Source organism: Rhizobium indigoferae (assembly GCF_034554815.1).
Classification (GTDB): domain Bacteria; phylum Pseudomonadota; class Alphaproteobacteria; order Rhizobiales; family Rhizobiaceae; genus Rhizobium; species Rhizobium leguminosarum.
Window position 1 is genome coordinate 228,612 of record NZ_CP140638.1, and the last position, 115,343, is coordinate 343,954.

Genomic DNA, 115,343 nt, shown 5'->3' on the forward strand with positions numbered 1-115,343 from the left:
TGGTCGGCCTGGGACATTCCGCAGCTTGGCGCGACCCAGGCTTTGGCGGCTGCCGGGCGCACCGAGATCCGCACCTACGGCGTCGACGGCAGCCCTGAGGTACTCCAGCTCATCGCCGATCCGAATTCTCCGGCCGGGGCCGATGTCGCCCAGCAGCCGGCAGAAATCGGCCGCACCGCCATCCGCAATGTCGCCAAGCTGCTCGCCGGCCAGACGCTGCCGCGCGAGACCTATGTTCCGGCACTGCTCGCCAACAAGACCAATGTCGGCGAAGTCACCAAGAAGCTCGGCATCGGCTGACATTGAACCCAAGCGATCCGGCCATGTCGGATCGCTCGGAATCTGCCCGCCCGGAGAGATCGACATGACGGCCATTTCATTGAAGCAGTCGGTGACGGCACGCGACGACATCATCCGCTTTGAAGGCATCGTCAAACACTTTGGCGGCGCGCAGGCGCTTGCCGGTGCGTCGTTGATCGTCAGGCGCGGTACCATCCACGGTCTCGTCGGTCAAAACGGCGCCGGCAAGTCGACGCTGATCAAGCTGCTGGCCGGTCTTCACCAGCCGGACGGCGGCAGGATCGAGATCGAAGGGCAAACTTTCGACAGGCTGACACCGCATCTTGCCGAAGAGCTCGGCATCCATTTCATTCACCAGGACCGGCTGCTGGTGCCGACTTTCACTGTCGGCGAAGCCCTGTACCTCGGCCGGGAACCCCGCATTGCGGGCACGCCGTTCCTCGACCGTCGACTGATGCAGCGCCGCGCGTCTGATATTCTCAACGACTATTTCGGTATCCGCTTGCCCAACGCCGCCTTGATCAGCGAATTGTCGACGGCCGAAAAACAGATCGTGCAAATCACCCGGGCCCTCCTCAATCAGCCGAAAGTGCTTGTCTTCGATGAGCCGACGGCCGCCTTGGTGCGCCGCGAGGCCGATATCCTCTTCCGGTTGATCCGCCGTCTGCGCGACGAAGGCGTCACCATTATTTATATCTCGCATTACCTCAACGAAATCGAAGAGCTCTGCGACCACGTCACCGTGCTGCGCAACGGGCTGGACGTCGCCTCCCTGCCGATCGGCGACACTTCGGCCGGTGCAATTGCCCGGCTGATGGTCGAGCGCGACATCAAGGAGATGTTCCCGAAGCCGCAAGTGACGCCGGGTGAGGAAATCCTCGAGGTCGAGCAGCTGTCGGCGCCGGGGAAATATAGCGACGTGAGTTTCACGCTTCGCCGCGGCGAGGTGCTCGGCCTCACAGGCCTGCTCGGCTCCGGCGCCAAGGAATTGGTCCGCACGCTCTTCGGTCTGGAGACCCCGGCTTCCGGCCATATCGAGATCAGCGGCAACACCACCCGTTTCACCAATCCCACCCAGGCAGCCGGTCGCGAGATCGCCCTGGTGCCGGAAGACCGGCGTCGCCACGGCGTCGCGCTCGACCTCAGCGTCGCGGAAAATATCAGCCTTTCGAGCCTTGGCCGCTTCACGCGTTTCGGCTTTCTCGATCGCAGACGCGAACAGAGAGAAGCCGACGCACTGATTACGCGGCTGCAGGTGAAGACCAATGGGCGTGATGCCCTGCTGCGCACGCTTTCGGGCGGCAACCAGCAGAAGATCGCCATCGCCAAGTGGCTGAGCCGCCGTTCCGAGGTCTATCTCCTCGATGAGCCGACGGTCGGCGTCGATATCGGCTCCAAGGTCGAGATCTATACGCTGATCGGCGAACTCGCGTCGCGCGGCGCCGGCGTCATCGTGCTGTCTTCAGATCTGCCCGAACTCATCGGCATCACCGATCGCATCCTGGTGCTCTTCCGCGGCCGCGTGGTGCGGGAATTCATATCGTCGGAGACCACGGCGGATGCGGTGCTGGCCCAATCGACCGGATCATCCGAGGGACATCGCCATGTCGGCTGAAGTGGAATTCGCGCCTTCCGGTTTTTCCGCTGTGGAACCGCCTCCCCGCCCGGCCGGCAATATTGCGGCTGCGGCATTGCGCTTCGGATCGCTGATCGCTTTCGCCGCCATCCTGATCATCTTCTCGCTGACCGCACCCTATTTCCTCAGCATCGGTAATATCGGCAATGTACTTGGTCAATCGGCCATCTCTGGTGTGCTTGCCATTGGCTTGACGATCGTGCTGATCGCCGGCGGTTCCAATGTCGTCACCGGTGGCATCGACCTGTCGCTCGCTGCCAATATGGGTCTCAGCGCCGCCGTCTATGCGAGCCTGACGCAGCTAGGCTACGGCGATGCGACGGCGATTGCCGCGACAATCTTGACCGGCGCCCTGATCGGCACGGTCAATGCCATTGCTGTCGTCTATGCCGGCATCGTGCCGCTGCTGGCCACTCTCGCCGTCATGAATGTTGTCGCCGGCCTGGAGTTGGTGCTGACCGGCAATACAGTCCTGCCGGCCTCGACACCTTTCCTGTCGGTGCTCTCCGCCTCGGATCCTTTCGGCATCCCGGTTCTTGCCTACTTGCTCCTCGGCTTCACGGCGATCACCACGGCGATCGTGCAATATACGCCGCTCGGCCTGCGTCTCTACGCCGTCGGTGAGTTCCCGGATGCGGCGCGTGCCGCCGGTCTGCCGCTTCGCCGGCTGCTGGCCGGCGCCTTCGTCGCCAGCGGCGTCTCCGGCGGCATCGCCGGCATCCTGTCGGTTTCCTATCTGAGCGGCAGCACGACCGGCGCCGGCGAGATGCTGTTGCCCGTCGTCGTGACGGCCCTGCTCGGCTCGGTCTTTTCGCGCCGCCTGGTTCCGACGGTCACCGGGACGCTGCTTTCGGCTCTTTTGGTCGGCTTCCTGGTCAACGGTTTCCAATTGCTGAACATTTCGAGCACGCTGGTCAGCGGCGTCCAGGGCGTTCTCATCCTCATCGTTGTTTCCGCGACCACGCTGCTGCGCCGACAGGAGGCCTGACCATGTCGCTCCAGACCCCTCCCCCCGCCGCCATCGGCCTGCCGCGTCTTATCGTCGGCGGCCTGGTGCGCTATGGCTTGATCCTCGCCCTGGTTGCGGTGTTTGCCGCCTTTTCCGTGGCAACGCCGACATTCCTGACGCCTGCGAACCTGCAGAGCATCCTCGTCAACAATTTCACGCTGCTTGCCATCGTCTCCATCGCCATGACCTTCGCCGTCGCGTCGGGCGGCATCGATCTTTCGGTGGGAACGGCGATGGATTTTGCCAGCTTCGCCTTCGTTTCGCTCGTGCTCGCCGGGCAGCCGGTGGCAGTCGCCGCACTCGCGGGACTGGCCGCCGGCGCGTTCGTCGGCGCCTTCAACGCGCTGCTGATTTCAGGGATCGGCGTGTCGCCGTTCCTCGCCACGCTCGGCACGCTCTTCATCGGCCGCAGCGTGCAGCAGCTGCTGACCAATGGCGGCAATCCGGTCTATCTGCCGCCGAATGGTGTGCCGGAAGCCTTCCGTTTTCTCGGCCACGGCACGATTGCCGGCTTTCCGGTGCCGCTTGCCGCTGCCATCGTCGTCATCGCAGCTGCTGCCATTGTTTTTGCCCGCACACGTTTCGGCCGCGTCATCCTGTCGATCGGCATCCAACCGGGCGTCGTGCGCTATTCCGGCATCGCCGCGCCGGCCCATGTTGCGGTGACGTTCATCCTGGTCGGGTTGATCGCGGCAATCGCCGGCCTGATCCTGACCGCAACCGTCACCACCTACATCCCCTCGTCGGGCAATGCCTTCTTGCTGAATGCCATCGGCGCGACCTTCATCGGCACGACGCTCAGCCCACTCGGACGGCCGAATGTCGGCGGGACCGTACTCGGCGCCCTGCTGCTCAGCATCGTCGCCAATGGCCTGCTGCTGACCGATCTGAACTTCTATTGGCAGCAGGTCGGTACGGGCACGCTGATCTTCGCCGTGCTCGCTCTGAGCTTTATCAACAGAAAGGCTGCCGGCGCCTTGTGAACGTAACCGCCATTGCGGTCGTATCGGGGAACTGTTCTACCCCGCTGAAGCGTCGGAAATCATCCTGGATACAGCATTCTTCCAGCCGATGATCTTGGTCTGCCGCTCGGTCTCATCCATCGAAGGGCTGAAGCGGCGGTCGCAGGCCCAGGCCTGCGCAAACTCCCACTTGCCTGGCCAGATGCCGGCTTTCGAGCCCGCAAGCCAGGCTGCGCCCAGCGCCGTCGTCTCGCGGATCGCCGCGCGGTCGACAGGGTTTCCGGTCATGTCGGCCAGGCATTGCATCGTCCAATCCGAAGCCGCCATACCGCCATCGACGCGCAGTACCGTTTCCAGCTGGCTGACGCCCCAGTCCTTCTTCATCGCCACCAACAAATCGAGCGTCTGGTAGGCGACGGATTCGAGCACGGCGCGGGCGAATTCCGCCGGTCCACTGTTTCGCGTCAGACCGAAGATGGCGCCGCGCGCAGCCGGATCCCAATAGGGGGCGCCGAGGCCGGTGAAGGCTGGGACGATATAGACCTGCTGTCCGGGATCGGCCTTGGCGGCAAGCACCCCTGCCTCGGATGCCTGACCGATGACGCCGAGGCCGTCGCGCAGCCACTGCACGGCGGCACCGGCGATGAAGATCGAGCCTTCGAGCGCATAGGTCGTTTCGCCGTCAAGCCGATAGGCGATCGTCGTCAGCATCCGGTTGGAGGAGGAAACACGATCCCGGCCGGTGTTCAACAGGGCAAAGCAGCCGGTGCCGTAGGTGGATTTCATCATGCCGGGCTCGAAGCAGGCATTGCCCATCGCCGCCGCCTGCTGGTCGCCGGCGACCCCGAGGATCGGAAGTTCCGCGCCGAACAGGGTCTTGTCGACGCGGCCGAAATCATCGGCGCATTCCCTGACTTCAGGAAGCATGGCGGCCGGAATGCGGAGAATGCCGAGAAGCTCCTCGTCCCAGGCACCGTCGTCGATATTATAGAGCAGCGTCCTCGATGCATTTGTCGCATCGGTAGCATGCACGCGGCCACCCGTCAGATTGTAGATCAGCCAGCTGTCGATCGTGCCGAAGCAGACGTCGCCCGCCTCCGCCTTCTCACGCAGGCCGTCGACATTGTCGAGCAGCCAACGCAGCTTCGTTCCTGAGAAATAAGGGTCGAGCAGCAGGCCGGTCTTGGCGCTGAACAGCTTCTCATATCCATCGGCCTTCAGGCTCTCGCACATTTCGGCCGTGCGCCTGTCCTGCCAGACGATCGCGCGGTGAAGCGGTGTCCCGGACCTGCGATCCCAGACGACCGCGGTCTCTCGCTGATTAGTAATGCCGATCGCGGCAATGTCGGCGGCATCAATACCGGCATCGGCAACCGCCTTGCGCACGGTATCGATGACGGATCGCCAGATCTCAGTGGCGTCGTGCTCCACCCATCCGGGTTGCGGATAATATTGGGTGATCTCCGCCTGCGCCGAGCCGGCCATTTTCATGTCGCCATCGAAGATGATCGCGCGCGACGATGTCGTGCCCTGGTCGATCGAAAGAATATAGCCGCTCATATCCGTCTCCGGCTCGCACGAAACCGCTCCGCCCGGTAAGCAGAGCAGACGCGGAGGTTTCATGAGAGAAAGATTGTGGGTGCCACCGGCTTGCTGCCGGTGGCGGGAAGTGATGGCCGGAAGCCTCGTTGCCTCCGGCCGAGGTCCGCCTTACTTCGACTGCCAGCTCTTGACGAGTTCGTCGTAGTTGACAGTGACCGGCTTTTCCTTCTCGTTCTCGATCTTCAGCTGCGGTGCAAGGTTGCCCTTCTTCACCGCATCCGCGTTCCAATAGGCGAGATCCTGCTCCTCGGCGAGTTTCGGGCCGATATCGCCCTGGACGCCCGATTTCTCGATGCGACCCATGACCTTTTCCTGCTCGCCGCAAAGAGAATCCATGGCTTCCTGCGGTGTCTTGGCGCCGGCAGCGGCGTCACCGATAGCCTGCCACCAAAGCTGAGCCAGCTTCGGATAGTCGGGAACGTTCGTGCCGGTCGGCGACCACTGGACGCGAGCCGGCGAGCGATAGAACTCGATCAGGCCGCCGAGCTTGGGAGCACGCTCCGTAAAGCTCTTGTCGCGAATGGTGGATTCGCGGATGAAGGTGAGACCGAGCTGGCTCTTCTTCACGTCAACCGTCTTGGAGGTCACGAACTGTGCGTAGAGCCACGCGGCTTTTGCACGGTCCGTCGGGGTCGATTTCATCAGCGTCCAGGAACCGACGTCCTGATAGCCAAGCTTCATGCCGTCTTTCCAGTAAACGCCATGCGGGCTCGGTGCCATGCGCCATTTCGGCGTACCGTCCTCATTCATAACAGGCAGGCCAGGCTTGACCATGTCTGCGGTAAACGCCGTGTACCAGAAGATCTGCTGCGCGACGTTACCCTGTGCCGGCACCGGACCGGATTCCGAGAAGGTCATGCCCTGAGCTTCCGGCGGTGCGTACGCCTTCAACCAATCGAGATACTTCTGGATCGAATAGACCGATGCAGGGCCGTTGGTATCGCCGCCACGCGCGACGCACGAACCGACGGGACGCGAATTCTCGTCAACCTTGATACCCCATTCATCGACCGGAAGACCGTTCGGCAGGCCCTTGTCGCCGTTGCCAGCCATCGACAGCCAGGCATCGGTGAAGCGCCAACCGAGCGACGGGTCCTTCTTGCCGTAGTCCATATGGCCGAAAACCTTCTTGCCGTTGACGTCACGGCCGGTAAAGAATTCGGCAATGTCCTCATAGGCCGACCAGTTGACCGGAACGCCCAGATCGTAGCCGTATTTCGCCTTGAAATCGGCCTTGTTCTTCTCGTCGTTGAACCAGTCGTAACGGAACCAGTAGAGGTTGGCGAACTGCTGGTCGGGAAGCTGGTAGAGCTTCTTGTCAGGCGCTGTCGTGAACTTGGTGCCGATGAAGTCGTCGATATCGAGGCCAGGGTTGGTAACGTCCTTGCCTTCGCCGGCCATCCAGTCGGTCAGGTTGCGCACCTGCTGATAGCGCCAGTGGGTACCGATCAAATCGGAGTCGTTGACCCAACCGTCATACAGGTTCTGCCCGGTCTGCATCTGTGTCTGGATCTTCTCGACGACGTCACCCTCTTGAATGACGTCGTGCGTGACCTTTATCCCGGTAATCGCAGTAAAGGCCGGAGCCAGAACCTCGGACTCATACTTGTGGGTGGTCAAGGTTTCCGAAACAACCTTGATGTCCATCCCCTGAAAAGGCTTCGCAGCATCGATGAACCATTGCATTTCCTTTTCCTGGTCGGCGCGAGAGAGCGTCGACACGTCGCCGATCTCTTTGTCCAGAAAAGTCTTTGCCTCGTCCATGCCGGCATAGGCCGACCCGGTCATGGCCAGCAGCACGGCTGCTGTCGTCGTCAATAAATGCCTTCGCATGATATCCTCCCAGGGTTTTGCGATTGCAGTCTTCACGTCTCAGGCGGCCAGAAAAACCCCGGCCATCTGCATCAGTTTGCCTCACACGTAACGGAATACGCCGACGGCGTAGACAACGGAGAGAGCGAGAGCCCACCAGAGGCTTGATCCCGCGAGACCAAGCCAGGCAAGATGGATAAAGGCGCTGCCGAGCAGCGAAAGGAAAAGCCGGTCACCGCGCGTCGTCTCGAAGCGCAGGATTCCGATCCGCGGGTTGCCGCCCGGCACGGCATACTCCCAAACCCCCATGCCGATCAGCAGCAATGCGATAACGATGAAGAACGCGGCCGTCGGCCAGGTCCATGCCATCCATGAAAATTCGGGAAGCGAAAAGCCCATCAAACCCTCCCCAGGGCGAAGCCCTTGGCGATGTAATTGCGCACAAACCAGATCACCAGCGCCCCTGGGATCAAGGTCAGAACACCCGCGGCGGCGAGCAAGCCCCAATCCATGCCGGATGCGGAGACGGTACGGGTCATGGTGGCAGCGATCGGCTTCGCGTCGGTCGTCGTCAGCGTTCGTGCGATCAGCAACTCGACCCAAGAGAACATGAAGCAGAAGAAGCAGGCGACACCTATGCCGCTCGCAATCAGCGGCGTGAAGATCTTCAGGAAAAAGCGCGGGAACGAATAGCCATCGATATAGGCCGTTTCGTCGATTTCCTTCGGCACACCGGACATGAAGCCTTCAAGGATCCAGACCGCAAGCGGCACGTTGAAGAGGCAATGCGCCAATGCCACGGCGATGTGCGTATCGATCAGTCCAAAGGCTGAGTAGAGCTGGAAGAACGGCAGGGCAAAGACCGCCGGCGGCGCCATCCGGTTCGTCAGCAACCAGAAGAAAAGATGCTTGTCACCAAGGAACCGATAACGGGAAAAGGCATAGGCCGCCGGCAGCGCGGCTGCCACCGAGATCACCATGTTGATCACGACATAGGTGATTGAATTGATGTAGCCGGAATACCACGCCTTCTCCGTGAAGATCGTCACGTAATTGGCGATCGTCGGGTTATGAGGATAAAGCGTCAGAGAATTGACGATTTCCGCATTGGTCTTGAAGCTCATATTGACGAGCCAATAGATCGGCAGCAGGAGCACGATGATATAGATCGTCGGAACCAGCCACCACCAGCGCGATTCCTCGCCGCGCCGGCGCATCAGACGGCTGACTTCATCGGAGGAGAGACCGCTTGCGACACTAGTAACGCCTGAGATTTTTCGGCTCGCTGTCGTTTCGTTGGAGGCGCTCATTTCAATTCTCCGCGTCGTGGCTTGTCATGACGGTGTAGAACACCCACGAAAGCAGCAGGATGATCAGGAAATAGATCAGCGACATGGCAGCGGCCGGACCGAGGTCAAACTGTCCGAGGGCGGTCTTGACCAGATCGATCGACAGGAAAGTGGTCGCGTTGCCGGGACCGCCGCCCGTGACGACAAAAGGCTCGGTGTAGATCATGAAACTATCCATGAAACGCAGCAGCACGGCGATCAGTAGAACGCGTTTCATCTTTGGCAGCTGGATATAGCGGAATACGGCCCAACGAGACGCACCGTCGATCTTGGCTGCCTGATAGAAAGCATCCGGAATGGAAACGAGGCCTGCATAGCAGAGCAAGACGACTAGGCTCGTCCAGTGCCAGACGTCCATGATGATGATCGTCACCCAGGCGTCGAGCGGATCCTGCACATAGTTGTAATCGATGCCGATGGCATTGAGGGAATAGCCGAACAAACCAATGTCGTTGCGGCCGAACACCTGCCAGATCGTGCCGACAACGTTCCACGGGATCAGCAGTGGTAGCGCCATCAGAACCAGGCACACCGGCACGCCGATGCCCGATTTCGGCATGTTGAGCGCAATGAAGATACCGAGCGGGATCTCAAGAGCGAGAATGATCAACGAAAAAATGAGATTTCGCTGCAGGGCGGCCCAGAAACGGTCGGAATGCAGGATTTCGGTAAACCAGTCCGTTCCGTTCCAGAAGAACTGGTTGTTTCCGAAAGTGTCCTGAACGGAATAGTTCACAACCGTCATCAAGGGAATGACGGCCGAGAATGCCACCAGCACGAGGACCGGCAGGACCAGAAACCACGCTTTGTTGTTCCAGGTTTTTTCCATGATCAAGCCTCCGGTCCGGCGCGCCAAGAGTCGGCATAGATACTGATACCCGACGGCTCGAAGGTCACCCGGGGATCAGCCGGAATGTCCCCGTCTTCAGGGACGACGATCGCGATCGGCTGGCCGGCAAACTGCGCGCGGACGATCTTCTGCCGGCCGATATCTTCCACCTTGCTGACGGTCACAGGCATGCCCTCGCGGCCGACCCGGATAAACTCGGGCCGTATTCCAAGCTCTACCTTGGCCGCTGCCGACGTCTTTGGCGCATAGTCGAGCGTCAGAGCGTGCTCGCCGACCCGAACCGTGCGGCCTTCCACCTTGGCTGGCATGAAGTTCATGCCTGGAGAACCGATGAAGTAGCCGACGAAGGTATGGCTCGGACGCTCGAAAAGCTCGGCCGGCGTGCCGATCTGCACGATCTCGCCATCGTACATCACCACGACTTTGTCGGCGAAGGTCAGCGCCTCCGTCTGGTCATGCGTGACATAGACCATCGTAAAACCGAACTGCTTATGCAGCCGCTTCAGCTGCGACCGCAGCACCCATTTCATATGCGGATCGATAACAGTGAGCGGCTCGTCGAAGAGAATCGCGTTCACATCCGAGCGCACGAGGCCGCGGCCGAGCGAAATCTTCTGCTTTTGGTCCGCCGTCAAACCGCGCGCGCGACGCTTGGCCCAGTCTGCAAGATCAATCATCTCCAATATTTCACGGACACGACGATCAACATCAGGCTCCGCGACTCCGCGGTTGCGCAAGGGGAAAGCCAGATTGTCATAGACGGTCATCGTGTCGTAGATGACCGGAAACTGGAATACCTGCGCAATATTTCGCTGCTGCGTCGGCAGGTTCGTAACATCCTGTCCGTCGAAGAGAATTCGCCCTTCGGACGGCTGAATAAGGCCGGAAATGATATTGAGCAGCGAGGTCTTTCCGCAGCCTGAAGGTCCGAGCAGCGCATAGGCGCCGCCATCGTTCCACTCGTGGTGCACTTCCTTGAGAGCGTAGTCCTTCTCGCTCTTCGGGTTCGGCCCATAGGCATGTCGAATATGATCGAGGGTGATACGTGCCATGATCTTCTCCTAGCCCCTCTGCGTGGCAGTGGTGATCGCCCGGCCGTCCGCGCCGAACGCCATCAGGTGGCGCGTATCGATGAAAACGGAGAGATCCGTGTCCGGGTCGACATTGTGGATGCCGTGCGCAAGCATCACCCAGCGGGTGTCGGCAAATTGCAGATGCACGAAACTTTCCGACCCGGTGATCTCCGAAATCTGTGTCCGCGCTGTCAGCCGCGCCGAATCAGCCGTCTGGGCGGTTGGTGCAAGATGATGGGGGTGAAACGCGATCGTTGCCGGCCCGTTCGGCACATTCTGAAGATGCGGCGGCACGGCAAAAATCAGAATGCCATCGCGCAGGAAGTTGCCTTCCGATTTGACCAGATCGATAAAATTCAGCGGCGGATCGGCAAAGGTTTTCGCCGTCGTCAGATCGAGCGGATGGCGATAGACCTCGACCGTCGGGCCGAACTGCGTGATCCGGCCCTCGCTGAGCGCTGCCGTATTGCCGCCCAGCAACAAGGCTTCGGAAGGTTCCGTCGTGGCATAGACGAAGATTGCGCCGGACTGCGCGAAGATCCGCGGCAATTCCTGCCGCAGTTCCTCACGAAGCTTGTAGTCGAGGTTGGCAAGCGGCTCGTCCATCAAAACTAGGCTCGCATTCTTCACGAGCGCACGGGCAAGCGCCGTGCGCTGCTGCTGGCCGCCCGAGAGGTTGAGCGGCGTGCGATCGAGATAAGGACCGAGTTTCAGAAGTTCGGCCGCCTTGCGCACCTCCAGATCGATGGCCTTGGCATCCTTGCCGGCAATCCGCAGCGGCGAGGCAATATTCTCGTAGACCGTCAATGCCGGATAATTGATGAATTGCTGGTAGACCATAGCGATGTTGCGCTTCTGGACGGGCATACCTGTCACGTCAGCGCCATCAAAATGGATCGTACCGGTTGTCGGCCGATCAAGGCCGGCCATCAGACGCATCAACGAGGTCTTGCCCGACAAGGTCGGCCCAAGCAGAACGTTCAGCGTTCCTCTTTCAAAAGCAAGATCGGTCGGGTGGATATGATAGTCTCCTCCCACCATCTTTGCGGCCTTCCGCAGTTCCAGCATTCCTGTTCCCGTGCCTCCACGCAGCGGGGACCACACGCCGCCTATCCGACCATCGCCGGTATGGCAGCCATGTACTCCTCCAGTGACTGAGCCTGCTCCTTCGAAAGGCGCAGACCATCCTTTGTTCTCCTCCACAGCACGTCTTCGGCGTGCCGGGCCCATTCATGTTCAACGAGATAGGTAACCTCTGCCTCGTAGAGATCGCCGCCGAACAGCCGTCCGAGATCGTCGATGCCGCGGGCATCGCCGAGCAGCGCCTCGGCCCTGGTGCCATAGCGGCGCACCAGGCGGCGGGCATGCTGATCGGCGAGGAACTGATAACGCCGCTTCAGCTTGTCAACTTGTGCCTCATAGCCCCGAACCGGGAAGTCGCCGCCCGGCAGATGGCTTTTGGCCGTCCATGGGGCACCCTTGGCGCCGATCGCAGCGCCGATCTTCTCCAGCGCGTGTTCGGAAAGCCGGCGATAGGTAGTGAGCTTGCCGCCGAAGACGTTGAGTAGCGGCGCGGCCGTACCTTCGCCTTCCAGCTTCAGTACATAGTCGCGCGTCGCTTCCTGAGCCTTGGAGGCGCCGTCGTCATAAAGCGGCCTGACCGCTGAATAGGTCCAGACGATATCCTCCGGCCTGACGGGCTCCTTAAAATATTCCGACGCAGCATTGCAGAGGTAGACGGTCTCCTCCTCGGAGATCCGGACATCCCGCGGATCGGCGGTATAATCGCGATCCGTGGTGCCAATCAGGGTGAAGTCGCCCTCGTAGGGGATGGCGAAGATGATGCGGTTATCGGGGTTCTGGAAGAAATAGGCTCTCACATCGTCGAATTTCTTCTTCACGACGATATGGCTGCCCTGGACGAGGCGGACATGATGGGCTTCGTTCTGGCCGAAGGCGGAACGGATAACATGGTCGACCCAGGGACCGGCGGCATTGACCAGCATCCTGGCCTGATGGCTGTCATTTCGGCCGGTGATGGTATCGGTGGTTTCGACATGCCACAGGCCATTCTCGCGCCTCGCCGACACCACTTTGGTGCGCGGCATGATGGTTGCCCCTTTGTCGGCGGCATCGCGGGCGTTCAGTACCACCATGCGGGCATCGTCGACCCAGCCGTCGGAATATTCGAAGGCCTTGGCAAAAAGCGCTTTCAGCGGTTTGCCGGCCGGATCGCTGCGCATGTCGAGAACGGATGTCGGCGGCAGCAGCTTGCGGCCGCCGAGATGGTCGTAGAGGAAGAGGCCGAGCCGGATCAGCCAGGCCGGACGGATCCCGCCCTTGTGGTAGGGCAACACGAAACGCAGCGGCCAAATGATGTGCGGCGCCATCGCCCAGAGGATCTCGCGCTCCATCAGCGATTCACGCACCAGACGAAACTCGTAATGCTCGAGGTAACGCAGGCCGCCATGGATTAGCTTGGTGGCGCCTGACGACGTACCCGAGGCGAAATCGTTCATCTCCGCCAGTGCCACCGAATAGCCACGCCCAACAGCGTCGCGCGCGATGCCGCAGCCGTTGATGCCACCCCCGATGACGAATATGTCGTGAATATTTCGGCCCAATTCCCCCTCCGAGCCCGCTGTCGATTTCGCATCGCACAAAATTTGCGCAATTGCGAAAGTGACATCAGTTAAAACGAAAGAGATACGAATGTCAAACGAATGTTTGCGCAGATCCCCATCTAACGGGATTGGCCATTCGTTTCGATCAGTTTCACATTGTTTTCGAGGCAGAGATTGCGGATCGACGGCACCGGACAGTGGTCGGTGATGAAGGTATGAACCTGGGAAAGCTGGCCGATCCTGACCGGTGCGGTGCGTTCGAACTTCGTCGAATCGGCTACGAGAATGACATGTCGGGCATTGGCGATGATTGCTTGAGCGACCTTCACTTCGCGAAAATCATAATCGAGAAGCGCGCCGTCTATGTCGATCGCGGAAGCGCCGATCACAGCGTAATCGACCTTGAACTGGCGGATGAAATCGACGGCCGCCTCGCCGACGATCCCGCCGTCCGAACCGCGCACGACCCCGCCGGCAATGACGACCTCGATTGCTGGAAAAAGGCGTAACCTATTGGCAACATTGATATTATTAGTGATAACCATCAGCTCGTGATGGTTGGCGAGCGCCTCGCCCACCGCCTCGGTCGTTGTTCCGATATTGATGAAGAGCGAGGCACCGCTGGGGATGAGCTCGACGGCCGCAATGCCGATTGCCTGTTTCTCGGAAGCGGCGATCTGCCGGCGCGCCTCGTATTTGACGTTCTCCGTCCCGCTCGGAAATGTTGCGCCGCCATGGATGCGTGTCAGTACCTGCGCATCACAGAGATCGTTCAGATCCTTGCGGATTGTCTGCGGCGTCACCGAAAAGCGGGAGGCGAGCTCCTCGACCAGAACCCTGCCGCTCGATTTTGCAATTGCGACGATTTCAATTTGCCGGTCGGTCAAGAACATGGGGCGCCTTTCGATCTGCTTTCGTTTTAAAGAAAGCGAACGGCGGCGCAATGCCTAACTGTTGCCAAGCCGCCTTCACAGCCCGAATTTGGCGCTATCGCTTCCGCATCACGTTGACGACCAGCACGCCGAGGATCGCCATGACGCCACCGATTGCGCCGAGCGCCGTCGGCGTTTCGCCCAGCCAGACGAAACCGATCAGCGTCGCGACCGGCGGAACGCCATAGAGGAAATTCGAAGCTCGGGCGGCCGTCAGCCGCTTCAGCGCGATCGCCCAGGTGAGGTAGCCGATCACGGTCGGGAAGATGACGAGATAGGCAACGCCCCAGTTCACCTCTGCCGGTGCTGCGGCCAGCGCCTGGATCGTCGCCGGAACGGCCGGAACCAGCGGCACGGAACCGATGAGCAGGATCCAGGCGGTGACGGCAAGCGCCGGCAGCCGCCCGAGCAGCGGCTTCTGCAGCACGCTGGCGATCGCCGAGCAAAGTGCTGCGCCCAGAATGAGGACGGCATTCGGATCGAGCTTGAAACCGTCATCGGAGGCGACCGCAATCAGCGCCACGCCTCCAAAGGAAACCGCGGTGCCCGCCCAGCCCCAGCCGCCGAAGCGCTCGCCAAGCGCGAATGTGGCGATCAGGGCGGTGAAGACGGGCATCGTGTTGATGATGAAACTTGCCGGTCCTGCCGCAACGGTCTGCTCGCCAGTGTTCAGCAGCACCGCATAGGCGGCGATAAAAAGCACAGCGGCTACCGAGAGGCGGAAAAAATCGCGTTTTTCCGGCATCGGCCGATCGATGACGAGATAGACGAGGGCGATGACGCCGGCTGCCACATAACGCGCCGTTGCCAGTTCGATCGGCGTCAGGGGTCCGAGGCAGATGCGGATCACCACGAAAGAGGAAGCCCAGAAGAGGATGGTGACGAGGATCGCCGCAAAGGCCACCAGATCGAACCGTCCTTGCTGTTTCGTCGAAACCGGTGCGCTTGCCGCCATGCTCATTTTCGCCTCCGTAAGTTCCTGCGACAATGGATTAGGCCTTCGATCCGTGCTTGAAAAGCATCGCAATCGATGATCAAATGTGCGTATGGTTCACAGCTCACCAGTGCTTCCGCCACTCGATACGCTCGAGACCTTTGCCCGCGCAGCCCGGCTCGGATCGTTTTCGGCCGCAGCCGAGGAAAGCGGCATCACCCATGGCGCGGTGTCGCGGCAGGTCTCGCGCCTGGAGCGCTGGATGGGCGTGCGCCTGTTTGCGCGCGAAGCCCGCGGCGTGCGCCTGACGCCGGAAGGTATGCGGTTTTTCGCGCGGGCGGAGGAAGCACTTGCGCTGCTCGGCAATAGCGGCGAACGCTGGCTGCCTCGCCGCAACAAGGCGGTGGTGCGCCTTTCAGTGACGCCTTCCGTCGCCTCTTTATGGCTGTTTCAGCGCCTGCCGAAGCTCGAAGGAAACGAGCTGCATGTCGAGCTCACGCTCGAACACCGGCTGGCGGATTTCGGCGAAGGCACGGACCTGGCCATTCGCTGCGGCAAGGGGCCGTGGGCCGGCGTGCGCGCCCTGCCGCTCTGGCAGGAGAAGTCGTTCCCGATCGCCGCCCCGGCGCTGGCGGACCGGCTCGGGCAGCGCTTCGATGCCCTTTCGCTGCTCGGTCTGCCGATTCTGCATGATTCGAACATCGAAGGCTGGCGCCGCTGGCTCTCCCGCGAGGGTGTCGACTATACGCCGCGCGGCCACGACCGGCGCTTCGAGGACTACAATCTGGTGATCGATGCCTGTGCGCAGGGGCTCGGGATCGCACTCGCGCGGCCGCCGCTATCGGATGCCGCGCTGGCCACCGGGCGCGTCGTCGCCGTGTCGGAGCGGACGCTCGATTATCATGTGGCCTTTCACCTGATCCGGCCGGACGATGCGCTTAGAAGCCCTGCCATCGAATTCGCCAGCCGCTTCCTGCGCGAGGCCGGCCATGACGAGGCGACGATTGCCACTTTTATCGCGCCCGGCCGAGCGAGAACGTAAGTGGAAGATGCGACACCGGCGGCCTTCAAGCGGCCGGGCATGAGGTCTTTACCCTCGGTTTCGATGCGGGAGAGGTCGCGCGCTTCGATGAAGGCTTCGCCCGGGCCGTTACTCTGCCAGAAGCTTCAGGCGCATTTCCTTCGCCAGCTCGAAACCAGCGGCTCGATAGACGGGCTCGCCGGCATCTGAAGCATGGATGACGGCCGTCGTGCAGCCGATCGATTTCAGATAGTCGACAGCCTTGTTGGTCAGCGCCGATGCGATGCCGCGCCGGCGGAAGGCGTCGGCGACATAAACGGACCAGATGTAACCGTGCAGCCGCTGTTCCGGCCGGATGACCTCCGGAAACGGCGATTGGTGCAGCTGGCAGGATGCAGAACCGGCGATGTCACCGTCGACGACCGCAAGGAACGAGGTCAGGCGGCGCTCTTCGCGACCGCTTCGGATAAAGGACAAAATCCGCGCCGCCGCATCAGGCCTGTAGTGTTCAGGTGGTGTGCCGTAGCTGTCCCAGATCTTCAGATAGTGCCCAACCAGGATCTCGTCCTCGCTGGGCATTGCCATTCGAATATCCATCGTGTCGTGATCCGGCTTGGGCATATGAGGGCGCGAAATCGCTCCTCAGACGAGGTGCCGTCCCCTCCCGCGACGCGGGCGGGGACGGCCGAAAGGCTATATCAATTCGCTGCCGTGAGCGTCATCGAGGCGCTGCCAGCCGCAACGTTGAGGCCGAGCTGCCCTGTCAGGCTGACCGTCTGCAGATGGATCGAGCCGGAGGTGCCGCCAACCAGGAGATTGGCGCCGACGCCGGCGCCGAGCGTCGCTTCAGCGCTAGCGCCGACATAGAGGCCGGCGAGCGAACCGCGGTGATAGCCGGCCGTCGGCGCAAACACGGCCCAGATCAGGCGGCTGCGCGTGGTGAAGCCAAGGTCGATGCCGAGCTTTCTCACTTCGCCCGTATAACGATCCGAAAGTTCGTTGCCGACGGTCGACTGGAAGACGCAGTCGGCCTCTTTGGAGGAGCCGAGTACGTAACCCGTGCCGCCGCCGATATCGCAGGTGAGGTAGCCGATCTTCACGCCATTGCGCAGGTCCGGCTGTTCATACGTTCTGGTGACGAGGTCGGCGGCATGAACCGCCCCAGCGCCGACCAGCGTCAACGATACCGCGGCAAACGCCGTCGCAAAAGTTTTATTCATAAGTCTCTCCTTCTCAAATCGTGACGGGAGCATACCCGGCTACTCGCCACCAGATTCGGCAACAGATAACGGACGGAACCGCAAAACGATCCCGAACCGCATCATTTACGCATTGCAAGTCAACGCGCCTGGGAGGGCGCAAGCAACAAGCACGCTTACGGTTCAGCCCCCATTGGGACATTTCGAAGGCATCATTTCGCGGCATTCGGTTATTTTGTGATCTTATCCGGAATGGTTGCCGGAAAGGCACATGATGTCGATCGGTCCAAAATTTCGGCCGGGTGAGGTGACTACAAGGCTCGGCCTGGCCGTCTCTGTTCATTTGCGTGGCTACTATTTCTGCCGGAGCCACAGTGTCAGGAAACCGGCAACGAGAGCGGCAGCCGCGCTGAACAGTATGGGTCCAAGATAGCTACCGGTTTTATCGAATACGATTCCCGCCATTGTTGGCCCCAGCAAAGCAGCCACGCCCACAGCCGTATAGAGATAGCCCAATATTGTTCCGATATGACGGGTGCCGAAGAGATTGGCGGCGACGGCCGGATAAAGGCCGACACAGCCGCCATAACTCGCGCCGAACGATAGGGCGAAAAGCACCAGCATGGCCATGCCGTTGGCAACGGACCACAGGAGGAATGAGCCGGCAACAGCGAAGGTAAGGATTGCCAGAAGCCGCAAAGAACCGATGCGGTCGCCCAAACCGGCCAGCACGAAACGTCCAAAGATGTTTCCGATGCCGATGAGCGCTATAAGGATTGTCCCGCTTTCGAGCGACAGACCCATGTCGTGCGCTGCCGGGACGATATGAACATAGGGAATGAATGTGCAGAAGGACACCAAGAGCAGCATGACGTAGAACAGGCTGAAACGGCCGTCGCGCCATACTGTGAAAGGGCTGGGCCGGCCGCTGGATCGCAGCTCTGAAGGAATACTACTGTCTTGGCGTCTACGCACGAGCATTGCCGCCGGCAAACCGATTGCGGCTATGACAACCGCCAAACCGATGAAACATCCACGCCAGCCAAGACCGGATACAAGCCGGCCGATCGTAAACGGCAGCAAGAGCGTGCCGAGGCCGAGGCCGGCTGTAGCAATGCCGGATGCGCGGCTCCGCTTGAGGACAAACCAAGACTGCACAGCTCCAACCGCCGGAACATAAGAGAGACCGATCCCAAGCCCCACTCCGGCCCCGTACCAAACGTAAAGCGAGGCCAGGGTCTGTGCCTGGCTGGCTCCGACGTAACCGATGATCATTGCCACCAAACCGGTCGCAATAACGGCGCGGGACGACCAGCGATCGGCAAGCGGGCCGGCGATTGCGCCCAACGAATAGAACACCAAAGCCGAGATGGAAAAGACAAGCGCGATCTCGCCACGCGATGCCGCGAATTCCTCGGAAAGACCTGGAAACACAGCGGAGAAGGCGTAGGCTGATCCGAAGGTTACAGCTGTCAGCGCATGTGCTCCACCGACGACCCACCATCCGCTTGGTGAGTCTGCGTCTTCGGAGGGTGAAACAGGTGAAAATATGGATGGCAAAATCAATCGGCCTTTCAAAACACTTGTCGCTCGGATTATTGCCTAGTCCCGCACCGACGCAAGCCGCAACGCAATGCCTACATGACTTCCTCACGCGCGAGTTGTCACGCAGTCTGTAACTATAAATTCCTCGTCCAAGTCAGCGGTTCATGCGATGCAGGAAATCGACGGGAGAGGCAGGGATCGCAATTGGTTGATAGCTATGGGAACTGTTGAAAAATCGAATAATTCCAATCCACATTTGCCAGTGGGATATTCTTTGGTCCCCAAGGGTAAACTTGCAAATGCGGTCACCTGTCTGGAGATGACGGAGAAGCCGTCCTCCAGGGAAGCCAAACTTATTCCTGGGATCTCTTTGGAGCGGATGAAAGCTCCCGATCTGGTGGCATATCGGCAGCTTTTCCTGCTGGTCGGAGAGGATTGGATGTGGGTTTCACGCTTGGTCATGCCCGATGACAAGCTGACGGCCATTATCAACGACCCGCTGGTGGAAATATACGTGCTGCTGGCGGACGGAAGGCCGTCCGGGATGCTGGAGCTTGATTTCCGGCAACATGGCCAGTGTGAACTGGTTTTCTTTGGAGTTGCCAAAAGTTCAATCGGAACCGGTGCTGGGCGCTATCTCATGGACCAGGCGTTATCAATCGCCTGGGCGCATCCCATCAATCGGCTTTGGGTCCACACCTGCCATTTCGATCATCCGAATGCCTTGCCGTTCTATCAGCGATCCGGTTTCAAGCCATATGCTTTCATGGTCGAAGTGACAGATGACCCAAGACTGACTGGTGTGCTGCCAAGGACGGCAGCACCTCATATCCCAATCCTTGGCTAGGGCGATGCTTCCGCAAGTCGTCTCGACGATCCGGCGCGCTTCGACCGAGAAGCCTGCAGCTTCGATTTCCTGAATTTTGTTTTCAGTGGTCTGCCGCGAGCCTATCACCGAACCGATAAATAGGTTTACCTTGCCCTTGCCCTTGCCTTGGCCTCGGTAAAAAAAACCCGGCGATGTGTTCGCCGGGTTTTTATACTCGATCTGTCCGCACTATACTTTTCGCATTAGTCTCATGACAAGCGACACGACGAACAGAACCAGGAAAATGAAGAACAGAACCTGGGCAATGGAAGCTGAAGCACCTGCGATGCCGCCAAATCCGAGGACGCCGGCAATCAAGGCCACAACGAGAAACACCAGAGCGTAGTAAAGCATCGCAATCTCCTTTTACGTTGCTGCGGAGATAACGGAGGCCGCCCCATTTGGTTCCCGACCGTGTCACGGTCGGCGCATCGGTTTGTTCAGCCGAAATGAAAAACGCCGCTGTACCTCCGGTCGCCTTCATTCGGCTCGGGAGGTTCGGCCGCATCGAGATAGGCCTTGAGCGGCCCGGTCAGTACGAACCAGATGCTGGCGCCGAGCATGAAATAGGCTCCGATCGGATCGTCGATTCGGGCGATGAACGGAAGGCAGGCGGATGCGAAAAGGACGATGATCCGCACCGACCACTCCGCCTCACGTTTGGCGATAGCGCGCGCTCTCAGCGATTTATATTCCCGAGCACCGTAACCGCCTCCCCCTGCCTTCACAGCCGAAAGCAGTTTTCGCGCGGACGGCAGCGCCAGCATGATCAGCGCGGCAACACTGAGCGTGAAAGTCTCGCCGGCCATGACCTGCCCGCTCGCGATCAGGAGAAAGGAGAGCACGACGAGATTCCATGTCGGCTCCAACAGTTCCGGCGGTTGCCGCGTGCGGAGATGCCAACTCCGCAGCAAACCCGCCGCGCCGTGCAGTAGTGGCTGATCGATATAGCGATTGATCCAGTCCATGCCGTTGTGCCCGTCCCCGATTGCATGAAGAGGCCTTCGAACACCACGGAATTTGGTCATCATCGTGGCGATAACCGTCGAATCCGCTCTTCGCGTGGACGAACTGGCATTACCGAGGCGCGTCACGGTCGCAAAATCTGAAGGCGACCTCAGAACTCGGTGACACCAATTTAGCGCAATTCCTGCGCAACCTCCCAGACATGGCCCGAAGGATCGGCAAAGGCCGCGGTGCGGCGGCCCCACGGACGATCGATCGGACCATTGAGCAGCGTGACCCCGAGCTTGCGCAGTTCCGCGCAAACCGCATCGACGGCATCGACCTTGATCGTCAGCAGGACGCGCGCGCCGGAACCCGGTGCTGCCACCGCCGACGGCTCGACCAGTTGAGGCGCTTCCGTCACTTTCAGCAGGTTGATCATCGTCCCGGAGAATTTCAGCACCGAGGATACTGCGTCCTCATAGACGACCTCAGGTGCAAAGACCTTCTGGTAGAACGCTTTGGCCTCGTCGATATCATCGACGAACAGGGTGACGACCTCGATCCTGTCTAACAGCATGGCATTTTCTCCTCCGTTGCTTCGAGCGGCCAACCGAGATCGCTGGCCGGCTCTCCTCTTGTCGATTCGACGCTAACGGTTTCGACATGCTGCGCAAAAAAACCGTCAGCTTCGCAGGCCGGGCGCCTCCTGGCCGGTGCGCGCCACATATTCGGTGTAGCCGCCGCCATATTGGTGGACACCCTCGGGCGTCAGTTCCAGCACCCGGTTGGAGAGTGCGGCGAGAAAATGCCGATCGTGCGAAACGAACAGCATGGTGCCCTCATATCGCGACAGCGCCTTGATCAGCATCTCCTTGGTGTCGAGGTCGAGATGGTTCGTCGGCTCGTCGAGCACGAGCAGGTTCGGCGGGTCGAACAGCATGATCGCCATGACCAACCGCGCCTTCTCGCCGCCTGACAGTACCCGGCATCGCTTCTCGACATCGTCGCCGGAGAAACCGAAGCAGCCGGCCAGCGCGCGCAACGGCCCCTGCCCTGCCTGCGGGAACTGGTCTTCCAGCATCTGGAAGACAGTGCGCTCGCCATCCAATATGTCCATGGCGTGCTGGGCGAAATAACCCATCTTGACGCTCGCGCCCAGCGCAACGCTGCCCAGATCAGGCGCGGTGGAGCCCGTCACCAGCTTCAGCAGCGTCGACTTGCCGGCACCGTTGATGCCCATGATGCACCAGCGCTCCCGGCGGCGCACGACGAAGTCGAGCCCCTCGTAGATGCTGCGGCTGCCGTATTTCTTATGAACGTTCTTCAGGTTGACCACGTCCTCGCCGGAGCGCGGCGCCGGCTGGAACTCGAAGGAAACGATCTGACGGCGCTTGGGCGGTTCCACCCGGTCGATCTTCTCCAGCTTCTTCACGCGGCTCTGCACCTGCGAGGCATGCGAGGCGCGCGCCTTGAACCGCTCGATGAACTTGATTTCCTTGGCAAGCATGGCCTGCTGGCGCTCGAACTGGGCCTGTTGCTGCTTTTCGTTCTGCGCCCGCTGCTGCTCGTAGAATTCGTAGTCGCCGGAATAGGCCGTCAGCGTGCCCGCATCGATCTCGATGATCTTGGTGACGATGCGGTTCATGAACTCGCGGTCATGCGAGGTCATCAGCAGCGCGCCCTCGTAACCTTTCAGAAATTCCTCCAGCCAGATCAAGCTTTCGAGATCCAGATGGTTGCTCGGCTCGTCAAGCAGCATGACATCGGGGCGCATTAGGAGAATGCGAGCAAGCGCCACACGCATCTTCCAGCCGCCCGACAACGCGCCAACATCGCCGTCCATCATCTCCTGGCTAAAGCTGAGCCCCGCGAGCACTTCGCGTGCGCGGCCCTCGAGCGCGTAACCGTCCAACTCCTCGTAGCGCGCCTGCACCTCGCCGTAACGCTCGATGATCTCTTCCATGTTGTCGGCCTGCTCGGGATCGGCCATGGCGGCCTCGAGATCGCGCAATTCGCCGGCAACGAAGCTGACCGGGCCGGCGCCGTTCATCACCTCCGCGACGGCGCTGTGGCCCGCCATCTCGCCGACATCCTGATTGAAATAGCCGATGGTGACGCCCCTTTCGACAGAGACCTGCCCCTCGTCGGGCTGCTCCTCGCCGTTGATCATCCGGAAGACGGTCGTCTTGCCGGCGCCATTCGGGCCGACCAGGCCGATCTTCTCGCCGCGATTGAGCGCTGCGGACGCCTCGATGAAGAGGATGCGGTGACTGAGCTGCTTGCTGATATTTTCGATACGGATCATGATTTGCGCGGGAGCCTGGAGAAGGAGATTTTGGCGCGCTTATGCCATGCGAGGAAACCGCAGGATAGCCCTGTTTCCCACCCTCCCGATCAACAGTTTGATGCCGAACGCGAGCGGTTTCGAACGACATCATGCTCATCTTCTTTAATTTGGAGCAGGATTGGATAATATCGCGGCTCACGCCAACGGAGACCTGTGCCAATGAGCGTTCGTCCGCCGCAATCCTTCAGACCATCCGAGCAGACTAAAAACGGCTTCAACGTCCTCGAATACGAGCTGATGTCGGAACGCGCGGATTCGCTTGGACGTCACGGACTGAAAGCGGAGGCGGCACTTGCCGCCCTGAAGGCCTGGGCTCCCGACGGCCAGAGCACTGAGGAACGCGAGAGGCTTCTCAATGAAGCATCCGACGCCGTCTGGGCATTCTTCATTCAGCGTGAGATCTGCGGGTTGCGGAACAACCGCGACGCCATCCAGCGCTACGGCATTCCGAACGAAGTGATCGCCAGATTGGGCGCCGTGCGGAAGTAGCGCACTGCGACGGCTCTGCTATTGTCACCGTGGCTGCCGTCCTGCCTCTCTCTATTGGGTGGAAATCCCCGGTGCGGAAAGGTATGGCTTGGTGCCCAACCAATGCGAAAGGGAAACGCGATGCCAACCTCCATCCGGATCGGCAATCAGGATCTCACCGTCGATGTCTCCACCCTTGGAGCCGAGATGCAGGCGCTCAGGTCAAACGATGGGCGCTCATGGTTGTGGACGGGCGACGCGGCCTTCTGGACCGGGCGTTCGCCGATCCTGTTTCCGATCGTCGGCAAGGCACCTGACGACAAGATCACGATCGACGGCACGGTCTATCCGATGGCCCAGCATGGTTTTGCCCGCCGCAGCGAATTCGCGCTTGCGGCATCCACCGAGACGATGTGCCGGTTCGAACTGACCGCCTCGGAGGCGACGCGGGCGGTCTATCCCTTCGAGTTTCAGCTGGCCGTGGCGCATGCGGTCGAGGGTCGGGCGTTGACTGTCACGGCGGAGGTCAGCAATCGCGACCAGAAGCCGATGCCCTTCGGTCTCGGCTTCCATTCGGCCTTCGCCTGGCCATTGCCCGGCGCTTCCGGCCGCGACCATTTCGTAACGCTCGACAATGAAGGCGAGCCGGCGCTTGTGCGGCTGGGAGGCGGCCTCATCGACCCTGCGGCCTTGCCCTCGCCGTTCGATGCCGGCCGGCTGGTGCTCGATCATGCCATGTTCGAGCAGGATGCGATGATTTTCCCGAGCGGTGCGGGCGAAGGGCTGCGCTATGGCGCAGAAGGCGGGCCGGCCATGCATTTCCATTTCGAAAACCTGCCCAATCTTGCGCTGTGGACCAAGCCGGGGGCGCCCTTCCTCTGTGTCGAGCCCTGGCATGGAACGGCCGCGGAAGCGGGAGGTTCGAGCGAGCTGTCGAAGAGGCCTTCGACCACGATCCTGGAACCGGGTGCTGTCGCCCGCTTTGCCTTTACGGTCGAAATCCCGCAATAGAAAGCGCTCGCCGGGAAGCCCGGCGAGCGCCGGTACTTCGTTCAGTGAGCGCCGGCGCCACCGCCGGCCCGCGGTTTCTGGGTGAGCAGCAGGGCAACGGCTGCAATGGCAAGAACAACGCCGATGACGGCGAAGGTATCGGCAAAACCCAGGATGAGGGCCTGTCGCTTGACAATCTGGCCAAGCGCCACGATGGCTTTCTGGGCTGCGACGGCATGATCGGAAATACCATGCTGCAGGAAGTAGCCAGTCATCTGGTCGAGACGGTTGCGGACTTCGTCGCGGCCGAGCGTCACCGACTGGCCGATGATATTAGAGTGGAACTGCTCGCGTTTTGTCAGCACCGTGCCGAGTGTCGCCGTGCCGACGGCGCCGCCGAGATTACGCAGCATGTTGGTCAGGCCCGAGGCGGCGGCCGCATCTGATGGAGCGATGCCGGCAGTGGTGATGGCGGTGATCGGCGTCAGCACCAGGGCCTGGCCGACGGCGCGGACGATATTCGGAATCCAGAACTGGTCGCCGGCGGTATCGGCCGAAAGCGTGATGTTCATGAAGCAGCTGATCGCAAAGATCGAGATGCCGAGGAAGCCGATGTAACGCGCATCGAAGCGCTTCATCATCATCGGCACGAGTGGGATCAAAAGCAGCTGCGGCAGGCCGGTCCAGGCCAGGACATTGCCGATCTGCTCGGCATTATAACGCTGCACCTGGCCGAGATATTGCGGCAGGATATAGACGGTGCCGAAGAGAGCCACACCGACCAACACGTTGACTGCAACGCCGATGCCGAAATTGCGCTGCTTCAGCAGACGCAGCTTGACCAGTGGCTTCTCCACCGTCAGCTCGATCCAGATGAAGGCGACGAGGAAGACGAAGGCGACGATGCTGAGCTTGACGATGAAGGGCGAGGAAAACCAGTCTTCCTTGTTACCTTCTTCGAGCACCGTCTGCAGCGCCGAGAGACCGATCGCCATGGTGAAGATGCCCGCCCAGTCGCCTTCCCTGAGCAAACGAAGTTGCATCGGCTGCTTGTCGAGCGTCAGGGCAAGTGCGACCGCCATGATGGCGCTCGGGATGGCGTTGATGAAGAAGATCGTCTGCCAGCCATAGTTTTCGGTGAGATAACCGCCGATGGTCGGGCCGATCGCCGGTGCGAAGGTAACCGAGAGCGCGAAGATCGCGAGACCCAGCGGCTGCTGCGATTTCGGCAGCTTGATCAACACCATGGTGAAGGCCATGGGGATCAGCACGCCGCCGGCAAAACCCTGCAGGCCGCGCAGCACGATCATCGTGCCGAGATCATGGGCGAAGGCACAGGCGATCGAAAACAGCGGGAAGAGGACGGAATTCACCAGGATAAAGCGCCGGAACGAGAAGACGTTGCTGAAATAGGCCGTCAGTGGAATGACGACGATTTCGCCGATGAGGTAGGAGGTGGAGATCCAGGCGCCGTTGTCGACGCCCGTTCCGATGCCGCCCTCGATGTCGAGAAGCGAGGCATTGGTGATCTGAATGTTGAGGATCGCCATGAAGGCGCCGATCATGCCGGCGAGAACGGCGATCCATTCCCTGGTGCTGGCCCCGGCTTTCGGCTGCGGAGCGGCGATTGACGTTGCTGCGATGGTGGACATGACACGAACTCCTCGTCCCCCGGCCTAGCTGCGGTCGTTCTTGGTATCGATGCTCGGCTGGACGGACATGCCGGGTCGCAGGTCGCCGTTGGCGACGGCGTCGCCGTCGAGCACGATCCTGACCGGAATGCGCTGGACGACCTTGGTGAAGTTGCCGGTGGCGTTATCGGGCGGCAGCAGGGCAAATTCCTGGCCGCTTGCCGGAGCAAGGCTGTCGACATGGCCGTGATAGGTGCGGCCGGGGAACATATCGACCTCGATATCGACAGGCTGGCCGGCCTTGACGTCGGTGAGCTGGGTTTCCTTGTAATTGGCGATGACATAGGCAGCCGTCGTCGGCACGACCGACATCAGCTGGGTACCGGCCTGGACATATTGGCCGACGCGCAGCGTCCGGTTGCCGACGGTGCCGTCGACGGGGGCCGTAATCGTCGCATAGGAGAGGTTGAGCTCGGCCTGGCGCTGGACAGCCTGGCTGCGGGCAAGGGCTGCCTTTGCCTGGGCCAGTTCGGCATTCAGCAGATCGACCTGCTTGACGGCGGCATCGAGCGAGGCGGTGTCGCGGACGATCGAGGCCTGGGCGGCAGCGATCTGCGAGGCGGCCTGCTGCGCCGTCTGGACCGGGGCATAACCGCTGGTGGCGAGGTTCGAATAACGCTTGTTGTTCTGCTCGGCAAAGGTCTCGTTGGCGCGGTCGACGTCGACGGTCGCCCGGGCGGCGGCAATCGTCGACTGCTGGATATCGAGCGAAGCCTGCTTGGCGTTGACGGTGGCTTCCGCGGCGGCGACATCGGCCTTGGCCTGATCGAGCGCTGCCTTGAAGTCGCGGTCGTCGATGCGGGCGAGCGGCTGGCCGGCCTTGACGGTCTCGTTGTCCATGACCAGCACTTCGCCGAGATAGCCGGATACTTTGGGAGCGATGGTGCTGCTGTCGGCCTTCACATAGGCATCGTCTGTCGAAATATGGAAGCGGCCGACCGTCCAGTAATCATGGCCGAAATAGGCGCCGGCGGCGATCAACACGAGGGCGGTGGCGCCGAGAAGCAGGGAGCGGCCGCCGCGCCTGCGGGTGGGCGTTTCCTCGGCAATGGGAGCGGCAGATTCCGCGACGCGCGGCGGCTGGCCGGCGTCCAGGCTTGCGGGCGCGGCTTCGGCGGTGTTTTCGACGGCGGTATTGTTGTTCAAGGCATGCAGCGTCTTGATGGTCATTGTCTTTCTCCTGATGACGGTCGCCGTCACTTGGGCTGCGGCCTCTGAATTCGAATGAATGCGCTTTAGGAAACTTGATGTTTTCCAAAATATGTATTAGAAAATAGATGTCAATAAAAATTTGGAAAATCACGATGGTCCAAAATCACGAAATCGAGAAAAGGCCGCGAGGACGACCGCAAGTCCGCTGCGACGAAGATACGAAAAGCGTGATCATCGAGGCGGCGAACAGGCAGTTCCGCGAGAATGGCTACGCCGCAGCAAGCATCGCTGCAATCGCGCAGGAGGCCGGTGTTTCGACCAAGACGCTCTACCGCCTGTTTCCGACGAAAGGAGATCTCTTTTCAGAGATGATCACGGAGCGCACGGGGCGCTTTTTGATCGCGCTTGACCCCGGCACACTCGCCGTGGCCGATCTCAGGCAGGGGCTGGAGCGCATACTGTTGGCTTATGGCATGCTGACGCTCTCGGTGGATACGATCACTATGACCCGGCTCGTCATAAGCGAGTCTGACCGTTTCCCCGAGATCGCCAACGCCTTCTATGAAAAGGCAATCGTCAGAACCAATACACTGATGGAGAACTGGCTGCACAAGCAGATCGATCATGGACTGATTGCGCTTGATGATCCGCATGCGGCCTGCGGCATGCTGCGCGGCATGATGATCATGGAGCCGCAGCGTGCCGCGATGCTACGCCAGGAGCCGCCGCCGAAGATCGAGACGATTGCGGCGCGGGCGAAGATGTGCACCGATCTGTTCCTGAAAGGTTGCGCGCTCTGAAGCATCGCTCGGGCTTCAGAGCGCGATGATTTCGCTAGAGCAATTCCAGCAAAAATGCGCGGCGGTTTTGCGTCCACCCTCAGTTCGGCGGAGCGCCCAGCGCATGCAGGATGCCGCGCAATTCGGCGAGGCCGCGCATGCGGCCGATGGCGGGGTAGCCTGGGGTGACGACCTTGTCGAGGTCGTCGAGCATGCGGTGGCCATGATCCGATCGGAAGACGATGGTGTCTTGTGTGCCACGGCGGCGATCTTCCGAGACCAGTTCCCGAAGCACCGCAACCATGTCGACGTCGCCTTCCAGATGCGCGCTTTCATGGAACGTTCGGCCGTCGCCCTCGCGTGTCGTGGCGCGAAGATGGGCGAAGTGGATGCGCGAGGCAAAACGTCGGGCGATCGCCGGCAGGTCGTTTTCGGCGCGCACGCCGAGACTGCCGGTGCAATAACACATGCCGTTTGCCGCCGATGGCACCGCATCGAAGAGCGCGGCATAATCCTCCGCCGTCGAGGCAATCCGCGGCAGGCCGAACAGCGAGCGCGGCGGATCATCGGGATGCAGCGTCAGTTTGACGCCTCGGGCTTCGGCGGCTGGCGTCACCGCCTCCAGGAATTCGATCAGGTGCTGGCGCAGTTTTGCGGCATCGATGCCACTATAGGCGACGAGCTTGTCGCGGAAAGCCGGTATGGTCAGAGGTTCGGTGGTCGACCCCGGTAGAGCCGAGGTGATGATGCGGGTGATGTCGGCGACCTCGTCGTCCGTCATCGCCTCGAAGACGATACGCGCCCTTTCCCGGTCTTCGGCGGAATAGTGCTGCGCCGCATCTGGCCGTTCCAGAATGAAGAGATCGAAGGCTGCGAAGCGCTCGTGATCGAAACGCATGGCGGTGGCGCCCGTCGGTGTCACGAAATCGAGTTCGGTGCGGGTCCAGTCCACCACCGGCATGAAATTATAGCAGACGATCGGAATGCCGCAGGCGGCGACCGCTTCGAGGCTGGCGACCCACGCCTCGATTTCGGCCTTCGCCTCCCCGCCCTTGCGCTTGACCGCGTCGGGGATCGGGATGCTCTCAACGACCGACCAGACGAGCGGCGAGCGGTCGCCCGGCGTCGTCTCGATCAGAGACTGGCGGTCGCGCACTTCCTTCTCGGTCCAGGCCCTGCCGATCGGCATCTGATGCAGCGAGGAGACGATATTGGTGGCGCCTGTCTGGCGGACGTCATCCAGCGTCACCGGCGCTTCCGGTCCGAACCATCTCCAACCTTGTCGCATCCTTCTTCCTTCCCTGGTCTTTCGTTTCGTGTTGGCCTGCCGTCAGCAGAAATAATCGGGGTAACGCGCGCGCAGTTCGTCGACATCGGGAATGACGGCGTTTAAGTGATGGATCATTGCGCTGCGTGCAGCCGCCACATCGTGAGCGGCGAGCGCATCGCGGATAATGATGTGTTCGTGTACCACGTTGTTCATGCGCCCAAGCACCGGCAGCGTCAGCCGCCTTGCCCGATCGATCTGCACCTTGACCGTTTTCAGGATTGCCCAGATGCCGGGATAACCTGATATCTGCGCGATCGCCTCGTGGAAGGCCTCATCCTCCTCGTGGAAGCTCGAGGCATTGTCGGTCGCGGCGTGCAACCGCTGCCGGGCGATGATGGTATCGAGACGGGCGATGTCTGCGGCAGTCGCGGTCAGGGCCGCAGTCTCGACGGTCGTGCCTTCGAGCGCCTTGCGCACAACGACCGCCTCGGGGATCGCCGAGACCGGTACCCGCGAGACGACCGTACCCGATTGTGGATAGATATCGACCAGTCCACCTTCCGAAAGCCTGAGCAGCGCCTCACGCACTGGTGTGCGGCTGACGCTGAAATCATCTGCAATCCGCTTTTCCTGCAGCAGCATGCCAGGCGGCATCCGTAGCGACACGATGTCGGCATAGAGACGATCGTAGATGGCGCCGGCCGTGGTGATGCGGCGCAGCCTGCCGCCAATCTCCTGCGACGTCGGGACTACCAAGACTTCGGTTTCTGATGCTTGCGACATAACGATACCGGGCGTCGATGTTTGTTGGCATACTAGTATATCAGTTATATGGGCTTGCCAAGACGTGCTGCGGATGAGTGACGGTATGGCACCGCATCTCGTTATTCAGCGCTTCGCGAATTGAGCATTTCAGTCTGGGCCTGGGGATCGAGCAATGATTGCGCTTCAAAAGCGCTGGTGAACGGCATGAGCCTTGCGAAATCAGAAGCTGATCTTTGTTGCCGTGACACTCTTTCTTTGGAACTTAGATCCGTCGAGTTGGTTGAAATCCCCAAGGAGATGGTCATGAAGAACCCAGCACGACGCAATAAAAGCGAAAGTACGACCGACGACGGGCGGCCGAAAGCTTCACCCACTGCGAACGCACGCGAACAGAAGGTGGCTCGGCGAGCCGCAAACCAAATCGACAGGAAGAGCGGCGGGTTGCCGCCAGCCACCCGCGAGGAGGAGATCCGAAGAAGGGCATACTCCCTGTGGGAGAAGGAAGGGAGGCCGGAAGGCAAGCACCGGCATCATTGGACCCTGGCTGAACATGAACTCGACGCCCAAAAGGGCGAGGCCGACAATCCTCCAAATCTCGCAGCCCTGCGAGAGGCCTCGCGCGAACATACCGATGCATTCCTCGTCAAGACGGATCTCGAAGACGCGGATCAACGCGAAGCCTCCCCCGGCACACGCGAGCAGGATTGAACTTTCCGCCCTCGCGCCAATCTCAGAAAGGTCCCCGAAATGGTCGATAAACAGAACTTGAACGCCGGATTCACCGGAACGCCGACGGAGCAGCCCGAGGGATTGACCAAGGTCGCGAAGTCGGCAGCCAAAGAGGTGCAGCGCGAGGCCTATGCTGTCGTTTCCGGCGTGAGAGAGCACCCGCACACCGCAAGCGCACTGTTGCTCACCACCGGTATTGTGGCATTCGGGCTTGGCTATTTCCTTGGTCGATCATCGGTGGAAGGGTCGACACGCAAATATTGGCGATAGCGGCAGACACTTCACGGCAACGAAACGCATTATCGGTTCTTCGATGAGCTCTACTGAGTCCGATGTTGCCGCCTTCTCTTCCCGCGGTACGCTCGTCGGCTGATCGTGATCAAACCCTCAAATCAAGCCGCACCTCAAACGTGTTTTCGATTGAAGCCGGCTTTCCTGCCGTATCAGTTTGCCGCCGATCATCGAAGAGAGCCACATCTGTCCCGAACGGCCTGTTGCCTGAATACCACGTCGAATAAAGCCATGGATTGCGCCCTCATCGCGACTTGACAGCCGTCTTCACGATCCTTAGCGAGTCAGCATCGACACGGTCAGGGCCGGCAAGGTGAATTATTTCAGACAACTCACGATAGCAGTGCTTCATCCCGGGACGGAGGCCGGAAGTGCGCTCGATCGAAACAACCGCATTACGGTCTTTGCCTTTGCGATCCTTCCGGGGCTTTCGCCGAACTTTAACTCCTTCATCCTCCTCGCATCGATGGTATGGGGCCTCTACTGTCTGGCCACGGGCCGCCTTGCCTTGAATCTGTCGAGATCCGACCGGCTGGTTGCCATTGGCATGTCGATCTACCCGCTGGTGATGATCGCCAGCATATTCATCAATCCGCCTTACTCCGAAGAACTGGACTGGATATTTCGGCTCCTGCCTTTCTTTTCGGTCTGGCTGATATTGCCGCGGATGCGCCAATCTCCCGATGGCCGTCTCTTGCCGCTCTTTATCCTCGGCGCAGGGATAGGCATGATCGTCACCTTTCTCTTCAGTCTCCTGCAGATCATGTTTCTGATGTCCAGGGCAGAAGCTGGGACTTCGAACGCTGCACTGCTGGGGATCATAGGCGTTCTCTTCGGCGGCATTGCGCTTCTCAACGTTCAATCTCCAAGAAGCGTGGAGCAAAGAATTGCGATATTGGGATATGCCGCCGGTCTAGGCTGCGTTCTGCTCTCCGGAACGCGCTCGGCCTGGCTGGTCATTCCCGTCCATATCGTCATTTTTTTCTGGTATTTTCGCAAACACAGCTTCCATCTGAGTTTGCGCAGCCTCGCCATTACCGGCTCCTTGCTGTTAGCGGGACTCATCACTCTGGGTAGCGGCCAGATCCTCGATCGCATCGAGGCGCTCCAAGGAGATCTCACAACGCTCGAACGCAGTGACGGCGAGATCACGTCGCTCAGTGCGCGGTTCGCTTTGTACAAAGGTGCACTATCAGCAATCCGTAAGGACCCCTTGACTGGTTATGGCCCGCAAAACCGGATGACTTCGGTTTTGGCAGAGCTGCCCGATAGTATAAGGCAGCAGCTGCCTTTCTCACATGTCCACAACGGTTTTTTGACCGCAGGAATCGACGCCGGCGTTTTCGGCATCGCGGCGCTTTCGCTGATGCTGCTCACCCCGGTGATCGGCGCGTGGAGAAAAGAACCCGGGCCGGGCCGCGATCTGGCCATTGCGCTCGCGCTTCTGCTCTTCAGCAGCTACGTCATAACCGGCAGCTTTGGCATCATGTTCAACCAGAAGGCTTTGGATCCGATCTTCGCCTATATGGTCGCCCTTATTTGCGTGGATCGTGGCAGCACACGGTTTGCGCCTGTCGTTCGGAGCTAACGTCTGCAGGCCCTGACGTCTCAGGCCGCCGTATTGGCCTCGGCGCCGGTGAAGGCCAGATCCGAGACTTCACCCGTTGAGGAATAGCCGGAGACGAGCTCCGCCAACATCGCGCGTGCCGCGATCATATCGTTCCGATCCAATACCGCATTGAGCGAGTTGAGCTTTTTCGAAAGCTCCGGCCAGAAGAGGAAATCCTCTCGCGCCTTCATAATGCGAGGATGTTCGGTTGTTTCAGGGTTGTCGCCGATCAAAAGTTCTTCGTAGAGCTTCTCGCCGGGCCTGAGGCCGGTAACGGAAAGCTCGATATCCCCTTCAGGATTGTCATCGTCGCGGAGGGTCAGCCCGGAAAGCTCTACCATCTTGCGGGCGAGATCGGCGATGCGCACGGGTTCACCCATGTCGAGCAGGAAAACATCTCCGCCCTCGGCCATCGCGCCAGCCTGGATGACGAGTTGCGAGGCTTCCGAAATGGTCATGAAGTAGCGGGTTATCTCAGGATGTGTCAGGGTAACGGGGCCGCCTTCCTTGATCTGCTGCCTGAAAAGCGGCACGACGGATCCGGACGAACCGAGGACGTTTCCGAAGCGGACCATGGAAAAATTGGTTCGCATTCTGTCGCTCGTAGACTCCGCTGCGAGCGCCTGCAGAACCATCTCCGCCAGTCTCTTGCTGGCCCCCATCACGTTCGTGGGACGCACGGCCTTGTCTGTACTGATCAGCACGAAATTCGAAACGCCCCATTTATTGGCCGCGCGCGCCGTGACCAGCGTACCCATGACATTGTTCTTGATGCCTTCAACGGCATTATGTTCGACAAGGGGCACATGCTTGTAAGCGGCTGCATGATAGAGCGTGTGAGGTCGCCAGCTCTGCATGATATGTTCCATGCGATCCTGGTCGCGAACGGAACAAAGAATTGGGACGATCTGCAGATCTTCTTGTCTGTACAGCTCGGCCAGCTTCTGCAATTCGGCGTGGATATTATAAAGCGCAAACTCGTTCTGATCGAGGAGGATCAGGGTGGAAGGCTCGTTGCGTAGAATCTGGCGGCACAACTCGCCGCCGATCGAGCCACCAGCACCCGTGACCATAACGACCTTTTTACGCATCGCCTTATCAAGCAACTCCTGCCGTGGCGCGACCGCTTCTCTCCCCAGCAGATCTTCGATCTCCAGCTCACGGATGTCGGAGACGGCGATGCGTCCCTGAGCCAGGGCCGTGAGATCGGGCAATGTACGAACATTGACCCTGGCTTTACGGATGTGCTCCAGGATTTCGTTGCGACGCTGTCGCGATGCGGATGGAAGAGCAAGAAGTACATTGTGGACGCCAAGAGCTTCGGCAAGCACCGGAAGATCCGATGGGTCATAGATCGGCAAACCACCCATGACGCCGCCCTTGAGACGCGGATCATCATCCAGATAGCCGACGACATTGAGTTCGGCGCTGTTCATCAAGGCAGCCGCCAGTTGCCGCCCGGCCGTCCCCGCCCCATAGATCAACACCTTGGCGAGCATATTCTTGTGAAGGATGCGCTGGTAGGCATCCCCGAGCCAGTAGCGGATACCCAGCCTCGACAGCCCGATCGCAATCAACAGCAGGAAGGGCTGGAGGATGCCGACGGTTCTCGGAACGCCCGGCACACTGAGGGCGGTAAAGATCGTCATGAAGGCAAAGCCGTAGATCGCAATCGCCTTCAGAACAGTAATGAAAGCAGCCATATTGGCATAACGAAAGATCGCCCGATACATGCCCATGACGATGAAAATGGGAAGTGCCATGCACAAGGAAACGAAGACCGGCAACCACTGGACGCCGGTTAGTACCGTCCATTCGTTGAGGCGGAAGCAATAGGCCAGCCAGATGGTTAGAACGCAAAAGCTGGAATCCACCAGCAAAGCCAGAGCACGTTTGGCAACCCGCGGCATCGCCAACAAAGGGGCGACGAGCGCTTGCATCGGCTTTAAGAACCATCCTGAGCGCGATGTCTCAGCGGGGGTATTTTCAGGCATTGCTTACCAGCGTTTCGCAGATCGATCGACACCACCTTCTTGTCATTTTCTGCAACGAGCGCAACTGAAATAATCGGAAACCAAGGTCTTCCGCACTGCTTATCTATCAGAAGTAGGTAGCTTAATGCCTTATTCCCTTGCGGCGGATTACCTTCTCGGCCGTCATAAACAGGATGCTTATGTCGAGGCCGAGCGAGCGACGTTCGAGATATTCGATATCGAATTTAACCTTCTCCGGAATCGGCAATTCGTCACGTCCGTTGATCTGCGCCCATCCCGTCAATCCGGGCAAGAGCTTGTCGACGCCATGGGCCGTCCGCAATTCTATTAGGTCGTATTGATTGTAGAGTGCCGGCCGCGGGCCGACGAAACTCATCTTCCCCTCGAGAATGCACCAGAGCTGCGGCAGTTCATCGAGGCTGGATTTGCGCAGAAAGGAGCCGATGGGCGTCAGAAACCGATCCGGGTTTTCAAGCAGATGCGTGGCAACCGTCGGCGTGTCGACGCGCATGCTGCGAAACTTTGGCATCAGAAAGATCTGATTGAAACGGCCGACACGTTTTGACCAATAGAGGATTGGTCCGGGCGAGGTGAGGCGAACACACAGAGCGACGATGAGGATTGGAAGGAGCAGGATCACCGACGCAATCAAAGCCAGTAAAAAATCCACCGCCCGTTTCAAACCCATGCTCCGCAGCTCCGCTCCACGGACCGACCATCCGCCGTTCACGCTATCGCCTTGCCGTATCGTCAAAAAGCGTTTCGCGTCAACTGGAGGACATGGTCTTTTATCTATGGGCATGCTTGATCGATCATCGACCTGTTGGCTCCCTCCCGCCATGCCAGTCTGGGTTCCACCGCGCTGCAAAGCGGTCGGCTCCTTCCCCCGTGAGGCTGATCATGGGTCTTATGCACTCCCGCGGTTGGCAGCTTGTTTGGCCGATACGGACCGACGCCGCTCGTCGTCCCGGGTGCCATTCTGTTTCATATGCTGATGTGGCCCCTGACATTCGTCGAGCAGGACACCTCATTCTGGCTGCTGCCGGTGGCCCACTGGAACGACCACTCCGCACGCTGAGTTTGCCCCATAAAAGGTTGTCGGAGGGCTGTAGCGGCAATTTTGGCGAAAATGGCGACCCCTGCGTGGCGACAAGATCGGCTTTGTTCTTCAGGATGCGCTCGTGTCGCTGATCCGCTCCGGCGGATTTCCTTGCCGCTCAGCGCGGAGCGATCGTCGCCACGCACGACGAAGTCATGACAATGATCGACCGACATAGCGTTTTCAGCATGGGCATGGCCTACGCGGATGCCAACGTGCTGGCGCAGCCGCGAACTGGCAACTGTCCCAAATTAACCCATTAATTAGCATTCTCTTGCATGCGCGGACTGCGATGTTACCCTCGCCGACATCGTGGGGGATCGCGTATGACGATTGAAGAGCTGATCGATCTACAGGAAGCAGGCTCAAGGGCGCGGGTGCTCGGCCTGAAGGCTCACGAAAACCCATACCTCGCCGCCCATAGGATGCCTACTGGTGATACCAGTGCCCTCGGGGATTGGCTTGCGCGTCACGACGCGTGGAAGTTCGGTTGGGAAGCGGAGGACGCTAGCCGCGAAGGTAGGATTGCTGCGCACTTCAAGGAGTTGATCTCTACTGCCAAACAACGTGCGCTCGATACGTAACCTTACTGATGGTGGTTTGCTAACGATGAGTTAGGTTTTCTTGCCCCGTCGCAGCGAAGGATCCGCACCTCTTTCACCATCGGATTGCCGGCGGTCAGGTCTTTTCGAAGAGCGGCGAGATCACCATTTGCGGCACCAGCACCAGACCCTTGTCGGTTATCCGGATTTCCGGGATGACCGACAGCGGGATGAGGTTGAAGCCCATATAGGCGATGGTGCAGCCTGCCTTTTCCCATTCGAGCTTCAAGGCCTTTACCTCGTCCGCGACCTGGTGCACGCGCTTGTCGGACAAAAGCCCGGCGATCGGCAGCGGCACCATGGCCGTCACCTTGCCGTCCATGACGAAGCAGACGCCACCCTGCTTTTCTTCGATCGCGTCGAGCGCCACCTGCATGTCCGCTGCATTGGTGCCGGCGACGATAATGTTGTGGCTGTCGTGGCCGACCGAGGATGCGACCGCGCCTTGTCTGAGCCCGAAGCCGTTGAGCAGTCCGTGGGCGATATTGCCGGCAGACTTGCCGTGACGCTCCACCACCGTCACGAAGCAGAGGTCGTGCTTGTCGAAATGCGCCTGCCAGTCATTGGCCGGTTCCAGCGTGACGGTGACATGGCCCAGCGTAATGCCAGGCAGCTCCGTCTTGATCGTATGAGCGACGACCGTCTCCGTCGGCAGGTCCGGTGTCAGCTTGAGATTTTTTGGCAGCTTGACCGTGTGGTAGGCGGTATCTGGATAGCGGTACGGTTTCGACAGGGCCTCGTCGAGGATCGGCGTGATCTTCTTGCCGTCGACGACGAGCTCGCCACCATACCAGGTGCTGACCGGCGTAAGGTCGTCGTTGAGAAGCACCAGGTCGGCGCGGCGTCCGCCGCCCAGACCGCCGATTTCGCCTTCCATGCCGAACCGCGTCGCGCCGTGCAGCGAACCCATCGCCCAGGCCTCTTCCTGCCTCATGCCGTATTTCACGGCTTCGCGCGTTACCCAGTCCAGGCCGAACGCGAGCAGATCTTCCGCATCACGGTCGTCGGTGCAGACGGCGACGCGCTTGTGGGAAGCGCCGAGCTCGGTGATCGTCTTGATCGCCTGCGGTAGCGAATGCCAAGGTGTCGTCGGCGGGCCGCCGCGCAGGAAGATCCACACGCCGGCTTCCAGGAGGTCGTCGGCAATGTCGCGGTCGATGGCTTCATGCGTGTCGGTGACACCGGATGCCGCATAGGCGGCAACGAACTCTCGTCCGTAGACATGACCCGACACCGGCCTGCCGCGCTCGAGTGCCGCAGCCAGGATCGCATGGCTGCGCTCGTCGCCCATCGCGACCGGGACGAAATCCATTTTCTCACCAAGAGCCACGGCTTCCGGCCATTTGTCGAACAGGGCGGCGATCTTGTCCGGCGTCAGGTCGCCGCCGGCTGTTTCCAGATCCGGCGTCGTCGCCGGCACGGTGCTCGGCACGGTCAGGAAGATCGACAGCGGCGCCTGCCGTGCATCCTCGAGCATTGCCTCGACGCCGGCGACGTCCATGACGTTTCCGATCTCGTGGCTGTCGCAAAAGATCGTCGTCGTGCCGTTGAGGAGGGCCGCTTCGGCATAGGCGCAGGCCGTTACCATCGAGGATTCGATATGGATATGCGGATCGACCAGGCCGGGGGCGATGATGCCGCCCTTGGCGTCGTAGAGCTTAGCGCTCCCGCCCCTGTAGCTACCAGCCGGCTTCACGGCAGCAATGCGGCCACCCGAAATCCAGACTTCCCGTCCTTCGAGAAAGCGCTCCGAATAGCTCGACAAGACGCGCGCGCCCTGGATGACCAGATCGGGTTCGCGACGAGCGGAGGCGATATCGGCAAGACGGCGGGTCATGGTCGAGAGCGGCTGAACGGAGAAGCGGGTAAGCGTGCTCATGAAAACCTCTTTCCAGGGCGGGAGAACAGGCAGATTGTAGGGAACGCCATCGAGGGAAGGAAGCGAGAATAGTTGTTGTCACTGGCGTGGGTACCAGCCTACTGGATCGGGACAACAGGCAGGGATGCCCTACCGCTCGGGCAATCGAGCAGAACTGACAAACGTCTGGCGAGGACATAAGGCTTGGCAGAACGACTTCATCGAACCGGACCAGCCCCTTTCGCCGGCGGCAGAATGAAGAAACGAAAAAGGCTGCCACCCGGAGCCGGACAAGCGGCATGGCACCGGTCGCATCGAAGCTATGCAAGATCCCCTATCCAGTCCTGACCTGGAACGAGTTCGACCTCCTGCTGGCTCCGCGGTCGGAGCGACCGGCATCGTTCATTCCGAGGTCGAGAAATCTTGTCTTGAACGTCATCCGGTTTCCCTCACGGTTTCTTCAGCCGGCGGAAAAGCACCTGTCGGCAATATCCCGGCCGATCGGGATTGACGACGTGGCTGCTGGCGACGGCGCATTGCAGACGTGCAGCATGCGACCCGTCTTTAGGAACAGGAAATCATGCTCCAGACGCCCGTCCCGCATCACGGCCTGGGCCCTGATGCCCGCTTCCATCGGCTGAAGGTCTTCGAGTGTCAGCGACGGGCAGTATTTGCGGCACGCTTCCAGATAGTTTGTCCGCCACAGCGAGTCCCTGAACTCGTGCACGGAGGCGCCTGCGTTTTTCCAGAGAAGCCGCCATAGGCCCGGAAACGAGAGACACTCGCTGAGATCCCGGATGTTTATGCTGAATTTCGGATACCCCTCGCGCGCCATTCCCAGAACCGCATTGGGTCCGACGGTAAGGCTGCCGTCGATCATCTTGGTGACATGAATGCCAAGGAATGGAAGCGACGGATCGGGCACCGGATAGATCAGGTGCCTGACCAGTCCATTCCGCGACGGCGGCAGGCGGAAATATTCGCCCCTGAACGGTATGATCTGATGATCGATCTTGAGGCCCGCAAGTTTGGCGATGCGGTCGGACTGCAGACCGGCGCAGGCGATCAGCTGTCTGGCCCGCCATTGACGCTCACCCGCTGCAATCTCGACGAGATCCGAGGTTTCGTGGATCGCGGAAACCTGCGTATTCAATTCGATTTCCACGCCCTGAGCGGCCAGTTGAGCGCCCATGGCGACGCACACAGCCTTGTAGTCGACGATACCCGTTGCCCGAACGAAAATTGCCGCGACGCCTTCGACCATGGGCTCGCGTTGTTTCAGCGTATTCCGATCGAGCCATTCGATATCGATGTTGTTGATCTTTGCCCGTTCGGCCAGGTCCTTCAGGCGGCGGTGTTCGAGCTCGTTGGTGGCAACCACCAGTTTTCCGCATTGTTCATAAGGTACACTCTTCTCCCTGCAGAACGCCTTGATGGCATCGGCCCCCTCCCGACAAAGGCGCGCCTTCAAGCTGCCTGGCGCATAGTAGATTCCCGCGTGGATGACGCCGCTGTTGTGCCCTGTCTGGTGGACGGCCAAGCCAGGCTCCTTTTCAAGGAGAACTACACTTGCACCGGGCCGCTTTTCCAGAACGGCCATGGCGGTGGCAAGACCAACTATGCCGCCGCCTATAATGCAGACGTCGTAAATCATTGCGACACTCATTCCCAATCGATCGAAGTTAACGCCGAAAGCCGGGCAGATCCGACCTCACGAACATGCGGGCGCGACAGGCCGCGGCTTTGAGACGCGAAATTTCTGCCTTGAATCTTACTCGAGATCCCAGTCCGGGGAGACTGATCCATCACGTCCTAAGGTTCGCGTATTGCGTTGTCGAGGCCACGCAGCAGCGGATAAAGGAAATAGGAGATCACCGTGCGGTTGCCGACCTTGATTTCGGTGGTCACAGTCATGCCGGGAAGCAGTCGCACCGGCACATCTGTGGCATTCAGCCGGGTATCGGCAAGCAGGATCCGCGCCTTGAAAAAGGGGGCGGCCGGCTGGCCGGGGGTGGCGGTCTGCTCCTGTTGGCCGGTTAGGAAGGTGTCCTGGCTGATGGTCCTCACCTCGCCTGTCGCGGTTCCGTATTTCTGGAACGGATAGGCGTCGAGCTTGATACGGGCTTCCTTGCCGACGGCCACCCGGCCGATATCGCGCGTGTTAATCGAGACTTCCGCTTCCAGCGGCACGTTAATGGGCACGAGTGTGACCACCGGCTCCGCCTCCCGCACCACCGAACCGACCGAGCGCTGCGCCAGGTCGAGCACGACGGAATCGGCCGGAGCCGTCAGCACGACCATGTTGCGGCGCAGTGCCATCTTCTTTAGTTCCTCGTCCGCCATGTCACGCTGGCCGCGCAGCTCCACTAATTGCTCCATCGCCGCCCGGCGGAAATCCTCGATGAAGGCCTGCCGGTCCGCCGTCAGCTTGGCATAGGAGTGTGCGGCCTCGTCGGCCCGGCCGCGGACGGCTGTCAGATCGGATTCGACGTCGAGGCGGGCGTCGCGCGAACCGAGCAGCGTGATTAGCGAACCGCTCTGGTTGTCATAGAGCCTCTCCCGCGCTGCTTCGATCTGCGAGAGCCCATCACGTCGGTCATTGAGCACCGCCTCCTGGTTTTTGCTCGCCACAAGAGCGGCCGATTGGCCGGCGATCTGCTGATCGAAATTCTGCAGCTGCGCCACGTAGAAGGAGCGTCGCTGGCCGAAGAGCTGCGCCTGCAGCATCTGGTCGGGCGTATCTCCCGCCATCTTCGTATAGTCGTCGCCGGCAAGCTCGGCCTCGATGCGCCTCACCTGGGCGTCGAGCGCGGAGAATTTCGCCTGCTGCTGGTCGACATCGGCCTGGCTGAAGGTGGCGTCGAGGGTTGCGAGCGTCTGACCGGTATGCACGACTTCGCCGGCCTTCACCTCGATCGTGCGGATGATCGAGGTTTCGAGCGGCTGGACGACGATGGTCGGCTGGGTGGTGACGAGCTTGCCGGGCGCGATCACCACCTCGTCGATCGAGGAGACCGAGGCCCAGGTGATCGCCGAAGCAATCAGCGCGGTTACGCAATAGAGCGTCATGCGCGCAACTCTGGGCGGCGCACGTTCCTCGAGCTCGACGGCATCGGATTGGAATTCGGCAATTGCCGGCGGCAGCGGCGGGCGGGCGGTCAGTTCCCTTCCCTTGCCCGTGGGCGCCTTGTTTGAGGGCGCTTTGTCTGAAGGGACCGGCAGGTTCTCGCTGGGTTTTCTGGTGTGCGCGTTCATGCGACCTGCCTCATCTGCTGGGACCACAGGTGGCGATAGGTCATGCAGCGCGATACAAGCTGATCGTGCCGGCCGATATCGGCGACCTTGCCACGGTCGATGACGAGAATGGCATCGGCATCGACGAGCGTCGAAAGCCGGTGCGAGACGATGACGACCGTGCGGCCGGCGGCGATGCGGCTCAGATTCTCGCGGATGATCGCCTCACTGTCGGGGTCAAGCGCGCTCGTCGCCTCGTCGAAGATCAACAGCTTCGGATCTGTGATAAGCGCGCGGGCAATGGCAAGCCGCTGCTTCTGGCCGCCTGAAAGGTTGGAGGCGTTTTCCTCCAGCATCGTGTCAAAGCCGCGCGGCAGGCGCTCGATGAACTCCTCGGCGCCGGCGATGCGGGCGACTTCCATGATCTCCTCGATGCTGGCATCAGGCTTGGCGGCGGCAATATTCTCGCGCACCGAGCCGCGAAACAGGAAACTATCCTGCAGCACGACGCCGATGCTCGTTCTCAGATGCACGAGGTCGATCTCGCGGCTGTCATAGCCATCCATGCGCACGAGGCCTTCCTGGCTCTGATAGAGGCCCTGGATAAGCCTTGTGATCGTCGTCTTGCCCGAGCCGCTCTTGCCGACCACCCCGAACAAGCAGCCCGCCGGAATGGCGAAGGAGACATTGTCGAGCGCCGGCGCGCTGTCCGGGCCGTAGCGGAAGGTGACCCTGTCGAATTCGATACGGCCCTGCAGATGCGGCCGTACACCTCGCCCGCGGCCCGCCTGCTCCGGCCGCTGGTTCATGATCTCGCCGAGCATGCGCACGGAGAGCGCGACTTCCTGATATTCGTGCACCATGGTGACGATCTGTACCAGTGGTCCCGAGACCCTGCCGGCAAGCATGTTGAAAGCGACCAGCGCGCCAATCGTCATCGCGCCGCTGAAGACATCGAGCGCGCCGAGGCCGATGATCGCGACGCTCATCAGCTTCTCCAGCAGTCCGGTCATCGCCTGGGCGATGGTCGAGATCTTGTCGACCCGGAAACGCACGGAGATCGACTGGGCCGAATAATCGTCCCACACCTTGCGCTGGCGCGGCTCCAGCGCCAGCGATTTGACGGTGCGCATGCCGTGCACGGTTTCCACCAGCAATGCCTGCCGGTCGCCTTCGGCCTGGTAGAGCGCCTGCAACCGGCGCTGGAACGGCCCGACGAGCATCATCACCACGAGGCCCACGAGGGCTGCGAAACCGAGCACGACAAGCGTCAGTTTGACACTATAGAGAAGCAGGATCGGCACGAAGACCAGGAGCGAAACGCCGTCCAACAGTGTGAGAAACAGCCGGCCGGTCAGGAATTCGCGGATGCGCCCCGTCTGCTGCATGTGCTTGACGAGAACGCCGGCCGAGGCCTGTTCGAAGAGCGCGATCGGCAAGTTGAGCAGATGGCCGAAGGTGCGGGTCGCGACGCGGATGTCGATCCTGTTTGTCGCATAGAGCAGCAGATAGCGGCGCAGGAAAGTAAAGGTCGCGTCAAAGACGAGCGCGATCGCAATGCCCGCGGTGAGAACCGTCAACGTCGCATAGCTCTGATGCACCAGCACTTTGTCGATGACGAGCTGAAAGAAGATCGGCGTCGTCAGCCCCAGCCCGTAGAGCACGAAGGCGGCGAGCGCGACATCGCGGAAGAAGCTGCGCTGCTTGATGATCTCGGGGACGAACCAGCGGAAGCCGAAGGGACGGTCCTCATCGGACATGCGATAGTTGCGCTTCACCAGGATCACCGATCCGAGCCATGCCTTGCCGAACTGCTCTTCGCTGAGCATCATCACTTCGGCGCGTGATGCCAGCGGGTCGAGAACGCGGATTCTCTCATCCTCCCCGCTCCCGACAGCGCCGGCGATGACCACCCAGTTGCCGTTCGTCAGCTCAGCGAGCACCGGGAATGCCTCGCCAAGTTGGAACAGGGATCGCCAGTCGAGCGTCAGATGCTTTGCCCTGAGGCCGGCATCCTTGGCCATGCGCAGCAGCTGCCGCAAGACAACAGGATCGTTGCCGACGGCATAATCGTGCTGCAATCGTTCAGGAGCAAGATCGACGCCGTGATGACGCGCGACCAATGCAAGACAGTGCAGGTTGGTATGCAGAAAACCACTCATGGCCCACCCGAAACAATACGAGACTGAGGCAATATTTGTTTTATCAGTTGAAGTTCGGCGAGGCGTTCGAAGCGCCTGCCTGCACCGACTGAATATCGGCAGCCGCCGCGGTTGACGTATCACCGATACGACGGACCGCGCCCGCCTCGACCAACCCGCCAAGCGCCTTCTGCATGAGGTCGACCGCATTGGCGAAGGCATCGACCGGCATGATGATGCGCTGGCGGAATACCGGCTTCGGATTGTTGTTGGCGTCACGATCGGTGGCCGAGAGCGACATCAGGTCGATGCGCACGATTGTACCGGTGATGGTGATTTCGCCGATGCCATCTGCATAGAGTTCGTTGCTCATAGTTCTCTCCTCTGGTTGATAATCAAAACGTCTTCACCTTGGGCGTCTTACGTCCACTAGGATGCTCTACCGATGTGAATGTGCGTGCTGCCAGGCCGGAAACGGGTCCCGAAGCCCGGCAGCCTTCTGCGGATCGAAGCCCGCCTCCTCACCGGTCAGGCAGTCGTCGAGTGCGGTGCGGATTGCGTCCTCGTCGAAGCCGGCGCCGATGAAAACGAGTTCCTGGCGGCGGTCGCCCCAGACCTCGTCCCAATGCCGGTCGATGAGCTGGCGGAACTGCGGATAACGCGGCCATTGCGCCTTCGGCACGGACGCCCACCAGAAGCCCTTGGTGTCGATGCGGCACTGCGTGCCGGCAATCGACAGCAGGCCGATCTCGTCGGGCCTTGTCACCAGCCAGAAATGGCCCTTCGCGCGGATGAGGCCCGGCCATTTCCTGTCGAGAAAATCACGCAGCCTGGAGGGATCGAATGGCTGGCGGCTGCGATAGACGAAGCTCGAAATACCGTATTCCTCCGTCTCCGGCACATGGTCGCCCCAACCGAAGAGTTCCTTGTGCCACAGCGGATGACGGGCAGCTCTCGCTTCGCTGAAAAGGCCGGTATTCAGGATGGCGTCGAGCTTCAGCTGGCCGAAGCCGGTCTCGATGACGCGGGCATCGGGGTTGAGCGCGGCAACGACGCGGCGAACCTCGGCAAGCGCTGCAGGCGGCACATCCTGCGCCTTGTTGATGATCACGACATCGGCAAATTCGATCTGCTCGACGAGCAGTTCCACCAGCTTGCGCTCGTCGTCTCCGTCCCGGCTCTCGCCGCGATCCCTCAGGAACTCCGCGCTCGCATAATCGGCCAGAAGATTGACCGCATCGACGACGGAAACCATCGTGTCGAGCCGCGCGACGTCGCAGAGGGCTGCTCCGCTCTCGTCGCGGAAGGAGAAGGTCGCTGCGACCGGCAACGGTTCGGCAATGCCGGTGCCCTCGATCAGCAGATAATCGAAACGGCCGGCGGCGGCGAGGCGGCGCACTTCGCTCAGGAGATCGTCGCGCAATGTGCAGCAGATGCAGCCATTGGTGAGCTCCACCAGCGTCTCGTCCGTCCGCGACAGGTTCGCTCCCCCGTCGCGCACGAGATCGGCATCGATATTCACCTCGCTCATGTCGTTGACGATGACGGCGACCCGACGCCCCTCGCGATTGCGCAGGACATGGTTGAGGATCGTCGTCTTGCCGGCGCCGAGAAAGCCGGCAAGGACCGTGACCGGAAGTCTGTTGTCTGCACTCGTCATTGGTACTCCCCGCTCGCTTCTTCTACGCCGCGAGCTGCGGTCTGAATGCTACGTCCACATAGTAGTTTGTGCTGTTATAGCTGGCACTTGGGAACAAGCCGCCCGAGCCATAGGCATAGACGCCGTTGTTGCCGCTGAGCGCCCTCAAGTCGCCGTTCGTCACATCGGCGCTGAAGTAATTGCCAGTCGCCGAATAATTGCCGTTGGTGCTGTAGGAAACGACATAGGTCGTATCTGCGGCGACCTCCACCTGCTGGGTGAGCGTCGCGGTCTGCCAGCCGCTTGCCGTTTCGTTGCTGAAGCTGACGCTGCCGAGCAATGTGCCCGAGGCGGTCCAGAGATAGCCGTTGTGCGGGCCTGTATTGTCTGCCCCTTTGTAGAAGCGGATGCCGGTGACCCAGCCTGCCGTATCGGCCTGGAATTTCATGCCGAGATTAACCGGCTGGTTGTCGTTGACGGAGACGATTGAAGGCGTCGCATCGGCGGCAAAGAGATTCTGCTCCGGCCCTCCCGTCTGGCCGCCGTTGATGGTGAGCGCAACCTGCGCCGACGCCGTGCCGCCCTTGCCGTCTGCAATTGCGTAGCTGAAGCTCGCCGGTCCCGAATAGCCTGCCGTCGGCGTAAACGTCACCATCTGGGTCTGGGCGTCGTATGCGACTGAGCCATTGACCGCGCCACTGACGCCGGTGATGACAAGCGGATCGCCATCGGCATCGGTGTCGTTTGCCAGGAGCACTGAGGCCTGGATGGTGATCGGCGTGCCGGTATTGGTCGACAAGCCGCTGTCATTGGCGGCGACCGGAACCGCGTTCTGCGCGCCGCCCTGCTGATAGAGCACGTCGACCCAGTAGTTGCTCGCATTGTAGGACGCGGTCGGGAACAGGCTGCCCGAGCCATAGGCATAAAGACCGTTGCCGCCGCTTGCAGCACTCGACGGTGTCGTCAGCGCGCCGTTCGTATGGTCTGTCGTGAAGTAGTTCGCCGTTGCGGAATAGAAGCCGTTCGAATGGTAGCTCGCCACATAGGTGGCGCCGGCCGTAACATTGATCGGCTGGGTGAAAGAAACCGTCTGCCAGCCGCTCGCCGTCTCGTTGATGAAGGTCGCCTGGGCCAGAACCTGGCCGCTCGCCGTCCAGAGCGAGCCGACATGCGTACCGGTATCCTGGGCGCTCCTGTAATAGGTGAGCCCGGTGATCTGGCCGGTGGCGGAAGCGATGAACTTGACGCCGAGTTCGACCGAGTTGGCGTCATTGGCGGCGGCAACACCCGACGTATCGGCGCCGCTGAACAGGCTTGACGTCGTTCCCTGCACGGGCGGCGTGCCGACAGTGAGGCTGACGGTGGCCGACGCTACGCCGCCATATCCATCTGCGATCGAATAGGAGAAGCTTGCCGCACCCGTATAACCCGCCGTCGGGGTGAAAATGACGGACTTGGTCTGGCTGTTGAAGGTCACCGTTCCGTTGACGGCACTATTGACTCCGGTGATGCTGAGTGGGTCGCCATCGGCATCGGTGTCGTTTGCAAGCAGGCTGGCTGCGGCAATCGACAGCGCCGTGTTGGAATAGGTCGTGTAGCCATTGTCATTGGCGGCGACCGGCACCGCATTGCTTGTCTGGGTGTAGACGACATCCACCCAGTAGTTCGACGACTGATAGCTGGAGGTCGGGAATGCCGAGCCCCCCACAGCGTAGACGCCGTTGTTGCCGGCGAGCGCCGTCAGTCCGCCGTTGGTATGGGCTGACGTGAAATAATCTGCCGTCGCCACATAGGAGCCTGTAGTGCTGTAGGAGGCGACATAGGTCGTGCCGGCCGCGATATGCACCGGGTTGGTGAATGTCGCGGTCTGCCAGCCGCTTACCGATCCACTGTCGGCGAAGCTGACGGTCGCGACCAGCGTGCCGTCGGACGTCCAGAGGGAGCCGGTATGGGCGCCGGTATCGCCGGCGGTCTTGTAGTAGCGGATGCCGGTAATCATGCCGCTGGACGAAGCGACGAACCTCATCCCGAGTTCCAGCGACTGACCGTCGTTGAAGCTGGCGCCCGTAGGCCCCTCGCTTGATGTAAACAGCGTTTCCCCGGCAGGGCCCTGGTTTACCGTGAGGCTGACGTTGGCCTGATCGGTGCCGCCGCGTCCGTCCGACAGCGTATAGGTGAAGCTTGCCGGACCCGAATAATTGTTGGTCGGCGTGAAGATGACGGTGCCGTTCTGCCTATTGAGCGTCACCGTCCCGTTGACGGCATTGCCGACGGCCGAAATCGTCATTGCATCGCCATTGGGATCCGTATCGTTTCCGATGAGCGAGGCAATCGAGATGACGACGCTGTCGTTGCGGGTGATGGTCAGCCCCATATCGTCGGTCGCAACCGGCGCGCTGTTGGGACCGGCATCGAAGACGACGTCGACCCAGTAGTTGGTGCCGGTGCCGGGGCTCTGGCCGGGAAATGTGCCGGCATTGTCGCCATAGGCATAGACGCCGCCGCCATCGACCGCCTTCAGCGCGCCGCTGGCATAGGGGCTGGCGAAATAATTCTGGGTGGCGGAGTAGAAGCCGCCGCTGTGATAGGAGGCCACATAGGTCGTGCCGGCGGCAATCTGGATCGGGCTGGAGAACAGCACCGTCTGCCAGCCAGACAACGACTCGCCGACCGATACTCCCGTTGCCAGCAGTGTTCCGTCGGCGCTCCAGAGGCTGACGACATGGTCGCCGATATTGTAGAAGCCCTTGTAGAAGCGGATGCCCTCCACGAAGCCCGCCGTCGTCGCCTGGAAGCGCAGGCCGAGCTCGACGGAATCGCGATCGATCGCCAATTCGACCGCCGGCTTTTCCGCCAGCGTCCATAGGCCCTGCGTGCTCGGCAGGGTGACGGTGACCTGCTTGCCGACAGACGGCGCCTCCATATTGACGCTGTCGTCGACGGCCCGTGACATGACCGTGTAGGTTCCGCTCGCCTGGACGACCCAGTTATAGCTCCAGCTCTCGCGGCCAGTAGCCTTGAACCAGTGCTGCCCGCCATCGGTCGAGACTTCGACGCCGGCAATGATGCCGCCGCCGAAATCCTGCGCCGTTCCCGTGATCGTCACATGCTGCCCTTCGAGGAAGCCTGCGCCGACGATCGGCGAGGTGACCGACGAAGTGGGCTTCAGCGTGTCGGTCGATTGTGTCGCAAGGATCAGGCTCGCATCCAGCGTGGTCGGCTGAATGCCCATGTCCGCGAACATGTTGACCATCGCCTGCTGCACATTGCGATCGGTCGAGGTTGCCGGACCTTGGTGGTTGTCACTCAGCCCCCAGGACCAGAAGACGGTGCCGGCGCCGAAGACCAGCGCGCCGCTTGCCGCCCGGTACATGGTGAGACTATGGGTCGCCACTGCATCGCCGACCGTCGCGCCATAGTCGCGCAAATACGTGCTCACCGAGACCGAGGAGAGCGACAAGTTGATCAGTCCGGCCGGACGGAATCCGTTCTCGACATCGGAATCCCATTCGTAGCCGAGCAGATTCTGCACGAGATTGTAGGTCTCACCGTCCTGCAGTTCCGAAACGTCGGTATTGCGCCAGAAGCGCAGGTTCGAATAGTCGTAGGGGATGGAGATCGTATCCTGGCGGTAGCTGTCCACCTGGAACATCGTGCCCGTCAGCGCATTCTCCGGCTGCTGCCCCGGATCGGCATAGCGCGGATCGCGCCAGGTGCCGGTGCCGACATTGCTCGGATCCGTGCTCGTACCCCAGGTTTCCTTGTAGCAGACCATGGTGCGGTAGGCCTGGCCACTGCCGTCGATGCTGCTTTCCCAGCGGACCTTCCAGTAGCACTCGTTGCCGCTCCAGAAGGCGAGGTTGACGCCGGCATCGCGCGCCGCCTCGACATTGGCGCGCTGTTCGGCAGACCAATATTCGTCATGCCCGACCGAGAGATAGGCATCGTGGTTGAGCAGCAGCGCGCCGTTGCGCGTCGCATCGACGCCGGAAATATAGGAAACGTCGTAGCCGTTCTGTTCCAGCCACGAAATGGCGGAGGATTCGACGCCGAAAATGTAATCGTGCGAGCCGCCGATCGGGCTCGTATTGGTAATGATCGGCCTGTTATAGCTGACCGCCGAGGCCCGGCCGATGGCCTGCAGGCCGCAGCTGCAGTTCGGCGGCAGGTAACCGATCATGTCTGCCGGATCGACGGGCACTTGGCCATAATAGAGGCTGGCGCCGCCCCAGGCATTATAGGCCTGCCATGTCGTGTCGGACGTCTGGAAGACGATATTGCTGGTGGAGGCGTCGTCGCGCACGACGAAAGGAATGATGCTGGCGTCTTCAACGCCGTCCTCGCGCACCAGCTTGGCGAAATAGACGCCGGAGACCGCGTCCGTCGGAATCTCCCAGCTCGCCGAGACCGACCAGTTGCCGCAGTCGATGAGGCCGAGCGACATATCGACGATCGGATGTGGCTGGATCTGTGCCGTCGTCAGCGATTGCTCGATGGAGTCGACCTTGCGCGCCCCGTCCCCGCCATAATAGCCCATGCGGTAGATATCGATGCGGTAATGGGTGGAATCGGTGGCGATCTTGAAATCGACCGTCTGGCCGATATTTGTGCTGATTTCGGTGGCGAAGCCCTGGATGGTGCCGCCGCCGTCGCCCTCCAGACCCCATTCGCTGATCGGGTTGCCCTGCTTCAGGTTTTCGAGCGCGATCTTGTTGGGCGTTACCGCCGCGACCGACGCCGCCGAAGTCGCTGCCGCCGAAGCCGCCGAAGTTGCCGTCGCTGGCGCCGCCAATGCCGTCGCGGCGGCGGGCGTCTCAGCAGAAATGTCCTCGCTCGGCTCCACCGAGATGGATGCTATCGAGGCCTGAAGGCGCAATGAAGTCGTGCCGACACTGCTGGAAGAACTGGCCGGCGCCGCCGTCTTAGCGCTGCCGGCATCGGCATCGCTGGTAACACCCGTCAGCGCCGGAGCGGCAGGCAGTGTTGCAGCCTCCTCGAACGGATCCGGGCCAAGAACGGTGCGCTCGGATGTCGAAGGAGGGCTCTGGAAGACCGTCGCAACCGACGCCGTCTTTGTGGAGGTGTCCTGCGCCCCGCCATCGCCTCCAGGCGCCGGCATTGCGGTCGACGATCCGGGGGACGATTGCATGTCGTCTGATGATATCAGGGAAGATGTGACCGTGCCTGTGAAGGAGGATTGGACGGTTGCGCTGCCCTGATTGGTAAAGCTTGGGGAACCATCGGTATTCGTCGAAGACACGACCGTCGCGGATCCAAGGACTGCGCTCCAGGCAGCGGATGCACGACAGATACTCAACGTTCCATCAAATGTACTCAGGTACTCACGATTACTAACATGAATTCTCCGCATTAGCGGCGTCCCCTTCCGCATCGGCCAGCCCTTCGGCCGCTGTAGCAAGAGGTTCATTCTGGCACCTTTGCCATGGGAATGTACGACAGCAATCCGGGGTATGAGGGAGGTATCCCCTACGCCCATATGATTACCCTCAACGCCTACCGGCCGAAAAAGCCCGAAAGCTGCCTATGGCAACTGCCAAGTTTCTGACGCCGGTTGGAAAGGAATTCAGTGCGGGTGCGGCGGGTCGAGCCGGTTAACGCGAGCGGACCTGCGCCGCCCCGTGCTACCAGGCAGGAAACGGATCTTCGAGGGTGGCCCAGTCGCGCGGATCGGCGCTGGCGAGGCATCCGTCCAATGCGGTCCGCACACCTGTCTCGTCCATATCAACACCGATGAATACGAGTTCCTGCCGACGGTCGCCCCAAGCCCTGTCCCACCGGCTCTCAAGATGCTGACGAAACTGCTGATGGCTAGGCCAATCCTGCCGGGGCACGGCTGCCCACCACAGCCCCATGGGCTCGCAGCGCCGCTGTACCCCGGCCGCCGACATCAGGCCCACATGACGCGGGCGCGTGGCAAGCCAGAAATGGCCTTTGGCGCGGATTACCCCCGGCCAAGGCTCGTCCAGGAATGCTCGAAACCGCCTGGGGTCGAAGGGACGCCTCGTGCGATAGACAAAGCTCGATACCCCGTATTCTTCCGTTTCTGGGACATGGTCGCCCGGGTTGTACAGTTCCTTGTGCCACAACGGATGGGCGGCGGCCTTTGCTTCATCGAAGAGGCCCGTATTGAGGATGGTCGAAAGAGAAACCTCGCCGAAATCAGTCTCCACCTGGCGCGCATCGGGGTTGAGCGCGGCAACTATCTTGCGGACTTCCGCGCGGATCTCTTCGCTCGCCTCCGAGATCTTGTTGATCACGACAACATCGGCAAACTCGATCTGATCCACCAGAAGGTCGATGAGTGTGCGCCGGTCCTCGCCGTCGCGCTGCAGGCCGCGGTCGGCAAGAAGATCGGCACTGCTGTAGTCGGCCAACAGGTTTGCAGCGTCGACCACGGTGACCATCGTGTCGAGCCTGGCAAAATCGGCGAGCGAGACGCCGTTCTCGTCGCGGAAGGAAAAGGTTGCCGCGATAGGGCATGGCTCGGCAATGCCCGTGCCTTCGATCAACAGATAATCGTATCGCTGCTCTTCTGCCAGTCGTCGTACTTCCGTCAGGAGGTCGTTGCGCAGGGTACAGCATATGCAGCCATTGCTGAGCTCGATCAACGTCTCCGTCGTATGCGACAGGTTGCAGCCGCCGTCTCGAATGAGACTGGCGTCTATGTTCACTTCACTCATATCGTTGACAATGACAGCGACCCGCAGGCCCTGACGGTTATTCAGGACGTGGCTGAGGAGCGTCGTCTTGCCGGCGCCGAGAAAACCGGCCAGCACGGTTACCGGGAGTCGCTCGATCCTGTTCATCGGTGTCCCTTGAATGGGAGGGGAGGCAGCGCCCCTCGCTCACGCATTTGAGTCGTTTTGGCCTCCGAAACCGATCCCTATCCTATCCTTGGCGTCACGCGACAAGCTGGGGCCGGAAGACGACGTCGGCGTAGTAATTGGTTGAATTGAAGCTGCTGGTCGGGAAGAGACCCGTTGTAGCGGAACCGCCATAGGCAAAGACGCCATTGCCGGTGGCCGGCGCCGTCAGCGGACCGTTGGTCACAGCGGCCGTAAAGAAATTATTGGTCGCCACATAGGCTCCTGTCGTGTGATAGGAGGCGACATAGGTTGTATTGGCGGCAATCGTGACCGGGGTTGCGAAGTTCGCCGTCTGCCAGCCGCTTGCCGTGGTGTTGGTGAAGGTTGCGGTGGCAAGTTTGGTGCCCGTGGAACTCCACAGGTCGACGACGTTCTGGCCATTGTCGTTGGCGCTGCGATAGAACCTGATGCCGGTGACATCACCGGTAACGTTCGACGTGAACTTGACGCCGAGTTCGAGCTGCTGGCCATCGTTGAGGTTCGTCTGGGTCGGCGTGCTGGAGGCTGAGAACAGGCTGTAGCTGGTCGACGTCGTCGACACGGCGATGTTGAAGCTCTCGTTAGCGGCAAGGCCGCCGAGATCGGTTGCCGTTACCTTGACGCCATAGGTGCCTGCTGCCGTCGGCGTGCCGGAGAAGGTCCGCGTCGAGGCATTGAAGGAGAGCCAGGAAGGCAGCGCCGTGCCGTCGGCTGCCGTTGCCGAGTAGGTTAGCGTCTCGCCGCTGTCGACATCGGTGAAGGTCGTTGAGGGAACGGCGAAAGAGAAGGCGGAGCCGACGGTGGCGTTTTGGTTCGTCGTCTGGACGGCCAGCACCGGTGCGTCATTGGCGCCATGGATGGTGACGGTCAGGTTCGCCGTGGCCGTGGCGCCGGCGCTATCGCGCATCGTGTAGCTGAAGACATCGCTGAGCGTGTTGGTCGACTGCCGCAGCGCCTGGACGGTCGCATTGTTCTCGTTGACGGCATAGCTATAGGTGCCCGATGCATTGAGCACGAGACTGCCATAGGTGCCGTTCAGCGCCGAGCCAAGCGTGCCCGATGTCGCACCAAAGACGACCGCCGTGACCGTCTTGGTGTCACCGGTATCCGGATCGGTGTCGTTGGTCAGCACGTTGCCGCTGGCAACCACGCCACTCGAACCATTGGCCACTCCGCCCTTCTCGGTCGCATCCCCCGCATCGGCAACTGCCGTCGGCGGCGTATTGCCAGGCGTCGTCGATGCCGGACGGAAGACCACATCGGCATAGTAATTGGCGGCGCTATAGGTGGAATTCGGGAAAATCCCTGCGGTAGCGGAGCCGCCATAGGTGTATACGCCGTTGCCGGTGGCCGGCGCCGTCAGCGGGCCGCTGGTCACGGCGGCCGTAAAGAAATTGTTGGTCGCCACATAGGCTCCTGTCGTGTGGTAGGAGGCGACATAGGTTGTATTGGCGGCAATCGTGACCGGGGTTGCGAAGTTCGCCGTCTGCCAGCCGCTTGCCGTGGTGTTGGTGAAGGTTGCGGTGGCAAGTTTGGTGCCCGTGGAACTCCACAGGTCGACGACGTTCTGGCCATTGTCGTTGGCGCTGCGATAGAACCTGATGCCGGTGACATCACCGGTAACGTTCGACGTGAACTTGACGCCGAGTTCGAGCTGCTGGCCATCGTTGAGGTTCGTCTGGGTCGGCGTGCTGGAGGCTGAGAACAGGCTGTAGCTGGTCGACGTCGTCGACACGGCGATGTTGAAGCTCTCGTTAGCGGCAAGGCCGCCGAGATCGGTTGCCGTTACCTTGACGCCATAGGTGCCTGCTGCCGTCGGCGTGCCGGAGAAGGTCCGCGTCGAGGCATTGAAGGAGAGCCAGGAAGGCAGCGCCGTGCCGTCGGCTGCCGTTGCCGAGTAGGTTAGCGTCTCGCCGCTGTCGACATCGGTGAAGGTCGTTGAGGGAACGGCGAAAGAGAAGGCGGAGCCGACGGTGGCGTTTTGGTTCGTCGTCTGGACGGCCAGCACCGGTGCGTCATTGGCGCCATGGATGGTGACGGTCAGGTTCGCCGTGGCCGTGGCGCCGGCGCTATCGCGCATCGTGTAGCTGAAGACATCGCTGAGCGTGTTGGTCGACTGCCGCAGCGCCTGGACGGTCGCATTGTTCTCGTTGACGGCATAGCTATAGGTGCCCGATGCATTGAGCACGAGACTGCCATAGGTGCCGTTCAGCGCCGAGCCAAGCGTGCCCGATGTCGCACCAAAGACGACCGCCGTGACCGTCTTGGTGTCACCGGTATCCGGATCGGTGTCGTTGGTCAGCACGTTGCCGCTGGCAACCACGCCACTCGAACCATTGGCCACTCCGCCCTTCTCGGTCGCATCCCCCGCATCGGCAACTGCCGTCGGCGGCGTATTGCCAGGCGTCGACACGGCGATGTTGAAGCTCTCGTTAGCGGCAAGGCCGCCGAGATCGGTTGCCGTTACCTTGACGCCATAGGTGCCTGCTGCCGTCGGCGTGCCGGAGAAGGTCCGCGTCGAGGCATTGAAGGAGAGCCAGGAAGGCAGCGCCGTGCCGTCGGCTGCCGTTGCCGAGTAGGTTAGCGTCTCGCCGCTGTCGACATCGGTGAAGGTCGTTGAGGGAACGGCGAAAGAGAAGGCGGAGCCGACGGTGGCGTTTTGGCTCGTCGTCTGGACGGCCAGCACCGGTGCGTCATTGGCGCCATGGATGGTGACGGTCAGGTTCGCCGTGGCCGTGGCGCCGGCGCTATCGCGCATCGTGTAGCTGAAGACATCGCTGAGCGTGTTGGTCGACTGCCGCAGCGCCTGGACGGTCGCATTGTTCTCGTTGACGGCATAGCTATAGGTGCCCGATGCATTGAGCACGAGACTGCCATAGGTGCCGTTCAGCGCCGAGCCAAGCGTGCCCGATGTCGCACCAAAGACGACCGCCGTGACCGTCTTGGTGTCACCGGTATCCGGATCGGTGTCGTTGGTCAGCACGTTGCCGCTGGCAACCACACCGCCCGAACCATTGGCCACTCCGCCCTTCTCGGTCGCATTCCCCGCATCGGCGACCGCCGTCGGCGTCGTGTTCGAGCTCGGTGTGGTAAACATCACATCGACCCAATAATTCGTCGACTGGAATGTGCTTGTGGGGAATAGGCTGTTGCTGCCGTAGCGGTAGACGCCGTTGCCGCTAGCCGGTGCCGTGAGCGGGCCGCTCGTTACGTTCGAGCTGAAGTAGCCGGTGGTCGTGGAATAATGACCGCTATTCGTGTGATAGGACGCGGTGTAGGTTTGTCCGACCGTCAGCGATACCGGACTGGTGAAATAGGCAGTCTGCCAGCCGCTGACTGTCTCATTCGTGAAGGTGAGGGTCGCGAGCCGCGTGCCGGTGCTCGACCATAATGAACCGGTATGCGTGCCAGTATCCAGATCGCCCTTGTAGAAACGAATGCCGGTGACGGTGCCTGCCACCGAGGTCTGGAATTTGACGCCGAGTTCAACGGCTGAGGTATCGCCGGTGTTGACGACCGCTGGCGTCGCCGAACCGAAGAGAGAGGTGTAACTCGGTCCGCTGACGGTAACCGTGCGCCCGGTCGAGGGTGTCTCCAGGTTGATGTTATCGTCGACGGCGCGGGACCGGATGGTGTAGGTGCCCGCGGTCTGCGGCGACCAGGTATAAGTCCAGTTCTCATCGCCCGTCGCCGGATGCCAGCTCGCCCCGTTGTCGGTCGAGACTTCGACCGCGGCGATGACCCCGCCTCCCGTATCGGTAGCGGTGCCGGTAATCGTCACGGTGGATCCAACCGTAGCCGTGGCGGGTACCGTGATGACCGAGGTCGGAGCAGTATGGTCTGACGAAGCAGTCCCGGCAGTAAGCCCGGATTGCAGTGTCCCCGGCTGAATGCCCATGTCGGCGAGCAGATTGACCATTGCCTGCTGCACGCGGGGATCGGTCGGGGTCGCCTGATTGTCGTGATTGTCGCTCAAGCCCCATGTCCAGTAGACAGTACCGGCGCCGAACACCAGCGCACCGCTGGGCGCGCGATAGAGCGTCAGGTTGTGGGTCGAGGTCGCACTGCCGGTCGTGTTTCCGTAATCGAGCAAATAGGTGCTGACCGGAAGCGTTGTTGATGACAGCTTTACAAGCCCCGCCGGATCGAAGCCGTTATCGGACGCTTCGTCCCACTCGTAGCCAAGATAGTTCTTGGTGAGCGTTGCCGTTTGGCCGGGCTGAAGATTGGCGACGCTCGTATTGCGCCAGAAGCGCAGGTTGGCGTCGTCATATCCGACTGTGATCGCGGCGAGATTGTTGCCGACATCGTCGACCTTGAACAACTGTCCGGTCAGTGAGTTTTCCGGGTTTCCGCCGCCGATGGCAGGCGGGCTGAAGCGTGGATCGCGGAAGGTGCCGGTCCATTCACTGGAAGGATCGATGCCGCTGTTGGCCCAGGTCTCCTTGTAGGTGATCAGGGTGCGATAGGGCGTGCCGTCGGCGCTATAGGCATTGCCCCAACGGGTACGCCAATAGACCTCGTTACCGCTCCAGAACATGAGGTTGACGCCCGCATCGCGCGCAGCTTCCACATTGGTTCGCTGTTGACCGGACCAGTATTCGTCGTGCCCCGCATCGATATATGTCTTGTGATTGAGCAGGAGACTACCATAGCGGTCGGCGTCGACACCCGACATATAGGAAACATCATAGCCGTTCTGTTCCAGCCAGTAGATGCCGGCATATTCGGCGCCGAACAGATAGTCCTGCGGCCCGGCATAGGTACCGACCCCGCCGCGGGTCGCAATCGGTCTGTTGTAGCTGACCGCATAGGCGCGGCCAGCACCCTGCCCCGTCGCCGGGCCGTTGCCTCCATAGAGGTTTGCGCCACCCCAGCCGTTGTAAGCTTGCCAGGTCTCGTCTGCGGTCTGGAAGACGATGTCGCTCTGGCTGGCATCATCCCGCACGATGAACGGGATGTGATTTTCACCAGAGGTGCCATCCTGACGCACGAGCTTGGCGATGTAGACACCCGAGACGGCATCATCAGGTACCGTCCACGACGCCGAGACTGCCCAGTTGCCGGCATCCACCGTGCCGGTTGTGGCATTACGCAACGGGTTGGGCTGCGTCTGCAACCCGGTATGCTGCATGGTCGCGACCTTGCGCGCGCCCATGCCGCCATAATAGCCGAGCCGATAGATGTCGATCCGGTAGTTGGTGGAATTGGTATTGATCTTGAAGCTGACCGTCTTGCCGTTGTCGACGCTGATGTCGGTCGCAAACCCTTCGATGTTGGTGCTGCCCGCACCGTCGATGCCCCATTCGCTCTCTGGATTACCCTGCTTCTGGTTTTCCAGCACGATCGCGTTGCTGGCCACCGCCGCAGCGGCGGCCAGATTTTGCGTCGTCAACGAGCGCTGCGCAGTAGGTTGAGGCGGCGTCGTCACCGAGCCGGAAAGGGTACCGATACCCTTGGATGTGGCCGTGCCCGTTCCGATTTCTCCGCCACCGGGCAACGATCCGTTCAAGATCGTCGAATCCATCCACGTTGCGGTCCCGCGCCAGCCCGAGAGAGGAGACAGGCTACGATCGAGAAGCGGGTCGCTGATCGAGGCGCCGATGGCCTTCTTGATCGTCGCCACATAGTCCGGCCCTTCCGTCAGCCTTGTTCCCGGCAACTGACCATCTTGCTGAAGCAAGGCGCCGCCATGGGCCCAATCGAGAATCCGCGTGGGGGAAGTATAATAGCCGCACCCGCACACACCAAAGGGCATGCCAAACGCCAGCGCATTTGCTCCAGCATGCTGCCCGGTCGACTGCGCCGACGGCGTCGATTCGAGAATGACGACTTTGCCCGAGTGCGTGCGCTCAGCCGTCACCGCAGCAGAACCTTGCCCCGAAACTGTCGGTGCAGGGCTTTGCGGCATATACGGAGCCAAAGGATCATCGCCTATGAGGCTCATTCCAGCGTAGGTGCGATAAAGGGACGATTGAGCCCCGAATGCAACTCCGTTCGCATTCCGCCCGAAACCTGCAAAACCAGGCGTGTGGGCGGGCAACACAGACGCGGCAGTGTCATCGCTTCGCACCCCCGTCTCGCGATTTGTTGCGAAAACTTCGGGCAAGGACGGCGATACGCGGGTGATATTGGCCCGACCGTCCGGGTCGTCGATCACGCTCACTCTATGTTCAGAGTCATGCTCGTTGAGCGCCGCGTTGTTCTGGGGATTGTCGACAAGGCTACGATACTTGTTTCCATCCGCAGTTTGCACGGATGCCGCAAGTTGAGCACTGTCCTCGTGCCTTTCGCCAGGCTTGCGCGGCCTTCCCTTGCCGCCGATGGTCAGCCATCCGGGAATCAACGAATCCACTAGGAGTGAGCGCGAGGTCCACCGACGAGCGTTGCGATACATGGCAGGCACCTCCCGCGAGATTATCAGGATCGGATCTACGAGGACCGCTCGATGTGCGGCCCTGAATTGTAGTCGAAAAATGAGAGAGTATATGCTACGCCTTTCGCTCTACAGGCGGCATCCTTTGGGCAACCGGCCTTGTTGCATGCCCACGTGATGGATAAGACGCGCGAAGAATTGCCGCTTGCTGTGCAAGGCTTGAAGCCGCATAGGCGGCTGAGATGGCGGCGTATTCGGTCGTCAAGATCTGGCACGAGAACGGCCTTGTGCCGCACCGCTGGCGCTGCTTCGAGTTGTCGAACGAAAGGCGACGCCGCCGGTCAATATCGTCGTCCGGCAAAATTTGGCGATGCGCGCATAAAGGCTCTGCCGGAGGGGATTGCGGTTCTTCGAGGCTGGCCCACCGAGGCGACGGCCTGTGTCGCGCCGAAGATATGTGTTTCTGCTCGATTGAGGCTTAAGCACTCTCCCCACCTCATCAATTGTGATTAGGCAAAGTAAACGACCTCCACCTTCCTCAAGGCTTCGCAAGGCTGCACACTAGCGATCTGGTTTCGGGCTTAGCGTCCGGCGTTCGAACAGCGCTTAAGGCATTGGACCAGCGTCCGTTGAAGGATGTTTTGAAGGCGAGACATGTAATGAATCTATCGCACCGTGCCCCTCACCCGTTCCTTCGCGCCACGTTTGTCATCAGCGCATTCGTCTTTCTTGCCGGAGCCGTGTCGCCGGCTCTCGCCGATAGCGCCCCTTTGGCTCCGCAAACAAAAATCCGCCTGACGGTCGTCCAATGGATGCCGTCCAAGGGCCAGTTTGAGCGATGGGATGCGATTGGCGGCGAATATACGGTTTCGGATGCAGGTGAAGTCTCCCTGCCCTTTGTGGGGTCGCTGTCGGTTGGAAGTCTGGACAGTGCCAGCCTCACCAACGAGATTGGCAAGCGCCTTCAGGCAAAGATGGGTTTGGCCCAGACACCTGCGGTGACCATCGACGTTCTCGACTATCCGTCCATTTACGTCGTCGGAGACGTGACAGCGCCGGGACAATATAAATTTCACTCCGGCCTCAGCGTCCTGCAATCCCTGGCCATGAGCGGCGGCCCGTTTCGGGCTGCGGCACAGCAGCAATCAGAGACGATCAAGCTTGCCGGCGACCTGCGAGAAATCGACCATTCGCTGCTACGCAGTTCGGCAAAGCTCGCGCGGCTGCAAGCGGAGATGGCCGGCGCGAAGGAAATCGTCTTTGATCAGCCGCCGGCTGCCGATCGGCAATATGCCGAGAGTATCTACCAGGAGGAGCGGGTCATTTTTCAGGCCCGTGCAAACGCGCTGGACAAGCAGTCGGTGGCTCTCGCCGAATTACGCAATCTCCTGACGGCGGAAATCGATACACTGGAAGAAAAGCTGAAAGGCTCGGATGACAATATCCGGTCGGTCGAAGAGCAACTGACGAGCGTGAGGACGCTGGTCCAGAAGGGCCTCACGATCACGTCACGCCAGATGGATCTGGAACGATTGCTCACCACCTATCGCTCCGACCGGCTCGACCTCGTGACGGCCATCATGCGGGGCCGCCAGGCGATCAACGAGACGACGCGCAATCTCGAGGGACTTTCCGACACTCGCCGTAGCGAGGTGGCTTCCGAAGTGCAGGCGGAAAAGGCCACTCTCGATCAGCTCAAATTGAAGCGCGGCACCACGCAACAACTGCTTCTCGAAGAACTGTCGAACGGCGCTAGGGCGAATAACCGCGATGAGGAACTGCCGCTGACGTTCGTCGTGAGCCGGCGGGACAAGGGACAGGTCAATCAATTCCAGGCCTCCGAAACGACCGAGTTGGCGCCGGGCGACGTGGTCAGGGTAAGGCGGGCCCACAGCGCCGATGCGCCGTCCGAAGACGCCGCTGCGCTGCCTGTTCAGACAGAGGCGCATGTCAGTCAGGTAAGCCGGTGATCCGCAAAATGCATGTGCTGCAATCGACCCTGCGGCGGGCGATTGAACGCCAGCACGGAATAAACGGCTAGGGGCATCCAATGACTTTGCGCATGACCCCACCCAGCAGCCAGACCTACACCCAGATCCTCAAATCGACGATGTTGATGGGCGGGTCTTCGCTCGTCAACGTCGCACTCAGCATTGTCAGAAACAAAGCCATGGCTGTTCTGCTCGGGCCGGAAGGCGTGGGACTGATGGGCCTCTACGGGTCGATCCTCGATATCGCGCAGGCGATTGCCGGGCTTGGCGTGGGCAGCAGTGGCGTGCGCCAGATTGCCGAAGCTGCGGGCACCGATGACGCGGAAACGATCGCACGATCAGCAACAGTGCTGAGACGCATATCGATAGTGCTCGGATTGCTTGGTGCGCTCCTTCTTGCCGCGTTGGCATTCCCGGTCTCAAATTTCACTTTCGGCGACTATCAGCATGCCGGTGGCATTGCATTGCTGTCGCTGGCAATCTTCTTTCGGCTGGTCTCTGCAGGGCAGACTGCATTGATCCAGGGCCTACGCGGCATTGCCGATCTTGCCCGTATCAACGTGCTTGCCGGGATTATCGGCACAGCTGTCAGCATCCCGCTGATCTATCTGTTCGGCCTGCAGGCGATCGCACCGTCCCTCGTGGTGATTGCGGCTGCCTCAATCCTTCCGACTTGGTGGTACAGCCGGCGGATCTGCCCGCATCCTTCGCCAATGCCCGCGCGCCAGTTCGGTCGGGAAGTGTCGGCACTGCTCAGGCTCGGCTTCGTCTTCATGGCAAGCGGGCTTCTGACCTTCGGCGCAGCTTATGCCATCCGGCTCATCGTGCTGAAGGAGGGTGGCGTCATGGCGGCTGGATTGTACCAGGCGGCCTGGGGCCTTGGCGGTCTCTATGCCGGCTTCATCCTGCAGGCGATGGGAACGGATTTTTATCCGCGCCTGACTGCAGCAGCCGAGAACAATACCGAATGCAATCGGCTGGTCAATGAACAGGCGGAAATCAGCATGTTGCTCGCTGGTCCCGGCCTGCTCGGCACCTTGACGCTTGCGCCGCTCATGATGAGCCTGTTCTATTCGGCGGAATTTCATGGGGCAGTCGATCTTCTGCGCTGGATCTGTCTTGGAATGATGCTGCGGATTATTTCCTGGCCGATGGGTTTCATCGTCGTGGCGAAGCGTACCCAGGCGATTTTCTTCTGGACGGAGGTTGCGGCGGCAGTCGTGCATGTGGGGCTTGCCTGGCTCTTCGTATCGCTGCTTGGTACGCAAGGAGCCGGTATGGCGTTTTTTGGCCTCTATGTCTGGCACAGTATCCTGATCTATGTGATCGTGCGGAAGCTGACCGGTTTTCGCTGGTCCGCCGCCAATCGCAGACACGCGCTGCTTTTCCTGCCCGCATCGGGACTGGTATTCCTGATGTTCTCGATTTTGCCGCTGTGGACGGCGACGGTGATTGGCTTCGTCGCCGTCGCTCTCTGCGGGCTTTATTCCTTGCGCATGCTGATCGACCTGCTTCCGCCGGAGTCCGTGCCAGCAACCATCCGCGGATGGATCACGAAATCAGCATAACGAACAATGCGCGCATCCGGAGATACGCGCATTGTTTCGTTATGCAAATTGCTACGTCAGGCAAATGCGGGTTCAGGCGACAGCGGCATCCATGGCACGTTGCACGCTGGCGGCTCCGACGGTCGCTTCCGCAAGGGCTGCGCGAAGTGCCTCAACAACCCGGTCCATGTCAGACACCATCATTTGGGCATAAAGCGGCAGGATTATCGTTTGCTGCTGCGCAGATACGCTTCGCATCAGGCTCGTGGCAGCGCGATGGGAGCTCTCACCAGAATAGGCTTTCTCCAGATGAATGTTCATCACACCACGCCGGGTCGAAATACCCTGATCGAGCAGGGTCTGCATGACGGCCCGCTGGTCGACCGTATCGGGCAATCTCACGCAGAAGCTCTGCCAGTTGCTGCGAGCCCAGCGCGGCTCGACCGGCAGAGAAAGTCCGGCAATTGTCGACAGACGTTCGCAATATTGCTCGGCAAGACGTCTGCGCTGGGCAACCAGCTCCGGCAGCCGCCGCAACTGCTCACGTCCGACGGCCGCCTGAAGATCGGTCATCCGGTAATTGTAACCCAACTCGTCATAGTCTTCGAAGATGACCTGTTTCGAGCCGTGACGAACGGCATCGGTGACGCTCATGCCATGCTGGCGCCAGAGCCGGAACTTCCGGTCATATTCGGGATTGGCCGTCGTCAACATGCCACCGTCGCCTGTCGTGACGACCTTCCTGGGGTGGAAAGAGAAGCAGGCAATGTCGCCATGCGCTTTGCCGATCTTTTCCCAACGGCCGTCCCACAGGATTTCGCTTCCCGTTGCACAGGCTGCATCCTCGATGACCGGTATCTGATGGCGCTTGCCGATCTCCACGATGGCGCGGAGATCGCAAGGCATGCCGAGTTGATGCACGCAGAGAATTGCCCTGGTGCGAGGCGTGATTGCCTTTTCGATCAGACTGGCTTCGATGTTGTAACCATCTTCTTCGATATCGACGAAAACGGGCACCGCATTGCAGTACCGAACCGCGTTTGCGGTCGCGATGAAAGAATGGCTGACTGTGACGACTTCATCACCGGCGGATACACCGACCGCCTTCAGGGCCAGATGCAACGCGGTCGTGCAATTGGACATGGCGCAAGCGTGCGCGGCGCCCACAAAGGCAGCGAATTCACGCTCGAAAGCCGCGACTTCCGGCCCCTGCGTCACCCATCCCGACAGAATAACGCGGCGGGCAGCCTCAGCCTCTTCCTCCCCGAGGACCGGTTTGGCGACCGGAATTGTGGATTGAGATGAGCTCATGCTGCCTGCCCCCCTGCGTCGGTCTGCTTTTGCCACCAGGCAACGAGATCACGAAGCCCTTGCTCCATAGAGATCTCCGCCTTGAAGCCGAGGAGCCGTTCGGCCTTGCTGATATCGGCAAGGCGACGGGTTACGCCGTTGACCGTGCGGGCCTCTTTGTGCTGCGGCTCGAGTGAGGAACCCATAATGTCGCTCAGCATCTTCGCGAGTTCCAGCAGGCTTATTTCCTTGCCGCTGGCGACGTTGAACACTTCGTCCGTGACATCGCTTTTGGCGGCCAGAACGTTCGCGCGGGCGATGTCGCGTGCATCGACGAAGTCCATAGTCTGGCTACCATCCCCATAGATGAGGGGCGGCATGCCGGCCATCAGGCGTTCCATCCAACGGATCAGAACTTCCGTATAGGCGCCGTAAACGTCCATGCGCGGCCCATAGACGTTGAAATAACGCAGCGCGACATAGCGCAGACCGTACATCTCCGCAAAGCTGCGCATCAGCCCCTCGTTGAATGTTTTCGCCGCGCCGTAGATCGTCCGGTTATTGTAGGGATGATGCTCTTCTGTCGTTGGAAAGCTTTCGGCCAGCCCCAGAACGGAGGCGGAAGAGGCAGCGACGACCTTCGAGACACCTGCCTTGACGGCAGATTCGAGAACGTTGAACGTGCCCTCCGCCAGGACATCGAAAGCCAGTCGTGGCTCTTCCGCGCATTGCGTGATGCGGATGGCGGCCTGATGAAACACGATATCGACGCCTTCGAAGGTTTTTGCCAGAAGCGCTCTGTCGCGGATATCTCCGTCGATGATCTTAACAGGCGCGCTTGCAATGGCCGAGCTGAGATTGTCCCGGCGCCCGCGCACAAAATTGTCGAGGACGATGATCTCCCGAGGTTTTTCCAATGCGACAAGATCGGCAATATGCGAGCCGATCAGGCCGGCACCGCCGGTAATGAGCACCCTTTTGTCTCTCATGATCTTCCCTCACGCAACATGTTCGTCATCGGATCATTATCCGAACGCCAACGTATGAATTTCGCAGGTACACCTGCGGCGACTGAGAACGGCTCGACGTCGGAAACGACAACTGCCCCCGCTCCAACGATCGCCCCCTTCCCGATGGTCACGCCGGGAAGAATGGTGGCATTCGTTCCGATATCGGCCTCCGCGCAGATGCGTACCGGCTTGATTTCAAGATCCGTGCGAATGATCGGCACATCCAAGGGCAGTGCCGTGTGGGTCGAGCCAAGCACCTTGGCGCCAGGTCCCCACCCGACGGAATCCTCGATCACCAGATCGCGAGCGTCGAAATAGGCCATCGGCCCGATCCAGACATTGTCGCCGATCTTGCATCGGCCGTCGAAGCGACCCTGGATATAGGCCTGGGCCCCGATGAAGACCCCATTGCCGATCTCGAACGTCTCGGGATGTTTGAAACCGGCACCGCCTGCAACCTGCAATCCTGTGCCACAGCTCCGCGCGATGGCTTGCCAGATGGCTTTTCGCATCAGGGTATCGATGACACCGTCACCGGCCGCGAAACGACCGTAGAGCTCAATCAGGCCAGCGCGCCCGTATGACTGCCTGAGTTCTTCGGCCAGCCCGGCCTGGTAGGCAGGGTCCGCCGGCTTTTCATGGCGGCCATGGACCGCCTGCACGATTCGGGCCTCGCCCGCACGATCAGCTGACATAGGCGTTCTCCAGCGCGGCGGCCACCTGGTCGACGTGCCACGCCGGCATCTCGGGATAGATCGGCAGCGAGAGAACCTCCCGTGCGGCGGCTTCCGAGATTGGGAAATCGCCGGCCTTGTAACCAAGGTCGGCATGGGCCTTCTGCAGATGCACTGGGATCGGATAGTGCAGCCCGGACTGAATGCCCTCCGCGGTCAATACGCGCTGAAGCTGGTCACGATCGCGGCTTCTGATGGCATAGACGTGATAGACGTGGCGCCGGTCGGTGATTTCGACAGGCGTCCTTAAATTCGCCGAACCGCCAAGCTGCAACGAGTAGCGGCGTCCATGGGCGCGCCGCGCTTCGGTCCAGGCTTCGAGATGCCGGAGCTTGATGCGCAGGATCGCACCTTGAATGGCATCCATGCGGTAGTTGAAGCCCTTCAGCAGATGGTGATAGCGCTGTTCCTGACCCCAGTCGCGCAGCATGCGCATGGTCTTGGCATGATCGTCGCTGTTCGTGACGACGATACCCCCCTCGCCGCAGGCGCCGAGATTTTTGCCGGGATAGAAGCTGAAGCAGCCGGATGTGCCGATACTGCCGGCGCGCAAGCCTTTGTATTGCGCTCCGTGCGCCTGGCAGGCGTCCTCGATGACCGGTATCCGGTAGTGGTCAGCAATCGCTTTGATCGCGTCCATATCGGCCATCTGACCGTAGAGATGGACGGGAATAATGGCCTTGGTTCGGGCTGTAATCTTTGCCTCGAGTTGAGCCGGATCCATTGTCAGCGTCACGGGCTCGACATCGACGAATACCGGTCGTGCACCTGCGTAGCAGATCGCCGATACGGTCGCGACGAAGGTAAATGGCACGGTGATGACTTCATCGCCGGGGCCGACGCCTGCAGCGAGAAGCGACAGATGCAGGGCACTCGTCCCGGTGTTGACGGCTATCGCATGTTTGACGTCGCAATAGTCCGCGAATTCCTGCTCGAGGCGAGCGACCTCCTCGCCCAGTATGTATTGCCCCGAGGCCAGGACACCGAGCACGGCGGCGTCGATTTCACTCTTGATGGACTGATATTGTGCCTTGAGGTCCAGGAACGGGATCATGCGATGAGCCTCGCCTCTTCAAGCTCGATGATACGGCCGCGCTGGGCGAGCGACCGGCTTGCGGCTTCAAGGATGCGAACGACCCGCAGTCCGGCCTGGCCATCCGTAATGGGCCGCGAATTTTGCTCAATGCAATCGACGAACTGATCCAGTTCGCGTTTCAACGCCTCGGTCATATCGAGCTTGGGCGCCCACATGTCGCCGCTGCGGTAGCCGACCATCATCTGATGCACCTTCTCGCCATATGCATCGGAATTGGGGCACATGGTGATGCCCTTGTCATAGACCTTGATCTTTTCGCTGGGCTCCAGATCGTCATAGACGATCATCTTGCTGCTGCCGCCGATCAGCGTGCGGCGGACCTTGACCGGGGCCAGCCAATTGACGTGGATATGTGCGATGAGCTTGCTCTCGAAGAAAAGCGTCAGATAGGCGATGTTCTCCGGCTCGCCGAGCACATGGCTCATGCCCGTCGCAGAAACGGCTACCGGCCTTTCCTGCACAACATGGTCGAGAATGGAGAGATCATGCACCGCGAGGTCCCAGATGACGCTGACATCGTGCTGGAAGAGCCCCAGATTGACCCGAACCGAGTCGTAGTAATACATGTCGCCGAGGCCGCTTTCGACCAATTCGCGCATCTTGCGGACGGCGCCGGTATGCACGAAAGTATGATCCACGGCCAGCACGAGGCGTCTACGCGCGGCCTCCTCGACCATCCGCGAGGCTTCGTCCGTCGTCGAAGCCATCGGTTTTTCGACGAAGACATGCTTTCCGGCCATCATAGCCTGCATCGCGAGTTTGAAATGGGTGAAGACCGGCGTCGCGATAGCGATGGCATCCACTCTCGGATCGCGCAGGACTTCCTCGAAATCATCGGTGATCGTCACTGCGGGGTAGCGGCTTTTGACAGCCGCTAACCGTTCGACATTGAGATCACAGACTGAAATGAGCTGCGCGCCGGCCGCTTCCGAAATGTTACGGACCAGATTCGGACCCCAGTACCCATATCCAACAACGGCGATACCAATCATTGCACTTCTCCCAGCGCTTGCATGTTGACTGATCGGTCATGAACACGACCGATGATCCTGGCCGGAACGCCGACAACAATGGCGCCGTCGGGCACATCCTTGGTTACAACAGCGCCGGCGCCGACCTGTGCGGCTTCTCCGATGATGACGCCAGGCAGAATGGTGGCGTTGCTGCCAATCGACGCGTGGCGCTTGACCAGAATAGGGATGACGGCCCAGTCGGCTTCGGTCTGCAGGCTGCCATCGAGATTGACGGCGCGCGGGTATGTGTCGTTCGTAAACATGACCCCGTGGCCTATGAACACGCCGTCTTCCAGCGTCACGCCCTCACAGAGGAAGGAATGGCTGGAGATCTTGCAGTCTTTTCCGACGATGACGTTCTTCTGAATCTCGACGAAAGTGCCGATGCGCGTTCCCGCGCCGATCGTGCAGCCGTATAGATTCACAAGATCTCGATGGTGGATAACGCAGCCGTCATCCAGCTTGACGTTTGATGCAATCATCCCTGCAAAACCCCTACTCCTGAACAAGCCCAGACTTTCGGTTGAAACAAACAATCGCTTGGCTGCGCCCAAGTTTTCACACCGACAGGACTAATATTTCTCTACACTTCAAGGAGAATTGTTTTCGTCACCCGAGTAAAGAAACAAAACGTTTAAGGTTATTCACCTAAAGGCGTATCTACTTATGACGACTTACGCCCTAGTTCATGCGTCTACCGACATTAGTGGCGGGGTCATATTCCGCACGCCTTGCCGGACCTACGCCCGAGACACCGATTGTTTCCATGCGTTTAGTTGACCTCTCCCAGGGCGCCGTGTAACGACGCAGACTATTCTGCCAGCCATATAGTATTATATAAGTCTACCTGAGATGTTCCTTTATATTTCGGCCTTACGATAGAAGTTGTGCGCCACTTAGCCTATATTAGCTACTGTAACGTTCCGCGAATTGTGGTATTCGATTCCTACTTTAGAGTTTCCTAAACCCCCGTAATGAGAGGGGTTGGTACTCGGGCCGTAGTGTGGCGTAACGTGTTTAGGGGGAGGGTGAAGCTGTGAATTCAGCGCTTATACCGAATTTGGACCTAAGGCAGGAAAACGTAGCCTTTCCCCTTAAGATGGAGAACAATTCGAATATACCTGTCGTGTCGGCAAGACAGACGCATTCGCTTGTCATTCTCGACAATCGTGAACTTGATCGGCAATGCCTGGCGCAATGCATGGCTGCCCAGAAGGCGGATTTGCAAATCCTGGCATTTGGATCAATTGAGGAGTGGAAGCAGAGGCGCGACGAATATCCTCCGCTTTCCGCCATCCTTCTGAACGTCGGCGGCAAAAAGATCGATGAACCGGCAGTTTCGGAGCAAATTCGGAAGCTTTCGTCCGAATTCGCATCAACGCCACTCATCGTATTGGCTGATAGCGACGATTTCGGCCAAATCGTTAGGGCGCTTGAGTACGGAGCCAAGGGGTTCATACCCGCCTCAGTCAGCGTCAGCGTATGTATGGAGCTGATTGCGCTGTCCGTGGCAGGCGGAATTTTCGTGCCCGCAAGCGCCCTGTTCGCCATGCGTCACTTGCTGGACTCGAGCAATTCTACCGCGCGCCCGCTAGCCGGCATATTCACGGATCGTCAGGTCGAAGTCGTGGAGGCGCTGCGACGCGGAAAGGCGAATAAAATTATCGCTTATGAGCTCAATCTTCGAGAAAGTACTGTAAAGGTGCACGTTCGCAATATTATGAAAAAGGTCAAGGCAACGAATAGGACGGAAGTCGTATTCAAGCTCAACGACTTGTGCCAAACCAGTATTTCGGCGTGAGCTTGAATAAGGCGTTGTGCTGATCAACCGTTGGGGCAAATCTTTTCGTATCTTGGAACCACGGTCTTGCTCAAATCCCCCGGTGGCGCGAATGCGTCACCGGGTCTTTTGATTCCGGGGCGCCTCCATCACGTCCCCCACGATCTTGGCCCGCGATTTTGGCATGAATAGCGATCGAGCGCTCAACCACCCGACTGTTGTTTGCGTACTTGCCGATGAACTAACCCGGCCCGGTCCTGCCTATTTATCCGGCAACTCCTCGCCCGATAGAATTCAAGGCGTACCAGCACTTTGGCCCGATTGTTTGCTTGCACACCAACTTGATCCAGGGCAGTGAATTTCGCACTTCGGGAGAAACCTCGAGAGCAAAGCGCTGAATAGCCACGGCCGTGGGAACATCGAAATTATTGAATGCCATGCCGGCCAGCCGAAGCGCCTCTTTCCCAAGATCCTTGGCAAGAAAACGTCTTAGTTTCTCATCTTTCCGAAGGCTTTCCGCGCCTTGGCGAAATAGAATATCGAAAGCCTGTCTTCTTTGCCGGAGGTCAGGAAGGATACTTTGTCCATAGTATTGTAGCGACATGTTCGAAGCATGTCTGCGGTATACTGCTTGGTCTTGGTTAATGTAGCCCACTCCAGCATGTGATGCGAGCCGGAGCCACATCTCCATATCACCGGCATGCGGCAGTTCCTCATTATAGCCGCCGACCTGTTTTTGCAGCGTCGTTCTCACGACGGCTGTCGGTGTCGGAACCAGATTGGTTGCTCCACTCAACCGTATGAATTGCGGACCGGACAAGACTTGCATGGGAGGCACACCATTGTCGCCGAGAGGATCGACGCGCTTACTGACGCCACTCGGCTCAGCTATGAGCGCGTTCCCGAACGTAAACCCCACATGCGGATGATTGCGCATCAGCTCCGAAGCGCGAACCAGCGCGCCTGGCAAGAGATAATCATCCGCAGAGAGAAGCAGGAACAAGTCGCCGCCCGCCCACTCGATTCCCCCATTATAGGTGGCGATATGGCCCTTGTTTGCCGTGTGCCGCCGATAGGTGACCCGTTTGTCGCGGGATGCCAGAGCCGTTCCGACTTCCGGCGTATTGTCTGGCGAGCAGTCATCCAGAATAAGCACGCGCACATCGACGCCTGCTTGTGAAAGAACACTTCCAACACATTCCTCAAGGAAATGAGCGTAGTTGTAGCAGGGAATGACGACATCAACGCGTTGCAAACTTGTTCCTCCGCAGGCAATCGTTCGTTCGAAGCATTTCATGCAACCCGAACTCGGCTTCGTTTCGCTCTTACGCGTTCGCCGCTCCCGGATTATCGGCGCGACGTTGATGCCTGCGCCCGCATAGCCGATTTCGTGCAGGACCATGCCGCTCTCAACAAGACGGATCGGGCAAGCAGCCGCGAGCCCGCACGCTTCAGGCCACTTCGAACGCGCTCCCACCGGCTAAGTGCAAAACGGGTCCGGGACCGAAACGTATCGTAGAAGGCGACGTTCGGGCTCAAGCTTCCCGATTTCCAGGGCTTCACGTTGGTCACGAAATGAACGATGGCGAGCTTCTGCTCGAGCGCGATGCGGGCGATCGCCTGCGTTGGCTCGAACTGAAAATTCCAGGCGCGGTCCAGGATCTTCCACTTTCCGTCGCAGGCAACGTTAAGGGCGTCCTGATCCGAATATTCCGTCGCCGGAAAGCGGTCGAGATAGTCCAGCGATCGTTCCGTTATTCGCTCGTTTCGCCATTTTTCAAGGTCGATAAGAAGAATGCCGGCGTTGAAATAACGTTTGACCCGAGGACCGCCTGTTGCACCTGGTCCATTGCTCACACCATTGTCCAGCCAGTAATCCGGTACGGCGCCGACCACCGCCTCGCCGAGGTCGATATTCCACAACTGTTCAAGCGCAGTTAGGACCAGAATGTCGCCATCCAGATACAGAGCCCGGTTGCAGGTCTGCGGAAGGAATTGCGGCAGAAGGATTCTTGCGAAGGTCATCCTCGAAACGCCAGGGCGAGTGGAAAATCCGCTTGCGAAGGACAATGTAGCGATGGGATGCCACTGAATGACTGCAGAATTTGCGGGCAGGGATTCAAAGATCAGTCGCTTTGTTTCTTCGCCTATTCCCTCATGAATGACATGGATATTCAAGGGCCATGCGCTTCGGTTATTCTCGGCGATCGATCTAAGGGCGGTCGCCAAGGGGACGGCGTAGGCCGCATCGACCGCAAAGACGATGGGCCCCAACCGCTGTTTTGCACCCGCAGGCGCGGCTCCTGTTCGTATGCTATGCACATTCATGTTTCAGCACCATCCCATCGAAAGAACACGAGCTTCGCCTTGCAATGATCGGCGTTGCTGTTTACGGCCCGATCGATACGGCTTCCTGAACGGGAAGGCCGACGGCCGGGGTAGGCAGATGGGTATAGGCCGTTCGCGAGGACTGGACGCCAAGTGTGCTCTTGGCTCCGCCAGAAAGCTTCCACTCGAAATACGCGATCGTTTTCTCGAGCCCCTGTCGCAGGTTCACTGTCGGCTGCCAGCCCAGTTCCTGCTTTGCACGGCTGATGTCGGGTTTGCGCTGCGTCGGATCGTCAATCGGCAGAGGCTTGTAAACGATGCTTGATTTCGATCCCGTCATCTCGATGACCATTTCGGCTAGTTCCCGGACCTGGAATTCTCCCGGATTACCGAGATTGATCGGGCCCGTAACGCCGGCCGGCGTGCCCATCAGGCGGATGAAGCCCTCAATCAGATCATCTACATAGCAGAAGGAGCGCGTTTGCGTGCCGTTGCCGAAGATGGTGATCGGCTCGTTTTGAAGCGCCTGAACGATGAAATTGGAGACAACGCGGCCGTCATTGGTTTGCATGCGCGGCCCGTAAGTATTGAAGATCCGCGCCACGCGGATTTCCACGCCGTATTGACGATGGTAATCGAAGAACAATGTTTCGGCACACCGCTTGCCTTCGTCATAACATGCCCGCGGCCCGATGGGATTGACGCTGCCTCGATACTCCTCGGGCTGAGGATGGACTGCCGGATCGCCATAAACTTCGCTCGTGGATGCCTGGAAGATCTTCGCCCTGGTGCGTTTTGCCAAGCCGAGCATATTGATGGCCCCATGCACATTGGTCTTCACGGTCTGCACGGGGTCGTGCTGATAGTGAACCGGAGATGCCGGACAGGCGAGGTTGTAGATCTCGTCGACCTCCACATAGAGCGGGAAGGTAATGTCATGGCGGAGCACCTCGAAGCGAGGATCATCAAGAAGATGCAGCACATTGTCGCGCGAACCGGTGTAGTAATTGTCCACGCAGAGGACTTCGTTGCCCTCTCGCAAAAGCCTTTCGCATAGGAATGATCCCAGAAACCCGGTGCCGCCGGTTACCATAATTCGCTTTTGTCCGTGCATTGGTATGCTCCGTTGTTGATGGTTGCCCCGCGGAAGCGAGGATGGTCAGTAGGCTCCCCTGCGCTTGAAGACCGCAGGGATTGTGCTGAGAAGAATTTGGCAGTCCAACCATAGGGACCGGTTGTCGATGTAGAACTCGTCGAGTTGCTGCTGCAGTTCGATATCCGCATTGCTTCGTTCGGATATCTGCCAGAGGCCCGTTAGCCCCGGTGTTACCGAACGCCGCTTGTCACGGAATTCGCTATCCATCGCTGAAAGGTGATATTCTGGAAACGGACGCGGTCCGACGATGGCCATCTGCCCCGCAATGATGTTTGCCAATTGCGGCAACTCGTCGATGCTCGAAGAGCGCAGCATATGTCCTATAACCGGAAGGACGCGCGGATCGTCCTTGAGCTTGAAGTGGCTCAACCACTCGGCGCGCATGTTAGGGTCATCTCGGAAGACGGCTTCAAGGCGCTGCTCTGCATCCTGATACATCGTCCTCAATTTCAGGACGTGCACCGGCTTGCCGGACCGCCCCTCCCTGGTGTGCCGGAAGAAGACGGGGCCTGGATCGATGGCATAGATTGCGGCCGCTGCAAACGCGATGAATGGGGCGACCACGATCGATGCAGGGATGGCGATTGTGAGATCGAGGATCCGGCGAACCAGGTCCGAGTTCACTGAACTCCCACTGGTGGTAAGGCGAATACCGATTTCTCCGCCGACATCCGCAGGTCGCAATCCGCTTACCTTGAGGCTCGGCGTGTCGGACAGCAAAATGACTTCGGCGAACTTCCGACGCATCGCCGCCAAATCGGGTGCAAACGCGCCTGTGTCGCCCGCAATCACGGCAATGGATGGCCCGCCATCGGGCAATGCCTCCAAACTATCGGGGGAAATGGCCTCCGGCCTGATGCCATACTGCCAGTGGTTATTGAAATGGGCCACGAGAGCGGGAGTAAGGTTGCACCCCCCTATGACAACCGCGCGCTCCCCCCAACGTCCAAGTTTCCAGCACAGGCCCCGTGCAAGCCAATGCACAAATGGCTGAACAATCAGCCCGAGAGCGAGGAATCCAATGACGGCAAGCAGCAGTCGTTCCCCCTCCGGCAGGATAATTGCTCCAAACGCCGCCAGGACAGCCACCTTGACGGCAGCTACGGTGCGCCGCCGCAGATGTTCGTGGTCATGCAGCCGATATCCAGGATAGAGGCCGGCCGATGCGTAAAGAATAATCGCGGCGAGTGCTGCGATCGTGAACGTACGCTCCGCCATCGTGCCTTCCAAACCACTGGGGAAAAAGGACAGGACAACAAAATAGGCAACCAAATAGCTTGCAATGTCGCCGACGACCAGGAAGGACGAGGTTGCAAGCCGAGGAAGCCGACGCCGTATTGCGACGAGCATATTCAGCCCTGTCCGGTCAAAGGGATCGGCGGTCTTAGCCGCTATGGGGGGCACGGAACCTGCCGCAAGCGCCCGCGCCGCCATATCATTTGATTTGGCTGCCTTCGACGGACCCGGAGTCATTGCTGGCGACGCAAATAAGGACATGATGGCTTTACACCTTTGCAGCTGCTGCTTTTGGCGCGCTTGATCCAAAAACCGCGTCTTCGATCGGAAACTTCCGAAGCCCCAGTCTCTGGAATGCCGTCAGTGAGATGAAGGTCGGCACGACGAGCGCATAGCGCCGCCACAGCCGTCGCGGCTCGCATAAAAGACGAAACGCCCATTCGAAGCCGCTTCTTTGAATGAACCTTGGAGCCTGCCGCTTGAGGCCCGCGTGGAAATCGAATGCGGCTCCGACACCGATGAGCATCGATGCTTCCAGACTATCGCGCATGCGCGCCATCCAGAGTTCCTGCTTGGGGCTGCTCAGCCCGACCCAGATGATATCGGCGCCCGACCGATTGAGCCGGTCGGCAATATCCGTTTCCTCCTGCGTCGACAGTTTGCGAAAAGGCGGCGCATAGGAGCCGACGATCCGTGCTTGCGGAAATTTTGCGAGAAGGCGCGCCTGCAGTTGTTCGAGCGTTTCGGCCGTTGCACCATAAAGGAAGTGGCGCAAGCCCTTGGAGCTGCCGGCATCGAAAACGGATAACATGAGATCCGGTCCATAGACCCTGTCGCTTTCCACATGACCAGCATGTCTCAGCGCCCAAACAAGCGGCATGCCGTCGGGGGTTACGAGGAACGCCCGGTTATGTATCGACCGGAGCTCGGGATCATCTTGACAGCGGACGATGCCGTGTGCGTCGCGAACGCACACATATTCCTTCCTGCCGTCTTCGATCGCTTTTTGAATAAATCCCGTCGCGCTTTTGAGATTGACTGCCGAAATGCGAACCCCAAGGACATTCGCCCACCCTAAGGAGCCCTTTGGACGAAGAACTGAAGTTTGGCTGCTGCCTGCTGTTTGCTTTCCCATGACCTACGCTTTCGCGATCGAAACTGTCATCAGAATATCCCGGCAGGCCGATTGCCTCCATACTTGCCGCTCCAGCTATTGGACGTAGAAGAGATTTCATATTTACGTCTTATGCTACGATGACGTACAATATTCGAAGTAAGTCTATGTACCCCACCGCTTACCATGTTGCTCTTTTTGATGACCGTTGGCCCGAAATAGCGCTTCGACCCGCGCAGAGCCGCAGAAGCTATTCACTCTCGTGCGACAAAGCTGGTGAGTTTGAGCGCGAACAAAGCCGGGGAGAGAGACATGATCAACCCAATAGGCGAGATGAGGGCCCCGGCTGGCGAGCGTTCAGAGATGTCCGACAGAACCAACCAGCTGCGGAACGATCTAAGTTCCAACGGCTATGGGCCATATAGTCATCAGCGAATTCCTGACCCCTGAGCAGGTGGAACGCTTGAGCCTAGCACGATCTTCGAACGGATCTGGCCGCGGCTTCGCCTGGACGGTAAAGGGCCTTCACCTTGACGCGATCGATCATTCGACGGCTCGGCACCCCCCACCGCGTCGCAGTTTTCATGACCTTTGGTCCGCCTGACGCGTGGACCCATTCCTATGCCGAGGAAGGCTCCAATCGCATTTTGATGCATGCCTGTATCGCCTATGCCTGCGAGCCTCGCGCAAGATGCGAGTTGGGCAAGGGTTTGAATGTCGCTTTGAAATCGGCTCGCCACGCTCATCTCGTCCTGGCTGCGGCGGTTACCAGCAGCGCGTGCGCGCCATGAGTGAAGGGGGTTATAATTCGCCATAGCTGCGGACTATCGCAGCAGAACACCCCTCGTCGCGGCGCCTATTGTTACTCGGGCGGCGCGACTACGCTTCCGGTGTCCTCGCCAGCCTTCTGAAGATCTCGTAGACTGCCAAATTCCCCCCAACGCATGATCTGCGGATGTATCCTGAAGCTCTTGTCGTTCAAGTTGCCGCTGTAGCGATTGCGCGCAAATTGCACAAATCCGAGCCCAAGATCGGGAGCGTTGACATACGCTACAACGCCGCCGTCACTGTCAACCGATACAATATTCTCCTCAATGCGATTAGGGCGTGCCCATGGCGGACGCCAACCCTTGCCGGTACCCTCATCAACGCGAAAAGCCGCGCCCGATCCGTGTGTGATGACGTTTCCCGCCACCAGGTTGCTCCAACCGCCGTTGATACCGATCGCCGCGACGTTGCCCGAGAGCGTATTTCCCTCGATACGCAGTCCGCTCGCCTTCCCATCCGTATAGATCGCCCAGCTGATAGGAGACGGCCATTCGCTGGTATTCTCATATCCGGGAGGCCAGAACGTCCCATCGACCCTGTTCATGAGATGACCAGTCCCCGTCACCAGATTGGAGCGGATGATGCTGTTGAGAGGGTCAGCCTGCTCGCCCATCATCTTGATGGCGCCGCCATCTGCCGTCCGCTGATTGGCGTTACGGATCTCGTTATGCTCGATGACAGCGTTATAGACGGCGTCGTTAGAACCCCACAGCGAGCCGCCGGCGATTCCGAACTGCGCCGTGTTTTCGATCAGGTTGTCGGCGATCCTGACATTGTCAGCCGCCTGAAACCATATTCCGGCGGTTTCAATGTAAACCTTTCCGATGTCATGGATATGGTTTGAAAGGATCCTGGAGCCGTTTGACTTGCCGAATGTGCCATAATTTGTGCCGACGTAAATCCCGTTGCCAGCCACATCCGCAATCACATTGCCGGCAATCAACGCATCCTTGCTTTCCGTCACATGGACCCCGACGCCGACATTTTCGATGCTGTTGCCGAGAATCTTGACGCCATCAGCGTGTTCGATCCGTATGGCGCCAAATCCTCTGGTTTCCGTATAGAATTTGCCGCTGCCTTCCGGAGCTCCATCTCTAAACTCGAGCCCTGATACGACCATCCCATTGGCCCCATCCAACTTGAAGAATGTCGGCAGAATGCCGGCGACGACTACGGAATTGGGTAACGATTGATCGACAGGGATGTAATGGAGCTCGCCCGCGGCAAGGTCGTACCACCACTCTCCGGGGGCATCGAGCAAGGCCTTGGCTCCGGTCAGGAAATAGCGGCTGCCTTCTGCTGTAAAGAAATAACCGGTGCCTTTCGTATTGACAGTCCGGCGGGCCGAATCGATGGATACAACTGGGAGCGTATCATTGCCCCACTGGCTTCCGGGTTGATAGCCTCCAACGATGTCCACGACCAGTCCACTTGTATCATCCACTGCCGGAAGATCGCCGGCATGGAAACAAAAGCGCGTGTTTCCTTCCCACATGTCGATGGCAGGATTGCACTTTGCGGCAAACAACCATCCCTTGCGTGGATCACCATCAGCGGGAGCGTTGGGGAAACGAGCCCGAGTTTGGCGCATCCCATTGACGAAAAGGTCGCCGACCACTTCATCCGGTGGCAATTTCAGTGGCGCCGTCCAGCGACCATCAGCCTGTTGCGCCCAGTTGCGCACGTGTCGTCCGCCATGCAAAATCGGCACTTCTTTGCATCTTGCCGTGAGGATCAAGCCCGTATCGCGGGCGTCAAAGACGATCGGCTGAGTGAGGTAGTAATCGCCTCTACCAAGCGCGATTGCGTTGGTGCCGCCCTTCGCGCGGGCAGCATCACGGGCTCTTTCAATGCTGGCGAAAGGGCCATCGTCACCCTGCTGATTTGCCGTCGGAAGAAGGCCGCTCCAGGTGTCTTTGCCATCGGGAGAAACGTAAAATATCGTCCGCGGCCCCGTGCTGCTGCTCAATACGTCGGTTAAAGAAGTCCCATTCAACTCGGGCGACAAAGTCGCGGAAGCTTCCGCGCAAGTGGCCTCCCTGACGAGCATCTGCAAGCGCTCGGGCGCATCTATCTCTGTCCCTACTGGAGCCGGATTGCCGGACTGCGGATAGAGCATGACAGGCAAAATGCTCAGGATCAGTCCAAAATGCCGCCTCATGATATCTGCAACCCGCTCGCAACGCCACGCGAGGGCGCCTGCCGAGGTGGCGAACGGCTGAGCGAAACGACGGGCGCGTACAGCGAAAACATGATGATGGCTGCGGTAAACAGGATGAAGATGGCATCATTCTGAACGAAAAAAATACTCTCGGTCAGATTCATCACCAGAATCATGATTGTTAGGACGTTGAGCCAGAGCCACCCGTACTGCGTATCGTGACAGTGAAGGACCGCGCCCCGGCGGATTGCCTGGGGAAGCATCAGAACAAACGGAATCATTCCCGTTATTCCAAAGCTTAACAAGATATCGCGGTATCCATTATGCGCGTGGGGCGCCGGCCATCCGAGCTTTAACCACATGTGCGTCGCTTCCGGGTTCGCGGTTGTCCAGAAGGCCTGGTAGCCATAACCAAGAAACCAACGATCGGATATTTCGCGATCAACCAGTTCCCACAATGGCACCCGACCCGTCAAAGTCGCGTCCTTGCCGAGCGCTTCAAGGGCCGGAACCAGGAATTCGTGAAGCGAAATCAGAATGCCGAGAGACAGCTGAATGAAAAACAGGACGATGACGACGCGGCCAATGCTGCTGCTTCTTTGCAGGAGGGAATAAAAGCCGATTAGGCAATAGGCCACTGACGTTGCAATGATCGCGGTCATTGATCCGGAGCTTGCAAGGCAAATCACACCCGCGGCCAATACGATGAACGCGGTTCGCCGCAGGCCGAGCGTCCCGTCGATCAGCACGGCCGTCGCGACCAGGATCGTCAGAGCTGCGTACCAGCCCAGGACGTTCTTGTGAATGAAGACGCCCCGCATAGCACCATCCGGCATACTGGCGAGGGCTGGTGACACCAAGGAGATAACCACACTGAGGACGCTACAGGTTCCCAGGGTCACAAATAACAGGAACAGCAGCTGCCTTGGCGTGAACCGTATCGCCAGAACGTAGGAAAGAAGTACACAAAACAAAAGGCCGATGGCGCGCCTCAAGGTCGTTGGAGGTGCTATTGACCACAGGGTAGACAAAAACGGCAGGACAAGGATCAGGGGAACAATCAGATTTCGCCTGAGCGCCGTTAGAAATTGCGGAAAATTGCGTATCAGGATCACGATTGTAAATGCATACACAGGAAAGCAAGGAAGACGCAGCATGGATTTGGCAGATTCGCTGAGCGTTCCGTCCGCATCTGACAGGATGAGTGGCAGAAAGGCGCCTGCCTGAAGAAAAATGGATATGCTGGCGCCCCAGCATTCGATGACCCGCCAACTGATGGTTGGTCCGCTGGCAGTTCCGAGGCTATCTACTCTCATTATCCGTCCCGACTGACTTGAAACACAAGCGACTGTTGATCGCGGCAGATCAAAAAACAGGTGTCGGCATTCGTGCTGCACTGCTCCCAAGCAACCATTCAGCCACATCCGCAGTCAACCTGTCCTAGTGAAGGGCGGGCTACGCCTAATGCACCTTCGCTCCACCTAAAGACTATGGTGTGCGTAAGACTTCAGCCGGTGTTTAGCCAAAAGACGGGTCTTCATGTCACCGGATTGCCCTTAAGAGCAGATGTTGCGCATGTCGGTTCACCGGTACCGTGGCAACGATCGTCTTGTGAAGCGTGGTGGGTAAGCCGCGGTTCCGCTGGCATGAGGCAACAATTCTGACAGAGGCTCTCTCTGCAGTCGAAGCCTGGAAGGTTTAGGATTTCTATGTTTTTGCGTCATGATCCTAGTTCTCTATGCAACACGACGGGCGCCCCACTCGGCGTGGCGATCTCATCGGCCCTGCGCGAGATGCTGTCCGGCCGACAAGGGACTTTGGATATCACCATCCCCGAGGCTCCAAACCTCGATGGCCGCGTCAGGGGCGACGTCTTAAGCAACTTTGCGCTGCTGTATAGCGGTGCAACGCCGCAATCCGCCTGAGAACGCGTCATGGAGCAGCCAGCCCTCAGTGTCCTCATCAATAATTACAACTACGCTCGCTTCGTCGGGCGGGCGATAGACAGCGTGTTGAACCAGGACGCGCACAACGTAGAGATAATCGTCGTCGATGACGGCTCTACCGACCAGTCGCGGTCTGTTCTGGAGGTGTATGGCAGCCGTGTGAAGGTGATCTTTCAGGAAAACGCAGGACAGGCCGCCGCAATCAATACCGCTGTGCGCGAAAGCGCGGGCGAGATCCTTTGTTTTCTGGATGCCGACGATTGGTGGGCGCCGAGCAAGCTGTCGGCAACGGCTGCAGCGTTCCGCGCAAACCCTCACGCATCGCTCGTCTATCACCGACTGCAGCCAACCCTTGTCGATGGCACGCCGACTTCCAAACCGATCCCTCGAAGCCTGTGTTCGGGCGCTTTGTCGCCTCTACTCACAAGATCGGCTGGCTGGTGGCCGTTTCCGATGACGTCAGCCATCGCGGTACGACGTAGCGCATGGAATGCAGCGGGCAGCATTCCCGAACAGTTCCGCATATCAGCCGATGCCTGGCTCGTGGGGATCTATCCGTTTCTGGGGGACGTCATTGCCATGTCGGATCCGCTTGGGTTCTACCGCATCCACAATAACAACTGGTATCGCTCGACCGAAGATGCGACCACACTAAGGAAGCGGATGACGCACTGGCAGCAAACCGTTGAGGCAACGAACCTGTTTCTCTCAGCCCATAAGCTGCCGGCAAGACTACATCTGACGGATCACTATCCCTATCGCGTCGCGTCGGCAAAGCTGCAGGGAGCCGATGCACGCACCCGGTTCAAGCTTGCCGTCGAAGGCCTCTTCTTTGCCGGCGAACCGAACCTGCTCAGGCGGGCGCGCGATAGTTTGCGCTCGGCACACGGCCTGTCACGGCTCGGTCTGGGCGCCGGCTTGTCGGAGGCAGCGGAATGAAGGCGCTGCTATTGGTGTCCGAACTGGAAGATTATACCATCGCGTTTGCCAGCGGCGTTGCCCAACACCTTGACGTTGTGCTTGCCGTGCCGCGCCGGCGCTACGCACATCTCGCCTCTTCCATCGATCCAGCTGTCGATCTGCACCTTCTGGACTGGCCAAGACACCGTTCTGTCTCCAATCCCTGGTTTCTGTACCAGCTTACGCATCTGATCCGGCGGGAGCGGCCGAACCTCATCCATCTCCTTAGCAATTCGACACTTTGGCTGAACCTCGCCGCGCCATTCTGGCGCCCGATCCCGCTTGTGACGACCGTTCATGACGTGGAAATCCATCCCGGCGACTCCGATACGCGTACGCTGCCCGGCTGGGCCCCCGAATTGATGGTGAAGCAATCGGGACATCTTGTTGTCCACGGTGAGGGACTGAAGCGGCTGGCCGTCGATCGATATTCAAAATCGCCGGACTGTGTCCATGTTCTGTCGCATCCCTCCATCCTTCGTTATGCAGAGCTCGCCCGGCGACAGAAGATGGTGCCGCGCCAAGCGGATGGAACTATACGCGTCCTGCTCTTCGGACGGATTTTTGCCTACAAAGGCCTGGAACATCTGGTCCGGGCCGAGGCGATGCTCAAGGACGCACTTCCCAACCTGCGCATCACGGTCGCAGGACGTGGCGACAATCCGCTTATCTTCCAGCCGCTCATGGGGGATGTCGGCCGCTACGACATTCGCAATCGTTTCATCGAGGATGCAGAGGTCGCCCAGCTTTTCCTGGACACCGACATCGTCGTGCTTCCCTATACGGAAGCATCCCAAAGCGGTGTGCTCAACCTTGCGGCCGCATTTGGCAAACCGGTCATCGTTACGGATGTCGGCGAGTTGCGAGGCACCGTTCAGCCCAACGGGCTGGGAATGGTGGTCTCTCCCGGAGATGCCAAAGAACTCGCGGCAGCAATCAGGACATTGGCAGACAACGGCGAGCTTAGAAACAATTTCGGTGCCAATGCGCTCGAATGGGCACAAGGACCGAATTCGCCTGAACGGGTCGGCGCTCAAGCCGCGGCTGTTTATCGGGAGGTGGTCGGGTCATGCTGATGGAGGCCCTCACGGACAGAAGTCGAATGGCAGCACGGAACGCGGCTAGCGTCCGCCACTATGTTCCGGGCGGCTGCGAGAACGGCGGCGGAATCGGCAGGCTGATCGGCTATATAACAGAGACCGCGAAAGAGACCGGAACGCAACATTTCGTCACCGATACCAGAGGGGCTCGATGGTCCAAGGTGGCATCACCCGCACGCCTGCTCGCCGCCATCCTGACGATGGCAAAGGACCGGATTGTTGCGCCCGCTCGCATTCACCATATCCATATCGCCGGCCGCGGCAGCACCTCCCGAAAACTGATCCTGACCGAGGCTGCCCGTTTGCTCGGGTGTTGCCACATATTGCACCTGCATGATTACGACTATGCCGGCGACTTTGCGCAACGCTCGCCGCGCCAACAACGGCTCATACGTCGGATGTTTCAAAATGCCGATTGCGTTGTGGCGCTCGGCCAGCGCGATCGCATGACGCTGACGACACTTCTGGGCGTTGACGAGCACCGCACGGTCGTTGCCCATAATTGCGTCCCCGACCCTGGGTCGCACGATATTCGCGTCGGTCAGATACCGTTGATCGTATTCCTTGGCCGGTTGAGTGAACGCAAGGGGGTCAGAGAGCTTCTGTTGGCGCTGAGCCACCCGGTCATGAAAGAACTCCAGTGGCGGGCTGTACTTGCAGGCGACGGACCTGTTGAGGATTATCGCCGTCAGGCTGACGCCATGGCGCTTGCAAATCTGGTAGAAATGCCCGGCTGGCTTGACGCCGGTGAGGCGCGAGCCCTGTGTGCGCGTGCAGATATACTGGTCCTGCCTTCGCACGCCGAAGGTCTGGCAATGGCCGTGCTCGAAGGGCTGTCCCACGGTCTCGCCGTCGTCACCACGCGTGTCGGGGCGCATGACGAAGTCATTACCGACGGCGAAACCGGCATCTTCGTCCCAGTCGGAGACCAGGATGCCCTGGCTGCAGCCCTGGCGAAGCTGGTGTCCGATCCAGAAATCTGCATCCGCCTCTCGGTCCAGGGGCGCACACATTATCTCAACCATTTCAGCATGAGGGCCTATATGCGGTCGCTCGAGAAACTTTACGAAACCGTTTCCGCGAAACCTCAAGCAATGGTTGGCGCACAATGACGATTTCCACTGTTCCGCCGGACCGCAACCTTCCCATCTCGCCGATGCGCTACGACCCTCGCTTTCAGGTGGAGACCAAGGCGGACAACTTGGATCTGGGATCCGTCTTCCGTCTCGTCCGGCGAAGAATGATCATGATCATCGCGATAACCATTCTGTTCATGGCGCCCGCGGCGATTATGATCTTTGGGTTGGAGCCCACCTACCAGGGCTGGGCCCGGTTAATTGTCCACCAGCCCCTCGCAACATCACTTGATACGGACGATGCCGGCCACAGTGATCTGCTTGACGCGAAATCGGAGACTGAACGGCTTCGATCCAGAAGCATCGCAGAGCGTGTTGTCCGCGAACTGCATCTTGAAGTGCGGGAGGAATTCAATCCTGCGCTGCGGGAGATCTCGTTCTTTGAAAGGGTCCGGGCCACGTTGCGTGGCCTGTTCGACACAAAAAAAACCACCCCGCCTGATCGGGACAACATCAACGCCATCATCCCGGAATATTTCAGGGCGCTCGGCGTGTGGCATGAAGATAAGAGTGACGTTGTCCAGATCAGCTTCAATTCGACTGATCCTCTACTGGCAGCCGCAGTTCCGAACCGGATCATCAGCATTTACCTCGATGAACGGAAGGGCAGTGTCGATGCCCGCCTCGAGACAGCGGGAGAATGGATCCGACAGCGCATCACCGAACAGCAGGCTCGCGCGGACATTTCTCGCGACGCTGCCCGCAAATACCAAGAATCGATGGACGTCGTCTCGAAAGAGGACGCTCAGGAGGAACGGATCAAGTCATTTCTAGAGCTCACTGGCCGGGAAGGGAAAATCGAAGAAAGCCGCGTTGAGGTAGAGGGGGTGATATCGGCGCTGGAAGCAGCGGATAAAGCTTCGGTCGTAGCACAGAATATCGTCGTCCCCGATAGCATTGCCATAAAGCAACGCGATCTTCGCGGACAGGAGCAGGACCTCGCCCGTCTTCTTGAGACATATGACGGCAATGCCGACGCCGTGGTGGATTTACGTGGCGAGATCGAAAAATCCCGTGCCGATCTCGACCTTGCGACCAAGCAATATCTCCAGACAATGCGCGCGAAGCTCACCGCACTTGATCATGAAGCTGAAGGAGTACAATCCCGGCTGGTTGTTGCTCAAGAAAAACGCATTCGCGATGCGCTGGTGCAGACGGAGTTGTTGCGACTGCAGAAAATCGCCGAAAAGGAACAAACGGCACTCGACAAGCTTGAGAACCAGCGCCGTGACCTCGCCGCGAAGGCCATGCTGCCGGGGGCGGAATTGGAAGTTTTATCACCGGCTACAGTGCCGCTCGCGCCGCAGGGACGTGGACGGCTTTTCTATCTGGTAGGCGCCCTCCTGGCTGCAATCTCGGGAGCCGTAACGGCTGCTTTCGTGATCGAGATGTCGGACCGGACCGTCCGGAGTTTCGACCAAGTAACTGCAATGGCGCGCACGATACCGGCTGGACTTATCCCGCGTCTGGCGCGGTGGGAAAATTCGAAAACGATGTTCGAACATATGCCGGTCCCGATGTTTGACGAAGCAATCCGTACCGTGGTGCTTTCACTCAAGCAGTCCAATGGCGGCAAGTCGCCGAGCAGTATCGTCGTTACCTCGGCCCACAGCGGAGAAGGCAAGTCGCTGGTCGCGAGATCGCTGGCTATCGAACTTGCCGCCGCCGCAATTCCGGTGCTGCTGGTCGATGGCGACCTTCGGCGGGGAAGACTCGATTCGTTTTTCAGGTCGGGGTTAAAGTACGGACTGAACGAATTCCTGAATGGCCAGGCCGATCTCCGCGACATCATCTACCGCCATCCATGCGGTATCGACTTCATTCCGTCCGGAAGATTTAGTCTCCAGCGGCGCATCCGTTCGAACGGCTTGGCGGAAATCATCGAGATAGCAGGCGCCGCTGGCCAGATTGTCATCTTCGACAGCGCGCCTGTGCTCGCCTCGGCAGATACCGTGCATTTGACTGCCCTGGCGGAAAGAACACTGGCGGTCGTTAGATGGGGAAAGACGAGCCGCCGCGCGGTCGAGTTCAGCCTGCAGCAGATGAAAATCTCGAGAAATTCTGAAATCGTTGTCGCGATCAACAATGTAAATCCCGCAAGGCACGCGCTATATAATTTCAGTGATTCGGAACTATTTTCGAAATCACTGATGAAATACTACAGCTTAAAGGGAGCTAATACTTAAAATATAAAGCGCTAAACTCTCATTTGTGTGATATTGTACGAAATATACAGCATCATCCGCTTCTGCATTGGTATTCGAGTTGGAGGGCAATCATGGATACGGGAATGACAAAGAACCGAAAAGTCGCGCTGATTACGGGTATAACAGGTCAGGACGGTGCCTATTTGGCCGAATTGCTCCTGGAGAAGGGCTATATCGTTCACGGCCTCAAGCGACGCTCATCGTCCTTCAACACCAGTCGAATCGAGCATCTATACGAGGATCCCCATGTCGAGAATCCGCGTTTTATTCTGCATTTCGGGGACATGACAGATTCAACCAATCTCATCCGTGTCGTTCAGGAAACGCAGCCGGACGAGGTCTATAATCTTGCCGCACAGAGCCACGTTCAAGTCTCTTTCGAGACGCCGGAATATACTGCTAACGCAGATGGAACCGGGACACTTCGGCTGCTTGAAGCAATTCGCCTCCTTGGGCTGACAAGGAAGACCCGCTTCTATCAAGCGTCCACCTCCGAGCTCTACGGCAAAGTCCAGGAAGTCCCGCAGAGCGAAACGACCCCGTTCTACCCTCGATCACCCTACGCGGTGGCCAAGCTTTATGCCTATTGGATAGTGGTCAATTATCGCGAGGCATATGGCATGCACGCCTCGAACGGTATTTTGTTCAATCATGAAAGCCCGATCCGCGGCGAAACCTTCGTGACGCGTAAAATCACCCGGGCAGCGGCTGCGATCCATCTTGGGCTGCAGGATAGGCTCTATCTCGGCAATTTGGATGCCAAGCGCGACTGGGGACATGCACGCGAATATGTCCGCGGCATGTGGCTGATGCTGCAACAGGACGAACCGGAGGACTATGTCCTTGCGACCGGCGAAACGCACTCCGTTCGCTCCTTTGTCGACAAGGCCTTTGCAAAGGTCGGCATGCCTATTGATTGGCGTGGGAACGGGGTTGAGGAAAAGGGATACGATAAGACATCCGGCCAGTGCGTGGTGGAGATCGATCCAGCTTACTTCCGCCCGACCGAAGTTGATCTTCTGATTGGCGATCCGACGAAGGCGCACACGAAGCTTGGCTGGAAACATGAGACCAGTCTGGATCAGCTGGTTACGGAGATGGTTCGCGAGGATCTGAAGGTCATGGCACGAAACGTGCCGTCGGTAGGCGTAACCAAAGGTTTTGCCTATGCCTGAGGTGATCTATAGCCTTGCCGGAAAAAGGGTCTATGTCGCGGGCCACCGCGGCATGGTAGGCTCTGCGATCGTGCGGCGTCTCGCTTCCGAGGGCTGCGAGATCTTGACGGCCACCCGCGCCGAGGTCGATCTCAGACGGCAGGACCAGGTTGAGGCCTGGATGAACAAGAACCGTCCCGACGCCGTCTTCCTCGCTGCTGCGAGGGTTGGCGGTATTCTGGCGAACGATACCTATCCGGCCGACTTCCTTTACGACAACTTGATTCTCCAAGCGAACGTCATCCATGCAGCTCATAGAACTCACGTCGAAAAACTGATGTTTCTTGGCTCGTCCTGCATCTATCCAAAATTCGCCGATCAGCCCATCGTTGAGGACTCACTCCTGACTGGATCGCTTGAACCCACGAATGAATGGTATGCGGTTGCCAAGATTGCCGGATTAAAGCTCTGCCATGCTTATCGCAAACAGCACGGTAGAGATTTCATCTCGGCCATGCCTACCAATCTTTATGGTCCAGGGGATAATTTTGACCTCGGGTCAAGCCATGTCATGCCGGCGCTGATACGCAAGGCGCATGAGGCCAAGATCAACCAGCAGCAAGAGATATGCATCTGGGGTACTGGCACGCCGCGGCGCGAATTCCTGCATGTTGACGATTGCGCCGACGCCTGCCTCCATCTCATGAAGACCTATTCCGCCGAAAGTCATGTGAACGTAGGTTCGGGCGAGGACATTACTATCCTGGATTTGGGATACCTCGTCTCCAAGGTCGTTGGTTTCGAAGGCAAGATCACGCGCGACCTGACCAAGCCAGACGGCACGCCACGTAAACTCTTGAGCGTCGACAAGCTTCGCACGCTCGGCTGGTCTCCTAAGATCGGTCTGAAGGAGGGTATCGCGGACGCTTACCGCTCCTTCCTTGATGGGCATTATCTCGAACGCAGCAACAGGCTATGTCCAGCGACTTGATCGGTCAAAGCGGCATCAGGTTTGGGAGAGCCAAGACTTCGGCGCTGCACGCGCCCACGCTCTCGACGGTCGCACATCATCCCTCACGCACAGCGAATTTGCGCGAGGAATAATAAGGATTTGTCTCGGGGGGGACGCACATGCTGGGGGGAGCAAATAATGCAACCAGTAGAAATTAGGATTGCAGCGTTAATTTTCCTAATAACCGTGTGGGCGATGGTTATCAGAGCGGCAATGGATTTTTTCCCGGTCGAGATGCCGGTATCGCTTATCGCGCTTTTACACGGATAGGCAACGTCGGATGGCTCCGTGAGATTACCTTCGGCTGGCTGTCGAACGACAATCGCTGCAGTACAGTCGGCAGGCGTGGCTGCACCGCGTTTGAAACGCGTGGCCACTCTTTTCCTGAAGCAGGGCATTCAGTTCTTCCTCGCCGATCTTTGGCGCCGGTGGGTTTTCGACGAGGCGGTAAAACTCTCGATCGCTGAGCGATCTTGACAATATCGGAGGCTGAAAAAGTATTACTTTTTGATAGCGTGACTTGGTTTTGCGGCGCTCTGAGACTATCTACATCCAGCCATCATCGTTGAAAGGTCCGCAAGCGATCTTTTTAACGGGGACCTGAACAGTGGTCCGGAATAGGTTTTCGAAAGGATGTATCATGAAAGTCTCCGGCGATCTTCTCATCGGCGGCGCGGCTCTGCGGGGCGGCGCAGCCAGCTTTTCCGCCACCAATCCCGCCATCGGCTCAACTATGGAGCCGAGCTTTGCCGGAGCGACGAAAAATCAGGTGGAGCAAGCCACGGCTATCGCCTGGGATGCTTTTCCCATTTATCGGGAGACACCGCTGGAGAAACGCGCGCTTTTCCTGGAGGCGATTGCAGAGAACATTCTCGAACTCGGTGACGATCTGATCCTGAGGGCAATGGACGAAACCGGCCTGCCGCGTGGGCGTCTCGAAGGCGAGCGAGCGAGAACCGTCGGCCAGCTTTGCCTGTTCGCCAAAGAGGTACGCGAAGGTGCATTCCAAGAACTCCGGCTCGATCCGGCCGATCCCGACCGGAAGCCTGCACCCAAGCCTGATCTTCGTCTTCGCAACGTAGCTCTCGGGCCTGTGGCGGTGTTCGGCGCTTCGAATTTCCCTCTTGCCTTCTCCGTCGCAGGAGGCGATACGGCCTCCGCCCTTGCGGCCGGTTGTCCGGTCATCGTGAAGGCTCATTCGGCCCACCCAGGGACCTCGGCGCTTGTCGGCAGCGCCGTCCAGCAGGCGGTCGCAGCAAGCGGCCTGCCGGCAGGAACTTTCGCCTTACTGTTCGACGCTGGTTTTGAGGTTGGACAGATGCTGGTCGCCGATCATCGGATACGTGCAGTGGGCTTTACGGGCTCCCGGCGCGGCGGAACCGCGCTGATGAATATTGCCTCGGAGCGAAAGCAGCCAATTCCGGTCTACGCCGAAATGAGCAGCATCAATCCCGTCATCCTTTTCCCGAACGCCCTGCGGAACAACGCGGAAGCGATCGGGAAATCGTTCGCGTCCTCCCTGACCTTGGGAGCCGGTCAGTTCTGCACCAACCCAGGCCTCATCATCGCAATCGATGGCCCCGGCCTCGATGCGTTCATAAACGCTGCCTCCGCAGCTCTTCAGGAATCGCCGGCTCAAACGATGCTCACCGGGGGGATGTGCGAGGCCTATCGGAAGGGTGTCGCCAGACTGTCGGCCTCGTTGTCTGTATCGCAGCTGGCGACGGGAAAGCAGGGAACGCCGCAACAGGCAGCGGCGGCCCTCTTTGAAACGAGCTCGGCCTCCTTCCTGTCAGAGCCCGAGCTTCAGGAGGAGATATTCGGCGCAGCAGGATTGATCGTGCGTTGCCGGGATGAAGCAGATCTGCGCCAGGTCGTGAACTCTTTGGAAGGTCAATTGACGATTGCCCTGCACGTCCACCAAGACGACTTGTCGAATGCTGCGGAAATGCTTTCCCAGCTGGAGCTCCTGGCCGGTCGTCTCCTCGTGAACGGGTTCGGCACCGGCGTCGAGGTTTCTCCGGCGATGGTGCACGGCGGGCCGTACCCGGCAACGTCCGACGGTCGGTCGACTTCAGTCGGCACCCTGGCAATCTATCGGTTTTTGCGACCGGTTTCCTACCAGGACTTTCCACCTGAGTTGCTTCCGGCGCCACTTCAGAGCAGGTAGCTCCCAGCATCCGCGTTCTTACCAGCAACCTATCTCGTGAGGGAAACGAGGGGGCGACCTTTCGAGGAGCACCCTCCCACCCCGCGCGCGACCAACGCTACGGACATGAGCGGTTGGCCGAAGATGCCCGTCCGGACCTCACCGCCGGTGGGACTGGTCGTCGACTTTGACGGGGCCGACTTGCGCCAAAAGATCCTACTCCTCCGGCCGAGCCAGCACGAAATCGTGCTCTACCTGCCAGAACTTACCCAGGAAACCGAGCTCGTTGGCGCGTACCGGATCCTCAACCTGCTGGAACTTGGCAAGCAAGCTCTCCTTCACACCGAAGACGGCGTCAGAATGGATATACGGGTCGTCCGGATCAAAGATGTGTGTCGTGAGCGTCTCGAAGCCGTGAGCCTTGATGATGTAGTGCAGGTGAGCAGGCCTGTAGGGGTGGCGACCGAGCGCGCCGAGCAGCTTGCCAACCGGTCCATCGTCCGGGATCGGGTAATACTTAGGCTTGACCGCACGAAACCAGTAACGGCCATCCGCGCCGGTGCGAAAGACGCCGCGGAGGTTGAAGTCTGGTTGGATTCCTTTCTGCTGCACGTCGTAGAAGCCTTCGTCGTTGGCCTGCCAGACGTCGATCACAGCGTTGGCAATCGGCCGGCCATCAGTGCCGAGGATGTGGCCGCCGATCACCATGTCCTCGCCCTTCTGATCGAGGCAGATGTTGGCGCCCATCGGCAGTTCTGGCGCGTCGGCAACGTGAAACGGGCCAAGAACGGTGCTTTCGGAAGCCCCTGAGGGCTTGCGGTTATTGATGGCGTCGACCAGCATCGACACGCCGAGCACGTCCGACAGCAGGATAAATTCTTGTCGCCATTCGTTGCATGTGTGCCCTGTGCGGGTGAGAAAAAGGATTGCCTCCATCCATTCCTCCTGCGTCGGCTCAAGCTCCTTTACCGCCTCGTGCAGCTTGCGTGTTACGACCTCCATCACACGCTTCAGGCGCTGGTCTGTGGCGGTGGCGTTCCGGCTCGTCACCACCTCAACTGAGTTCTCCTCTGTGAAGAAACCCTTTTCATGTGCGTCAATCATGGCCTCATTTCCCTAAAACGGTGGTCAGCACGCGCCGCAGTTCGGCTGACGGATCGTCGACGATCGCCTCGCTTCGCCAGGCGATATGATGGTCGGGACGCACGAGCAGGACGCCACTGTCGCGGATTTCGCGCATATTCGCCCAGTCGCCGGTAAAGTCCTGCCAGGGCTGACGCGGACCGATCAGCTGTGCGGCTATATCGATGCCCCGTTCCTTCCCCAGGGTTCGGGCGGCCTCGATCCAACCCTGCCCGCCAATGCCGGTGAGCACCGTGAACTTGCCGTGTCCAGCAAGGTCGAGCGTCGACAGCTTTTCACCTGTCGCGGAATAAACCCAGGCATGTGGAAGCCTTGCACCCGGCCAACTCGTCTGCTGGCAGTGCAGCTCCGGGTCTCTGGCGAACGCCGGCTCCGCCTGCCCATCCGTTACGATTGCGCCGGATCGATAGCGCTGGTTCATCTCGACGCCGTGGCAATCGAACTCATAGACCTTGTCGGCGATCGCCTTGCGGATGGCGGCGCGCTGTTCTTCAGCAGCAACCGTGTTGTTGCAGCGAGCATCCATGTTCTGCTGCATCTTAACCGGATCGATCGAATCAAGCAGGCCAAGCGCCTTGAAGATCGGCCCGAATTCTTCGATCGACTTGTTGGCGCGGGTGACGATCTGCTTGGCGACAGGCGCTCGCTCGTCCTGATAGCTATCGAGAAGTTTCTGGTCAGCGGCGCCCTTGAGGACGAAAGCCAGCTTCCATGCCAGGTTGAATGCATCCTGGATCGAGGTGTTCGAGCCGAGCCCGTTTGACGGCGGATGGCGATGGGTGGCGTCGCCCATGCAGAAGACGCGGCCGTTCGACATTGACGTCGCGTACATGTTGTTGACGGTCCAGGTCGAGACCGACTTGATCGTCATCTCGAGATCGGGATCGCCGACCAGGTCGCGCACGACCTTCTTCGCATGCGCTTCATCCACCGAAGGGGCCGGCTGATTGATGTCGTAACCCCAGACGATCAGCCACTCGTTCCACGGCCTGACCATGCGCACCAGACCCATGCCGATGCCGCCGACATCGGCGCCCGGCTGCAGCACCCAGTAAAGCACCGAGGGTCGATGGGCGACCAGTCGCGACAGATCCGCCTCAAACAGAATGTTCATCGAACCGGCAACGCCCATCTTGCCTTCGAATGTCAGGCCCGCATGTTCCGCAACCCTGGAATTGCCGCCATCGGCGCCCACCAGATATTTCGAGCGGACGGTGAACTCCTTGCCGGTCAGCCGGTCGAGACAGGTCGTCGTAACCCCGTCTTCATCCTGCACATGGCTTCGATATTCCGTCGACATGCGCGACTGGCTGCCGCGCGAACAGGCCGTCTTGTAGAGGAGCGGCTCCATGAAGGTCTGCGGCAGGTCATTCATAAGGGTCGGCGAGGACAGCTGGTGCTCGGCGCGCGACAGCGGATGTTTGCCCCAGCTTTTCATCCGGCCGATCTCCTCGCCGGTGAGCGAGGTGCAGAAGACGTTCTCACCCATCAGGTCCTGCTCGGCCGCGAACATATAGGCCTCATCCTCCACGTCGCGGCCGAGATCGCGCAGCACCTCCATGGTGCGCTGGTTGGTGATGTGGGCGCGCGGTGTGCTGGCGAGCCAGCGGTAGCGGTTGATCACCAGGTTCTCGACCCCGTAGGACGAGAGCAGGGCAGCGCTGGCGGAGCCTGCTGGGCCGGTGCCGATGATGAGTACGTCGGTGGTAATGTCAGCCATGAGGCCCTCCCCTATGCGTGAGATTGAGCGGCCCGCCCTTCAGGACGCGGCGAACCGGGAAAAGCTGGATGCCGGTGCGTTCTGAGAACAGTCCCCAAAGGCCGCGCGGCGCAAACAGCATGATGGCGATGCCGAGAAGACCCAGCATCAGCAGGTACCAGGAGCCGTAATCGGCCAGGAGGTTCTGCAGCAGAAAAAAGATGATGACGCCGAGGATCGGTCCCTCGATCGTGCCGATGCCGCCGATCACGACGATGAAGATGACATAGGCGGTCCAGTCGGTGACCGAGAAGGCCGCATCCGGCGAAATCCGCGCCTTCTGCACATAGATCAGCGCCCCGGCAATGCCTGTCATGAAGGCGGTGGCGAGATAGACCAGCGTCTTCATCCGCCGCGCATCGACGCCGACGGCGCGGGCCGCCTGCTCGTTGTCGCGCACGGCGGCGAGACCAAGGCCCTGCTTGCTGCGCAGCAGCCCATAGATGAAGCCGATGGTCGCGACGACGAGGATCAGCGCCAGCCAGTAGGTCAGTGCATCGCCTGCCTGCGAGGCCTTCATGCCGAAGACATCGCGCATTGCGCCGACGCCCATCATGTCGCGGGTCGCATCCCGCGGCAACGAGGTGCCTGTGCCGCCGCCGAGCGCTTTCCACTGGGCCAGCAGCAACCGCACGACCTCGGCCACCACCCAGGTGCCTATGGCGAAATAGGGACCATAAAGCCGAAAGGTGAAGAAGGCTGTGGGAATGGCAAGGGCGACCGAGAACAGCCCGGCAATCAGGATTGCAACGACCGGATCGATGCCGAACAGGATGACGCCGCCGAACATCGTATAGGCGCCGAAGCCGACGAAGACCTGCTGGCCGACCGAGATCAGCCCGGCATAACCGGCAAGCAGGTTCCAGTTCTGCGCCAAGACCAGCATGGTGAGGATGAAGAACAAGTCCTGGATGACGCCGCGCGAGACGATGAAGGGTGCGGCGAAGGCAAGCAGCAAAAGGGCAATGATCGCCGCGGCGGACAATGTCGATGCCCTGGTGCGCGTCTCGACGGTGAAGGAGGGAATGGCCATGGTCATCGATGCACCTCAATCCGCCGCGCGCGGGAAAAGGCCGCGCGGCTTGAACAGGAGAACGGCGAGGAATGCCAGATGGCCGGCAAGGATCTGCCATTCCGGATTGATCGCAGCGCCCAGCGTCTGGGCAACGCCGAGAATGATGCCGCCGGCGAGCGTGCCCCAGAGCGAGCCAAGCCCGCCGATGATCACCGCCTCGAAGGCATAGATCAGCCGCGCCGGTCCTGATGTCGGATCGAAATTTGCTCGCGTCCCGAGGTAGAGAGCCGCGATCGTCACCACGACCATGGCAAGTCCCGTCGCCATGGCGAAGATACGTTGCGGCCGGATGCCCATCAGCCCTGCTGTCACCGGATCGTCCGAGGTTGCCCGGAAGGCGCGGCCGACGGACGTGCGATAGATCAGCTGGTTGAGACAGACGATGACGGCGACCGCCGAAACGAAGGTCATCAGCGGCATGATGCCGGCGGTGACGGGGCCTAAATTCACGGAGGCGCTTTCGAGGCTGCCGGCAAAGACGCGGCGGCTATCGGCGGAAAAACCTTCGAGCAAGCCGTTCTGGATGACGATCGACAGGCCGAAGGTGACGAGCAGCGGCGGCAGGATATCCTTGCCGAGCGTGCGGTTGAGCAGGAAATATTGCAGGCCCCAACCGATGGCGAACATCAGCGGCATCGCTATCAGGGCGGCAACAAACGGGTCGAGCCCGAGTGTCGTCACCAGCACCAGGATCAGGAAGGCGGCAAGCACGATCAGGTCGCCATGGGCGAGGTTGACCAGCCGCATAATGCCGAAGACGAGACTGAGCCCCGCTGCAAACAGCCCATAGAGCCCGCCGAGCAGCACGCCCTGGAGAATGGTATCAAGCCAGTTCATGGTGATCCGTCCCGAAATAGGCCTTGTGGATGTCGTTGCGGCTAAGATCGGCGGCGCGGCCGAAGAGCGTCACCCGCCCTTCCATCATGCAGTAGACGCGGTCGGCCACCTTCAGCGCCTGGGCGATGTCCTGCTCGACGATGACGATCGAAGCGCCGGTCTCGCGGATTCGTGGAAAGGCGGCGTAGATATCGCGGACCACGACAGGCGCCAGACCGAGGCTGATCTCGTCGCAGAGCAGCACCGCCGGATTGGACATCAGCCCGCGGCCGATCGCCACCATCTGCTGCTGCCCGCCGGAAAGTGCTGTGGCCGGATTGTCGCGCCGCTCCTTGAGGACCGGGAACAGCGAAAAGACGCTTTCGAGCGTCCACGGCCCATCGACCTTGCGGCCATAATTGCCGATCAGCAGGTTCTCCTCGACACTCAGCGATGGAAAGAGCTTTCGCCCTTCCGGCACCATGGCAATGCCGCGCGCCAGAATGTCAGGCGCCGGCAGCGCGCCGATCGGCTCGTCGCGGTAAAGGATCGACGAAGCCGCATTGGCGAGCACGCCCGAGATCGAGCGCATCAGCGTCGTCTTGCCGGCGCCGTTGGCGCCGATGATGGCGATGGTTTCGCCGGCGCCGACCGTAATATCGACACCGAACAGCGCCTGGAAATCACCGTAGGAGGCAGTCAAGCCTCTGGTTTCGAGCAGCGCCATCAGATCTCGATCCCCAGATAGATTTCGCGCACATCGCGCGAGGCCATGATGTCCTGCGGCTTGCCGATGCCGATGACCCTGCCGAAGTGCAGCACCAGCAGCCGCTCGACGACGGAATTCAGCGCGTGCAGCACATGCTCGATCCAGATGACCGCAACGCCGCGCGCATGAATGGCGCGGATCGTGGCAACCAACGACCGGCATTCGCCCTCGGTCAGTCCGCCGGCGATTTCATCGAGCAGCAGCAGCTTCGGTTCCGTCGCCAGCGCGCGCGCCAGTTCCAGCCGCTTGCGCTGCAGCAGCGACAGGCCTCCGGCCAGCACATTCGCCTTGTCGATCAGCCCCGTATCCACCAGGATTTCGGCGCAGCGGTCCGACACCTCGGCCTCGCGCCGCCGCGAGCCGAAAGCGCCGGCGACCAGGAGGTTTTCAAAGACCGTCAGCTTCTCGAACGGCTGCGGGATCTGGAAGGTGCGGCCCATTCCCGACAGGCAGCGCGCCATCGGCGGCGTGCGCGTCACATCGCTGCCGAGAAAGCGGATGGTGCCGCTATCGGCGGCGATATTGCCGGTGATCAGATTGAAGAGCGTCGACTTGCCGGCGCCGTTCGGCCCGATGATCCCCAGCGCCTCGCCTTCGCAGACGGCAAAGGAAATCTGCTCGGCGACGGTCAACGCTCCGAATTTCTTCGAGACACCATCGAGTTCGAGAATTGCCAAACCCATTCCTCCCAGAACAGGCGGGGCCTCTGGCGGGCCCCGCGCCCAAAATCAGGCGATAGCTTCCATCTTGCCGCCGACCGGTATGTTCGGCGCCGTCTTATTGTCGGTGATGACGAGATCGTAGCCGCCGCCGTCTTTGAGCCGCCACTGGCCGCCGACGAGCGGCGTCTTGGCAATGTTCTTGGCGGCAAACGGCGGCAGGCCCTTGCCGTCCCAGGCGATCGGCCCGACCAGCGTATCGAGCTTGGTCGCCGCAATCGCCTGCGCGACGGCATCCCCATCCTTGGGGTCTCCGGCCCGCTTCATCGCATCCACCGCCAGCTCGAACAGCGCATGGGCAAAACCGATCGGCTGTGTCCAGGGCCTGTTAGTCGCCTTGGTGAAGGCGGCTGCCACCTGTGTCGCACTTTCCCCCGTCAAGGACGACTTGAACGGATGGCTCGGCGTCCACCAGACTTCCGACGACAGATTATGCCCGGCATTGCCAAGCGCCTCCACGGTCTGCGGGAAGAGTAGCGCCTTGCCGATCGAGGCGATTTTCGGGGCGAAACCCTGCTGCTTGGCCTGGTTCCAGAAGGTGGTGAAGTCAGGCGGGATCACCACGCCGGTGATGATCTCGCACTGGCCCGATTTGAAGGCGTTGATCTGTGCCGAAAAATCGTCGGTCATATTCTGGTAGCGGCCGGGGTCGATCAGGCCATAGCCCATCTTTTCCAGCACCGGCGGGAAGCCGACGACCTTATCGCCCCAGGCATTGCCATCGCCATCATTGGGGAACAAGCCGCCGACCTTCTTATTGGTCTCGATCTGCGCCCACATATTGGTGAAGACGGAGATGACGTCCTCGAGACCCCAGAAGAAGTGATAGGCATAGTTGAATGGTTTCCACGAGGTGGGGTCGCCGGGATTGCCCTGCTGGCCGATGAACCAGGGTTGCCAGGGCGCCACCGTCGAAATACAGGGCATTTCCTCGGCCTCGCAGGTGGTCGCCACCGGATTGGTGGTCTCCGGCGTCGAGGCGACGAGGATCAGGTTCACCTCATCGGTGACGATCAGTTCCTTGGCGACCTCCGCCGCCCGGTTCGGATTGGACTGGCTGTCCTTGACGACGACCTCATAGTTGAGACCCATCGACTTGGTGGTCGTCAGAAAGCTGTCGATGACGAATTTGTCGGCCTCGCCGAAGGCGGCAAGCGGCCCCGTCTGCGGGCTGACATAACCGAGCTTGATCGCAGCATCCTGTGCGATTGCGGGGGCGGCAAGCCCGGATGTCGCCACCAGTGCCCCGGTGGCGGCCGTCGTCTTCAGAAAATCGCGTCTCGTAAACATGTTTCCTCCTCCCATTTTTCTCTCCTCCCAGAGAGCGTGATGTCTGTCGTCAACTCATGCCGGCCGTTTGCCCTGCCAGGCATCCTGTAGCAGGGCACGAATGGATTGCCGGTCGATCGGCCTCGGATTCCAGTAGGGATTTTCGGTGGCGATCTCGGCTGCGCGATCGAGATCGGTTTCGCTGAGGCCAAGATCCTTCAGCGCCTGCGGTGAACCGATCTGACTGGCGAAATCCCAAAGCCCGCCGCCGACCGAACCGCCAAAGATATCGGCGACAGGCGCCAGAAGTTCCGGCACGGCAGCGGCATTGTAGGCGGCGGTGTGGGGCAGCATGATCGCATGCGTGTCGGCGTGCGGCGTATCGAAAGTGCCGCCCAGCGTGTGGCAGATCTTGTGGTGCAGGGCCATACCGACCGTGCCGAGCACGGTGCCGCAGAGCCAGGCGCCGTAGAGCGCATCGGCGCGGACATCGGCATCCCGCGGCACAGCGACGATGTCGGGCAGACTGGTCTTGAAGGCCCGCAGCCCCTCCGCCGCCATCAATGTCGATATCGGGTTGCGATCCTGCGCGTAGAGCGCCTCGACCGCATGGGCCATGGCATTCAGGCCCGAGGTGACGCTCATGCCAACCGGCAGGCCGAGCGTCAGGGTGGGGTCGTAGATCACCACCTCAGGCAGGATGCTCGCATGGCGCACGGTGGTCTTGCGCCCGCCATCCGTCTGGCCGAGGATAGGCGTGACTTCCGATCCGGCATAGGTGGTCGGAATGACGATCTGATGCAGATCCGTGCGATAGGCGATTGCCTTGCCAAGCCCGGTGGTCGATCCGCCGCCGAGCGAAACGACGCAATCGGCCCGCGTTCGGAGAACCACCTCCATCGCCTCTTCGGTGACATCGACTGGCGTGTGCATGACGGCGCCGGCAAAGACGCCGACGGCGAGAGAGCCCAGCCGCGCGGCCAACGCTTCAGCGTCGGCCCTCTGTTGCGGCGTCGAGAGGACGAACGCCTTGGCGCATCCGAGCTTTTCCACCCATTCGCCGGCGGCAGCGCTCTTGCCTTCGCCGAAGACGATATGGGCGGGGCTGCCGCGATAGATGAAATCGCGGCTCATGTGTCGGCTCCCTGTCTGGCGCGGACCATGACGAAGGCGAGGTCGAGCCGCCAGGTCGTTGCGCCCTTGCCTTGCCGCTCGCTCTGGCGCTCGAAGCTTCGCACTAGCTCCGGCTTGACGGCGAAGATCGCGTCTTCGGCCAGATGCGGATCGCTGCCGTCATAGATATGCGTGGTGATCGTCTCGAAGCCCGGCGCCTTGATGATGAAATGAAGATGCGCCGGGCGGCGCAGCGGATAGCCCGCCTCCCGCAGAAGCTTTCCCACCGGACCATCGTCGGGCACGCCATAGCCACATGGCTTTATGGTCCGATAGTAGAAACGTCCGTCCGCATCCGTGCGGAAGCTGCCGCGCAGATTGAATTCCGGTTGCAGGTCCGGCTGCTGGTTTTCGTAGAGCCCTTGAGCATTGGCCTGCCAGGTGATGATTTCGGTATTCGCGATAGGATCGCCATCGAGATCCTGCACGCGGCCGGAAACCTCCAGTGTCTCGCCGATTCCATCGAGCGAAATATTGCCGCCGAGCGGCAGTTGCGGAACGTCGGCGCGGAAGAAAGGTCCGCGCACGGTGTTGGGGGTGGCCGTCTTCGGACGGCGCGAGTTGATCTCCTCGACCAGTGCCGAAGCGCCGAGCAGATCCGACAGCAGCACCCACTCCTGGCGCCGCTCGTCGCTGGCGTGGCCGACATCGGTCAAGAATTCGATGACCTGGCGCCATTCCGCCTGGGTGGGTCGCACTTCGCGGATCAAGGTATGAAGATGCGTCACCGCCGCCGCGAGAACCTGCGGCAGGCTGTGCTCCTTTGATGGCGGAAGTCGTTGCGCGAACATGTCATGCGAGTTGGCCTCGCTGAAATTCAGCGCCATCGGACCCGGCGTCATGCGTCTCCTCCAAAGCAATGGCTGGTAGAGATAAATTAGCGCGAGATCACGTTGCCCATGATGATTTTATTCCAGTTTAATATATCATATCGTTATGAAGATAGATGAACGACATCTTGTCCAACTGGCTGCGGTCGTCAAAACCGGCGGCGTCACCGAGGGCGCGGCCCTGCTCGGCCTTTCCCAGCCGGCGGTGTCGCGCACGCTTTCCATGCTGGAAGCGCGGATCGGGGAACCGCTCTTTATCAAGGGCCGCCGTCCGCTGCAGCCGACGCCGCTCGGCCGAGCCTTGGCCGACCACGGTCAGACCATGCTCTCGGCATCACGCAAGGCCTCCGATGTCGTCGAAAGCTTTCGGGTCGGCAGGAGCGGCGTGGTGCGTGTCGGCGGCACGCCTTTTTTCATGGACGCGTTGATCGCCGGGATGGTCGCCGAGTTCCAGAACCTGCATCCAGACGTGCGCATCGACCAGACCTATGGTTATTTCCCAGACCTCCGGGCCGCGCTCAATGCCGACCAGATCGACCTTGCCATCTGTCCAATCGATATTCTCGACGAGGGCTCCGGCCTTGAATTCCAGCAAATCCTGCCCGGCCGCAACGTCATCGCCTGCCGGGTCACCCATCCATTGCTGTTGAAGCGGCGGCCTCAACCGGCACACCTGCTCGATTTTCCCTGGGTGGCACCACCGCCAGGCAGCCCGCTGCTTACCGATCTGCGCAGCATGCTCCTGTCTTTCGGCGCAACCGAAGTCAAGATTCGCTATTCGGGCGGCTCCCTCATGAGTGTCGTCCACTACATGAAGGCGGCTGACGCACTGACCATCATGCCGCACAGCGTCGTCTTCGCATTGCGTAACGAAAAATCCATCACAGCCCTGCCCGTCCCCATCCCCCATCCGGAACGCGCGCTCGGTCTGTTGAAGCGTTCGGACGCACCTCGCACGCCTGCCGTAGATCACTTCGCCCGCCACATCCGCACGGGCTTCGATAACCTCAAGCACCTGATCAAGCGGCATGAGCAGTCAGTGGTCTGGGGCTCATAAACACGATGCAAGAATTTGATGTAGGTTGGCGCCACTACACATTCGACTTGACATCGACGACCCAGATACAGCCGGGTTGTCCTTCCTCATGGCCATATTCCTTGTCAAGGAAACCGTCATCGGTAAAGACGGCAGCCACCCGCTGTTTTAGCAACGCCTCGACGCTCCGATCGGCGCTCGAAATCGGGCCAGCAACAGGCGCGGTTCTTTTTGCTCGCTACTGCGGCAGAACAAAAAAGCGAATCCCGAAGAAGCGCACGCGAGAGCACGTATACTCTAGGAAAAATGTAGACATACTTTATTTTAGCGTCGTCTATTCCGGAGGGTATGATGAAGATCACAAGACGCGCTTTCACTGCGGTGGTGGCAGGTGCCATCGCGACACCTTTGATGCAGGTTCGACTGGCTGGTGCGGCTGACAAGGTCGTGCGCATCGGTTACCAGAAATATGGAACTCTGGTGCTTCTCAAGGGCAAAGGGTTGCTGGAGAACAAACTCAAATCCATTGACTACACCGTTGAATGGACTGAATTTCCGGGCGGTCCCCAGCTCCTCGAAGCCCTGAACGCTGGTGCTGTCGATTTCGGATCGACCGGGGAAACGCCGCCGATCTTCGCCCAGGCGGCGAACGCTCCGCTTGTCTATATCGCACACGAGCCGCCCGCCCCGCGCGGTGAAGCCATACTTGTCCCGAAGGATAGCCCCATCAAGTCCGTTGCCGACCTGAAGGGCAAGAAGGTCGCCTTTAACAAAGGCTCGAACGTGCACTACCTGCTCGTCAAGGCGCTCGAAGAAGCCGGTTTGACCTACGAGGACGTGGAGCCATCCTTTCTCGCCCCGGCCGATGGCCGCGCGGCTTTCGAAAAGGGCGCAGTGGATGCATGGGTCATCTGGGATCCCTTCCAGGCAGCTGCGGAAGTGGCGATCGAAGCGCGAGAGCTCAGAAACGGCGAGGGCATCGTTCCCAACCACCAGTTCTATCTCGGCACGACTTCGCTGGTTGACGGCCATGCCCAGGCGATCGATGTCTTGATCGACGCCATTTCCGAGATCGACGAATGGACCAAGTCCGACACCGCGGCTGCGGCTGCGGAGCTATCACCGTCGGTCGGCATCCCCGAACCTGTCCTCGTCAAGGCGCTCGAACGTCAGTCCTACGGGATCAAGAGTCTGGATGACACCGTCGTCGCGCAGCAGCAGAGCATCGCCGACACCTTTTTCAAACTGAAGCTCATTCCCAAAGAGGTGACGATTGCGGACGTCGTCCGCAAGGGCAAGGCGTGATGCCCATCTTCAGGATCTGAGCACTGGCTCGAGCGAGAAGGTCTGGCCGCCTTCTCGCATGACACTCAGCCGGGACACCGGGCTCCGTGTGAAGCTGAGACGCGGTGCATTGGGAGGGGCCGCAAATCAGAACGCAACCCTCTCAGTCGTGAGTTTTGGCGCCGGCGATCCGGCGCGGTTCGATCGTCCGGTTTGCGTGGAAAACCTAATTGGCGGCAGGCGTCTTCACGATCAAATCTCTCAGAAAGTCATTGCACCAGCGAGAGACGTCGTGTTCGAGCAGATGATCCATCATTCCCCGCCAGCGTTCGCGGCGTTCTTCGATCGACATCGTGAGTGCCTTGGCAAGGGCATTGGCGGTGCCTTCGACATCATAGGGATTAACCAGCAGCGCACCTTTCAACTCGCGGGCTGCGCCGGCAAAGCGGGAAAGAACGAGGACGCCCGGGCGATCGGGGTCTTGCGCCGCGACATATTCCTTCGCGACCAGGTTCATCCCATCGCGCAACGGCGTTACGAATCCGATTGTCGCAAGACGGTAGAGGCCAGCGAGCACATTTCTGCTGCTGGACCGATTAATGTAGCGGATCGGCACCCAATCCACGGTTCCTATCGCGCCATTTACCCGGCCCGCCTGTTCAGCCACCATTCGCTGCATCTGTTCATATTCAGGCACTTCGGATCGCGATTTGGGCGTGATCTGCAAGTATGTCACCTTGTTTTGATAGGCTGGATTGTTGGTGATGAAACGTTCGAAAGCGTCCAGACGCTGGGTAATGCCCTTCGAATAGTCGAGCCTGTCGACGCCGATGATCAAGTCGCGTCCCTCGACGCTCTGCCGGGCCTTGCGGACCATTATGTTTGCCGAAGCTTTGCCTGCGAGTTCAGCGAAAGCCGCGGTCTCGATCCCAATTGGGTAGGCAGCTGCCTTGAACGTCCGTCCGTGTGAATCAAATAAGCCGTCGCCGAGGTCGTTACCGATACCCTCCCGCGCGAGATAACCGGCGAAATTCTGAAGATCATGGTCGGTCTGGAAGCCGAGAAGGTCGTAGTGCGACAATCCACGCATGATTTCCTCATGCACCGGCATCGTGACGAGCACGTCGGCTGATGGCCAGGGGATGTGCAGGAAGAAACCGATTCGGTTTTTCAGCCCTATCCGGCGCAGTTCCGCCGCCAGCGGAATGAGATGATAATCATGCACCCAGATGACGTCGTCCGGCTCGATCAGCGGCGCCAGCCTCTGTGCGAAGAAGCGGTTGACGCGGAAATAGCCGGCCATTTCCTTGCGGCCATACTCTGCAAGATCGAGCCGATAGTGGCAAACCGGCCAGAGAACGCGGTTGGCAAAGCCGTGATAATATTCCTCGACGTCGGTGTCGGTCAGGTCGGTCACGGCATAGGTGATGTTACCTTGCTGCCGCAGCGAGAGCCTCTCCGGTTCACGGCTTCCGCTCGACTTGCCCGACCATCCCATCCAGATGCCCCCGCGTTCCTGGAGAGCGGCCTGCAAGGCGACGGCAAGACCGCCCGCCGGTGCCACGCCGTCTTTATCGGGAATCGGCACTCGATTGGAAACGACAACAAGCCGTGCCATTGCAAAGTCCTTTCAGGGAGTGTTCTAGCCGCGAATGGCCAATGATCCGATCAGTCCGCGAAGCTGCCGACATGGCAGGAGACCGAGACGCGCATACGCGAGTCGACGAACTGCTAGACTTACCTCTTTTGACTTCGCCAACCAATACTTGGTCGATAACATCGTCGGTGATGACCAGTCCAGACGCCTTCTGCCACATGACATGCGATCAGGCTAGCGCCATTCCATCGCTTTGGGTCATCAATGTTCGGTGACGTTTTCGGGTTTGGCTTTTCGGTTTCGCGATCTTGGCCCAACTCGGACCTGACATTCTGTCACGGCTGGCGCCTCACCAGCCCCGCGGCACCGTAAGAAGACTTAGGCCGGCTGCTGCTGAAATTTTCGACCAACTGGTCGAATGACGCGACGACTCGGTCAGACGCGCCAACCGGTGGATATGGTTCAACCCGGCTGAACTGACGCGTCCGGCCGGGTTGAGTCTGGAGCTTTACTTACCCATCATCTGCTTCGCGTTTTCGGGCGTAATAGCGGTGGTATCGACCGTTACTGTCGCCGGCACCGACGATGCGCAGTCCAGCAATATCGACTTAGCCATGTCGACCGCCTCTTTGCCTCCTGTCGGATAAGTGAAGGTCGCTGACCAGTCGCCCTTTGCGACTGCCTCGATCCCGCCTGCTGGACCCGGCAAGCCGTCGGTGCCGATGATCTTCACGCTCTTACCGGCACCTTTCGCAGCAAGTAGCGCACCCGCCGCCATCATGTCGTTGCTGGCATAGACCATCTTGATATCGGGATGAGCCTGCAGCATTGCCGCGAAGGCGGTCTGCGCTTTATCCGGCAACCAGTCAGCCGCTTGTTCCGCCACGATCTGGATCTTGGGGTTTGCCTTCACGCCATCTTTGAAGCCGTTGAGCCGTTCGACGGCTGGTGTCGAGCTCGGCAGCCCCTGCAGCACGGCTGCCTCGCCGCCGTCCGGCAGAAGCGTCTTGCTCGTATATTCGCCGGCGGCCAACGCGATTTTGTAGTTATCTCCTCCGATGAAAGCTGTGTAGTCCTTGCCAGCCTCACCGTTTGTCTTGCGGTCAAGTTCGATGACCGGGATACCCGCGTCCATTGCCCGCTTGACGGCGGGCGTAAGCGGAGCCGCCTCGAAAGGCGAGATCAACAGAAGGTCAACCTTTTGGGTGATGAAATTGTCGACCTGCGATGTCTGGGTGTTGACGTTGCCCGCGCCGTCAGCGATCTGCAGCGTGAACTGCGGGACTGCCTTGGCGGCTGCCTCTAGTTCATCGTTGACGTGCTGGCGATAGGGCTCCGCATTGTTGGCCTGCGAGAAGCCGATGACGAACTCGCCATCCTTGGCACAAGCCTTCACCAGCGGATCGGCAGCGTGGGCCACGCCGGCAATAGCAAGGCATGACCCGGCCAGGAGCGCCATGCGCCCGGCATGCGACAGTCGAAATGCATTCTGTGTCATTACTTTCTCCTCCACATTGATCCCGGATCCACCCTCCGGGTGATGCCGCCACACTACCTGCCCAATCCTTCGCGGCGACGAACGAGGGATTGAAGGACTGCCGCCAGAACGATAATTGCCGCGGTAGCAAGCAACTGCATCGCTGGCGTGATGTTGTTGAGCTGCAATATATTGGCCAAAGCGCCGAGCATGATCGTACCGGCGATTGTTCCGACCATTGAACCTGACCCGCCAAACAGGCTGGTTCCTCCGATGACGACAGCCGCGATGGCCGTCAATTCATATCCGGTCCCATCATTGGCACTCCCAAAATTGAATTGCCCGGCATGGACGATGCCAGCAAGCGCGGATGCAAAGCCGGTAATGGCGTAAACGGCGATCTTGATTGCTGAGACCGGAACACCTGAGATGCGGGCGGCGCGCTCATTTCCGCCGACGGCATAGACGTAACGGCCGAATCTGGTCGTGTTCAGCACCAGCGTGGCGATGCAGGCAAAGATCAAGAAGACGATCGTAGCCACGGGAACGACGTTGCCGAATAGTCGACCGCCCAGAATGGCAAAGATGGGCGGAGCGAGCCCAGGACCATCACCATAAGAGATATTGATGTATTGATTGTCCGACACAACGAGTGCAAGCCCGCGGGCTGCCTGTAGACCGGCGAGAGTCACGATAAACGCTTCAAGTCGAAACTTGCTTGAGATCGCTCCCTGGACCAACCCGAAGCAAATGCCCATCAGCAGCACTGCCAGCACCGTCGTGATCAGCCCAAAACCGCCTGAGACCATCAATGTTGCTGTTACCACGCTCGCAAGACCAAGTGTCGCCCCAACCGAGAGATCAATTCCGGCCGTGATGATCACGAACGTCATTCCGATCGCGATGATGCCAGTCTCAGACACCGCACGGACGATGTTGGCGATGTTGTCGGGTTGAATGAACAGGATGACACCGTGCCGACGCGGTGAGAAAATGATGCCCCCGGCGAAAACGAGTATAAGGCCGATCAAGCTTTGGAAGCGGACCAACACCGCAAGCGGATCCATCCGCTTGGCGGGCTGAATGGCTGGATTGGATGTAATTTGCTGTTCGGACATCAGGCCTCCCTCCCGTTGGCGGCCGCCAGGACTTCGTGTTCGTCGACGCCGCCAGAAAACTCAGCAACGCTGCTGCCGTTGCGCAAAACCACTATTCGATCGCACAGGCCGATCAGCTCGGGCATCTCGCTCGAAGCGACAAGAATGCCCAATCCCTCTGAAGCAAGTTTGCGCAGGCGGGCGTAGATTTCCCCCTTTGCGCCGACGTCGACGCCACGCGTCGGCTCGTCGAGAAGCAACAAGCGCGGATTTCCCAGCACTTCCTTTGCGAGGACGACCTTCTGTTGATTCCCCCCCGAAAGTGCCCCGACCGCGATCCCGGGATTCTTGGGACGGATGTCGAATTGGCCGAAAGAACTTTTGATCGCGTCCTCTTGGCGTCGCGCAGACATAAAGCCTCTTGGTGATATCCAGCGGATGATCGACATCACCAGATTGAGACCTACAGACATACGCAACATGAGCCCGGCTCCACGCCGGTCATCGGTTACGAATGCCAGTCCTGCCCTGCGAGCAGCCGCGATCGATTTAAGCCTGGTCGGTCTGCCACCAATCGTAATGTCCTCATGCCACCGGCCTGGCACGCCTGTTCCGTAGAGTGCGCTCAATAGCTCGGTTCGACCCGCCCCCATAACGCCAGCGAGCCCTACGATCTCGCCGCTACGAACATCGAGATCGACTTTGATGGGCGCCTGCCACCCGGGAGACGCGCGATGTGGGCGGAAGGAAGCCTGCCGCATCCGCAGGAGCACGTCACCAACACTATGGGCGCGGCGCGGATAAAGCTCGTTCAAAGGACGTCCGACGAGAAGCTGCACCAGTTCGGCCTGCGGAGCATCTGGTTTGGTGACACCAGCCACCTTGCCGTCCCGCATGACCGTTACGCGGTGAGCGATCTGCGGCACTTCCTCAAGACGATGCGAGATATAGACGATGCCAACGCCCGAGGACGCCAGGCCACGCATGATGTCGAACAATCGATTCACTTCGCCAACGGTTAAGGCAGCCGTCGGCTCATCCATGATGAGGGCTCTCGATGCGTAGGAAAGCGCCTTGACGATGGCGACGACCTGGCGCTGGCCGATCGAAAGCTCACTGACGAACTGGGTGGGATCGATCGATCGGTCGATCGCTTCCAGTCTTTTGCGCGCCTCTTGCAGCATCGCCTTGCCATCGAGCGTGCCATGCCGATGGACAAGCTCGCGCCCGAGAAAGAGATTGGCAGCCACGGTCAGGCTCGGAACGAGGTCCAGCTCCTGGAAGATCGTTGCGATTCCCGCTGCTTGTGCATCACGCGGGCTGTGAAATCGCGCGGGTTTGCCGTCGATGAAAATCTCTCCCTCGTCCGGCGTATTCACACCGGACAACAGGTTCATCAACGTCGACTTTCCGGCACCATTTTCACCAAGCAGCGCATGGATTTCGCCAACCTTTAGTTCGAAATCCACGCCGCGAAGCGCCTGAACGCCGCCGAAGCGCTTGACGACACCTTTCGCTGAAAGAACAACGTGGCTCATGCTGCCTCTCCACACGATTCACGCACCCGCAAAACTGGCGACAGTCGAATGGTCTCGCGGGGGCGGAGCTTGTTGCCTATCCGCTCGATCAGCAAGTCCGCCGCCTTCCTGCCAATCTCATCGCAAGGCTGGGCCATCAGCGTCAGGCGCGGTTCGAAATAATCTGCCCATTCGAAATCATCGATCCCAAGTACAGAAATGTCCGCGGGAACACGCAGCTTCCGCTCCCGGATAGCCCTCATAGCCCCGATCATCGCCAGATTGTTCGAAGCAAGAATCGCTGTCGGCGGCTCCTTCAGCTCCAACAAACGGTGAGTCGAAGCCGCGGCGTCGGCGGTGCTGCGATTGCCGTCGCTGATTAAATTGTCCTCTACCTCTATTCCCTTCTCGATCATCGCTGCGCGGAAGGCCTTTGCGCGCTCCACGGTCGTCGCAAAGCCGGGTTGACCGAGAATGATCCCAACCCGTCGATGATGCAGCGTCACGAGATGATCGACGAGCGTTTGTATTGCGGCGACGTTATCCGTCCCGACCTGGTCGAAACGGTTGTCCGACAGCCTGTCAACAAGCACACAGGGAAGGTCGGACCGGATGAGATAGTCCAGCGCTTTTTTAGGATCGCCCGAAGGCGCAAGTATAATCCCGTCGACTCGGCGTTGATGCAGATGCTGGACCAGTTCCAGCTCCCGGACCGGGTCATCTTGCGTGTCACAGAGGAACACGATCAAGCCCCGTTTGGAACACTCGGTTTCAATCGCACAGATGATGTCACTGAAATAAGGGTTCGAAATTGCGGAAATCGCGAGGCCGACGGTACCTGTCGACGACAGTTTGAGCGAGCGAGCGACTGTATTGGGGATATATCCGATCGCCTCCACGGACTCGAGGACGAGCTTGACCTTCTCGGGTGAGACGTAGCGCGTCTTATTGAGAACGTGCGAAACCGTGGAGACTGAGACCCCGGCCGCCTTTGCCACCTCGGAAATAGTCGTCATGAGCGCACTCCAGCTCTCGCCAGCAGCGCAACAAACAGGTTTTTCAAACTATCCTCCCAAGCGAAATTCCAACCTCCAGAGGCTCTCCCAGGATCCGCTATCTGATAACGCTAGCGCCATCGAAACGTTTGCGCAATCGTTTTTTTCTGCTAATTATTCATCATTCTCGTCGATGACAGTCTATTGGGAGGGAGATGCCATGTTGAAGGGTGTGCCGCCGTTCATTACGGCCGACGTGCTGTGGGTCATGGCCTCCATGGGTCACGGCGACGAACTGGCAATCGTGGATCGAAACTTCTCCGGTTTTCGTGTAGCGACCCAAACCACGAGCGGAAAGCTTCTCATCTTAGAGGGTGTCGATGCACCGACTGCAGTCCGCGGGATCCTTCAGATGATGCCCTTGGACACGTTTAGTGAGACGCCTCTGATGCACATGGAGGCCGTCGACGCGCCAGGCGAGCTGCTGGAAGTACACAAAGACGTCCTCGCCGTTTGCAGTGAAGCAGAGGGGCGTTCGATAGCGAGCCAACCGGTCGAGAGGTTTGCGTACTATCCCATCGCGATGCGATCGTTTGCAGTCATCCAGACGGCGGAATCACGCGCCTATGGGAACTTCATCCTTAAGAAGGGCGTGGTCTGAGGGTTCTCTTCGACTAACAAATCTGCGACTTGCCACCCTTGCTGCTTTGCGGCCTCTTCAGGTGCCGTCCGACCGTCACCGATCCTTGTGACAGCCATCGAGGCCGTGAAGGGCGCTTCAGCGAGAGCGACCGCGACTATCTCTCGGTCAAGCTGGGCGATCCAAGCTTCCCAGCTCCGATCTACGCAACGCTCTCCGAGATCGAAGGCGAGGACGGCTACCAGCTGATCTGGTCCCGCCCCAACCGCGACTAAGAGCCCGCTAAGGCCCCCGCCGCTCAGGCGGGGCCGAACTGCTGACACAGACATCCATTCGGGAGGCTGCGGGGCACCCTCGCTTCGGCTGTGAAGGAAAGAAGAAGAACGAGGTCAGCCCCGCAAATACCGGATAGTTGTTTTCGGTCGGTAGCCGCGAGCACGTTTTTGTTTCACCAGGTCGAGGAACAGTCGAACTGCCTCCTCCTCCCGTTCGAAGACATGGTGCTTTTCCTGCCCACGCCTGCCGATCCGTCCCCATCGCCGCGTCAGGCAGGGCTCTCCAAACAGCGTCTGCCCAATCTCTATGGCATAGTAGCGCGCCATGTTCTTCGCCGGATCCGCTCGTTCGATATAGAGGTGGTAGGGCTGCACAGTCATGTTGGCATCATCGTCAAACGGGACGGCGACGTCCAACGACACATTTGAATCAATCACATGCGACTGATTCATTTCCGTGAAGGATGGTACTTGGGCGAGTGGCCGTAGGATATCTGCAAACATACCGAACGTGACGTGGCGGAAGGCCCCCTCCCCGGCTTCACGAGGACACACAGTATCGACGTAGAAGCGCGAGCTTTCGATCATGACGGATGTGCGTCGAGCCGCCCTGGCGAAAGCATGGTCAGGCCATTGGCGGGCAGCAGCCGTGCGCAACCGATCACCACGTCAATATCCCCTATCCGATAAGGCAAGAATATAGGTCGGTTCGATTTCGTCGAATTGATCGCGCTCCCGACCATTGGATCTGGAGACGTTTCAGGCGAGCCGGTCCGCGCCGACGCGCGCCCGGGGGCGGTAGATTTGATCGAGAAGCGCTGCGTCCTTGCTCGACGTCGGCGCCTGGATTGCTATCAGCTTCATGATCCCGCTCCGCAATTGTGCTGGTGCGCGGATCGTGATTTGCGCAAAGAAGCGGTTTGATTCCAGTCGCAAATCTGCGAGTCGCTCGTCGCTGCCGCTGGAGGTGTGCCTTGTCCATACCAAGGCGGCCCGTGCACATAGTACCGCCACCCGCAAAAGTGCGGGTATGAAAACAACCGCTCAGCGACGCTCCACGCCTTCAAGTCGTTGAAAAATATGGTGGAGCGCCGGATGACGGTGTCGGCAGCAAGTTGTTTATTAAATTTTCGTTAACCAAAGAAGGTTTGACGACTCACGCGATACCTGCAACCTTTGCGACGGAAAATGCGCGATCATCGGTGAAAAACCGTCGCGAGGTGAAAATGGATCAGATGACGACACGCCAGCAAACGAGCGAATCCTCCGCTGCGAAGATTACACGCCAAGCGCAGATGTTGTCAGCGCAGTTGCAGTCGCTTCGGACACATATGTATCCGCCCGAAGCGATGAAATCGTTGCGCACGTTCACATCACGCGACGTTGCCAGCATGCTCGGGATCGCAGAATCGACCCTCCGCCAAATGTCGTTGGACGGCGAAGGCGCAATGCCGGAGCGGCTGGAGAATGGCCGCAGGAGCTACACGCTCGCCCAGGTCAATGAACTCCGACGATACCTGGCAACCAAACGTCCTGTGGAAGCGTTGGATTTCTTGCCGCGCCGGCGCCCCGGCGAGAAGCTGCAAGTCATCGCGGTTGCAAACTTCAAGGGCGGATCCGCCAAAACGACGACGACCGTCCATCTTACCCATTATCTCGCGCTGGCCGGTTTGCGAGTGCTGGCAATCGATCTCGACCCGCAGGCATCCTTGTCGGCCATGTTCGGCTATCAGCCCGAGTTCGATGTCAGCGAGAACGAGACCATTTATGCGGCCATTCGCTATGACGAAGACAACCGACGGCCGATGCGCGACATCATCCGCAATACCTATTTTGACGGCATCGATCTGATACCGGGCAACCTGGAACTCATGGAATACGAGCATGAGACGCCCCAGGCGATTGCAAGCGGCGGCGGCCGCGGCGACGGGATCTTTTTCCGGCGGCTCGGCGCCGTCATAAACAGCGTCGCGGACGACTATGATGTCGTCGTGATCGATGCGCCGCCGCAGCTGGGTTATCTTACGCTGGGCGCTCTCTGTGCCGCCACCTCGCTGCTGATCACCGTTCATCCGGCGATGATCGACGTCGCCAGCATGAACCAGTTCCTGGCAATGTTGAGCGATGTCATGCACGTGATCGAGGAACGTGGCGGTATTCTTGAACACGATTTCATTCGATATGTCATCACTAGGCATAATCCGAACGATGTTCCTCAGGTGAATGTCGTCGCACTCCTGCGCTCACTGTTTGGCGAGGACGTGCTGGCGCCAGCCGTGGTGGACACGACGGCAATCGCCAGCGCCGGCTTGGAGAAGAAGAGCCTTTACGAAATGGCACGCGGTTCTGTCGGTCGTGACACCCTCACACGCGCCTTGGACTCCGTCGATGCTGTCAATCTCGAGATCTTCAACCACATCCAATCGGTATGGGGACGGTCATGACCAATGCCAAAGAACGCTCCAATCGGATGAAAACCCTTTTTGGGAATGTCGATTCCGCTGAGCTTGCGAAACAGATCTCGGCAGGTCCCGCGGTCAAAGTTGGATCTGGGGCCGTCAAGTCGATGGACCGGGCCTTTGTCGCCGTGGAAGAGGAGAACGACCGCCTTCGTGAACAACTGAGCGGTTCTGAAGCAATTGTCGAAATTGACTCCGCCCATGTCGTTCCCTCCTTTGTCAGGGATCGCCTCGACATCGAGGGAGATCCGTTATTTCAGGGTTTCGTTGAGGGCATCCGCGAAAGCGGCCAGAGACTTCCCATCCTCGTTCGCCCCTCCCCTGACAAGCAAGGCTACTTTCAGGTCGCTTATGGCCATAGGCGTTTGCGGGCCTGTCAGATTCTTGAACGGCCGGTAAAAGCGATCATCCGTGAGCTCACCGACGACGAGTTGGTGGTCGCTCAAGGGATCGAGAATACCGAACGCGCCAATCTCTCGTTCATCGAGCAGGCGCTGTTCGCTGCAACCCTCAAGTCGCGCGGCTTCCGCCGGGAGACGATTGCTGCCGCCCTCGGCAGGGCAGACGGCAAGCTGACCTATATTTCGATGCTGATTGGGATCGCAGAACAGTTCCCGGCCGAACTGATCGCCAGGATCGGTTCGGCGCCTTCAATTGGCCGGCCGAAGTGGGAAAAGCTCGCCGCCCATTTCAAGGACGGCAGGGCTCCGGCCGCAGCCCAGGTTATCATTGACCAGGTAACGTCGACGAGGACATGGGTCGCGTCCCCAAGCGATCAGCGCTTCGCCGCGCTGATGAACGCCCTGGAACACAAGGCAGCCAGCGGAGATCGCGGCGAAGAGATCGAGGTCGGTGGCGGCGCGGTGATTACCGCGAAATCCTCGCGTTCCTCAACGTTCATTACAATTCCGGAAAGCAAGATGCCAGGCCTGTCGGCCTGGCTCATCGAAAAGCTTCCGGCATTGGTGGACGAGTACCGGCAACAAAACGGGGAGACGCCGATGCGGTAGGCTGGTTCAGAAATAGGAAAGGGCTCACCGACGGCAATCGGCGAACCCTTAAAATCCTAGCCGACAGTACGAAAACGTCCCGTCGACATCAGCTCTAACAAACTGATTCTATGACGGACCGCTGGCACAATCAACCCCTGCGTAACAGCTGGGAACGAAAAACTGTGCCCGTCTGCTGGCTTTCATCAACAAGAATCTCGATGGAGCCGCACGCTAAGGCGCTGCGGGCAGGCTAGCTAATGACAGAAGCAACGGCAATCGCATCGTTCAGACGCGTCAGTCCGGCCATTCTCGCAAGCGCGCGAATGGCGATGGCCAACGACATACCAGACACCTCGAAATCGGAGATCTCCCTCCTGTTGAAGAAAGCAGCGCCGATCCTTGGGATCGACGGCACGACCTATCATGTCCTGGACATTCTCCTTGGCCTCTCGCGCGGCGATGACTGGAAAGGGGCCGGCAGGCCGATCGTTGCAATTTCGAACGCCAAGCTCGCAGAATACACGCTGCGCTCCGAGCGCACGGTTACGCGGTGCCTCCGCAGGATCGTTGAAGCTGGGATCGCGGCCTACCGCGACAGCCCAACGGGCCGGCGCTTCGTGTACCGCGACAATGACGGGATGGTTGCCAGCGGCTTCGGGCTCGATTTTACGCCGGCGCGCGTGCGGCTTGCGGAGATCAAGGAGAGCGTTGACAACTATCAAAGGGAACTGAAGGCTACCCAGGATGCGCGGCGTGCGGTTACGCGGTTTTCCAGGGCAGTCATCGATGCCTGCGAAGCATTCCCGGAGAAGGCGGATAGCTGGAGGTGCGCTGCACAGGCGATCATGGAGACGATGGTGAGCCGCGCTGAGCAAGCAAGCAAGCTCGAATCACTGCATTCCGAGGTTCTTGAATATGCCGAAGCTCGCTTCGGTGAGCATAATATGTCATGCGCGGGTGACATTGGCGTCACGTCCAATATAAATACAACCCCTGAAAACCTATCTGATAGTAATGAACGGACTCGCTCTAACGAGCGAGACATCAAAAAAACTGACGACGGCTCCGCCGTCGAAATGGCTTATGAAAATAAGCCTGAAGCAGCGATTGGTGACATGCAATCCCGACCGCGACAGGCGGAGAAGACGGTTGGTGATATCCAGGGTGCTGTTCTAGCCGCGGTGCCGGTTGGCTTGCTGCAGGTTGGGTGCCGCGCGGCGCAGGAATGTGTCAGTGTGGAGTTTGACGGCTGGTCCGATGTTGTCGGCGCGGCCGAAATGATGCGGCGCATGATCGGCCTTTCGGAGGCTGCATGGGTAGACGGTGTAGGGAGGGTCGGCCGTTATGCTGCGTCCGCCATCTTGGCGACCGTGCTCGAAAAATCTTTGCGTGACCCGGAGCTGATTGCAAAGCCAGGGGGTTATTTCCGTGCAATGGTCGACCGGGCGGTCGATGGGAGTCTTCACCTTTCAAAAAGCCTTTACGGTCTTGCCGAAAGCGGGATGAATACACGGAATGGATAGGCGAAAGGTAACAGCTGTTACTCCGCGCTCGGGTATGCGGAACCGATTAATCGCGACGAGGTTTACGTTGACGCCGCTGCAGGAGTATTTCGATTTCCGGGCGCGGCTTCGCCATCCGGGTCGCTTGAGCGGCAATGGGCGAGCGTATCCAGAAGGAGCGGTCGTTTCGCCAGGTATGGGTTTTCGCCCGCCGTCATGCAGCCAGAGTCCATCTGGCTTCCGCAAGACGGCGAGGGCGGTACACTTGCCTTGAAGGACATGCTGACATAGTTGTGGCTGGGGGTGCCATTCCTCCTGTTCATTGAGACCTAACCTGCCTATCAGGGGGCACCCTCCGTTCTGTTGTCGATGGTTGTTCAGAGTCTATGACGAAGCAAGCGCCGACGGTTCAGGAGGTTGCTAATCTCGCTTCCTGCCTTCGTACCTCCACCTTTGCCGAAGGCTTCTTTGCGCGTCTTTAGTGCCAGCCGGCTCGAAGAAGAACATGGGTGTTGGAGGGCTAAATGAGTTCGAAGGTGCGGGGTGGTGCGTGTCGAGCGCATAGCATCCGTGATCCCGGGCGGTTCACCTGTTCGTTGGCACCCAACTGAGTCGCTTCACGCAGGGTTCGCCCAACTTTGCCGGCATCTGACCGTGCGCGAGCAATGGACGTTAGCCGTGGGCGGTGGATGGGTGCCTGCAGGGAGAGAAGGAGTGAGAGCCGTCAAGAAGGAGGTCTCCGAATGTTCATTCAAGAAGCCATGCCATCCGGTTCGGCCAGCTTGTGACCCGTACGGAGATCACTGTGCATTGCTGCCTAAAGGACGGAGAGGCAGTCGGCATGTGCGGCACCCGCCGAGCATCAGAGGTTCCAGGAAGGCCGGCAATGGCGTTTGCGCAGGGCCGGGTGCTGCAGGCTGTCTGGCCACGGGGAGAGATGGACGTGTGGGGTTGCCTATCGCCACCTCGTTCTTCCTCCCCTGTTGAACGTAGTCTGCCTACCTACTTACGGCGGGCCGAGGCAGGATCCGGTCGACACCCACTTCGCGAGGGATCGGATTCGACGAACCAGGCGACCTTGATCCGATGGGCTCGAAGGTAACAGCTGTTACCTTTCGGGTGGAGCGGGGCGACAGGGATGACCCTTCTCCTCCTTAAAAACGCTCAATCACCAAATTCGAGGCGGCTCCTGGGACTTCGGCCGCTACGTGTAAGTGCCGAGTGGTCTCGCATTCAAGGCGTAAGGGACGTGGAAGGGTTGAGGCGCATTCGGGTAAAATGCGGCGTCATCTGGTGACGTCTACGCTGCGGCGTCCTGTGCAGTGAGTGCCTGGAGCAATGGGAGCGACAATGACTTGGATGCGGATAGGGACAGGGCAGGGTCCGCTCGACACGCCAGTTTGGGCG

88 protein-coding genes and 4 pseudogenes (1 of these 92 only partly in view) are annotated in these 115,343 nt (G+C 59.8%); 31 read left to right on the plus strand and 61 right to left on the minus strand.

Translation table 11 applies throughout. The features are described from left to right. From U5G49_RS33635 to U5G49_RS33650, 4 genes are all read left to right on the plus strand, one after another. Positions 1–300, plus strand: the 3' end of a protein-coding gene (locus tag U5G49_RS33635) for a sugar ABC transporter substrate-binding protein (protein WP_193445845.1). It extends 711 nt beyond the left edge of the window; only the last 300 of its 1,011 coding nucleotides appear in the window; the start codon falls outside the window, past its left edge; the stop codon is at positions 298–300. A 64-nt stretch (positions 301–364) separates the two neighbouring features. Beyond that, entirely contained in the window at positions 365–1,915 is a 1,551-nt protein-coding gene (locus U5G49_RS33640) for a sugar ABC transporter ATP-binding protein (protein ID WP_182564073.1), read from the plus strand. Then, the gene (locus U5G49_RS33645) at positions 1,905–2,924 is read left to right on the plus strand and encodes an ABC transporter permease (RefSeq protein WP_193445844.1); all 1,020 of its coding nucleotides are present in this window, start codon (positions 1,905–1,907) and stop codon (positions 2,922–2,924) included. The genes U5G49_RS33640 and U5G49_RS33645 overlap by 11 nt, the downstream gene beginning before the upstream one ends. A gap of 2 nt (positions 2,925–2,926) precedes the next feature. Then, positions 2,927–3,928, plus strand: a complete 1,002-nt coding sequence (locus U5G49_RS33650; protein WP_182564071.1) for an ABC transporter permease — start codon at positions 2,927–2,929, stop codon at positions 3,926–3,928. A gap of 36 nt (positions 3,929–3,964) precedes the next feature. On the opposite strand, the gene glpK is transcribed toward U5G49_RS33650, so the two are convergent. From glpK to U5G49_RS33700, 10 genes are all read right to left on the minus strand, one after another. Then, positions 3,965–5,467, minus strand: coding sequence for a glycerol kinase GlpK (gene glpK / locus U5G49_RS33655; protein WP_193445843.1), 1,503 nt, complete (start codon positions 5,465–5,467; stop codon positions 3,965–3,967). A 150-nt stretch (positions 5,468–5,617) separates the two neighbouring features. Next, the gene (locus U5G49_RS33660) at positions 5,618–7,342 is read right to left on the minus strand and encodes an ABC transporter substrate-binding protein (protein WP_113542970.1); all 1,725 of its coding nucleotides are present in this window, start codon (positions 7,340–7,342) and stop codon (positions 5,618–5,620) included. A gap of 81 nt (positions 7,343–7,423) precedes the next feature. After that, positions 7,424–7,720, minus strand: a complete 297-nt coding sequence (locus U5G49_RS33665; RefSeq protein WP_193445842.1) for a DUF2160 domain-containing protein — start codon at positions 7,718–7,720, stop codon at positions 7,424–7,426. Then, on the minus strand, positions 7,720–8,631 hold the full coding sequence (locus U5G49_RS33670; protein ID WP_003552208.1) for a carbohydrate ABC transporter permease: 912 nt from the start codon (positions 8,629–8,631) through the stop codon (positions 7,720–7,722). The genes U5G49_RS33665 and U5G49_RS33670 overlap by 1 nt, the downstream gene beginning before the upstream one ends. A 1-nt stretch (position 8,632) precedes the next feature. Then, positions 8,633–9,499: a carbohydrate ABC transporter permease gene (locus tag U5G49_RS33675; RefSeq protein WP_003552206.1), complete on the minus strand. Its 867-nt coding sequence runs from the start codon at positions 9,497–9,499 to the stop codon at positions 8,633–8,635. Between the two features lie 2 nt (positions 9,500–9,501). Then, a complete protein-coding gene (locus U5G49_RS33680; protein WP_018246651.1) occupies positions 9,502–10,572 on the minus strand; it encodes an ABC transporter ATP-binding protein in 1,071 nt (356 codons plus the stop codon). Between the two features lie 9 nt (positions 10,573–10,581). Further along, on the minus strand, positions 10,582–11,661 hold the full coding sequence (locus tag U5G49_RS33685; protein WP_193445841.1) for an ABC transporter ATP-binding protein: 1,080 nt from the start codon (positions 11,659–11,661) through the stop codon (positions 10,582–10,584). A gap of 41 nt (positions 11,662–11,702) precedes the next feature. Continuing rightward, positions 11,703–13,217, minus strand: coding sequence for a glycerol-3-phosphate dehydrogenase (gene glpD, locus U5G49_RS33690; RefSeq protein WP_193445840.1), 1,515 nt, complete (start codon positions 13,215–13,217; stop codon positions 11,703–11,705). A 119-nt stretch (positions 13,218–13,336) separates the two neighbouring features. After that, a complete protein-coding gene (locus tag U5G49_RS33695; protein ID WP_112907954.1) occupies positions 13,337–14,110 on the minus strand; it encodes a DeoR/GlpR family DNA-binding transcription regulator in 774 nt (257 codons plus the stop codon). 94 nt (positions 14,111–14,204) lie between these two features. After that, entirely contained in the window at positions 14,205–15,110 is a 906-nt protein-coding gene (locus U5G49_RS33700) for a DMT family transporter (RefSeq protein ID WP_193445839.1), read from the minus strand. Between the two features lie 85 nt (positions 15,111–15,195). Between U5G49_RS33700 and U5G49_RS33705 the strand changes: the two genes are divergently transcribed. Continuing rightward, a complete protein-coding gene (locus tag U5G49_RS33705) occupies positions 15,196–16,125 on the plus strand; it encodes a LysR family transcriptional regulator (RefSeq protein WP_193445838.1) in 930 nt (309 codons plus the stop codon). 108 nt (positions 16,126–16,233) lie between these two features. Here the strand turns inward: U5G49_RS33705 and U5G49_RS33710 are convergent, their stop codons facing one another. The 3 genes from U5G49_RS33710 to U5G49_RS33720 form a co-directional block, all read right to left on the minus strand. Beyond that, positions 16,234–16,725 carry a GNAT family N-acetyltransferase gene (locus tag U5G49_RS33710; RefSeq protein ID WP_182564067.1) on the minus strand — a complete coding sequence of 164 codons (492 nt, stop codon included), beginning with the start codon at positions 16,723–16,725 and terminating at the stop codon, positions 16,234–16,236. A gap of 77 nt (positions 16,726–16,802) precedes the next feature. After that, on the minus strand, positions 16,803–17,324 hold the full coding sequence (locus U5G49_RS33715; RefSeq protein WP_193445837.1) for a DUF992 domain-containing protein: 522 nt from the start codon (positions 17,322–17,324) through the stop codon (positions 16,803–16,805). 333 nt (positions 17,325–17,657) lie between these two features. Next, entirely contained in the window at positions 17,658–18,869 is a 1,212-nt protein-coding gene (locus U5G49_RS33720) for an MFS transporter (protein WP_182564400.1), read from the minus strand. Positions 18,870–19,065: 196 nt separating this feature from the next. Between U5G49_RS33720 and U5G49_RS33725 the strand changes: the two genes are divergently transcribed. Beyond that, positions 19,066–19,695 (plus strand): GNAT family N-acetyltransferase, encoded by a 630-nt coding sequence (locus tag U5G49_RS33725; RefSeq protein WP_193445982.1) that lies wholly within the window; start codon positions 19,066–19,068, stop codon positions 19,693–19,695. Between the two features lie 210 nt (positions 19,696–19,905). On the opposite strand, the gene U5G49_RS33735 is transcribed toward U5G49_RS33725, so the two are convergent. The 4 genes from U5G49_RS33735 to U5G49_RS33750 all read right to left on the minus strand — a co-directional run bounded on the left by U5G49_RS33735 (position 19,906) and on the right by U5G49_RS33750 (position 22,969). Continuing rightward, the gene (locus U5G49_RS33735) at positions 19,906–20,070 is read right to left on the minus strand and encodes a DUF1328 domain-containing protein (RefSeq protein WP_003549551.1); all 165 of its coding nucleotides are present in this window, start codon (positions 20,068–20,070) and stop codon (positions 19,906–19,908) included. 86 nt (positions 20,071–20,156) lie between these two features. Beyond that, positions 20,157–20,747: a hypothetical protein gene (locus U5G49_RS33740; protein ID WP_182564065.1), complete on the minus strand. Its 591-nt coding sequence runs from the start codon at positions 20,745–20,747 to the stop codon at positions 20,157–20,159. Between the two features lie 107 nt (positions 20,748–20,854). After that, entirely contained in the window at positions 20,855–21,241 is a 387-nt protein-coding gene (locus U5G49_RS33745) for a VOC family protein (RefSeq protein ID WP_182564064.1), read from the minus strand. A gap of 105 nt (positions 21,242–21,346) precedes the next feature. Beyond that, positions 21,347–22,969 carry an ABC-F family ATP-binding cassette domain-containing protein gene (locus U5G49_RS33750; protein ID WP_182564063.1) on the minus strand — a complete coding sequence of 541 codons (1,623 nt, stop codon included), beginning with the start codon at positions 22,967–22,969 and terminating at the stop codon, positions 21,347–21,349. 201 nt (positions 22,970–23,170) lie between these two features. Here U5G49_RS33750 and U5G49_RS33755 point away from each other — a divergent pair, with 201 nt between their 5' ends. Both U5G49_RS33755 and U5G49_RS33760 read left to right on the plus strand, forming a co-directional pair. Then, positions 23,171–23,500, plus strand: coding sequence for a DUF6665 family protein (locus tag U5G49_RS33755; RefSeq protein ID WP_128408954.1), 330 nt, complete (start codon positions 23,171–23,173; stop codon positions 23,498–23,500). Positions 23,501–23,620: 120 nt separating this feature from the next. Then, the gene (locus U5G49_RS33760; RefSeq protein WP_193445836.1) at positions 23,621–24,490 is read left to right on the plus strand and encodes an aldose 1-epimerase family protein; all 870 of its coding nucleotides are present in this window, start codon (positions 23,621–23,623) and stop codon (positions 24,488–24,490) included. A gap of 41 nt (positions 24,491–24,531) precedes the next feature. On the opposite strand, the gene U5G49_RS33765 is transcribed toward U5G49_RS33760, so the two are convergent. Together U5G49_RS33765 and U5G49_RS33770 are read right to left on the minus strand one after the other, a co-directional pair. Next, entirely contained in the window at positions 24,532–26,121 is a 1,590-nt protein-coding gene (locus U5G49_RS33765) for a DHA2 family efflux MFS transporter permease subunit (protein WP_193445835.1), read from the minus strand. Between the two features lie 24 nt (positions 26,122–26,145). Further along, on the minus strand, positions 26,146–27,330 hold the full coding sequence (locus U5G49_RS33770) for an HlyD family secretion protein (protein WP_112907960.1): 1,185 nt from the start codon (positions 27,328–27,330) through the stop codon (positions 26,146–26,148). Positions 27,331–27,464: 134 nt separating this feature from the next. On the opposite strand from U5G49_RS33770, the gene U5G49_RS33775 reads away from it, so the two are divergent. Next, positions 27,465–28,112 carry a TetR/AcrR family transcriptional regulator gene (locus U5G49_RS33775; protein WP_193445834.1) on the plus strand — a complete coding sequence of 216 codons (648 nt, stop codon included), beginning with the start codon at positions 27,465–27,467 and terminating at the stop codon, positions 28,110–28,112. Positions 28,113–28,191: 79 nt separating this feature from the next. Here the strand turns inward: U5G49_RS33775 and uxuA are convergent, their stop codons facing one another. Next, on the minus strand, positions 28,192–29,379 hold the full coding sequence (uxuA, locus tag U5G49_RS33780; protein ID WP_193445833.1) for a mannonate dehydratase: 1,188 nt from the start codon (positions 29,377–29,379) through the stop codon (positions 28,192–28,194). Between the two features lie 42 nt (positions 29,380–29,421). Further along, positions 29,422–30,144, minus strand: coding sequence for a GntR family transcriptional regulator (locus U5G49_RS33785; protein WP_193445832.1), 723 nt, complete (start codon positions 30,142–30,144; stop codon positions 29,422–29,424). A gap of 285 nt (positions 30,145–30,429) precedes the next feature. Here U5G49_RS33785 and U5G49_RS33790 point away from each other — a divergent pair, with 285 nt between their 5' ends. The 3 genes from U5G49_RS33790 (at position 30,430) to U5G49_RS33800 (ending at position 32,734) form a co-directional block, all read left to right on the plus strand. Continuing rightward, positions 30,430–30,834: a DUF2934 domain-containing protein gene (locus U5G49_RS33790; protein WP_193445981.1), complete on the plus strand. Its 405-nt coding sequence runs from the start codon at positions 30,430–30,432 to the stop codon at positions 30,832–30,834. A gap of 39 nt (positions 30,835–30,873) precedes the next feature. Beyond that, positions 30,874–31,125 (plus strand): hypothetical protein, encoded by a 252-nt coding sequence (locus tag U5G49_RS33795; RefSeq protein WP_168278175.1) that lies wholly within the window; start codon positions 30,874–30,876, stop codon positions 31,123–31,125. A 334-nt stretch (positions 31,126–31,459) separates the two neighbouring features. Beyond that, the gene (locus tag U5G49_RS33800) at positions 31,460–32,734 is read left to right on the plus strand and encodes an O-antigen ligase family protein (protein ID WP_193445831.1); all 1,275 of its coding nucleotides are present in this window, start codon (positions 31,460–31,462) and stop codon (positions 32,732–32,734) included. A 20-nt stretch (positions 32,735–32,754) separates the two neighbouring features. On the opposite strand, the gene U5G49_RS33805 is transcribed toward U5G49_RS33800, so the two are convergent. Beyond that, entirely contained in the window at positions 32,755–34,749 is a 1,995-nt protein-coding gene (locus U5G49_RS33805) for a polysaccharide biosynthesis protein (RefSeq protein ID WP_193445830.1), read from the minus strand. A 121-nt stretch (positions 34,750–34,870) separates the two neighbouring features. Continuing rightward, positions 34,871–35,437 carry a sugar transferase gene (locus U5G49_RS33810; RefSeq protein ID WP_026188787.1) on the minus strand — a complete coding sequence of 189 codons (567 nt, stop codon included), beginning with the start codon at positions 35,435–35,437 and terminating at the stop codon, positions 34,871–34,873. A gap of 518 nt (positions 35,438–35,955) precedes the next feature. On the opposite strand from U5G49_RS33810, the pseudogene U5G49_RS33815 reads away from it, so the two are divergent. Further along, positions 35,956–36,072: pseudogene (locus U5G49_RS33815) on the plus strand (type II toxin-antitoxin system VapC family toxin); the annotation flags it as partial. A 102-nt stretch (positions 36,073–36,174) separates the two neighbouring features. Then, positions 36,175–36,432: a CrpP-related protein gene (locus tag U5G49_RS33820; RefSeq protein WP_168319733.1), complete on the plus strand. Its 258-nt coding sequence runs from the start codon at positions 36,175–36,177 to the stop codon at positions 36,430–36,432. Positions 36,433–36,526: 94 nt separating this feature from the next. Here the strand turns inward: U5G49_RS33820 and U5G49_RS33825 are convergent, their stop codons facing one another. The 9 genes from U5G49_RS33825 to U5G49_RS33865 all read right to left on the minus strand — a co-directional run bounded on the left by U5G49_RS33825 (position 36,527) and on the right by U5G49_RS33865 (position 58,585). Further along, entirely contained in the window at positions 36,527–38,329 is a 1,803-nt protein-coding gene (locus tag U5G49_RS33825; RefSeq protein ID WP_193445829.1) for an adenine deaminase, read from the minus strand. A gap of 439 nt (positions 38,330–38,768) precedes the next feature. Then, positions 38,769–39,974 (minus strand): L-2-hydroxyglutarate oxidase, encoded by a 1,206-nt coding sequence (gene lhgO, locus U5G49_RS33830; RefSeq protein ID WP_193445828.1) that lies wholly within the window; start codon positions 39,972–39,974, stop codon positions 38,769–38,771. A 146-nt stretch (positions 39,975–40,120) separates the two neighbouring features. Beyond that, on the minus strand, positions 40,121–41,563 hold the full coding sequence (locus tag U5G49_RS33835) for an HlyD family type I secretion periplasmic adaptor subunit (protein ID WP_193445827.1): 1,443 nt from the start codon (positions 41,561–41,563) through the stop codon (positions 40,121–40,123). After that, the gene (locus U5G49_RS33840) at positions 41,560–43,704 is read right to left on the minus strand and encodes a peptidase domain-containing ABC transporter (protein ID WP_018246621.1); all 2,145 of its coding nucleotides are present in this window, start codon (positions 43,702–43,704) and stop codon (positions 41,560–41,562) included. The genes U5G49_RS33835 and U5G49_RS33840 overlap by 4 nt, the downstream gene beginning before the upstream one ends. Positions 43,705–43,747: 43 nt before the next feature. After that, complete coding sequence (locus tag U5G49_RS33845; RefSeq protein ID WP_018246620.1) at positions 43,748–44,056, minus strand: hypothetical protein; 309 nt, start codon at positions 44,054–44,056, stop codon at positions 43,748–43,750. Positions 44,057–44,122: 66 nt separating this feature from the next. Then, positions 44,123–45,343: a GTP-binding protein gene (locus tag U5G49_RS33850; protein WP_193445826.1), complete on the minus strand. Its 1,221-nt coding sequence runs from the start codon at positions 45,341–45,343 to the stop codon at positions 44,123–44,125. A gap of 22 nt (positions 45,344–45,365) precedes the next feature. Beyond that, positions 45,366–50,714, minus strand: a complete 5,349-nt coding sequence (locus U5G49_RS33855) for a DUF4082 domain-containing protein (RefSeq protein WP_322790959.1) — start codon at positions 50,712–50,714, stop codon at positions 45,366–45,368. A 250-nt stretch (positions 50,715–50,964) separates the two neighbouring features. Continuing rightward, complete coding sequence (locus U5G49_RS33860) at positions 50,965–52,149, minus strand: GTP-binding protein (RefSeq protein ID WP_193445824.1); 1,185 nt, start codon at positions 52,147–52,149, stop codon at positions 50,965–50,967. A 94-nt stretch (positions 52,150–52,243) separates the two neighbouring features. Next, on the minus strand, positions 52,244–58,585 hold the full coding sequence (locus U5G49_RS33865; RefSeq protein ID WP_322790958.1) for a DUF4082 domain-containing protein: 6,342 nt from the start codon (positions 58,583–58,585) through the stop codon (positions 52,244–52,246). A 638-nt stretch (positions 58,586–59,223) separates the two neighbouring features. Between U5G49_RS33865 and U5G49_RS33870 the strand changes: the two genes are divergently transcribed. Then, the gene (locus U5G49_RS33870; RefSeq protein WP_193445176.1) at positions 59,224–60,534 is read left to right on the plus strand and encodes a polysaccharide biosynthesis/export family protein; all 1,311 of its coding nucleotides are present in this window, start codon (positions 59,224–59,226) and stop codon (positions 60,532–60,534) included. An 80-nt stretch (positions 60,535–60,614) separates the two neighbouring features. Beyond that, the gene (locus tag U5G49_RS33875) at positions 60,615–62,123 is read left to right on the plus strand and encodes an O-antigen translocase (RefSeq protein ID WP_193445175.1); all 1,509 of its coding nucleotides are present in this window, start codon (positions 60,615–60,617) and stop codon (positions 62,121–62,123) included. Between the two features lie 72 nt (positions 62,124–62,195). On the opposite strand, the gene U5G49_RS33880 is transcribed toward U5G49_RS33875, so the two are convergent. Genes U5G49_RS33880 through U5G49_RS33905 form a run of 6 tightly spaced genes read right to left on the minus strand, consistent with a single transcriptional unit; the run spans position 62,196 to position 67,727 of the window. Next, positions 62,196–63,413, minus strand: a complete 1,218-nt coding sequence (locus tag U5G49_RS33880) for a DegT/DnrJ/EryC1/StrS family aminotransferase (RefSeq protein ID WP_193445174.1) — start codon at positions 63,411–63,413, stop codon at positions 62,196–62,198. Then, positions 63,410–64,381 carry an NAD-dependent epimerase/dehydratase family protein gene (locus U5G49_RS33885; protein WP_193445173.1) on the minus strand — a complete coding sequence of 324 codons (972 nt, stop codon included), beginning with the start codon at positions 64,379–64,381 and terminating at the stop codon, positions 63,410–63,412. Before U5G49_RS33885 ends, U5G49_RS33880 begins: the two co-directional genes overlap by 4 nt. Continuing rightward, a complete protein-coding gene (locus U5G49_RS33890) occupies positions 64,378–65,097 on the minus strand; it encodes an acyltransferase (protein ID WP_113543873.1) in 720 nt (239 codons plus the stop codon). The genes U5G49_RS33885 and U5G49_RS33890 overlap by 4 nt, the downstream gene beginning before the upstream one ends. Continuing rightward, positions 65,087–66,190: a DegT/DnrJ/EryC1/StrS family aminotransferase gene (locus U5G49_RS33895; RefSeq protein WP_193445172.1), complete on the minus strand. Its 1,104-nt coding sequence runs from the start codon at positions 66,188–66,190 to the stop codon at positions 65,087–65,089. The genes U5G49_RS33890 and U5G49_RS33895 overlap by 11 nt, the downstream gene beginning before the upstream one ends. Beyond that, on the minus strand, positions 66,187–67,224 hold the full coding sequence (locus tag U5G49_RS33900) for a Gfo/Idh/MocA family protein (protein ID WP_018247111.1): 1,038 nt from the start codon (positions 67,222–67,224) through the stop codon (positions 66,187–66,189). Before U5G49_RS33900 ends, U5G49_RS33895 begins: the two co-directional genes overlap by 4 nt. Beyond that, complete coding sequence (locus U5G49_RS33905; RefSeq protein WP_018247110.1) at positions 67,221–67,727, minus strand: acyltransferase; 507 nt, start codon at positions 67,725–67,727, stop codon at positions 67,221–67,223. The genes U5G49_RS33900 and U5G49_RS33905 overlap by 4 nt, the downstream gene beginning before the upstream one ends. Positions 67,728–68,281: 554 nt before the next feature. Between U5G49_RS33905 and U5G49_RS33910 the strand changes: the two genes are divergently transcribed. Continuing rightward, complete coding sequence (locus tag U5G49_RS33910) at positions 68,282–69,046, plus strand: response regulator transcription factor (RefSeq protein WP_112907984.1); 765 nt, start codon at positions 68,282–68,284, stop codon at positions 69,044–69,046. A gap of 244 nt (positions 69,047–69,290) precedes the next feature. Here the strand turns inward: U5G49_RS33910 and U5G49_RS33915 are convergent, their stop codons facing one another. From U5G49_RS33915 to U5G49_RS33945, 7 genes are all read right to left on the minus strand, one after another. Further along, on the minus strand, positions 69,291–70,280 hold the full coding sequence (locus U5G49_RS33915) for a glycosyltransferase family 2 protein (protein WP_193445190.1): 990 nt from the start codon (positions 70,278–70,280) through the stop codon (positions 69,291–69,293). A gap of 92 nt (positions 70,281–70,372) precedes the next feature. Further along, a complete protein-coding gene (locus U5G49_RS33920) occupies positions 70,373–71,353 on the minus strand; it encodes a glycosyltransferase family 8 protein (protein WP_193445171.1) in 981 nt (326 codons plus the stop codon). Between the two features lie 61 nt (positions 71,354–71,414). Further along, the gene (locus U5G49_RS33925) at positions 71,415–72,467 is read right to left on the minus strand and encodes a UDP-glucuronic acid decarboxylase family protein (protein ID WP_193445170.1); all 1,053 of its coding nucleotides are present in this window, start codon (positions 72,465–72,467) and stop codon (positions 71,415–71,417) included. Between the two features lie 45 nt (positions 72,468–72,512). Further along, complete coding sequence (locus tag U5G49_RS33930) at positions 72,513–74,006, minus strand: sugar transferase (protein ID WP_193445189.1); 1,494 nt, start codon at positions 74,004–74,006, stop codon at positions 72,513–72,515. A 7-nt stretch (positions 74,007–74,013) separates the two neighbouring features. Further along, positions 74,014–74,880, minus strand: a complete 867-nt coding sequence (locus tag U5G49_RS33935) for a WecB/TagA/CpsF family glycosyltransferase (protein ID WP_113543868.1) — start codon at positions 74,878–74,880, stop codon at positions 74,014–74,016. Positions 74,881–75,721: 841 nt separating this feature from the next. Continuing rightward, a complete protein-coding gene (locus tag U5G49_RS33940) occupies positions 75,722–77,848 on the minus strand; it encodes a right-handed parallel beta-helix repeat-containing protein (RefSeq protein WP_193445169.1) in 2,127 nt (708 codons plus the stop codon). Beyond that, positions 77,845–79,164, minus strand: coding sequence for an O-antigen ligase family protein (locus U5G49_RS33945; RefSeq protein ID WP_105010096.1), 1,320 nt, complete (start codon positions 79,162–79,164; stop codon positions 77,845–77,847). Before U5G49_RS33945 ends, U5G49_RS33940 begins: the two co-directional genes overlap by 4 nt. Positions 79,165–79,782: 618 nt before the next feature. On the opposite strand from U5G49_RS33945, the gene U5G49_RS33950 reads away from it, so the two are divergent. From U5G49_RS33950 to U5G49_RS33980, 7 genes and pseudogenes are all read left to right on the plus strand, one after another. After that, positions 79,783–80,733 (plus strand): glycosyltransferase family 2 protein, encoded by a 951-nt coding sequence (locus U5G49_RS33950; protein WP_193445168.1) that lies wholly within the window; start codon positions 79,783–79,785, stop codon positions 80,731–80,733. After that, entirely contained in the window at positions 80,730–81,830 is a 1,101-nt protein-coding gene (locus U5G49_RS33955; protein WP_112907992.1) for a glycosyltransferase family 4 protein, read from the plus strand. The genes U5G49_RS33950 and U5G49_RS33955 overlap by 4 nt, the downstream gene beginning before the upstream one ends. Beyond that, positions 81,824–82,966 carry a glycosyltransferase family 4 protein gene (locus U5G49_RS33960; protein WP_182564039.1) on the plus strand — a complete coding sequence of 381 codons (1,143 nt, stop codon included), beginning with the start codon at positions 81,824–81,826 and terminating at the stop codon, positions 82,964–82,966. Before U5G49_RS33955 ends, U5G49_RS33960 begins: the two co-directional genes overlap by 7 nt. Beyond that, complete coding sequence (locus U5G49_RS33965) at positions 82,963–85,176, plus strand: GumC family protein (RefSeq protein ID WP_193445167.1); 2,214 nt, start codon at positions 82,963–82,965, stop codon at positions 85,174–85,176. Before U5G49_RS33960 ends, U5G49_RS33965 begins: the two co-directional genes overlap by 4 nt. A 92-nt stretch (positions 85,177–85,268) precedes the next feature. After that, on the plus strand, positions 85,269–86,372 hold the full coding sequence (gmd, locus tag U5G49_RS33970) for a GDP-mannose 4,6-dehydratase (RefSeq protein WP_113543863.1): 1,104 nt from the start codon (positions 85,269–85,271) through the stop codon (positions 86,370–86,372). Continuing rightward, positions 86,365–87,455 (plus strand): annotated as a pseudogene (gene fcl, locus U5G49_RS33975) (GDP-L-fucose synthase). Before gmd ends, fcl begins: the two are co-directional and overlap by 8 nt. Positions 87,456–88,003: 548 nt before the next feature. Continuing rightward, entirely contained in the window at positions 88,004–89,533 is a 1,530-nt protein-coding gene (locus tag U5G49_RS33980; RefSeq protein ID WP_193445166.1) for an aldehyde dehydrogenase (NADP(+)), read from the plus strand. 195 nt (positions 89,534–89,728) lie between these two features. On the opposite strand, the gene U5G49_RS33985 is transcribed toward U5G49_RS33980, so the two are convergent. Genes U5G49_RS33985 through U5G49_RS34025 form a run of 9 tightly spaced genes read right to left on the minus strand, consistent with a single transcriptional unit; the run spans position 89,729 to position 99,077 of the window. After that, positions 89,729–90,613, minus strand: coding sequence for an intradiol ring-cleavage dioxygenase (locus U5G49_RS33985; RefSeq protein ID WP_168278390.1), 885 nt, complete (start codon positions 90,611–90,613; stop codon positions 89,729–89,731). A 7-nt stretch (positions 90,614–90,620) separates the two neighbouring features. Next, complete coding sequence (locus U5G49_RS33990; protein ID WP_193445165.1) at positions 90,621–92,375, minus strand: FAD-dependent oxidoreductase; 1,755 nt, start codon at positions 92,373–92,375, stop codon at positions 90,621–90,623. After that, positions 92,368–93,453, minus strand: coding sequence for a branched-chain amino acid ABC transporter permease (locus tag U5G49_RS33995; RefSeq protein ID WP_193445164.1), 1,086 nt, complete (start codon positions 93,451–93,453; stop codon positions 92,368–92,370). The genes U5G49_RS33990 and U5G49_RS33995 overlap by 8 nt, the downstream gene beginning before the upstream one ends. Before the next feature lie 9 nt (positions 93,454–93,462). After that, positions 93,463–94,326 (minus strand): branched-chain amino acid ABC transporter permease, encoded by an 864-nt coding sequence (locus U5G49_RS34000; protein WP_193445163.1) that lies wholly within the window; start codon positions 94,324–94,326, stop codon positions 93,463–93,465. Then, positions 94,313–95,032 carry an ABC transporter ATP-binding protein gene (locus U5G49_RS34005; protein WP_047622217.1) on the minus strand — a complete coding sequence of 240 codons (720 nt, stop codon included), beginning with the start codon at positions 95,030–95,032 and terminating at the stop codon, positions 94,313–94,315. The genes U5G49_RS34000 and U5G49_RS34005 overlap by 14 nt, the downstream gene beginning before the upstream one ends. After that, on the minus strand, positions 95,032–95,751 hold the full coding sequence (locus tag U5G49_RS34010) for an ABC transporter ATP-binding protein (protein WP_193445162.1): 720 nt from the start codon (positions 95,749–95,751) through the stop codon (positions 95,032–95,034). The genes U5G49_RS34005 and U5G49_RS34010 overlap by 1 nt, the downstream gene beginning before the upstream one ends. A 51-nt stretch (positions 95,752–95,802) precedes the next feature. Then, positions 95,803–97,083, minus strand: a complete 1,281-nt coding sequence (locus U5G49_RS34015; protein WP_193445161.1) for an ABC transporter substrate-binding protein — start codon at positions 97,081–97,083, stop codon at positions 95,803–95,805. A gap of 54 nt (positions 97,084–97,137) precedes the next feature. Next, positions 97,138–98,196, minus strand: a complete 1,059-nt coding sequence (locus U5G49_RS34020) for a maleylacetate reductase (RefSeq protein ID WP_193445160.1) — start codon at positions 98,194–98,196, stop codon at positions 97,138–97,140. Next, positions 98,193–99,077, minus strand: coding sequence for a dioxygenase family protein (locus U5G49_RS34025; RefSeq protein WP_193445159.1), 885 nt, complete (start codon positions 99,075–99,077; stop codon positions 98,193–98,195). The genes U5G49_RS34020 and U5G49_RS34025 overlap by 4 nt, the downstream gene beginning before the upstream one ends. Before the next feature lie 94 nt (positions 99,078–99,171). Between U5G49_RS34025 and U5G49_RS34030 the strand changes: the two genes are divergently transcribed. Further along, the gene (locus tag U5G49_RS34030; protein ID WP_018448891.1) at positions 99,172–100,122 is read left to right on the plus strand and encodes a LysR family transcriptional regulator; all 951 of its coding nucleotides are present in this window, start codon (positions 99,172–99,174) and stop codon (positions 100,120–100,122) included. Positions 100,123–100,452: 330 nt separating this feature from the next. Continuing rightward, positions 100,453–101,406, plus strand: a complete 954-nt coding sequence (locus U5G49_RS34035; RefSeq protein WP_193445188.1) for a sulfonate ABC transporter substrate-binding protein — start codon at positions 100,453–100,455, stop codon at positions 101,404–101,406. A 205-nt stretch (positions 101,407–101,611) separates the two neighbouring features. On the opposite strand, the gene otsA is transcribed toward U5G49_RS34035, so the two are convergent. The 5 genes from otsA to U5G49_RS34060 all read right to left on the minus strand — a co-directional run bounded on the left by otsA (position 101,612) and on the right by U5G49_RS34060 (position 108,089). Further along, positions 101,612–103,003 (minus strand): alpha,alpha-trehalose-phosphate synthase (UDP-forming), encoded by a 1,392-nt coding sequence (gene otsA, locus U5G49_RS34040; RefSeq protein WP_193445158.1) that lies wholly within the window; start codon positions 103,001–103,003, stop codon positions 101,612–101,614. Between the two features lie 487 nt (positions 103,004–103,490). Beyond that, entirely contained in the window at positions 103,491–104,480 is a 990-nt protein-coding gene (locus U5G49_RS34045) for a substrate-binding domain-containing protein (RefSeq protein WP_018448895.1), read from the minus strand. 53 nt (positions 104,481–104,533) lie between these two features. After that, positions 104,534–105,577 carry an ABC transporter permease gene (locus U5G49_RS34050; protein WP_018247080.1) on the minus strand — a complete coding sequence of 348 codons (1,044 nt, stop codon included), beginning with the start codon at positions 105,575–105,577 and terminating at the stop codon, positions 104,534–104,536. Further along, complete coding sequence (locus tag U5G49_RS34055; protein WP_193445157.1) at positions 105,577–107,094, minus strand: sugar ABC transporter ATP-binding protein; 1,518 nt, start codon at positions 107,092–107,094, stop codon at positions 105,577–105,579. The genes U5G49_RS34050 and U5G49_RS34055 overlap by 1 nt, the downstream gene beginning before the upstream one ends. Next, positions 107,091–108,089 (minus strand): LacI family DNA-binding transcriptional regulator, encoded by a 999-nt coding sequence (locus U5G49_RS34060; protein ID WP_193445156.1) that lies wholly within the window; start codon positions 108,087–108,089, stop codon positions 107,091–107,093. The genes U5G49_RS34055 and U5G49_RS34060 overlap by 4 nt, the downstream gene beginning before the upstream one ends. A gap of 199 nt (positions 108,090–108,288) precedes the next feature. Between U5G49_RS34060 and U5G49_RS34065 the strand changes: the two genes are divergently transcribed. Next, positions 108,289–108,729, plus strand: coding sequence for an RbsD/FucU family protein (locus U5G49_RS34065; RefSeq protein ID WP_193445187.1), 441 nt, complete (start codon positions 108,289–108,291; stop codon positions 108,727–108,729). 113 nt (positions 108,730–108,842) lie between these two features. Next, a pseudogene (locus U5G49_RS34070) lies at positions 108,843–108,983 on the plus strand (DUF736 family protein); the annotation flags it as partial. Positions 108,984–109,097: 114 nt separating this feature from the next. On the opposite strand, the gene U5G49_RS34075 reads toward U5G49_RS34070, so the two are convergent. Continuing rightward, entirely contained in the window at positions 109,098–109,364 is a 267-nt protein-coding gene (locus tag U5G49_RS34075) for a WGR domain-containing protein (RefSeq protein ID WP_026231063.1), read from the minus strand. Between the two features lie 288 nt (positions 109,365–109,652). Further along, positions 109,653–109,703 (minus strand): annotated as a pseudogene (locus tag U5G49_RS37225) (hypothetical protein); the annotation flags it as partial. Positions 109,704–110,209: 506 nt separating this feature from the next. On the opposite strand from U5G49_RS37225, the gene repA reads away from it, so the two are divergent. From repA to repC, 3 genes are all read left to right on the plus strand, one after another. After that, complete coding sequence (repA, locus tag U5G49_RS34080) at positions 110,210–111,427, plus strand: plasmid partitioning protein RepA (RefSeq protein ID WP_193445185.1); 1,218 nt, start codon at positions 110,210–110,212, stop codon at positions 111,425–111,427. Further along, positions 111,412–112,452 carry a plasmid partitioning protein RepB gene (gene repB / locus U5G49_RS34085; RefSeq protein WP_193445155.1) on the plus strand — a complete coding sequence of 347 codons (1,041 nt, stop codon included), beginning with the start codon at positions 111,412–111,414 and terminating at the stop codon, positions 112,450–112,452. The genes repA and repB overlap by 16 nt, the downstream gene beginning before the upstream one ends. A gap of 239 nt (positions 112,453–112,691) precedes the next feature. Continuing rightward, positions 112,692–113,957 (plus strand): plasmid replication protein RepC, encoded by a 1,266-nt coding sequence (repC, locus tag U5G49_RS34090; RefSeq protein WP_193445154.1) that lies wholly within the window; start codon positions 112,692–112,694, stop codon positions 113,955–113,957. Positions 113,958–115,343 lie beyond the last annotated feature (1,386 nt).

Coding starts and splice junctions, on each gene's coding strand:
- U5G49_RS33660 (WP_113542970.1), bottom strand. CDS start 7,342: ATGCGAAGGCATTTATTGACGACGACAGCAGCCGTGCTGCTGGCCATG.
- U5G49_RS33680 (WP_018246651.1), bottom strand. CDS start 10,572: ATGGCACGTATCACCCTCGATCATATTCGACATGCCTATGGGCCGAAC.
- U5G49_RS33980 (WP_193445166.1), top strand. CDS start 88,004: ATGAAAGTCTCCGGCGATCTTCTCATCGGCGGCGCGGCTCTGCGGGGC.
- U5G49_RS33650 (WP_182564071.1), top strand. CDS start 2,927: ATGTCGCTCCAGACCCCTCCCCCCGCCGCCATCGGCCTGCCGCGTCTT.
- U5G49_RS33665 (WP_193445842.1), bottom strand. CDS start 7,720: ATGGGCTTTTCGCTTCCCGAATTTTCATGGATGGCATGGACCTGGCCG.
- U5G49_RS33715 (WP_193445837.1), bottom strand. CDS start 17,324: ATGAATAAAACTTTTGCGACGGCGTTTGCCGCGGTATCGTTGACGCTG.
- repA (WP_193445185.1), top strand. CDS start 110,210: ATGGATCAGATGACGACACGCCAGCAAACGAGCGAATCCTCCGCTGCG.
- U5G49_RS33725 (WP_193445982.1), top strand. CDS start 19,066: ATGGGAACTGTTGAAAAATCGAATAATTCCAATCCACATTTGCCAGTG.
- U5G49_RS33845 (WP_018246620.1), bottom strand. CDS start 44,056: ATGAGCAACGAACTCTATGCAGATGGCATCGGCGAAATCACCATCACC.
- glpK (WP_193445843.1), bottom strand. CDS start 5,467: ATGAGCGGCTATATTCTTTCGATCGACCAGGGCACGACATCGTCGCGC.
- U5G49_RS33885 (WP_193445173.1), bottom strand. CDS start 64,381: ATGAGAGACAAAAGGGTGCTCATTACCGGCGGTGCCGGCCTGATCGGC.
- U5G49_RS34000 (WP_193445163.1), bottom strand. CDS start 94,326: ATGAACTGGCTTGATACCATTCTCCAGGGCGTGCTGCTCGGCGGGCTC.
- U5G49_RS34065 (WP_193445187.1), top strand. CDS start 108,289: ATGTTGAAGGGTGTGCCGCCGTTCATTACGGCCGACGTGCTGTGGGTC.
- U5G49_RS34055 (WP_193445157.1), bottom strand. CDS start 107,094: ATGAGCCACGTTGTTCTTTCAGCGAAAGGTGTCGTCAAGCGCTTCGGC.
- U5G49_RS33700 (WP_193445839.1), bottom strand. CDS start 15,110: ATGAGCATGGCGGCAAGCGCACCGGTTTCGACGAAACAGCAAGGACGG.
- U5G49_RS33735 (WP_003549551.1), bottom strand. CDS start 20,070: ATGCTTTACTACGCTCTGGTGTTTCTCGTTGTGGCCTTGATTGCCGGC.
- U5G49_RS34060 (WP_193445156.1), bottom strand. CDS start 108,089: ATGACGACTATTTCCGAGGTGGCAAAGGCGGCCGGGGTCTCAGTCTCC.
- U5G49_RS34035 (WP_193445188.1), top strand. CDS start 100,453: ATGAAGATCACAAGACGCGCTTTCACTGCGGTGGTGGCAGGTGCCATC.
- U5G49_RS33705 (WP_193445838.1), top strand. CDS start 15,196: ATGGTTCACAGCTCACCAGTGCTTCCGCCACTCGATACGCTCGAGACC.
- U5G49_RS34045 (WP_018448895.1), bottom strand. CDS start 104,480: ATGACACAGAATGCATTTCGACTGTCGCATGCCGGGCGCATGGCGCTC.
- U5G49_RS33745 (WP_182564064.1), bottom strand. CDS start 21,241: ATGCTGTTAGACAGGATCGAGGTCGTCACCCTGTTCGTCGATGATATC.
- U5G49_RS33805 (WP_193445830.1), bottom strand. CDS start 34,749: ATGCCTGAAAATACCCCCGCTGAGACATCGCGCTCAGGATGGTTCTTA.
- U5G49_RS33740 (WP_182564065.1), bottom strand. CDS start 20,747: ATGATGACCAAATTCCGTGGTGTTCGAAGGCCTCTTCATGCAATCGGG.
- U5G49_RS34015 (WP_193445161.1), bottom strand. CDS start 97,083: ATGTTTACGAGACGCGATTTTCTGAAGACGACGGCCGCCACCGGGGCA.
- U5G49_RS33920 (WP_193445171.1), bottom strand. CDS start 71,353: ATGAATGTGCATAGCATACGAACAGGAGCCGCGCCTGCGGGTGCAAAA.
- U5G49_RS33870 (WP_193445176.1), top strand. CDS start 59,224: ATGAATCTATCGCACCGTGCCCCTCACCCGTTCCTTCGCGCCACGTTT.
- U5G49_RS33995 (WP_193445164.1), bottom strand. CDS start 93,453: ATGACCATGGCCATTCCCTCCTTCACCGTCGAGACGCGCACCAGGGCA.
- U5G49_RS33860 (WP_193445824.1), bottom strand. CDS start 52,149: ATGAACAGGATCGAGCGACTCCCGGTAACCGTGCTGGCCGGTTTTCTC.
- U5G49_RS33990 (WP_193445165.1), bottom strand. CDS start 92,375: ATGGCTGACATTACCACCGACGTACTCATCATCGGCACCGGCCCAGCA.
- U5G49_RS33760 (WP_193445836.1), top strand. CDS start 23,621: ATGCCAACCTCCATCCGGATCGGCAATCAGGATCTCACCGTCGATGTC.
- U5G49_RS33840 (WP_018246621.1), bottom strand. CDS start 43,704: ATGAGTGGTTTTCTGCATACCAACCTGCACTGTCTTGCATTGGTCGCG.
- U5G49_RS34025 (WP_193445159.1), bottom strand. CDS start 99,077: ATGACGCCGGGTCCGATGGCGCTGAATTTCAGCGAGGCCAACTCGCAT.
- U5G49_RS33895 (WP_193445172.1), bottom strand. CDS start 66,190: ATGATCCCGTTCCTGGACCTCAAGGCACAATATCAGTCCATCAAGAGT.
- lhgO (WP_193445828.1), bottom strand. CDS start 39,974: ATGAGTGTCGCAATGATTTACGACGTCTGCATTATAGGCGGCGGCATA.
- U5G49_RS33795 (WP_168278175.1), top strand. CDS start 30,874: ATGGTCGATAAACAGAACTTGAACGCCGGATTCACCGGAACGCCGACG.
- U5G49_RS33855 (WP_322790959.1), bottom strand. CDS start 50,714: ATGCGGAAGGGGACGCCGCTAATGCGGAGAATTCATGTTAGTAATCGT.
- U5G49_RS33790 (WP_193445981.1), top strand. CDS start 30,430: ATGAAGAACCCAGCACGACGCAATAAAAGCGAAAGTACGACCGACGAC.
- U5G49_RS34075 (WP_026231063.1), bottom strand. CDS start 109,364: ATGACTGTGCAGCCCTACCACCTCTATATCGAACGAGCGGATCCGGCG.
- U5G49_RS33825 (WP_193445829.1), bottom strand. CDS start 38,329: ATGAGCACGCTTACCCGCTTCTCCGTTCAGCCGCTCTCGACCATGACC.
- U5G49_RS34030 (WP_018448891.1), top strand. CDS start 99,172: ATGAAGATAGATGAACGACATCTTGTCCAACTGGCTGCGGTCGTCAAA.
- U5G49_RS33685 (WP_193445841.1), bottom strand. CDS start 11,661: ATGCTGGAACTGCGGAAGGCCGCAAAGATGGTGGGAGGAGACTATCAT.
- repB (WP_193445155.1), top strand. CDS start 111,412: ATGGGGACGGTCATGACCAATGCCAAAGAACGCTCCAATCGGATGAAA.
- U5G49_RS33640 (WP_182564073.1), top strand. CDS start 365: ATGACGGCCATTTCATTGAAGCAGTCGGTGACGGCACGCGACGACATC.
- U5G49_RS33810 (WP_026188787.1), bottom strand. CDS start 35,437: ATGGGTTTGAAACGGGCGGTGGATTTTTTACTGGCTTTGATTGCGTCG.
- U5G49_RS33930 (WP_193445189.1), bottom strand. CDS start 74,006: ATGTCCTTATTTGCGTCGCCAGCAATGACTCCGGGTCCGTCGAAGGCA.
- U5G49_RS33645 (WP_193445844.1), top strand. CDS start 1,905: ATGTCGGCTGAAGTGGAATTCGCGCCTTCCGGTTTTTCCGCTGTGGAA.
- U5G49_RS33695 (WP_112907954.1), bottom strand. CDS start 14,110: ATGTTCTTGACCGACCGGCAAATTGAAATCGTCGCAATTGCAAAATCG.
- U5G49_RS33890 (WP_113543873.1), bottom strand. CDS start 65,097: ATGTCAGCTGATCGTGCGGGCGAGGCCCGAATCGTGCAGGCGGTCCAT.
- U5G49_RS33925 (WP_193445170.1), bottom strand. CDS start 72,467: ATGCACGGACAAAAGCGAATTATGGTAACCGGCGGCACCGGGTTTCTG.
- U5G49_RS34020 (WP_193445160.1), bottom strand. CDS start 98,196: ATGAGCCGCGATTTCATCTATCGCGGCAGCCCCGCCCATATCGTCTTC.
- uxuA (WP_193445833.1), bottom strand. CDS start 29,379: ATGCGACAAGGTTGGAGATGGTTCGGACCGGAAGCGCCGGTGACGCTG.
- U5G49_RS33900 (WP_018247111.1), bottom strand. CDS start 67,224: ATGATTGGTATCGCCGTTGTTGGATATGGGTACTGGGGTCCGAATCTG.
- U5G49_RS33940 (WP_193445169.1), bottom strand. CDS start 77,848: ATGAGGCGGCATTTTGGACTGATCCTGAGCATTTTGCCTGTCATGCTC.
- U5G49_RS33770 (WP_112907960.1), bottom strand. CDS start 27,330: ATGACCATCAAGACGCTGCATGCCTTGAACAACAATACCGCCGTCGAA.
- U5G49_RS33670 (WP_003552208.1), bottom strand. CDS start 8,631: ATGAGCGCCTCCAACGAAACGACAGCGAGCCGAAAAATCTCAGGCGTT.
- U5G49_RS34005 (WP_047622217.1), bottom strand. CDS start 95,032: ATGGCGCTGCTCGAAACCAGAGGCTTGACTGCCTCCTACGGTGATTTC.
- U5G49_RS33905 (WP_018247110.1), bottom strand. CDS start 67,727: ATGATTGCATCAAACGTCAAGCTGGATGACGGCTGCGTTATCCACCAT.
- U5G49_RS33835 (WP_193445827.1), bottom strand. CDS start 41,563: ATGAACGCGCACACCAGAAAACCCAGCGAGAACCTGCCGGTCCCTTCA.
- U5G49_RS33765 (WP_193445835.1), bottom strand. CDS start 26,121: ATGTCCACCATCGCAGCAACGTCAATCGCCGCTCCGCAGCCGAAAGCC.
- U5G49_RS33955 (WP_112907992.1), top strand. CDS start 80,730: ATGAAGGCGCTGCTATTGGTGTCCGAACTGGAAGATTATACCATCGCG.
- U5G49_RS33935 (WP_113543868.1), bottom strand. CDS start 74,880: ATGGGAAAGCAAACAGCAGGCAGCAGCCAAACTTCAGTTCTTCGTCCA.
- U5G49_RS33775 (WP_193445834.1), top strand. CDS start 27,465: ATGGTCCAAAATCACGAAATCGAGAAAAGGCCGCGAGGACGACCGCAA.
- U5G49_RS33750 (WP_182564063.1), bottom strand. CDS start 22,969: ATGATCCGTATCGAAAATATCAGCAAGCAGCTCAGTCACCGCATCCTC.
- U5G49_RS34050 (WP_018247080.1), bottom strand. CDS start 105,577: ATGTCCGAACAGCAAATTACATCCAATCCAGCCATTCAGCCCGCCAAG.
- otsA (WP_193445158.1), bottom strand. CDS start 103,003: ATGGCACGGCTTGTTGTCGTTTCCAATCGAGTGCCGATTCCCGATAAA.
- U5G49_RS33875 (WP_193445175.1), top strand. CDS start 60,615: ATGACTTTGCGCATGACCCCACCCAGCAGCCAGACCTACACCCAGATC.
- U5G49_RS33880 (WP_193445174.1), bottom strand. CDS start 63,413: ATGAGCTCATCTCAATCCACAATTCCGGTCGCCAAACCGGTCCTCGGG.
- U5G49_RS33965 (WP_193445167.1), top strand. CDS start 82,963: ATGACGATTTCCACTGTTCCGCCGGACCGCAACCTTCCCATCTCGCCG.
- gmd (WP_113543863.1), top strand. CDS start 85,269: ATGGATACGGGAATGACAAAGAACCGAAAAGTCGCGCTGATTACGGGT.
- U5G49_RS33675 (WP_003552206.1), bottom strand. CDS start 9,499: ATGGAAAAAACCTGGAACAACAAAGCGTGGTTTCTGGTCCTGCCGGTC.
- U5G49_RS33820 (WP_168319733.1), top strand. CDS start 36,175: ATGACGATTGAAGAGCTGATCGATCTACAGGAAGCAGGCTCAAGGGCG.
- U5G49_RS33850 (WP_193445826.1), bottom strand. CDS start 45,343: ATGACGAGTGCAGACAACAGACTTCCGGTCACGGTCCTTGCCGGCTTT.
- U5G49_RS33785 (WP_193445832.1), bottom strand. CDS start 30,144: ATGTCGCAAGCATCAGAAACCGAAGTCTTGGTAGTCCCGACGTCGCAG.
- U5G49_RS33755 (WP_128408954.1), top strand. CDS start 23,171: ATGAGCGTTCGTCCGCCGCAATCCTTCAGACCATCCGAGCAGACTAAA.
- repC (WP_193445154.1), top strand. CDS start 112,692: ATGACAGAAGCAACGGCAATCGCATCGTTCAGACGCGTCAGTCCGGCC.
- U5G49_RS33710 (WP_182564067.1), bottom strand. CDS start 16,725: ATGCCCAAGCCGGATCACGACACGATGGATATTCGAATGGCAATGCCC.
- U5G49_RS33865 (WP_322790958.1), bottom strand. CDS start 58,585: ATGTATCGCAACGCTCGTCGGTGGACCTCGCGCTCACTCCTAGTGGAT.
- U5G49_RS33945 (WP_105010096.1), bottom strand. CDS start 79,164: ATGAGAGTAGATAGCCTCGGAACTGCCAGCGGACCAACCATCAGTTGG.
- U5G49_RS33950 (WP_193445168.1), top strand. CDS start 79,783: ATGGAGCAGCCAGCCCTCAGTGTCCTCATCAATAATTACAACTACGCT.
- U5G49_RS33960 (WP_182564039.1), top strand. CDS start 81,824: ATGCTGATGGAGGCCCTCACGGACAGAAGTCGAATGGCAGCACGGAAC.